Raw genomic sequence first — 115,343 nt, forward strand, 5'->3', positions numbered from 1 at the left:
AGCTTTGGGAATAAGCGGGAACAAAAGGTTGATCTTCGTAAAGTAAATACCGAATATCCTGACCGACTTTCGGCTTTTTCTTCGCAGTTTGGACCGCTTTTTTCAACTCTGGTAAATAGTTGATGAACAGGCGCCCTTGACCATCGACATAAATCGATAACCGCTCATCCGAGTAAGGACTTGGGACAGTCGGTTCTTTTTTGATGAACAATTTTTTATAATCAAGCGTAAACTGATTTTTTCCGAACGACCCTTTGAACGGATACTTATCATTTTTCTTACGATACGCATCAATCCGCACTTGTAACTTCTGTAGCTCTTCCGCGACGAGCAGGTCCATCAGTTTAACGGTCGGTTTCGTTTCGACATCGACCAGTAAATAAATGAACGTCCCGCCACCTTCGAAGCTGTTCGAAGGCGGATCACTCATATAACGAGGAATCAGACGACCTAGTTCAATCTGGTACCGTTCCATGAGTGGTGTATCAGCATCCATCGTTTTAATGGGTAAAACACCCGTATCTTTCTGATAGGCATCGACAGCATCCTGAACCGTTCGGAGTTGTTGCGGATACGGTACACGATTTGACGGCTTTTGACTATCAGGAAATAGACAGCCTGACAACAGCATCACCGGCATGAGCATGAGTAGAACGAACCATTTTTTCATGCGCTCGGCCCCGCCATGACGATGAACACCATGATGATGGAGGCAACGATGAAACAGACGAAGGCTATCGTCGAAACGAGAATTTGCCAAATCCCTTTCAACTTCGTTCGGCTGACTGTGACCAGTAAGACACTGATCGCAAAGAGTCCAATGCCAGCGAACGAGATCCACATTTTCATTAATCCTGGACTCAAGGTTTCCACCCCACTCCGTTAATCTTTCGTCGCGAAGAGATGCTCGATCTCGTTTTTCTGCGGTCGCTGCATCAACTTTTTGACTTCTTCTTCGGGTGTATGTCCGTCAAACAGGACATGATAAAGCGCGGACGTAATCGGCAATTCACATTGCTTCGTTTCCGCTAAATCATATGCCGCTTGTGTCGCTCGGACACCTTCGACGACCATTCCCATGTTCTCAAGCACCGTTTCTAATTTCTCACCCCGACCAATCGCATTCCCCGCGCGCCAGTTCCGGCTATGGACAGATGTACAGGTGACGATCAAATCACCCATTCCTGTCAAACCGGTGAACGTCATCGGATTTGCACCGAGCAACGTACCAAGTCGTGCTATTTCAACCATACCACGCGTGATGAGCGCCGCTTTGGCATTGTCTCCGTATCCGAGACCATCCGTCATGCCAGCAGCAAGTGCGATGATGTTTTTGAGTGCTCCACCAAGCTCTGCTCCAATGATGTCGGCATTCAGATAGACACGGAAATTCTCATTCGTAAACAGTTCCTGGACACGACCGGCTTCCTCTAAATCATCAGAAGCTACGGTTACCGTCGTCGGTTTTCGCAAAGCGACTTCCTCCGCGTGCGAAGGACCTGTTAAGACACAAACGGCTTTTCGTTTCGCAGGATCGATTTCTGCTTCGATCAATTCGGATAAACGCAGATGTGTCTTCGGTTCAATCCCTTTTGAAGCGTGAATCAACACGACAGGATCCGTCAGCAACGCATTCAGTTGACGTGAGACGGTCCGAATCGCAGAAGACGGCGTGACGATTAGAATGTGCGTCGCCCCAGTGACCGCTTCTTTTAAATCCGTCGTCGCTTTTAACGATTGTGGCAATACGACACCCGGCAAGAACTGCGCATTTTCATGATGTCGATTGATTCGGTCGACGTTCGTTTGTTCACGACCGTAAAGAATGACTTCTTGATCATTATCAGCTAAGACGAGCGAGAGGGCGGTTCCCCAACTTCCCGCTCCGATGACTGCGATTTTGGTCATACTGCTTCACCCCGTTATTGTTTTTGACGAGCCAGAATCCGGATCGGTGTACCTGTAAAATCAAATGCCTCACGGATTCGGTTTTCAAGATAGCGTTTATATGAGAAGTGCAATAATTCAGGATCATTGACGAACAAGACGAACGTTGGTGGACGTGATGCCACTTGTGTTGCATAGTTGATCCGCAGACGAACCCCTTTATCCGTCGGTGCCGGGTTCATTGCAACCGCATCGACGATGACATCGTTCAAGACGCTTGTCTGAATCCGTTGTGCATGGCTGTGCGCTGCTTGTTGAATGACCGGTAACAACGTCTGCAAACGTCGTTTCGTTTTTGCTGAAACGAAGACGATCGGCGCATAGTCGAGGAATCGGAATTCTTCGCGAATCTCTTCTTGCATTTTTTTCATCGTCTTATCATCTTTTTCGACAGCATCCCACTTGTTGACGACGATGACGATTGCACGACCTGCTTCATGGGCATAACCAGCAACTTTTTTATCCTGCTCGATGATACCTTCTTCCCCGTCAAGTACAACACAGACGACGTCTGCCCGCTCGATTGCCTTTTGAGCACGCATGACACTAAAGCGCTCGGTTGATTCATAGACTTTCCCGCGTTTTCGCATCCCTGCCGTATCGATGATGACGTATTCTTGCTCATCTCGCGTAAACGGTGTATCAATCGCATCACGCGTTGTACCGGCGATGTTTGAGACGATGACGCGTTCTTCACCAAGAATCGAGTTCGTCATACTTGATTTACCAACATTCGGGCGACCGATCAAGGCAAACTTAATCGTGCCTTCGTCATATTCCAACTCTTCTTTATCTGGTGCGAGTTCAAGGACACGGTCAAGTAAGTCACCGAGACCAAGACCATGCGTACCCGAAATCGGGAACAAGTCTCCGAATCCAAGAGAGTAGAATTCATACATCAGATCACGCATTTCAAAATTATCCACTTTATTGACAGCGACGACGACCGGTTTGTTCGAACGGAACAACATGTTCGCGACTTCCTCATCCGCTGCTGTGATTCCTTCGCGTCCGTTCACCATGAAAATGATGACGTCCGCTTCATCAATGGCGAGCTCCGCCTGATGACGCATCATTTGAAGTAGGGGCTCATCCCCGACTTCGATTCCACCTGTATCAATCAAATGAAAATGACGATTCAGCCATTCTCCAGTTCCGTAAATACGGTCGCGGGTAACGCCTGGCTTGTCTTCTACGATTGAAACCCGATCTCCAATCACCCGGTTAAAAATCGTCGACTTTCCGATATTTGGGCGACCTACGATCGCCACGACTGGAATTGCCATCCCAACACCTTCTTTCTCTTCTCTCGCTTCATAGCCGTTCTATTGTATCAAATCAAACCCTTATATACCATAACAAACGACATATAAAAAGCGGACACGCTTGTGTCCGCTTTGTGTCCATGCTTATTCTTTCGTCTCGGAATCGTCTTCCGTCAAGTCAGCGACAGAAAATCCTTCTGAGCGATCCGTGTAATCCGAGTAGTCTTCAGCAGATCCTTCTTCCTCTTCTAACACACGCGTCGAGAGTGAAATCTTATGCTCATCAAGACGTACTTCGAGTACTTTTGCTTCGATTTCTTGTCCTTCTTCAAGTACTTCTGAAGGAGAACCGATGTGGCGATTCGCAATTTGCGAGATGTGCAACAGTCCTTCGACTTGTGGTGCGAGTTCGATGAAGGCACCGAATTGAACGAGACGACGAACACGTCCTTTGACGATATCGCCAGCTTCGATTTTCCCTTCCATCTGTTGCCATGGACCCGGTTGTGTTTCCTTGATCGATAGCTTGACCTTTTCCGTATCCCGATCGACGCCAAGTACTTTGACCTCGACTTGTTGACCTTCTGTGACGATATCTGACGGACGCTCGACACGGTGATGTGCCATCTCCGAGATATGAACGAGTCCATCGACGCCACCGATATCAACAAAAGCACCGAAGTCTGTCAACCGCTGGACCGTTCCTTCAAGGACTTGACCGACTTCTAGATTCTCAAGTGTCTCTTTTTTCTTCGCATTCAGTTCACCTTCGACGACTGCTTTATGCGATAGGATGACACGGTTCTTTTCTTGATCGAGTTCGACGACCTTGACGTCGATCGAGCGACCGATATAGTCCGAGAAATCCTCGACATAATGACGCTCGACGAGTGACGCTGGAATGAATCCGCGAACACCGATGTCAACGACGAGTCCACCTTTGACGATGTCTTTGACGACGACGTCAAAGATTTCACCTGATTTGTACTTCTCTTCGACTTGTTCCCACGCTTTCAGGGCATCGATTTCTCGTTTTGAGACAACGACCTCTTCATCCGTGATTTTCTTGACCTTCACTTGTAGTTCATCTCCGACGTTCAGCACGCCGCGAATATCATCGAGATGAAGACTCGATACTTCGCTAATCGGTAAGATGGCTTCTGTTTTATATCCGATATCAATGAGTGCTTGCTTGTCTTCAATTTTCACGACCATTCCGGTAACTACCTGGTCCCGATGAATTTCAAAATCAGGCATATCTTTCATTTCTTCGACCATTCCAACACAACCTCCTCACGATGAGTACAAGAAACGCTCTGACACCTGCTAAAGCGTTTATCCTGCTTCTAACTTCTTACAATTCTGACTATTTGTCAAGGTATTAAGCGTGATTGAAGTAGACGGATTTGATTTCGTCCATGATTCGGTCAGAAATCGCTTTAGCAGCGCCGCGCTGGTCCCGTAAATCCGAAATATCGACCGGTTTTCCGATTGCGACGTGCATCCGTTTAAACGGACGATACGGACCGATGATGGCAACCGGTAAGATTCGAGCGCTCGATCGTAAGGCGAAGAACCCGACGCCTGGTTGCGCGGACGTGAACTCACCAGGAGCAGACCGTGTGCCTTCTGGAAAAATCCCGACCGTCTCATCTGTATTCAACAGTTCGATCGTCCGCTTCAAGGCTTGACGATCCCCTTGACCGCGTCCGACAGGATAGGTTCCTGCCGCAATCATCAACTGCTTCAAGGCAGGCACCTTGAACAGTTCCTCTTTTGCCATGTATCGAACGGAACGTTTCGGCGGGATCGCACTGACGAGAAAAACGGGATCCCAGTTCGAACTGTGATTGGCACAGACGAGTAAGGAACCGTCTTTCGGAATGTTTTCCTGACCCGTCACCTTTAATCGGAAGACTGTTTTCGCAATGACCCAGACGGTAAACCGCGCCACTCGGTATACGGTATCTCTACGTTTCATTTTAAGACTCCTTCAGCTAGCTCCATCAAGCGCACGACGACCTCGTCAATCGTCATCTCCGTCGTATCCAGGTATAGCGCATCTTCAGCTTGACGGAGAGGTGATTCCTCACGTTCACTATCTCGTTTGTCCCGCAAGGCAATCTCTTCTTGAAGTATCAGGAGATCACTATCCATCCCCCGTGCCACGTTCTCACGGTGTCTTCGGGCAGCGCGTTCCTCGACTGTCGCCGTCAAGAATACCTTTAGTTCTGCATCAGGCAAAACAACGGTTCCGATATCACGACCGTCCATGACGACCCCGCCTTCTTCTGCTATCTTTCGCTGTGCCGTGACAAGTGCGGCACGCACTTCTTTTTGCCGTGCTACGAAAGAGACGTTATTCGTGATTTCGATTGAACGGATTGCATCCGTCACTTCACGATCACCAATAAAGACAAGTTGCCCGTTTTCGCCTGGTGTTAAACGAATATCAAGCGATTTCATCAATTCACCGAGTGCTTGTCCATCTTCCAAATCAAGCGATCGTTCAATTGCTGCAAGGGTTACTGCTCGATACATCGCGCCTGTGTCGACATACACATAGTCGAGGCGTGCTGCCAATTGTTTGGCGATTGTACTTTTACCGGCACCAGCCGGTCCATCTAATGCAATTTGAATCTTTTTCATCATCAGTTCTGTCCTTCCATCTTCCCTGAATTCGACAGGGATTCATTCTTCCGAACGTTATCATAGCAAAAAAATGCGGTCAGGTGAATGGATTCATGCCCCTCCGTGAACTTTTCATCTGCATTTGATAACAATGACGCAGGACGAGTTCTCGACTGCGGTCTGGAATCATCGTGAACTGAAAGGCCAGTTCGTAGCGTTCTTCTCGTCGGTCGATCCGAACGAGTTCCGCAACGACATCTAGTGTACTCGAGACACCGTCTCCAGTCGGTAAGATGAATGTCATCTCGACTTCTTGATCCTTTTCAACCGGTAGTCGGTCGGATAAGATCATCATTCCTCCAGCAGATAAATCAAGCGTTACCGTCGTAAACGGTTCAAAACGCGTTTTATATGGATGGACCGCAACATCTAACATCTGTGGAACACGAACGAATTGTCGACGTTGAATACGTTCGATTTGATCATCTTGAGGTCGTTTCAAGGCATAACGTTGTCCGCGTAACGGGTCGTTCTGCCGTTCCACGACGACCGTATCAAATCCAAACAGTTTTCCTTTTTCTTTAAAGAAATAAAATGATACTTCTTCGTGATCCGACAAGATGAACGTCTTCAGCGTCGCCACCTCACTTGGCGCTTCGATCCAGATTAGTCGATTCGTCACCGCCGTTACTTTGGAACGTCCTTGCCGATCCTCACTATTTGAAAGCATTACTAAATCCCCGATTTCCATCATGCTGTTTCGCTCCTACTCTCTATTTGATGCCATCCGAATGATGTCTCTTCCGTTTGAACCGGCGATTCAAACGATTGGCACCGCGTACTTGAAATAAGCCAACCGTCCATAAAATGACCATGAAGACGATTGGCAGAAAAGATATACCACCATTTTCCAATATTAACAAATTAAACAGGATATGCGCAAATACCGGAAGAACGATCGATAAGGATAACCACCGGTAAGGATGCGGCGAAAATTTCGCCATCCCCATGAAGAAGCCCATGATTACAGCGAACAAGGCATGACCGGAAACCGGCAATAGCGCACGAAACAGGACATGTTCGACCGTTCCATTCACCATCAGATACAAGATATTCTCAAGCGTCGCAAAACCGAGCGAACACGCTACGGCATAGATGATGCCATCGTAATAATCATTAAATCGTTGGTGGATATAAACGGTATAGAAAACGACGAACCATTTCGCGAACTCTTCTGTAATCGCTGTCCGGACTAAGCGAATCTCCTCAAGCCCACCAAACTCCGTCTGGATGATGTAATCGATGAACATTAATGGAAAGACGAGTAAAATACCGAAAATGAAACTTCGGAGGATATATCCGACGGGTTCCGATTCATGTTCATGGCGCAGATAAAAATAAGTCAGGAGTGCGATGCCTGGGGCAACTCCGGAGAAAACGATTTGTACCACGCTTCCTCTCCCCCTTTCTTCCTCTACATTAGAATAAAGGTTTCTCGGAAAAAAGAAAACGTCCTCGTTGTGTAACGGGCGAAAAAGGTTACAATATGGAGGACTGATTGAATACGACATAGAAAGTGGGTGAAGGTCTTTTGTCTTCTGACACAGACCATTTAGCATGAAATCATTATTATTAATTCATACAGGTGGTACGATTGCGATGGCTCAGGATCATGCCGGTCACGTTCTTCCGAACGACATCAATCCCCTGGATGCTTCATTGCCTCGGGCAACAGATATCGCAAACATCACGACACGTCATTTCGCAAACTTACCTTCTCCGCACATGACGCCTGACATCATGCTTCGGCTGGCGCATTTTATTGAAAGTGAATTGGAAAAAGGTCACTATGACGGTGTCGTCATCACGCACGGCACGGATACGCTTGAAGAAACGGCGTATTTCCTTCATTTGACCGTCGGTGCCCCGGTCCCGATCGTCTTGACAGGTGCGATGCGTTCATCCAACGAAGTCGGCTCCGATGGCGAATTTAATTTGATTACAGCGTTACGTGTCGCCGTAAGCGAGGCAGCACGCGATAAGGGAGTCCTCGTCGTCTTTAATGGTGAGATCCATTCAGCGTTTAACGTCACAAAAACCCATACCTCTTCCGTCGACACGTTCAAGTCCGTTCATTTCGGAAACCTTGGTATGGTGACGAAGGATCACGTCTACTTATTCAACACTCCCCATTTAAAACAGACCCACATGGTCACGACGCTCTCCAAACGGGTCGCGGTCTTAAAGGTCTATGCGGGAATGGAGCCCGACTTGCTTCTTGCTGTCAAGGAACTCGGATATGACGGCTTGATTCTCGAAGTGCTTGGACAGGGGAATGTCCCACCAAGTATCGTAGATGCCATTGCCGAATTGACTGCCATCATGCCGATCGTCATCGTCAGCCGGTGCTTCAACGGTATCGTTCAAGACGTTTACGGTTATACAGGCGGCGGACAGCAGTTAAAAGAACTCGGCGTCATCTTCTCGAATGGACTCAATTCACAAAAAGCACGTCTCAAATTAATGGTCGAACTCGAAATCGACGCCTCTCGAATGGAACTTGAAGAATCCTTCCGCGTCGAATAAATAATAGACAAAAACCTCTTGATCCGAAATCACACATTCCGGATCAAGAGGCTCTTTTACTTACGATTGAATCGATGCTCCCCGCAGGCGCTCCACGAGATGCTGTGCAATTTGCGCTCCATGAAAACGTCCATTTTCAATGAATATTTTATTGGCATCAAACCCCGCTGCCACGACACCCGCAATATAGACACCCGGTACATTTGACTCCATCGTCTCTTCATCATGACTTGGGATACCCGTTTCACGATCAATCGTGACACCGGTATCTGCAAACAAGCCGACGTCTGGTGTATACCCTGTCATGGCGAATACGAAATCTGCCCGAATCGTTCGTTTGTCTCCATTAATCTGATAAACGACGTCTTGTTCCGTGATTTCTTCGACTGTCGCCTCAAAGACCATCTTGACCTTTTCAGAACGAACAAGTGACTCGAAGTTCGGCAGTACCCATGGTTTAATCGACGCACTATAGGCTGGACCACGATAGAGAACGGTCACGCGCGCACCGGCTTTTTCAAGCTCAATGGCAGCATCGACGCTTGAATTTTTTCCGCCGATGACGACGATGTCTTGATCAAAGTAAGGATGTCCTTCCGTAAAGTAATGCGAGACATGAGGCAGGTCCTCACCCGGCACATTCATCGTATTCGGCAATCCGTAGTATCCCGTCGCAAGGACGACGGATCGAGCGGTCCGGACCCGTTTTTTTCCCGCACGTTCCGAATGAACGATGAAGTTGTCTCCGTCGCGTTCAATCTGCCCGACTGTTTCAAACGGACGAATCGTCAGCTGTTTTCGCTTCACGACTTCCCGGTAATACACAAGCGCATCAAGACGGCGTGGTTTTAATTCTTTATTAATAAAAGGAACCCCGCCAATTTCCAGTTTTTCACTACTTGAAAAAAACGTTTGATGCGTCGGATAACGATAAATCGCTTCGACGATGTTTCCCTTTTCAAGCACTTCGACGTCTAGTCCCCGATCCTGCATTTCGATCGCTGCAGATAGACCACACGGTCCTGCACCGATGACGATACAATCTAACATGTAATACGCTCCTCTTCCGGTTGCTTTTTTTATATCTTAGCAAATCTCACCGAGAGACGAAAGAAATTGCAACAGTAAAACGTCCGCTCCTCACTAAACAGGAACGGACGTTACGTATTTCAGCTTAGACCCAACCACGGAATCGAGACGCTTCCGCCATCTTCCGGACACCGACCATATACGCGGCGAGGCGCATATCGACATTACGAGTCAACGCTGTCTGATAGACTTGATTGAACGAATTGACGAGAACTTTTTCGAGTTTCTCGTGGACTTCTTCTTCTGTCCAATAATACCCTTGGTTATTTTGTACCCATTCGAAGTAGGAAACCGTCACGCCACCGCTCGAGGCTAAAACATCCGGGACGATCAGGATGTCACGTTCAGCGAGAATTTTCGTCGCTTCATTCGTGGTCGGACCGTTTGCTGCCTCGACGACGATTGCTGCTTTGATGTCATGCGCATTGTCTTCCGTGATTTGATTCTCGATGGCTGCCGGAACAAGAATATCACATTCGAGTTCAAGTAGTTCCTTGTTTGAAATCGTGTTTTTAAACAAGGTCGTCACCGTTCCGAACGAGTCGCGCCGGTCAAGTAGATATGGAATATCGAGTCCGTTCGGATCGTGAAGTGCCCCGTACGCATCACTGATTGCGATGACTTTCGCACCTAAATCGTACATGAACTTCGATAAAAAGCTACCTGCGTTACCGAATCCTTGGACGACGACGCGTGCCCCTTCAAGTGAGATTCCTTTTTTTGCTGCCGCTTCTCGGATCATGATTGCGACACCTTTCGCCGTCGCTGTCTCACGACCGTGTGAACCACCGAGGACGAGCGGTTTCCCTGTAATGAAACCAGGTGAGTTGAATTCATCGATCCGGCTGTATTCATCCATCATCCACGCCATGATTTGCGAGTTCGTAAAGACATCAGGAGCTGGGATATCTTTCGTCGGTCCGACGATTTGGCTAATCGCACGGACATATCCGCGGCTCAGACGTTCGATTTCACGGAAGCTCATCTCCCGCGGATCGCAAATGATTCCACCTTTCCCACCGCCATAAGGTAAGTCAACGATTCCTGCCTTTAGACTCATCCAGACGGATAACGCTTTAACTTCGACTTCTGTAACGTTCGGGTGGAAACGGATTCCACCTTTCGTCGGTCCTACCGCATCGTTATGTTGCGCACGATATCCTGTGAAGATTTTCGTCGAACCATCATCCATCCGTACCGGAATCCGGACGGTAAGCATCCGGAGTGGTTCTTTAAGTAGTTCATACATTTCGTCCGGATAACCTAGTTTTCCTAGTGCTTCCTTGACGATTTCTTGTGTCGCTTCCAGTACGTTCTTGCGATGATTCGCATGTTGTTGGTCAGTAATCATTCCAACGTTCCTCCCCATAAGTGGCATCCCCTATGCCGTTTCCTTGTTCGGATAAAGTATACTCTTTTATCGAACGTAATGAAAGGGGTTACGCCTATATTTGTAAGCGCTTTCTCACTTCTTTTCCTAGGATATCATTGATTCGTCTGTTTTGTTTGACGATGGCGTTCGATGGCTAGTTCCATGAAGGATTCGACCAGTTCCGGATATTCGATGCCGACTGCACGTGCCCCGTCCGGGAACAAGCTCGTCGCTGTCATCCCTGGTAATGTATTCGTCTCTAAAATGACCGGATTTCCGGATTCCGGAACGAGGAAGTCCGAACGTGAATAACCGGAACAGCCCAGTACTTGGTGCGCTTTGACAGCCCATTCTTGAAGTTTAACCGTTGTCACTTCATCAAATTCAGCAGGACAGATATGTTCCGAACCGCCAACCGCATATTTCGATTCATAATCATAAAAGGCGTTCTTCGGAATGATTTCGATGACCGGCAATGCTTTTTCTGCACCTTTATGACCGATGACCGGAACCGTCACTTCACGTCCTTTGATGAACTCTTCCACGAGAACCGCATCATCAGCTTCGAATGCCTTTGCAATTCCTTCACGCAACATCGTCTCGTCTTGTGCGATCGTCAATCCATTCGATGAACCTTCCTGCGCCGGCTTGACGACACAAGGGAATTGACCATTCCATTCCGCGATTTTTGTTTCGATATCATCCTCGCGCTCTAACAGCACATCACGCGCAATCGAAATACCTGCTTTATCAAAATGGACCTTTGAACGAGCCTTATCCATCGCAAGTGCTGAAGCGAGTACACCTGAGCCTGTATATGGAATATCCGCAAGTTCAAGCAGTGCTTGTACGCGTCCGTCTTCACCAATTTTCCCGTGAAGAGCGATGACAGCCACATCTACATCCAGCTGAAAGAGTTCATGTGCCCGATCAGGATGAAAATCAACAGCAGTGACTTCATGTCCCTTACTGTTCAATGCTTCCATGATCGATTTTCCACTGTTTAATGAAACCTCCCGTTCACCCGAAGTCCCACCATATAAAACTGCCACTTTCATCCTACTTCACTCCTTCTTCTTACGTTCATTGATTATCATACCATCCCGAGGACGTTGAAAAAATACAAAATGGTGCCACTTCCTCCATCAGCAACAAAGAGGCGTCAGGATATCCAGTAATATCCTAACGCCTTCCCGGTTCAAATGTTGAATTGTCCTGCAATCGTACTGACAGCATGTGTTGCTTGAATCGTCTTTCCGTATTCCGCCATGACGAGCGGACTTTTCGGACTAGGCTCACCATATTCCGATAAGATCGTCGTAATGGTACGCTCAAGCGTCTCATTCATCCGCTCTTGGAAATAAAGATAATAGCACCCTTCAAAGAAATACAGACTTCCGCCGGTCTCCGTGTATGCCATATGACGTTGTAGACCGTGACTTGCTTGAATGACGTCTTCGAGCGACTCGAGTGCGTACAGGACATGATGAACGATATCAACCGTCATCCGGATTTCGACTTGATCAAACTCTTCATTCATCTCTTCCGGCAAATCGCCTTCACGGCGTACATCCACGAGCATGCCGTCATTTGGGAAGAACGTGACGAAGAATTCGAGTGTTCCTGCTGCCTGAAAACCAAAATTCGATTCGGCTTCTTCTAATAAATTACGCAATAAAGCTTGTCCCTTTCCGACAGCCAACGTTTCTGGTCGGACGTCGTGAAGCGATAACTCTTGCTTTGTGATAAAGACACGAAGGTGTCCTTGTTTCATGTGTTCAAACCTCATATAGACTCCTCCAGTCAAAACCGGAAACACAGATGTCTCCGTTCGTTATGAACCATACTATACACCAGTTGTCGGAGTGAGTCGACTTAACCAACTTTTCCACGATTGATCGTCTGCACCAAGTAAATGTGGACCATATCGTTCCGGGAGCTGATCGACCGCATAACCACCAAGACCAATCTCAAGATCCGGAAAATCAGAACTCAAGTGTGCTAGTGCTTCATCAAGTAACGGTAAATGATCCGATAACGTGCAAGAAAGAATGACCGCTTTCGGTTGCAACTGATGCGTGACCGTCACTAAATCTTGGACCGGTATTCCGGAACCGAGGAAAATGACATCAAAACCAGACTGGCGCAGATATAGTGTAAAGAAAAGTAGTCCCAGTTCATGTTCTTCTTCTGGTGCACACACGCACACAATTCTCGGTAAAAACGGATTGATTGGCATCTGTAAGGAGAGAGTCGATAAACGAGCACGTAAAAACGCTGTCGCAAAATGTTCGTGCGCGATCGTAATCTCACCAGATTCCCACTTCAATCCGATTTCGTGCAAAAGCGGACCGACGATATCTTGAATGACCTTATCGAAGCTAAACATTGAAAATGCCTTATTCATGATGTCATGGGCATGACGTTCCTCAAAGTTCGTCAAGGCCCGAAACAGTTGATCCCGCAACTCTACACCGTAATCATGCGGTACTTCAGCACGATTGACCGGCATCTCGTAGAGTTGGATTGCCTTTGAGACCGAAAGCCCTTCTTTTTGTTTATCAACGATCCAGCGTAGTTTTGCGACATCATTATCGCTATAAATCCGGTGTCCCGATTCACTTCGATCCGGATCAAGTACCTGATATCTCCGCTCCCAAGCACGAATGGTCGTCGGGTTGAGTCCCACCAACGCAGCAACTGCTTTGATATTATATTTCCCACGATCCATGCATCGTGCCTCCTTCCCCTTCCTTTTTATTATACGCTGAAAGGAAAAAAATCTCCGTTCACAATGTGCCCTTACATCATGAACCCGAAGGAAACGAACGCGATGATGATCGTAATCATAAGTACCGTCAACGTAATCGCCAACGGATTTTTCGTAAAGGGTTGTTTCAATCGTTCATTGCGCACCTGTTCGATACGCGAAGATCGTGGCGGTAGTACCTGCTCTTCTTCTTCCTGATGTAACCGTCGTTGATCTTGTTTACTCACTGTTCATCACCTTTTCCTGATAAAAATAAGGATATTTTCTAGTTTACACCGAATCTGGTGATGAAAAAAAGACTTGTTCTAATCGCTTTTTCCATTCCATTGCTTGCAGCCCCTTGATGACTGTCGGCTGTTCCCACTCGATCGTCCCGCAGACATCACAACATCGTGGTTGTACGATAGGTACTTCATCAAAATGACGTAACAGGACAGACCTGCGACATTCATGTTGCAGAATATAATTCATCATGTGGGTCACTTCCTGCCATTTCACCTGCTTTCGCTCCGACTGCCACTCGATGATCTGTTCTTTTGTCCATCCTCTTTCTAGTTGTGATTTTAGCAGTCGATAAGCGGGATCGTCAGGGTTAAGCCGTAATCGACTTTCCATCTTTGCGTAGGATTCCCCCCGCTCGATCCCTTGTTTCAACTGATCCATCCACAACACGGGAGCATACTGTGTATCGATCAAATAAGTTTGTAGCTGTTCATCTTGAGCAGCGTATAGTAATATCGCAGTCGCGTCATTTCCGTCTCTACCTGCACGACCGACTTCTTGCATGTAGGCTTCAAGCGTCGCCGGCATCGTATAGTGAATGACCGTTCGAACATTTCCTTTATCAACACCCATCCCGAATGCGCTCGTACACACAAGACAATCGATTTCATCTTGAAGAAACTGTTGTTGGATGAGTTGCCGGTCTTCGATCGTCAAACCGGCATGGTAGTAGGTTGCGCCTTCAATGAAACCGGCTAATCGTTCCGCTTCTTTGCGTGTTGTCGTATAGACGACACAGGGACGAATGATACGCGTCATCCATTTTAATAAAGTAGCATCCTTCTCGTTACGCTCCACCCGATCGACGATGTACTGGATTTCCGGTCGATTAACGGATCGACGTACGACTTTGGGATCTGACAGATGAAGCCGCTCTCGGATGTCTTGCTCGACACGTCGGGTTGCCGTGGCTGTCAATGCTAGACAGGTCGGGTTGCCCAGTTCCCGTCTCACTTGACCTAGCTTTGCATACTCCGGTCGAAATTCATGTCCCCACTGCGAAATACAATGCGCCTCGTCCACGACGAACAATGCCACGTTCACCTGCTGTAACCTTCTTCTAATTTGCGGTAATGCCAGCTGTTCCGGTGACAGATAGAGATAACGCACATGCTCAAGCTGAGATAATATCTGTTCTTTCTCTTCCCTCGTCTCGACCGAGGTCAATTTCGCTACGGAACGTTCGCCACGTCTCTTGATTTGCATCACTTGATCTTCAATCAACGACAGCAAGGGAGACAAAATCAATGTCAGACCCTGCGGTTGCATATAGGACGGAAACTGATAACAAACGGATTTCCCTCCTCCTGTCGGTAAAATCGCCAACGTATCCTTCCGCTTTAAGACCGCTTCAACGATTTCCCGTTGTCCCGGACGAAACGTCTCATACCCAAAGTATTGTCTTAATGTGTCTTCCATTCATTCACCTCCCATTTGCTTCGAGCTAACACCAGACGGATTTGAAAATACGATACTTCTGTCTGCATGGCACCCTTGATTTGCTTAAGAGCATATGTTTCAAGCCGATGAGCTATCTCTTGAATCTCGAACTGTTGTGAAGGTGAGACGAATTGCTCAAGCGGAAACGATGATGCGTACATGGCGATTTCAACCAAATGATCCTCCATCGTACTGTGTTTCAGCTGTCTTCTTCTGGCCACGTCTTCGACTGTCCTACCCTGTCTGAGCAACTCCCATGTTTTTTGTGCGGACTGTGTCATTTTCGAGGTACTTAAATCTACACCTAGTTGATGAATGAACGGAAACTGTTTAACATCTCGAATGCACTGCCGCCAAGCCATCCTAAATTCAAATTGGATCGTTTCCTTGTCCACCTCAAATAATTGCGCCAACTGCGGATACGACCATCCTGTCTGTAATCCTGATAGGCGATGACTGATCAGTGTCGCTTCTCGTTTTGAACGGTTCTCAAGTAAACGGGATAACTCTTGGTACATGCATGCTATCCACTCCTTACGGTTTGGAATATGCGCAAGGACCCCTTTCACCCATTCACGGACGACTGTTTCCTGTTGGACTGGAATGAACGGTTGTTTCGCCTCCAGACATACGACCGTTTGAATGAGTAAACTGATTCGTTTCCACATCATTTCCGGATAACCGCGTAACTCTCCTCCAAGCTGATCGATGATCATGTCATCCGTTTGCTGCAGCGCACGTGCGCCCGCTTCCGTTAGCCGGAGTGTCTCTTGACGCTCAATCCATTGTTTAGAAGCAAGGTCCGTCAATACGGACTCGAAACGCTCTTTACTGATCAATACCGTCCCGAATGTCGACTCCAAATCGTAAAAATGCGCATCTTGAAGGGAGGTAGCCGACTTTTTTCCTTGAAAGATATGATACAGACTCCGGTCAGAACGTTCATTCCGAAGACGCCCGATTGCCTCCAGGAAAATACGGTCCAGTATAGTGATTTCCATATGGTACGTCCCCCTTTTGCTTCTAGTAAAATATGCCTTTACATCAGGATCCGCTTATACGCTTCGGGAGAAGACGTTTTAGAGATGTCGTTTGTGGGCATGTGATGATATATACATTTTCTGTTGTCACTTACGCTTCGTCATTGAAATGCAACGAGTAGTCCGATACAATGACATATAGATGAGAACAGCGTGTTTCAATATTGTTTTCGTATAGAGAGGAGACTGTTCAATGGCTAAATTTACGATTGTCGACAAAGATACGTGTATCGCATGTGGTGCTTGTGGAGCAGCGGCACCAGATATCTATGATTATGATGATGAGGGTTTGGCATACGTCATTCTTGATGATAACAATGGTACTGCCGAAATTCCAGAAGCATTATTCGACGATATGATTGATGCATTCGAAGGATGTCCCACGGATTCAATCAAAGTAGCAGATGAATCATTTGATGGCGATGCTTTAAAATTCGAATAAGTGTATAAAAAAAGATGTTTCCTCACGGAACATCTTTTTTTATTTCACTTTTCCTGACGTCATCCTTCTGAAAAGACCGGGTATCGCCTAAATGGCAATATCCGGTCTTTTCCAGTGGAATGCAGTTCTTTATCGTTTCCCTTTAATATACGGTACACCAACTGCTTTTGGTGCATCAGCACGTCCAACGACACCAGCGAGTGCCAAGATCGTCAATACGTAAGGAGCAATCAATAAATACACTTGCGGAATTTGATCAAGAACCGGTAACTGTTGACCGATGATCGAAATCGCTTGTGCGAATCCGAAGAAGAGCGCAGCTCCCATGGCACCGAGTGGGTTCCATTTTCCGAAAATCATCGCTGCGATGGCAAGGAATCCTTGACCGAGAATCGTCGTGACACTGAAGTTCAAGGAAATTGACGTCGCATAGACTGCACCAGCAAGACCACCGAAACCGCCAGAGATCATAACACCGATGAAGCGCATTTTCGTAACGTTGATTCCCATCGTATCCGCTGCCATCGGGTGTTCCCCGACAGACCGTAACCGAAGACCGAATGGCGTCTTAAAGATGATGTACCACGCGATGAACGCAAGGATGATCGCGATATACGAAGTGTAGTAGACGTTTGCGAAGAACATCTTCAACACCGGAATATCGGACAAGAACGGTACGTTCTCTTTTGAGATCCGGTTCGGAATCGAATCCGTCTGTCCTTTTCCGTAAAATGCACGGACGAGGAAAATCGCGAGACCTACAGCGAGTAAGTTGATTGCAACTCCGAGAACCGTTTGGTCAGCTCGGAAAAGGATTGCTGGAATCGCGAGGAACAGCGAGAAAACTGCTCCGACAACGATGGCAATCAGCATCGCGAGCCAAGGACTTGCAGCACCCAAGCCCATTTTCGATAATGTCAATGCCGTGACGATACCTGTGAAGGCACCCATGACCATTAATCCTTCTAACGCAATATTAACGACACCCGAACGCTCACTGAAAATGCCACCAAGTGCCGCAATGATCAACGGAGCCGAATAGGCAAGTGCGATAGGCACGATGATATAAAGTACTTCAAGAAAGCCCATTATTGACCGGCTCCTTTCGCTTTTTTAGATTCTTTCTTAACTGTGAACTTCTCGATGACGAGACGAATCGCGTAACCGGAAGCAACGAAGATGATGATGAACGCAATGATGATTTTAATCAGTTCCGGTGGAATACCAATCTGTTGCATCGACAGACCACCGATGTTAAGTCCCGCAAACAGTAACGCTGCAAGCACGACACCAATCGGGTTGTTCGCACCTAACAAGGCAACTGCGATCCCGTCGAATCCTACTCCAGTAAAGGACGCGTTCAGCGTCATGTTCTGGAATGTACCAAGACCTTCCATCGCTCCGGCAAGACCTGCGAATACACCTGAGATGACGAAAGACAGGATGATATTACGGTTTACGCCCATCCCTGCATATTCAGCAGCACTCTTGTTGAATCCAACAGCCCGAAGCTCATAACCAAGCGTTGTTTTCCAAAGAATGAACCAGAAGACGAGTGCAGCAATGACGGCGATGAAAATCCCGTTATGCAGACGCGAGAAATCCGTGATTTCTTGTAAGAACGGTGACGCGAGCGATGCCGATTCCTTAACCGTCTCTGTCCGTTCATTCGTGATGCCGATGACGTGACGTAAAATATCGTTCGTAACGTACAACGCGATGTAGTTCATCATGATTGATGTGATGACTTCGTGCACGTGGAATTTCGCTTTTAAGATACCAGGAATCGATGCCCATAGTGCACCCGCTAATCCTGCCCCGATTAAAGCGAGTGGTAAATGAATGACTGTCGGTAAATCAAATTTGATCCCGATCCAGACAGCAACCATCCAGCCGACGAGTACTTGACCTTCAACACCGATGTTAAAGAGACCCGTCCGAAAAGCAAACGCGACAGCAAGACCGGCAAAGATTAGCGGTGCTGCTGCCCGCAATGTTTCACCGATACTGTATGGTTCACCAAAGATACCGTAGAATAACTGATCAAACCCGGCAATCGGATCGTATCCGCCAATAAGCATGACGATCGCTCCGACGACCATTCCGAGCACGATCGAAAGAATCGGAATCAGGATGCCGTAAAAACGCTCTAACTTCATGAATGACCTACCTCCTCTTTCTTACCGCCAGCCATCAGGAAGCCAAGTTCAATCTCATTCGTTTCTTTCGGATCCAAGAAGGCAACTGTTTTTCCTTCATATAACACAGCAATCCGGTCAGAAACTTGAAGAATTTCTTCGAGTTCGAATGAAATCAACAAGACAGCGCGACCTTTTTCCCGTTCAAGAACCAACTGTTCATGAATGAACTCGATTGCTCCGACATCAAGCCCACGCGTCGGTTGCGCTGCAATCAATAAGTCTGGTGAACGATCGACTTCACGCGCGATGATCGCCTTCTGCTGGTTACCACCTGATAAGGCACGAGCGAACGTCTCCGGACTTGGAGTTCGGACGTCGAACTTCTCAATGAGTGTTTTAGCTTTTTCCATGACTTGTTTATAGTTCATGATGCCTGCTTTTGAATACGGTTGTTTGTAGTACGTTTGTAAGACCATATTGTGCCCGATCGAATAATCGAGAACAAGACCATGTTTATGACGGTCTTGTGGGATATGACCGACACCCGACTCTGTCACTTTACGCGGTTTCAAGTTTTTGATTGATTTATTGTTGAGGAAAATCTCACCACTGTCTGCTTTACGAAGACCTGTGATCGCCTCGATCAATTCCGTCTGTCCGTTCCCGTCGATTCCAGCGATACCAACGATTTCTCCAGCACGAATATCAAGATTCAAGCCATCAACAGCTTTGATACCACGGCTGTCCTTGACGACTAGATTTTTGATGTCGAGAACGAGTTCTTGTGGAGTTGCCTTGGAATACTCCGCATCAAAGTTAACTTCACGACCAACCATCATTTCAGCAAGACGTGACTGAGTCATCGTCTCATCGATATCAACCGTTCCAATATATTTCCCACGGCGAATTGTCGTACAGCGATCAGCTACTTCCATGATTTCCTTCAGTTTGTGCGTGATGAGAATGATTGACTTTCCTTCTGCGATCAAACGGTTCATGATTTGAATCAGTTCCTTAATCTCTTGCGGAGTCAGGACTGCAGACGGTTCATCAAAGATCAAAATATCGGCACCACGGTATAACGTCTTCAGAATTTCAACACGTTGTTGCATGCCGACTGAAATATCCTCGATTTTAGCATCGGGATCAACAGCAAGACCATACTGTTCAGAAATCTGGCGTACCTTCTCACGTGCAGAAGCCCGGTCAATCTTGAGGCCCGAACGTGGTTCTGCACCTAAAATGATGTTTTCAGTAACAGTGAAATTTTGAACGAGCATGAAGTGTTGGTGCACCATGCCGATTCCAAGATCGTTCGCGACGTTTGGACTCGTAATATTGACTTTTTCACCACGTACACGAATTTCTCCAGCCTCAGGCTGATACAAACCAAATAAGACGTTCATCAGCGTCGATTTTCCGGCACCGTTTTCACCAAGTAATGCGTGAATCTCACCTTTCCGAAGCTGGAGCGTGATGTTATCATTTGCGACGAAACTGCCAAACTCTTTTCTGATGTTCAGCATCTCAATGACGTATTCCAAGAAAATCCACTCCCATGTTTAGTTTAAAAGGGGAGTCGCAATGCTAGCGACCCCCGCTTTCATTATTATTTCAGTGACGCTTCGTATTCTTTATACTCGTCGTCTGTCGCAGGAACTTTGATGTCCCCATCGATGATTTGTTTTTTGTACTCTTCGACTTTGTCGAGTGCTTCCTTCGAAACGTTGTCTTTTGAAGGTGCGATATCAACACCGCCGTCTTTCAGACCGAACTCAACGACTTTACCTGCTGGGAAGTTGCCGTCTTTCGTATCTTTCGCGACTTGTTCAACTGCTGTATCAACACGTTTGACCATCGACGTCAATGTGACGTTCTCTGGCATACCTTCTTCGACTTGGTCACGGTCTACACCGATAACCCAAACATCTTCACCGTTTTTCTTACGGTTTTTCGCTTCTGTGAATACCCCTTGTCCAGTACCACCCGCAGCGTGATAGATGACGTCGACTTTTTTACCGTACATTCCTGAAGCGATTGCTTGTCCTTTTTCAGCAGCATTGAAGTCTTCTGCATATTGGACTTGGATGTCTGCATCCGGGTTGACGGCTTTAACGCCTGCTTTGAATCCACTTTCAAACTTCTTGATCAAGTCAGAGTTAACGCCACCGACGAATCCGACTTTATCCGATTTCGTCGTTAGACCTGCAACGACACCTACGAGGAACGAACCTTCGTTTTCTTTGAAGACGATTGACGCGACGTTTGGTTTGTCGACAACCATATCAACGAGTGCGAAGTTGTTATCTTTGAATTGATCCGCTACTTTACCGATATCTTCAGCCATCAAGAAACCGATTCCGAGAATCAGGTCGTATTTCGCACGTGCTAATTGCTGAAGGTTTGGTTGGTAATCCGATTGTTTCGCGGATTGCAAGTATTTGTAACCAGTACCTTCTTTTAAGTCGTTGTCTTTTCCGAACTTCTGGATTCCTTCCCAAGCAGATTGGTTGAATGATTTATCATCCACGCCGCCTGTATCTGTAACCATACCTACTTTAAAGCCGTCTGATTTGCTGCCGCTACCTGAATCTTTTGAATCGTCGTTGCTACCACATGCTGCAAGGACGGAACTCATTGCTAAACCTGTTGCTGCTAATGCGAGAAGTGACTTCTTTTTCATCTGGAAAAATCCCCTTTCGAATATGGTCATACAAAGTTCAAGACTACGTCTAGCACCCGAGGCTGGCGATGAGGAGCGTTACGTAGGTTATGACGGAAAGCGCTTTCAGTATTCATCCTAAAACAATGGCTCACACACGTTTACGGATGACGTGGAAATCAAACTTATCTGCTCGGAAATAGTTCGCTGAAAAAAGAACGGAACGGTCGAGCTCATCATAATGCGTTTGGCGCAAGGCGAGCAGAGGTTGGTCCGTATGTAATTGTTCAGCGATTTTCGGATCAATACGTGGCTCGATATGCGTCACAGCGTGTGTGACTCGTCGCCCAAGTTCTTTTTCTAGAGCATCAAACAATGATGTCGAAGAGGTGAACTGCTCTTCATTTTTAATATAATGGCTTGGAATCTTATCGACACAATAGACGACAGGAACATCACCTGCGAGTCGGATTCGTTCGATTCGATAAACCAATTCATCCGGACCAAGTTGAAAACGTTCTCGGTCGCGCTCAGTCGGTTGGACCATCTCGGATGATAACACTTCTGAAGTCGGAATCATACCTGCACGTGCAATCATTTCTGTCACACTGTATAATTCTTCGATCCCGGAAGTAAACGGTGGTCTTGCATTGATAAACGTACCGACACCGTGTTTACGGATGACGATGTTCTCATCTTCAAGAATTCGTAATGCCTCTCGAAGAGTAGCTCGACTGACGCCAAGTTGCTTTGAAAGTTCAAACTCTGAAGGGAGCTTCTCGCCTTCCTTGTAAACGCCGTCATCGATGTCAGACTTGATTTTTTCAATCACACGTAAATAAAGCAAACGATGATCTAGTTTAATCGACATGACGCATCTCCATCCTCTATCTAGTTGTAACCAGTGCTCAGACTTCTGACGTATGAGAACTCCAGCCAAGATAAGTATATGATGCCCAACACAATCCTGCAATCATTTTGTAACAGGTTGGAAGTCTGACTTCTGGCGCTTTTGTAACCCTTTACATAACGCAATCATTAATGGAAGAAAATAGGGCATCCTACCTAAGAATGCCCTATCTCTTATTTGCGCTTATTGCTCAGGTACTTCGAGTTTTCCAGCTACAACGGCTGCTTTCGCTTTCTCGAGTGCAGTCATTGTCTTCTTTGAAATCTTTTCAGAAGGAACGATATCGACGCCATCCTCTTTCAGACCGTAGCGAATCGTTTTACCGCCTTCAAGTTTTCCGTCTTTCGCTGCGTTCGCCGTATCTTCGACGGCCCGGTCAACGCGTTTGATGACGGAAGTCAGCGTGACATCTTCCGGCATCCCTTCTTCTTTTTGGTCACGATCGACACCGATTACCGAAACATCTTCACCGTTTTTCTTCCGGTTCTTCGCTTCCGTGAAGACACCGTTTCCTGTCCCGCCGGCTGCTGGGAAAATGATATCGGCGCCTTTACCGTACATACCGGCAGCGATCGCTTGACCTTTTTCCGGCGCTGCAAAGTCTTCTGCGTACTGGACATCGATTTTAATCTTCGGATTGACGGATTTCGCGCCGGCTTCAAAACCAGCACGGAACCGCTCGATGACATCCATCTTCATACCGCCGACGAAACCGATATGATCTTTTTTCGTTTCCATCGCAGCAACGATTCCTGCGAGATAGGCGCCTTCGTTTTCCTTGAACGTGATCGATGTGACGTTGTCCCCTTCGACGACGTTATCAACGATTGCAAATTGTGTATCCTTGAACTGATCAGCAACTGTTTTGATGTCTTCGTTGAACGTATTCCCGATACCGAAGACTAAATCTTCCCCACTCCGCGCAAGACGTGATAAGTTCGGCTGATAATCTTGTTGTGACTTCGATTGCAAGTAAGAGAACCCTTTGTTCTTCTGAAGGTTATTATCTTTTCCGTACGCCTGAAGTCCTTCCCAAGCAGATTGGTTAAACGACTTATCGTCGATACCGCCTTTATCTGCTACCATGGCAACAGAGAACTGATCTTTTTGGTCAGCTTTCTCACCTGAACCGCCGCAGGCTGCAAGACCAACCGTCGCCACTGACATCATTGATACGATTACCTGTTTTTTCTTCATCTCATCCATCTCCTCTACTTTTGCGAGAGCGCTTTCATTATCTATTTGTGAAAAAGTCGCTCCCAGCCCTCGTGTTGAAGGTCGGTCACTCATATGACTGAGTATGCCAAAAAGAATCCCGAAAATCAACAGACGTCTGACAACTATTTTCATGAAAGCGATTTTATTTTGTGATCGCTTCTTCTTCTTCCAGTCATTGCTATTTTTAAAGTGTGTGCGCCATTGCTTTTTAAGTGATTCGTACTTCACTATCGAGTACTCCATTATTTCAATAAAGGAAAAAAGAATCACGGCAGCTGCCGTGATTCTTTTTAACGTCCCATGACGCGACGTGGTTTTGATCCTTCAGAAGGACCGATCAGACCATTTTCCTCTAGCGCATCAATCAGACGGGCTGCTCGATTGTAACCGATACGGTATTTTCGTTGAATCATCGAAGTAGAAGCGGTGTCCTGGGTCAAAATGAATTGAACGACTTCATCATAAAGCGGGTCATCAACTTCTGCCTCTCCCTCCGGTACATCCTTCGGTATCATCGCTTCGACATACTGTGCCTTTTGCTGACTGATGACGTGATTGACGACTTTTTCGACTTCTTCGTCAGACAGGAATGCCCCCTGTACTCGGACCGGCTTATTCATCCCATTACCGAGTAACAGCATATCTCCTCGTCCGAGCAACTTATCCGCTCCTCCCGTATCAAGGATCGTTCGTGAATCGGTTGCGCTCGAGACGCTAAACGCGATCCGTGACGGAATGTTCGCCTTGATGACGCCGGTGATGATATCAACACTCGGTCGCTGCGTCGCAATGACCATATGAATGCCTGCTGCACGCGCCATTTGCGCGAGACGCATGATTGCATCTTCGACTTCGTTTGAAGCGACCATCATTAAATCCGCTAATTCATCGACGATGACGACGATGTACGGCAGACGTTGATGGACTTTTTCTTCGGCATTCATTTTATCAATCAAGGCGTTGTAGCCTTCGATGTTTCGTGCCCCGTTTTGACTGAAGATCTCATAACGGCGTTCCATTTCCGAGACGACCTGTTTTAACGCCTGAGCAGCTTTTTTCGGATCCGTGACGACTGGCGCTAACAGATGCGGAATCCCGTTGTAGACATTCAACTCGACCATTTTCGGGTCAATCATCATCAAGCGGACTTCATCCGGTCGTGCCCGCATTAAGATCGAGACGATCATCCCGTTGATACAGACTGATTTCCCGGACCCGGTCGAACCGGCAACTAAGACGTGAGGCATCTTATTCAATTTTGCTGTCACCGTTTCACCGGAGATGCTTCGTCCGAGTGCGACGAGTAAACGATCGCTGTCTGATTGTACGCTTTCCGCGCCCAGTACTTCTCGGAGTGACACCATGGCAACCTCACGATTCGGAACTTCAATCCCAACAGCGGCCTTTCCGGGAATCGGCGCTTCGATCCGGATATCCTTTGCCGCTAACGCAAGCGCTAAATCATCGGCGAGTCCGGTGATTCGACTCAGCTTGATCCCCTGTTTTGGTTCAATTTCGTACTTCGTGACACTTGGTCCAAGGTGAATTTTTAAGACTTTCGCTCCGATTCCGAATGACTTCAAGGTCGCGATCAGCTTCGTCGCATTGTCCTTCAACCGTTTGTTTTCACCGGATAAATCTTTTGACGTCGGTTCCGCTAACAAATCAAGCGACGGCAATTGATAACCGTCCGGTGTCTCCGTCATCGTCAATGGTCCCTGTGTCTCCGCTGCTTGCGGTTCAACGTGATCCGTAAAGCCAATGATCGGCACATCTTGAATGTTGACCGAAGGATCTTCTGCTTCTTGTTCCGTTTCGGTCGGTTCCTCAACAGCCATCGGTCGCAATGTCTTCTGTTTTTTCTCGCGAACCGGTTTCGGTTTCAACTCTTTCTCGATTCGAGGACGGGGTGACCGTTCACGACTTCGAAACTCTTCGATCCGTTCCCGAAAACCAAGCCACAGCTCTCCATAAAACGAAGGATGCAGGATATGAACCGCTGTACCGATGAAGAACAGTCCGATTAAAAAGGCACCACTGCTTGAGATGTAATAGGCTGCGTTTTGATACAACCATCCATTGAGAATGCCGCGTGGTGCTCCGAGTATTAGATCAATCCAGACGACTGATCCGATCAGTAGCATCGACCACGCCCATTTCTGCGGACGGGAAACATGCGATAACAGTAAAAGGAGGATTGCTCCTATTCCTCCATATAATAAGGAGCCGAACTGACCGATTACCCGTTCTCCTCCGTCTGCTAGCGTCTGTCCGACCTTACCGAACTCTCCAAACGCGAGAACGAAAGCGAGCAGTGAGACGATTGCGATGATGGTTGCATATGTACGATACGCAATCGGTTGACGCTGTTTTTTTGCTGCCGGACGTTTCCGTGGCGGCGTTTTTTTTCGTACGGGTTTTCGTTTCGTCGTCGCCATACGTCAATCCCTCCTGATGAAAAAGCGGCTCAGTGGACCAGGTGTTGGTCAATCTGAGCCGCTTGTTAGTTAAATCTCCATGATGATTGGAAGAATCATCGGGCGGCGTTTCGTCTGTTCGTAAAGATAAGCACTCAGTTTATCTCGAATCAACGATTTCATTTCCGTCCAATCCAATTCCCCGTTCAATTTCCCTTGTAGTTGTTTCGCAACGATTCGGTTCGCTTCATTAATCATATCCTCAGATTCGCGCATGTAGACAAATCCGCGAGAAATGATTTCTGGTCCCGAGACGATCGTCTTGTTTTTCCGGCTGATCGTAATGACACAGAGAACGACACCATCTTGCGACAACAAACGACGATCGCGAAGAACGATGTTTCCGACGTCACCGACACCGATTCCGTCAATCAAGACGTTTCCGGCGTTGACCTTACGTGACATCCGCGCTTTTCGTTTCTCAAACTCCACGACATCCCCATTTTCAATGATGAAGATATTGTTCGCATTGACCCCCACTGTCTGTGCCAGGCGACTATGCGCCATTTGCATCCGGAATTCCCCGTGAATTGGTAGGAAGAATTTCGGTTTGATCAAGTTGAGCATCAATTTCAAATCTTCCGCATGACCGTGACCGGACACGTGTACTTTCCGCTGGTTGTAGATGACGTTCGCACCGGCACGGAATAACAGATCAATCGTTTTGGAAACTGACTTTTCATTCCCTGGAATCGGTGAAGCCGCAACAACGACCGTATCGTTCAAGCGAATGTTGACTTGTTTATGCGCGTTACGTGCCATTCGTGTCAAGGCTGCCATCGGCTCACCTTGCGACCCTGTCGTCAAGATGACGACTTGGTTATCGTCGAGGCGGTTGATGTCAGATAGATCAATCAATGTTTTTTGTTTGAAGCGTAAGTAATTCAAACGCTGTGCCACTTCGACGTTGTTGACCATACTCCGACCGACGACTGCTACTTTTCGATTGTTCGCTTCTGCTGCTGCAAACACCTGTTGCAAGCGATGGATATTCGAAGCGAATGAAGCGACGATGACACGACCTGGTGCCTCATAAATGACATCGTTCAGTTCTGAACCGACGATCGATTCCGAACCAGACATCCCTGGTCGCTCTGCATTCGTCGAGTCAGACAGTAAGCAAAGTACTCCCCGTTGACCAATCGCTGCAATTTTCCCGAAGTCTGCCTGTTTTCCATCGACCGGTGTGTAATCGAACTTGAAATCCCCCGTATGGACGATGGCACCTTGCGACGTTTGAATACAAACCCCGACTGCATCCGGAATCGAATGATTGACCCGGAAGAACGTAATAAAATGACCTGCAACGGTTAATTTCGTCTTGGCATCAATTGGACGAAGATCTGCCTTTTTCAATAAACCGGCTTCTTTTAATTTGTGTTCGATCAGACCGAGCGTTAAACGTGTTCCGTAAACTGGTACCTTCAAGTCACGTAAGACGTAACTGAGTGCCCCGATATGATCCTCGTGACCATGGGTAATGAAAATCCCCTGAATCCGCTCTTTGTTTTCTTTTAAATAACTGATGTCTGGAATGACTTTATCGATTCCAAGCATCTCGTCTCCTGGGAACATTAATCCGGCATCGATGACGAAGATGTCCTCGTCGAGTTCGACGACGTACATGTTCTTCCCGATCTCACCGGCGCCACCAAGAGCAAAGACGCTTACTTTTTCCGTCTTCTTCTTTGACACAACATGACCTCCTATAATTCATATTCACTTTTCGTGAGCCGTCCACTTATCACTATCACTATTCTAGCCGAATTTTCACAATCTGCCAACAATCGGACTAGGAAATCTAAAAAAATCGTCATTCCTGCCACATTACTCCAGGAATGACGATGGTCAACTATTCAACAAATCTTCGACTTCATCCGTCCGTTTGGCTTTTTCCGAGCGACTCGGTCGATCTCCATCTTTGAGATCCGCTAGCGAATACCCGAACGTCATCTCAAAATGAGGGTAGTCGACGAATCGTTTCCAGTCGCCGCCCCATTCAAATCCAAGCGCTTTTCCGATATCAGCGACTTCACGCCAATCACTTTTTCCCGACTGATTTCCATCATACTCGAGATCATACGAAATCTGTCCATTCACGAGCTGAACGAAATCGACAGCGAGTCCATAATTGTGCATCGATTCACCACCTCGTGCATTCGTGACGACTTCCCCTGCCTCAGAACGTCCCTGTTCATAAAGCGCATTCTGTTGCTGAATCGAGCGGTATCCTTGCGTAATCTTGATATCGATATTGTAGCAAGAATGCGCCACACGGATCAGATCCTTTGCCCCTGCTTCGACAGCTGGGTGGAGACGCTTCAGGTTCGTCTCGCTTGCATTAATCAAACGATTTTCTCCCGCTACGTCCCGTGGACAACTATCAATCCCGAGCTCCGGTTGATCCATTAAAATCGTCGGCATCCGGTTCGAAGCAGCCGCAAGAAACAATCCAATCGCAAACATCGTCAATAAAAACACGATCCAACCGAAGATTGTTCCCCGTTTCATCAGCGGCGAAGCTTCTTCCGAAGTTTTTGTAGAATCGGTAACCCAGTCTCAAGCAACAGATAGAGCGGACGGTTAAGTACATAATCGAACTCACCGATTTTTTCAATCATCCGACTGCCCCACCCTGATTTAAAGGCATAGAGTCCCGCATAATGGTCATCCGGATCCGTCGAACCACTGACACCGCCGAAGTCATAGGAAAGCGCACCATGCTCTTTCGCGTATTGCATCATCGTCCATTGCATCAAGTGGTTCGGCATGAACTCGCGGTACTCGTTCGATGAAGCGCCGTATAAGTAATACGAGCGACGTCCGGCAAGCGTCAACAACCCACCAGATAAAACGACACCGTTTGGATGTTTGGCAGCAATCGTCATCAGTTCTGTCTTTGACTTCTCTGCTTTTTCGATTTGTGCTGTCGTCTGTTCCAGACGATTGTTTAAGCTCTTCAGCTTCTTCTCAGCCGTCTCTTTCTCGAGCTGACGGTGAATCTTCGAAAGTTCCTTATCGGCTTGAAGCAATAACGCTTCCGTATTCTCAAGCGCCCGAACGACATCAAGTTTCGTCAGGAATAAAACAGCGTCTCCTTGTGGATGCAGATGATCGTACAGGTTTTCAAAGTAATCTAGACCGCGGATCGAGAAACCATCCCGTTCGCCCGTCTCGACCATCAGTTTCGCGAATGTCTTTAGCCCTTCGCGATCTGCTTGTTCACATACGATCCCTTTACGTTCAGCAAGGCGGACGTTGTAACGGAACTTCGAATGGAAGCCGTCGAAGATCTCTTTTTCTGTCCCTTCAAGACTCGTCTCCATCGTAAAGCGTGGTTGCGCATAGTCAAAACCGCCACCGAAGCCATTATGTTTGAAGCCAAGTCCTTGCATGTCTTGTAACAGACCAGGATATTCTTCCCGCTCGACGTTCGGATCAAATTTAATCGCAATCGCCTTCTGTTGTTTTGCGACGCGAATCGCTTCGTCACGAAGAGCGCGAAGCGCGTCCGTATCTGTATAGTCGACGACGAAACCGCGCGGTGCATAACAAAGCGTGAACGGTAGCTTCGGTACTTTCTTGAACAAAAGAAGACCAACTCCGGCAATCTCACCGGAAGCCGTTCCGACCGCAATCCGTTCATGTGTCCACCCTGTCGCACTTTTGACTTCTCCCCATGCCGGAAGCTGGAGTAAATCACCTTTTGGATGTGTTTTTACGAATGTTTCAAATTGATCTATGGTTACAACGATTGGTTGATAAGTCACTTCTGTTCCTCCATTTGCCGTATCATCTCTTTGACGATGATTTCCTCATCGAGCGGGAATTTCTCATCCCCAATGATTTGATATTTTTCATGGCCCTTACCGGCTAAGATGACGATATTATCTGGTCGTGCGAGTCGTGCTGCGTAACGCACGGCCTCTTCCCGATCACCGATTTCAACGAACTGATCGTGGGTCATCCCTTTGGCGATGCCGGATGTAATCGACTCATATGCTTCATATCGCGGATCGTCCGTCGTGATGACGACGGTTCCGGCGTAGGTCGAAGCGAGTTCGCCCATCTTCGGTCGTTTCGTCACATCACGGTTTCCACCCGTTCCGATTAGAAAGACGATCTTTTCCTTCGGGACGTCGACGAGTGCTTTCAGACATTGTTCGATGCCGTCTGGTGTATGCGCATAATCGACATACACGTTATACCCGTCGATCGGCAACCGTTGCATCCGTCCTTTTGCCGGACGGATTGCTGTAATCGCACCTGCGATCGTTGCTAAATCATACCCGCAAGATAGGAGGATCCCTGTCGCTAGCAACAGATTGTAGACATTAAAGCGACCGATGAAGTTCGCTGTGACATCGACTTGTTCTTCCTTGTACGACATCGTGAACGTCGTTTGTTGCAGTGACTGTTCAATCGCAGTTGCCCGAAGGTCCGCTGCGTTGTCAATGCCATATGTCATGACACGGGCACCCGTCATCATTTCATATAACTCACTTGTCGGATCATCGGCATTCAAGACCGCGACCTTCTCCGTCGATAGTCGTTGACCGAGTTGAGCGAATAATAACCCTTTCGCGCGCGCATAGTTTTCAAACGTTTTATGAAAATCGAGGTGATCATGCGTCAGATTCGTAAATCCAGCTACGTCGTAATCAACACCCGTCACCCGTCCGAGTTCAAGACCATGCGAAGAGACTTCCATGATGACATCTTGCACCTCTTCTTCGTGCATCTGATGCAGAAACGCTTGCAATTCGGAGCTTTGTGGTGTCGTATTACGGCTTGGTACGACGCGGTCACCAATCTTGACTTCGACCGTTCCGATGATGCCTGTCTTGCGACCAAGATGCGCTAAAATATCACGGACGATCGTCGTCGTCGTCGTTTTCCCGTTCGTTCCTGTAATACCGATCATCCGCATCTTTTCAGAAGGATAATCATAGAATTTGCCAGCCAACTCGGCAATGGCACGTGATGTACTGCGAACAAGAATGACAGGAATCGACACGTCGACCGGTTGTTCCGCGACAATTGCGACCGCTCCTTGTGCTTCCGCCTGTTTGGCATAGTCGTGCCCATCAACAGTATAGCCTTTGATGGCAACGAACAGTGTTCCCGGTTTAACATCCCGTGAATCGGTCGTGATGGACGTAACATCCACCTCTACCATTCGGTCGATTTTTTGCGTCTGTATGACTTGAATCAATTCAGCTAAATTCAACGGTATTCCTTCTTTCTCGACATCGTCATTTCATTTACATGTTTTTATTCCGTTCTGCTGTCATGCTTCCTCTTCTTCGTCTGCCGGAAGAATATAGGCCTTTGCCGGTTCCTCCGAAAAGATGTACTGAATCAGGTCCTCGATATCCGATGGACGGATTCGCTCAACGTCCGCTAATACTTCTTCGAGTGACGGATGGCGGTGCAGATGCAACTCATTCCGGGCATTTCGGTTCATATGGCTAGATGTCCCCTCGTTCCCTAGAATCAAAGAACCTCTTAGCTGTTCAATCCCATCTTCGAGTTCCTTAGCCGATAATCCCTCCCGCTTCAAGCGATCAATTTCAGTAGCGAGAACCTGTTCAACTTCTTCGACCGATTCCGGTGACGTCCCGACATAGATCGTAAACGTCCCGTGATCGTCAAACGTCGTGTAATAGGAAAAGACCGAATAGGCAAGACCACGTTCCTCTCGGATGGATTGGAACAAACGACTCGACATCGTCGCACCGAATGCATTATTGAGTAAGGCGAGGGCAGGCAAACGTGGATCAGCAGAAGGAATCGCACGGAAATTATAACAAATATGTGCTTGTTCCGTATCCTTTTCCTTACGAATCACACCATTTTGTAACCTTGGTGACGTCGTTTGGCGCGTTTTCTCACGTGACACAAGAATCGACATTCGCTCCGTAATCTGCGCAATCAACGCGTCCGAGACGTTTCCGGCAACGGAAATGACGATTTGATCCGGTGCATACGCTTCTTCGAGATACCGCCCGATCATCTTCCGATCAATCTGAAGCACACTCTCTTCCGTTCCAAGAATCGGCCGAGCCATGACATCTTCTCCATATGCCGCAACAGCTAATAACTCATGGACGAGATCATCTGGTGTGTCATCGTACATTTTAATCTCTTCAATGACGACCTTTTTCTCTTTTTCTAGCTCCTCCGCGTCAAACGTCGATTCGAGAAACATATCCGCTAATACGTGGAAGGCTTCTCCCGCATGTTCATCCAATGTCTTGACGTAATAACACGTTTGATCTTTACTCGTGAACGCATTAATATTTCCACCAAGTCGATCAAAGTAAACCGCAATCTCTTTTGCAGTATGGCGTTTTGTCCCTTTGAACATCATGTGCTCGATGAGATGACTGATGCCATGCTCCTCGATCTGTTCCGTCCGACTTCCTGCTTGAACGAAGATGCCCGTCGCGACGCTTCGTGCTTCCGGCATCCGTTCGACGATCAGTCGAACTCCGTTTTCTAATTGTATCCGTTCGATCATAATAATTCCTCCAAATATAGGAAACAAGGTGGCTCTCGTTGCATTCTCTGCACCGTCGAGCCACCTTGGATTCATTAGTTACGACGTGGTGGACGTTGTCCGTCACGTGGTGGGCGTGAACCCTGATCCCGGCGTGGCGGGCGGTTCTCACGCTCTGTCTTTTTCTTTTCTTCGTATGCGGCACGCTCTTCTTCGCTTAAGCCTTCAACGAGCAAGACTTTGTGCGAAGCGTTAACGCGACCTTTGTCATCGATTTCCGTAACACGAACTTTTAACTTATCCCCAAGTTTGACGACATCTTCCGTTTGACCGACACGGTTCAGCGCAAGTTCCGAAATGTGGACGAGGGCGTCTTTTCCTTTGAACAATTCGACGAATGCACCGAATTTCTCAACACGACGGACCGTTCCATCGAACTCTTCGCCGACGACGACTTCACGGACGATATCTTCGACCAATTGACGGGCACGATCGATGCCAGCTTGATCCGTCGAAGCGATGAAGACGGTTCCGTCTTGATCGATGTCGATCTTAACGCCTGTCTCATCGATGATACCGTTGATGACCTTACCACCAGGTCCGATGACATCACGGATTTTATCTGGATTGATTTTGAGTGTGACGATTTTTGGTGCGTATTGTGACAATTCGACACGTGGTTCAGCGATGACCGTTTGCATATGCTCAAGAATGTGCAGACGACCAAGACGTGCTTGTTCAAGTGCTTCTTCGAGAATTTGGCGCGTGATTCCGCCAATTTTCATATCCATTTGCAGAGCTGTAACACCTTCGTGAGTTCCAGCGACTTTAAAGTCCATATCGCCGAGATGATCTTCCATCCCTTGAATATCAGTCAAGATTGAGTAGTTGTCGCCTTCCATGATCAAGCCCATCGCAATACCCGCGACAGGTGCTTTGAGTGGCACACCCGCATCCATCATGGCAAGGATCGAACCACAGATTGACGCCTGTGACGAAGAACCGTTCGACTCAAGCACTTCTGACACGAGACGGATCGTGTACGGGAAATCAACTTCATTCGGTAGAACTGGTAAGAGTGCGCGTTCTCCGAGTGCACCGTGACCAATTTCACGACGACCTGGTGCGCGCATCGGACGTGCTTCCCCGACTGAGAATGGTGGGAAGTTATAGTGGTGCATAAAGCGTTTCTCTTCCTTCAGACCAAGTCCATCGATGATTTGAGCGTCACCTGCAACACCAAGTGTCGCAACAGACAAGACTTGTGTCTGACCGCGTGTGAACAAACCTGAACCGTGCGCACGTGGTAAGAGACCAACTTCTGAATCAAGCGGACGGATCTCAGCAAGACCACGACCATCTGGACGAACTTTGTCTTCCGTGATGAGACGACGGACTTCGTCTTTGACGAACTTGTTGAGAACACCTGATACTTCTGCCAATTGTTCTGCCGTGACTGACTCGTCAGCCGCATACAACTCGATGTATTTTGCGATGACTTCGTTAATAGCGATGTCACGCGCTTGTTTTTCTTCGACTTGAACTGCTTGTGTGACTTCTGCCAATGCTTCTGCTTTCAGGCGATTGACGATTGTCTCATCGAAGCTTGATACCGTATATTCGAACTTCTCTTTACCGACTTGTGCGACGATTTCTTCTTGGAACGCGATCATTTCCTTGATGACATCGTGTCCAAGCAAGATCGCTTCAAGCATTGCTTGTTCCGATACTTCCTTCGCACCTGCTTCAACCATGTTGACGGCATGTTTTGTTCCGGCAACTTGAAGGTCGATGTCGCTGACTTCCATTTGCGCTGAAGTCGGGTTCACGACGAATTCTCCGTCGACGCGACCGATCGTCACACCTGCGATTGGACCATCGAATGGAATATCCGAGATCGAAAGTGCAATCGAAGCCCCGATCATCGCTGCGACTTCTGGAGAATTGTCAGCATCTGACGAAAGGACTGTCGTCGCCACTTGAACATCGTGACGGAAACCGTCCGGGAATAATGGACGGATTGGACGGTCGATCAGACGTGAAGTCAAGATCGCACTCTCTCCAGGACGCCCTTCACGTTTGAGGAATCCACCTGGGATTTTCCCTGCCGCATATAATTTTTCTTCATAGTTCACTGTTAATGGGAAGAAATCTAAGTCCTTCGGTTGTTTTGATGCAACGACCGTAGCAAGAACGGCTGTATCGCCGTAGCGAATCAATGCTGCTCCGTTCGCTTGTTTTGCTAATTGACCGATTTCAATCGTTAATGGACGTCCACCGAGTTCGGTCGAAAACGTCTGTTTTGTTTGTGACATGCACAAATCTCCTCTCACTGCTATCCGTTTTTTCATTCAAATCTAATTATGTAGGTTCTTGCGCAAAAAGTCCATGAATCGGCAAAAAAAAGAAACAGGAGACGATGCTCCTGCTTCCCTACCTCGTTCTCGTCGGGATTAGCGACGGAGACCAAGACGCTCGATCAACGAACGGTAACGTGCAACATCCTTGTTACGAAGGTATGTGAGCAAGTTACGGCGACGACCGACCATTTTCAAGAGACCACGACGTGAGTGGTGATCCTTTTTGTGTGTACGTAAGTGATCGTTCAAAGTTGTGATCTGTTCAGTTAAAACAGCAACTTGTACTTCCGGCGAACCAGTATCGCCTTGTTTCGTAGCATATGCTTCGATGATTTCGTTTTTACGTTCTTTTGTGAGTGCCATTGTCACTCCACCTCCATCTTATGAATGACCGTATTCCCGAGCATCGGATGGTGAGACCAGATGCCAAGTGAATCGGCTGTACGTAATCGTACTGAACTATCATAACGAACCCTGTCCTTACTGTCAAACGCTTAATCGTGCATTTGCCTCTTCGCGGTCCCGTGCCAGTTGTTCCTTTAATTGATCGATGCCGTTGAAGGCTTTTTCATCGCGTAAATAAGCGATCCATTCGAGCGTCAATTCTTGACCATAGAGATCCTCATCAAAATCAAGGAGATGTGTCTCGATACTAACCTCTCCCGTCTCGTAAAACGTCGGGCGTCTCCCGACGTTCGTCATCGCTTTGAACCGACGACCGTCCGCTAAGCGAACGAATGTCGCATAGACACCGAGTTTTGGAATGACGTAAGAAAATTCCGGACGCATGTTGGCTGTCGGGAAGCCGATTTGTCGACCGCGTGCGTCACCGTGAATGATCGTTCCTTTGATTTGGTAAGGTTCCCCGAGCAAATGCGCAGCCGGTTCGACTTCTCCTGCTGCGAGCAGGCGTCGGATCCGCGTCGAGCTGATTTTCTCCGCTTCTTCCTGGAATTCCGCTACGACGGTATGTGTGAACGTGCCCCGACTATGAAAATCAAGCGTCGTCATCTTCCCCGCTCCAAAGCGACCATAGGAATAATCGAAACCAGCGACGACGTGCTCGGCTCCAGACGCAATCAAATATTCGTCAACGAACGCTTGTGGTGACAATTCCGAGAAGGGGATCGTAAACTCAATCACGTAAACACGATCGGCACCGAGCTGTTCGATTTTCTCTAATTTACGTTCGAGTGGTGTGATGTAGCGGACCGGTTCATCGCCTTTACCAAGTACCTGCTTCGGATGCGGATCAAAGGTCATGACAGCTAAGGGAAGACGACGAGCCTCCGCCTCTTTCCGTGCTGCTGCGATGACTTGCTGATGTCCGAGATGTACACCGTCAAAAAAGCCGAGTGCGATGACAGCAGGGTCTTTTTGAGGCTGTTCCGGATATGTCAAATGTATGATGTCCATGATGCTCTCTCCGATCTTAATCGATTTGTAGCATGACCTCGACGCGTGCTACCTGTTCTTCTAGAAGACGTCGATATATCGCTAAAGGTACGTCTTCTTCATTATAGACAGTAAACAGCTCGAATTCGACTGGAATGCTCGTCAGCTTCGCTCCATTCAAGACACGCTTTGCTGTTGACGCATCAACCGTCAATCGTGGCCACTTCTGGATGACGTGTTCAATCGGTAGGACGTGCTGCATCCGTTCTTCTACCGTTTCATACGATTCAAGTGTCTCGAGTGTCACCGTATCCGTCTCGACGATGGCACCAGAGCCTGTCCGGCGTAAGTCGCTCATGTGTGCCGCGTAACCGAGTCGTTCGCCGATCTCGACCGCTAACGTCCGGATATACGTCCCTTTTCCACATGTGATATCGAGGCGGAACCGACAAAGACCATTTTCGAACACGAGGTCCGACGTTCGCTCGAGTCGGTCTATGCGGACGATTCGTGTCGGACGCTCGACTTCAATGCCTTTTCGTGCATATTCATATAATTTTTTTCCATTCACTTTGACAGCCGAATAATACGGTGGCGTCTGCTCGATCTCTCCTGTCAATTCGCTCAGGATACCGGCAATTGCCTCTTCGGTAATACTTCCGGGTTCGACCGGCGTTTCACGAACCGTCTCTCCGTGCGCATCTTCCGTCGTCGTCGCAAAACCGATCGTCACTTCCGCCGCGTAGCGTTTTCCTTCATCCGTGATGAAGCGGGCAAGCTTCGTCGCTCGACCGAGACAAATCGGTAAGACACCTGTGACTTCCGGATCAAGCGTCCCCGTATGTCCGACCTTCTTCGTCTGAAACAAGCGCCGTAGACGAAAGACACAGTCGTGACTCGTCATGCCGGCTGGTTTATCTAATGGTAACACTCCGATAGGTTCCATACGATGTCCTCCTTGAAAAAAGGCAACCACATGCGTGGTTGCCTTAGATGTTAATCTTTGTTCAAATTCCGAAGCAACTCATCAATGCGTGATCCGTATTCGACAGAAGAATCGACCTCGAACGATAGTTCAGGTGTTTTCCGTAGACGAATCCGTGATCCGATTTCCTTACGCATGAAGCCTTTTGATCTTTCAAGACCGATGCGTGCATCCTCACGTGCTTTTTCGTCACCGAGGACCGAGTAGAAGATCGTCGCTTGTTGTAAGTCTCCTGTCACTTCGACACCTGTGACGGTAATCGTTTTAACGCGAGGATCCTTGACATCTTTGATGAGCAGTTGCGTAATTTCCTTACGCATCTGTTCGGCGACACGATTTGAGCGTAAACTCATAATTATTCCCTCCAGTTCGGAAGAATGGATTCCGTTCTGTTACTTCCGTTTAACTTCTTCCATGATGAACGCTTCGATGACATCATCGACTTTAATATCATCATATTTTTCAATCTTAATGCCGCACTCATAGCCAGTAGCGACCTCTTTGACATCATCTTTGAAGCGGCGAAGTGTATCAAGTTTTCCTTCGTAGATGACGATACTGTCACGTACGACCCGGACACCTGCATCACGTGTTAACTTACCTTCCGTGACATATCCCCCTGCGATCGTACCGACTTTCGATACTTTGATGACATCGCGGACTTCAGCTTGACCGATGATTTTCTCGACGAATTCAGGATCAAGGAGACCTTTCATCGCTTGCTCGATTTCTTCAATCGCATTGTAGATGATCCGGTGAAGACGAATTTCGACTTTCTCCTGATCTGCCATTGATTTCGCGTTACCATCCGGACGGACATTGAATCCGATGATAATCGCATTCGCTGCTGAGGCAAGGATGACGTCACCTTCTGTGATCGCACCGACACCTGAGTGTACGATGTTAATTTTAACACCTTCGACATCAATTTTCTTCAATGAACCGGCTAAGGCTTCAACTGAACCTTGGACATCGCCTTTGATGATGATGTTGAGGTCTTTGACTTCACCTTCTTTGATGCGGTCGAAGAGATCTTCTAAGCTGACTTTCGCTGAATCGCGACGTTGTGCTTCGATTTCACGTTGGTAACGTGCTTCACCGATTTGGCGTGCTTTTTTCTCATCTTCGAATGCGAAGAATTGATCGCCCGCTTTCGGGACATCGTTTAAACCTGTGATTTCGATTGGCGTCGATGGTCCGACTTCTTTGACACGGCGACCGATATCGTTGACCATCGCCCGGATACGACCGAACGTGTGCCCGACGACGATCGGGTCACCGACGCGAAGTGTTCCGTGTTGGACGAGAAGTGTCGCGACCGGTCCACGACCTTTATCGAGTTTCGCCTCGATGACTGTTCCGCGACCGTTCATGTCTGGTGTTGATTTGTATTCTTGAACTTCTGAAACGAGAAGGATCATCTCGAGCAATTCGTCGATGCCGTCTCCTTTAAGCGCTGAAACAGGTACGAAGATCGTATCGCCGCCCCAGTCTTCTGCAACGAGTTCGAACTCTGTCAATTCTTGTTTGACACGGTCAGGATTTGCACCCTCTTTATCCATCTTGTTGACCGCGACGATGATTGGAACACCCGCTGCTTTCGCGTGGCTGATCGCTTCTTCCGTCTGCGGCATGACACCGTCATCGGCTGCAACGACGATGATCGCGATATCCGTGACATCTGCTCCACGTGCACGCATCGTCGTGAACGCCGCGTGACCTGGTGTATCAAGGAACGTGATTTTCTTGCCGTCGATCTCAACTTGGTATGCACCGATGTGCTGTGTGATCCCGCCGGCTTCGCCTGCAGTGACCTTCGTGTTACGGATCGAGTCGAGCAATGTCGTTTTACCGTGGTCGACGTGTCCCATGATCGTAACGACCGGTGGACGCTCAGACAATTCGTACTGATCGAGATTCAATTCGTATTGATCAAAGTCCGTCTCATCGACTTGGACGGTCTTTTCGACTTCAAAACCGAACTCTGTCGCGAGCAATTCGACTGTCTCGTCATCGAGATCTTGGTTGATGTTCGCCATGACACCGAGACCCATCAACTTCATGATCAGTTCATTCGGTTTTTTCGCCATTTTTTCAGCGAGTTCACCGACTGTCAAGTTGTCAGAGTATTGAACGACGTTTGCCATCGCCTCTTCCTGCGCCCGGCGTGCTGCTTTCCGTTGACTCGACTTCGAGTTCGGATCCGCTACTTCAAGTTTACGTGGTTCTGCTTTCTTTTGATTCGGGCGACGTTTGCCGCCACGGTTGTTACGGTTGCCGAATTCTGGGCGTCCGCCTTTATTGTTACGTGATTGGTTACCTGCTGGTTTGTTTGTACTTCCTGGTCGGTTCGGTTTATTATCTGATTTCACTTGTTTTGGAGCCTCCGTCTTTTGAGCCCGATATTTTTCGGGATTAAATACTTGATCGAGTTGCTGTACTGTCTGTTCATCTAATACTGCCATATGATTCTTGACTGGTTTCTCCAGCTTTTCAAGCTGGGTAATGACCTGCTTACTTGTTACGTTTTGTTCCTTGGCGAATTCGTATACACGTTTACCCAAAGGATCCACCTCCAATTAGTCGTTCGAGAGGAGTTCAGTTAGCTTTTTCGCAAATCCGGCTTCATTGACTGACACGACAACACGCGCATCCTTTCCTAATGCTTGACCGAGAATCGTCCGGTCGGCGACTTCTAGGTAAGGAACCTGATAACTCGTACATTTATCTGTGACTTTCTTACGCGTGGCAGCCCCCGCATCTGCTGCTAAAAGAACAAGCTTCGCTTGTCCTCCTCGTACTTCTTTCAGTACGAGTTCTTCTCCCGTCGTCACTTTCCTAGCTCGATTCGCGAGACCGAGAAGGGATTCCCATTTACTCATCTGTACCTCCCGCGATTTCAAGCAATTCATCGTATAAGGCATCTGTCGTCTTGACCTTCAAATGATGATCAAGCGTCCGTTTTTTCTTCGCCGTCGCAATGACTGCCGCATCTTTTGATAAATAGGCACCCCGCCCATTCATCTTACCATTTAAATCGATGACGACCTCTTGTTCAGGTGTCCGGACGACACGAATTAATTCTTTTTTCGGTTTCATTTCTTGTGTGATGACACACTTGCGTAATGGGACCTTTTTTTGCACGGATTATTCCTCGCCTTCGACGTGGACCGCTTCTTCGACTACTGTCGATTCTTCCGTCGCGAAGACATCTTCGAGATCCATGCCTTCCGCCTCGGACTCACTCTTGATGTCAATCTTCCATCCAGTCAACTTCGCTGCAAGGCGCGCGTTTTGACCACGTTTGCCGATTGCAAGAGACAATTGGAAATCAGGAACGACGACGATCGTCGCTTTCGCTGGTTCATTGACATAGACCGCAACGACTTGAGCTGGGCTGAGCGCATTCGCAACATACTCTTTCGGATCATCCGAATAGCGGACGATATCGATTTTTTCCCCGTTCAGATCATTGACGATGCGCTGAACACGTGCACCTTTTTGTCCGACACATGCACCGACTGGATCGATATCATCTGCTGCAACCGCGATTTTCGAACGGTCACCCGCTTCACGGGCAACGGATTTAACTTCGACTTCACCGCTTGCGATCTCAGGTACTTCAATTTCAAAGAGGCGTTTTAAGAGACCTGGATGTGTCCGTGATACAAGGATTGACGCTCCTGATCCTTTAACCATTGGGTCGACTTTCGTGACGTACACCTTAATGCGATCACGAATCCCGAAACGTTCATTCGGCATTTGTTCGTGTGTCGTCAAGACCGCCTCGATCCCTTCTAGGTTAACATACAAGTTCCGTGCATCCTGACGTTCGACGATTCCAGTCATGATCTCGTCTTCACGATCCGAGAAGTGATTGTAGATACGTTCACGTTCCGCTTCACGCATTTTTTGAGTGACGATCTGTTTTGCCGTTTGTGCCGCAACACGACCAAAGTCACCAGGCGTCACTTCGACTTTATGGAAATCGCCGAGTTCATACGTCGGATCGATTTCGTGGGCTTCTTCAAGCGAAAGTTGCTCTTCCGGTTGTGTCAATCGTTCGACGACTTCCTTGAGTGCGAAGACACGGATATCTCCTGTCTGCTGATCGAATTCAACTTTGACTGCCTCCGACTCTTTTCCGAAGTTACGTCGGTACGCTGAAATCAACGCCTGCTCAAGGGCATCGATGATGATATTTTTATCAATTTCCTTCTCTTTTGCGATCTGATTGATCGCCTCGAGTAACTGTGGTCCCATCGTTCTCTTCCTTTCCGTCAGAACATTACCGCAAGTCGCGCAAGTGAAATCTTGTCGACCGGTATCTCAATTTTCAATTTTCTTGTTTTAACACGTACTTCGATTTCAAGCATATCAGGTGTATATGATAGCAACGTTCCTTCGAATTCAACTGCATTCTTTACTGGATCGTGCGTTTTGATATACACATGTTTCCCGATCGCTTTTTCGAAGTCTTCGTCTTTCTTCAGTGGACGTTCCGCTCCTGGACTAGCGACGTCGAGGTAATACGGCTCGTCAATCGGATCATTGTCATTTAATGCTTCCGATAACTGTTCATTGATTTTGACGCAGTCTTCAAGATCTACGCCACCCTCTTTGTCGATGGAGACACGTAGGAACCAATCCGCCCCTTCTTTGACGAATTCAACGTCGACTAGCTCCATCCCCTCTCGTTCGACGATTGGTTTTGCGAGCGCTTCGACCTTTTCCGTTACGTTCGTCATCTTCATCCTCCTTCAAAAAACAAACAAGAAAGGAGCAGGTCCCCCTACTCCTTCCAAGTCGTAGTATAAAAAACATTTCCTCACTCAATATAGCATAGGAAAGCGCTCAAGGCAAGTGTTCCTAAGGGCTTACAAGTCGAACAAGGACAGCTGGTTCTCATCCGGTAACCCTTCGAGACAACCGAGGTTATCAAGTGTCTCGATGATCGATTTCGAAAGCTTCGCTCGTTTTTGAAGGTCTTCCTTCGAGAGGAATTCGCCACCTTTACGTGCTTCGACGATTTGCTTCGCAGCGTTCGTACCGAGACCTGTCACGGCATTAAATGGCGGTAACAAGGTATCCCCGTCAATCAGGAACTCAGTCGCGCTCGAGCGGTAGAGGTCGACTTTCTGGAACGTGAAGCCGCGTTCAATCATCTCAAGCGCGATTTCAAGAACCGTGTACAAGCCTTTATCCTTCGCTGTCGCTTCGAATCCTTTATCCTTGATGTCTTGTAAGACTTTCCGGACGGCAGCAGAGCCTTTATTCATCGCACCGATGTCAAAGTCACCCGCACGAACGGTAAAGTACGAGGCGTAGTAATACATCGGATGATGGACTTTATAGTAAGCAATCCGAACAGCCATCAAGACGTAAGCAGCAGCATGGGCTTTTGGGAACATGTACTTGATTTTCTTACAAGAATCGATATACCAGAGTGGCACATCGTTCTCGATCATCGCCTCTTCCATGTCAATCGAGAGTCCTTTTCCTTTACGGACCGACTCCATGATTTTAAAAGCAAGTGACGGTTCAAGACCGGCATAGATCAAGTAGACCATGATGTCATCCCGACAACCGATGACGTCTTTTAGCTCACACGTTCCGTTGTAAATCAATTCACTGGCGTTACCGAGCCAGACATCCGTTCCGTGCGAGAGTCCAGAAATCTGAACGAGCTCCGAGAACGTCGTCGGTTTCGTCTCTTCTAACATTTGGCGGACGAACTTCGTTCCGAACTCGGGAATACCGAGCGTTCCCGTTTTTGAATCAATTTGCTCCGGCGTCACACCGATCGATTCCGTCGAACTAAAGATTTTCATGACTTCCGGGTCATCGACGGGAATCGTCTTCGGATCACGTCCCGATAAATCTTGTAACATCCGGATCATCGTCGGATCATCGTGACCGAGGATATCGAGTTTGAGTAAGTTATCGTGAATCGAGTGGAAGTCGAAGTGGGTCGTCTTCCATTCAGAACCCATGTCGTCTGCCGGATACTGAATCGGACTGATGTCGTAGATGTCCATGTAGTCCGGGACGACGATGATTCCGCCTGGGTGTTGTCCGGTCGTCCGTTTGACGCCGGTAACACCACTGACGAGACGATCGACTTCCGCATTCCGGTACGTCAACTCATTTTCCGACTGATATCCTTTGACGTAACCATACGCCGTCTTCTCGGCGATCGTCCCGATCGTTCCCGCACGGTAGACGTAATCGTCACCGAACAGGACTTTCGTATAGGCATGGGCTTGCGGCTGGTATTCTCCACTGAAGTTCAAATCGATATCCGGTACTTTATCCCCTTTAAATCCGAGGAACGTCTCGAATGGAATATCATGACCGTCCTTGAACAATGGGATATCACATTTCGAACATGACTTATCCGGCAAATCGAATCCCGAACCGACGGAACCGTCATCGAAGAACTCCGATTCCTTACAATTCGGACAGACATAGTGTGGCGGTAATGGATTGACTTCCGTGATCTCGGTCATCGTCGCAACAAGACTCGACCCGACCGATCCCCGTGAACCAACCAAATAGCCGTCGTCGAGTGACTTTTTAACGAGTTTATGCGAAATCAGATAGATGACGGCGAATCCGTGACCGATGATCGACTTCAACTCTTTTTCGAGTCGGGCTTCGACGATTTCCGGCAATGTTTCCCCGTAAATCCGGTGTGCCATATCGTACGACAAGTTCCGGACTTCTTCATCCGCCCCTTCGATCTTCGGTGTATAGAGATCTTTTGGAATGATATCGATGTTCTCGAACTGTTCCGCGACCGCTTGGCTATTCGTGATGACAAGTCGTTCCGACACATCCGGTCCGAGGAACTTAAAGTCGTCCATCATTTCCTTCGTCGTCCGGAAGTGTGCCGGTGGCAATTGTTTTCGCATGTTCAGCATATTCGCTCCGCCTTGCGTCCGAATCAAAATCTCCCGGTACGTCGCGTCATGTTGATCGAGGTAATGCACGTTCCCTGTTGCGACTGGTAAGATGTCATGTTCTTCTGCGACACGGATGATCTTTTTGATCAGTTCGCGCAGTTCGAGTTCATTCTGAACGATTTCCCGTTCGATCAAATGACCATACATCGCGGGGGGTTGAATCTCGATGAAATCATAGAACTGCATGACTTTCGCTAAATCTTCGTCCGACTTGTTCAAGGCGGCATCAAATACTTCGCCGTTATCACAAGCTGAGCCGATGATTAGCCCGTCCCGATGCGCGACGAGTTGCGAGCGTGGTGTGCGGACGACACGGTGCACATGCTTCGTGTGAGCAATCGAAATCAATTGATAGAGATTCTTCAAGCCCGTCCGGTTCTTCGCATAGACCGTCGCATGGTATGGTCGTGCCCGCGAGATATCTTTCCCCATCTCCCGGTTGAGTGAGGCGTGTGTCTTCATGTCGAACATCTCATCCGCCATTTGAAGCAACTTAACCATCAAGTAGCCCGTCGCTTCCGCGTCATAGATGGCGCGGTGATGCTGCGTCAATTCGATATCAAATCGTTTTGCGAGTGTGTTCAATCGGTGGTTTTTTAGCGTCGGCATCAGGACCCGGGCTAACTCAAGCGTATCAATGACCGGCAAGACCGATTCATCATGTCCACCGGACCGAAGTGTCGCATTCAAGAAGCCGATATCAAACGAAGCATTGTGGGCCACGAGAATCGAGTCGCCGACCCAGTCCATGAATTCCTTGACGACTTGTTCCGGGTCTGGTTTTCCGCGGACCATATCATCGGTGATCCCTGTCAAATCAATCGTCGTCGCCGACAACAGATGCTTCGGATCGGCGAATGCTTCGAACTTATCGATGATATCACCGTCGTGGATTTTGACAGCTGCAAGTTCGATGATTTTGTTGTACATCGCTGATAAACCGGTCGTCTCAACGTCAAAGACGACGAATGTCGCGTCATCTAAGTTACGCTCCACCGGATGATAGGCGACTTGCACCCCGTCATCGACGACGTTCGCTTCGATTCCGTACAATACTTTAATATCGTTTTTCTTTCCGGCATAGTAGGCATCCGGAAAACTTTGGGCACCCGCGTGATCCGTGATCGCAACAGCAGGATGTCCCCACTTTGCCGCCCGTTCGACGTATTTCGTCACGTTCATGACGGCGTCCATCTGGCTCATTTGCGAGTGCGCATGTAACTCGACACGCTTCTCACCTGCCCATGGGTCAGCAGGAGCCTCCATCTTCACTTCTGATAACTGTGCAATCATCATGCAGAGATCACGCAAGAATGTATCGAACTCAACGCGACCTGCCGCTTGAATCCACATCCCTTTTTTGATCGCCGAGAGAATCTTGACGTCTGTTTCGTCACGCGCAAACATCTTGACGACAAGGGAGTCCGTATAATCCGTCATCTTGAACGTAAAGATCGTCTTTCCGCTTCGTAGTTCACGACTCTCTGCCGAGAAGACGAGACCTCGAATCGCGATCCGTCGTTCCTCGTCTTGGATTGTCTTGATTGGAACAATCTCATCTTGAATCGGTTTCCCGATCCGGATCTCAACTGGTCCTTCATCGTCATCCCGCGATTGTTCCCGTTTGAATTGCAACTCGAGCATCCGCTTTGCTTCTTCCATGTCTTCCTGTTTCACCTGATTGCGCAACGCTTCTTGTTTTGATTCGTTGATTTGAACGATCGGTTCACAGTTGAATTTCGGGAATCCGTAAGCACTGTAAAGTAACTGCAATTCCCCACATAAGCTACTTTTTAAGAATCCTGCTTCCGGTTCACTCCGGACCGGAATGAATAATTTCTGTTCTTTGAACTCCGGTAAGACCCGTCCCAGTTGAGTCCGCATCGCCGATGAGACGTCGGCGAGATCTTGCACGACATATGGCCAGTAATCATGATATAGGCGTTCGTCTGGTCGACTATCCGCGTATAGGATGACTTTGACTTCGGCGAATTGCTGGTACCGACTTATCAAGCGACTCGTAAAGAGTTGATAGACGTTTTGGGGCAAAACGTGTGGCAAGCGGATTTCAAATGTCCAGGTTGCTTTTGCTTTATTGACGCGAAGCTTCTCAAGAACTGCTTCGTTAAAGTATTCTTCAATGATACCGTTCGGTAATTCTAAGTCACTCAGCAACAGTGACATGCGTTGTTGTGTATCCACTCGCAATTGTGCTGTCTGATCGCTTCACACCGTGACAGCAACTCCTCCTCCTCTTGCGGATTGCCCAAGGGGCGAATGGGTGTGAGACAAGAAAACAGTCACTTTATGAAAAGTGACCGTCTCCTTCTTTATTCTAAACCTTCATAGAGTGAACGAACAGCCTCAACGACTTGTTCTTGTCCAATTTCTTCTGCATCGCCACCACGACGGGCTTTTAATTCGACGATTCCTTCTGTCGCTTTTTTACCGACGTTCAAACGAACCGGTAGACCAATCAAATCGGCATCGGCGAATTTGACGCCTGCTCGTTCTTTTCGGTCGTCAAACAAAACGCTGAATCCTGCAGCTGTCAACTCACGGTATAATGTTTCTCCGAGTTCGAGCTGATCCGCATTTTTACCGTTGACGACGATCAAATGAACATCGTATGGTGCGATCGCTTTTGGCCAAATGATGCCGCGCTCATCATAATGTTGTTCGACGACTGCCGATAGTGTCCGCGAAACACCGATCCCGTAGCAACCCATGATGAGTGGTTGCGCTTTACCACCTTCATCGAGGAATGTCGCTCCCATTCCTTCCGAGTAACGTGTTCCGAGTTTGAAGACTTGACCGACTTCGATCCCCCGTGCGAATTTGACGTTGCCGTTGCCGTCTGGTGAGACGTCACCTTCTTCAACGAAGCGTAAGTCCGTATAGTCGGCTTCGAAATCACGGCTTGGGTCGACGTGGATGTAATGCGTTTCTGCTTTGTTTGCACCGCAGACAGCGTTCGTCAAGGCACGAATCGCGTAATCGGCAACGATCTTCATGTCTGCTCCGATCGGTCCGAGTGTTCCAGGTGTCGAATGAAGTGCTGCTTCAATCTCTTCGTCGCTCGCCATCGTGATGTCGAGTGCTCCCAGATAGTTTTTCAGCTTGATATCGTTGACTTCGTGATCACCCCGGACGAGCGCCATGACGAGCCCTTGTTCCGTCTTGAAGATGACCGTCTTGATCGATTCGTTTGCTGGTAAGTTCAGATGCGCACTGACCGCTTCGATCGTCTTCGCATCTGCCGTATGCACTTCTTCCAGTGCTTCTGGTGCTTTGTCTTGCTTCGGATAGGCGTCGATCGACTCTGCCATCTCTAAGTTTGCCGCGTAGTCCGACTGGTCCGAATAGACGATCGTATCCTCACCGATTGCTGCTAACGCATGGAACTCATGTGTCCCACTACCACCGATTGCACCCGAGTCAGCGACGACCGGACGGAATTCAAGACCAACACGTGTGAAGATACGCGAGTACGTCTCAAACATGTTTTGATACTCTTCGTCTAAGCTCTCTTGTGACGAATGGAACGAGTAGGCATCTTTCATGATGAACTCACGACCGCGTAATAAACCGAAACGTGGACGACGTTCGTCACGGTATTTCATTTGAATCTGGAACAGGTTGACCGGTAGTTTTTTGTACGAGTTCAACTCATCCCGGACGATCGAAGTAATCAGTTCCTCGTGTGTTGCACCTAACGCAAACCGACGATCGTGACGATCCGTCAAGCGCATCAATTCCGGTCCATAGATATCCCAGCGCCCTGTCTCTTCCCATAGTTCAGCTGGTTGAATCGCTGGCATCAGTAGTTCTTGCGCCCCCGCTGCTTCTAATTCTTCGCGAATGATCGTCTCGATGTTTGCGAGAACACGTTTTGCGAGTGGGAGATACGAATAGATCCCAGCGGCATTTTGACGCATGAATCCTGCACGAAGCAAGAGTTGGTGACTGATGGCTTCTGCATCAGATGGTACTTCACGCAACGTTGGCATGAATAGTTTTGATTGTTTCATAATGAGTCACGAACTCCTTTGACTGAGTGATTAATTAAAAGAATTTTTGAATGTCGTTCCAAGTGACGACGAGCATGAGTAACATTAAAAGTGCGAAACCGACGAAATGCACGAGTCCCTCTTTTTGAGGATCGACCGGTTTACCGCGTAAGGCTTCAAGGAAGAGGAACAGTAATCGTCCTCCGTCAAGTGCCGGAAGTGGTAATAAGTTGAAGACCGCTAAGTTGACGGACAACAGTGCCGTCCATGTCAACAGCATCGAGAAGCCGCTGGCTGCGACCTGATCGGTCATCTTGACGATTCCGACCGGTCCCGATAATTGATCGACACCGACGACACCAGTGACGAGATCTCCGACGGCACCAACAATCAATGTTGACATCCGCCACGTTTCCGAAACGCCCGTTTGAAGTGCTGTCCCGAATGATTTTTTTGTCTCATTCGTAACACCGATGATCCCGACCTTCTGTTCTCCTTGCTGTTGTACTTTTGGCGTGATCTGTGTTGTCGTCTCTTTGCCGTCACGTTCATATTTCACTTCTGTCGCTTTACCGGCACGATCTTGGAATCCTGCGCGCAAATCAGTCCATTTGGCTGTATCCTGTCCGTTGACCGAGACAATCCGGTCTCCTTCGACTAACCCTGCCTGATCGGCAGGTGAACCTTTTTGAACGGTTCCGATGACGCTATCTCCTGTCGGCGAACCATTGTATAACGCAAGACCGAACAGGATAACGAACGCAAGGACAAAGTTCATGAACGGTCCGGCAGCAATCGCAAGGACGCGTTTCCAGACGGATTTCGAGCCGAATGTCCGATCGTATGGCGCAATTTGTGTCCGTGTCTGACCTTCGACGAGAAATGCTGTCGGGGAGACAGGGTAACGCACCGACGTTTCGTCTTGTAAGCCGACGAGTTCGAGTTGATGCAAGAGATCGATTCGTTCGACGGTGACGACTTGATCAACGTGTGGCTGATCCGCATCAAAATAAATCGTCTCGATGACACCATCCTTCAATTGCAATCCGACAGTCTGACCCGTTTTGATTTCGACGAGTTCAGGTTCTTCGCCTGCCATTTTGACATATCCACCAATCGGTAATAAACGTACCGTATACAACGTCTCATTCTTGAAGACCGAAAAAATCTTAGGACCAAATCCAATCGCAAATTCGCGGCAGAGAATGCCGGCACGCTTTGCCATTACGAGGTGACCCCATTCATGGACGGCGACGAGTACACCGAACATCAGCACGATTGAAATAAAGGTCGTCATTACTTATCCCATCCTTAGTTAGCGAATGTAAGAGACGTTACAAACGCACGCGCCCACCGGTCTGCCGCAAGGATTTGTTCCAAGGAAGGCTCTTCGATGAGTTCGTGGGCTTGAAGCGCCGCCTCGACGCTCGCTTCGATTTCTAAAAAGCGGATGTCCCCATTTAAAAAACGGTCCACCGCCTGTTCGTTCGCAGCATTGAGTACTGACGGCATCGATCCACCGGCTTGACCTGCTTCAAAAGCAAGCCGCAACATTGGGTAACGATCAAACGATGCGTCAGCAAAGTGTAGGCGTCCGATTTCCTTTAAGTTTAACCGTTCTCCCCCTTGAATTTCAAGGCGGGACGGATATGTAAGAGCGTACTGGATCGGTTCTCGCATGTCCGGCATCCCAAGTTGTGCCATGACGGCACCATCATTGAATTCAACCATCGAGTGGATGATGGATTCACGGTGGATGACGACATCAATATCCGCATAGTCGACGTCAAATAACCAGTGGGCTTCAATGACTTCGAATCCTTTATTCATCATCGTCGCGGAATCGATTGTGATTTTCGCACCCATCGACCAGTTCGGGTGTGCCAGCGCCTGTTCGACGGTCACATCCGACAGTTCTTCACGGGACTGATCGCGGAAACTTCCACCTGAAGCCGTCAAGATGATTTGACGAACATCTTCACGACGTTCCCCGTTCAAACATTGGAAAATCGCTGCATGCTCACTATCGACCGGTAAGATCGTGACGTTTTTCTCACGCGCGAGCTTCATGACGAGATGACCTGCCGTGACGAGCGTTTCCTTATTCGCAAGTCCGATCGTCTTACCAGCCTCGATTGCGGCAAGCGTCGGACGCAAGCCAACAGCGCCGACGACTGCTGTAATGACCGTATCGACTTCTGGATGCGTCACGATATCAAGCAATCCTGCTTCACCGACGACGATCGTCGGCTGATACGACAACTGCTGTTCAAGCTCTTGACGTGTCGTTTCATCTTGGACACCGACAAGCATCGGTTGCAAGCGGTTCAACCACGGTGCGGCGACCGTCGTATTGCGCCCGAAAGCAAAACTCGTCAATTCAAAACGATCCGGATTAGCTGCGATGACATCTAGTGTTTGTGTACCAATCGAACCAGTACCACCGATGATACTAATTTTCTTCATATGAAGTGCCTCCTCAAGCAAAGATATCGAGTACGACGAGGACCGTAAAAACGATCATCATGCTGTCGAACCGATCCAAGATACCACCATGACCGGGTAGTAATGTTCCAGAATCCTTCACACCATAATGGCGTTTATAGGCGGACTGGACCAAGTCACCGAGTTGACCAACGACGGCGACGATGATCGCAAGGACAATGACTTTCCCGAAACCGACAGTCGGTTCGATGCTTTCGAACACGATCCCAAGCACCATCGCAAGGACGATGCCGCCGATGGCTCCCTCAATCGTCTTATTCGGACTGATTGATGGCCATAACTTGTTCTTGCCGAAGCGTTTGCCGACGAAATAGGCGCCGGAATCCGTGAACCAGATCAAGAGGATGATCAAGAGGGACCAGGTCAAGCCATGCTCGAGCAACCGAATATAGGCGAATGACGCAAATCCTACTCCGACATAAATCGCTGTCAGCAATAAAAAGGCGACGTCATCAAACGTGAACACATTTTTTGAAAAGACTGTCCAAAACAATCCGATCAATAGAATGACCATGCCCCAAGCAATTGGGGAAAGTCCGATCGGGAGCGTCCGGTCGACCGCCTCTTCATAGATGCTGATGAATGGTAACAAGGTGCCAAGACCAAACAGAATACGCGGGATACGCGAACCGCTGAAATGGCGCATCTTGACGAGTTCGCTGTAACCAAGGATCGTCAAGATTGCCATAAATGCTAAGAAAGGCAATTCCCCTAAGTACAGAAGGGCTAGGAATATCGCTCCTGCCCAAATACCAGTGATAATACGAGTTTTCATAAGCTAGTTCCTCATTTTAATCAGACGCCGCCAAATCGGCGTGTCCGTTGATTGTATTCTTCGATTGCTGCCAAGAAAGCATCCCGGCGAAACTCTGGCCACAAGACATCCGTAAAATAAAACTCCGCATACGCGGCTTGCCAGAGCAAAAAGTTCGACAATCGTTGTTCGCCACTCGTCCGAATGACAAAATCAACATCTGTGACGGACCCTGTCATCAGTTCTCGTTCAATCGTCTCCGGTGTAATCGCATCCGGCGACAACGATCCTTCCTGAACTTGTACGGCCAGTTTTTGCATGACTTGAACGAGTTCATCGCGTCCTCCATAATTCAGAGCGAAAATCAGACGAAGTCCTGTATTGTGTTGCGTATCCAGTTTCGCTTGTTCGACCGCATCGCGCGTGAAATGAGGGAGGCGTGATACTTCACCTGCTACCTCGACTTTGACATTTTGCGCGTCTAACTCTTTTAAATCCGATTCCAAGAATTGGGCCGGTAATTTCATGAGAAAACTGACTTCTTCTTCCGGCCGTGTCCAATTCTCCGTCGAAAAGGCATATAACGTCAAACTCTTGATGCCCAGCTCATTTGCAACTCGAACAACTTCACGAATCGATTTCATACCTTCACGGTGCCCCATGATACGCGGAAGTCCGCGTTTTTGTGCCCACCGCCCGTTACCATCCATGATGATGGCCACGTGTTCCGGAACCCGATCATAGACTTCCGTTGCTTTCGTCTGATTCAACCATTGAAACATCCGCACTTCCTCCTCTCTCAATTATGAAGAAAGGGACTCTTCGTGTGACAAAGAGTCCCCCCCATGACGATCCGTCGCGTCATACTTCCATGATTTCTTGTTCTTTTTCCGTTGCCGTCTGATCAAGTTGTTTGACGAACTTGTCTGTCAACGTCTGAACATCTTCTGTGTACCCACGCAGATCGTCTTCTGTCAACACGCCATCTTTTTCTTGTTTCTTAAGTTGCTCGTTCGTGTCACGTCGAATGTTACGGAGGGCAACTTTGCCTTCTTCCGTATACTTCTTGACGAGTTTGACGAGTTCCTTCCGGCGCTCTTCCGTTAGTGGTGGAATCGCTAGACGGATGACTGTACCATCAGACGACGGTGCAAGACCAAGATCTGCACGTTGAATCGCTTTTTCAATCTCGCTGACCATTGATTTATCCCATGGAGTGATCAAGATCAGACGTGCTTCTGGTGTGTTGACGTTCGCCACTTGATTGAGTGGTGTCGGTGAACCGTAGTATTCGACTTGAACCGGATCCAAGATTGCAACGTTTGCACGTCCTGCACGAAGCGTCGCAAGTTCTTTCTTAAGTGAAAGATGTGCTTTTTCCATCCGTTCTTCGGCTTGTTTCAAGATTTCTTTTGACATATTATTTCCCCCTTACGATTGTCCCGATTTCGTCACCGATGACGACACGTTTGATGTTACCTTCTTCCATCAACGAGAAGACGATGAGCGGGATGTCATTGTCCATGCAAAGTGATGTAGCTGTAGAATCCATGACTTGGAGACCATCTTTTAAGACATCCAAGTAAGAGAGCGTCTCGAATTTCTTCGCTTCTGGATCCACATTCGGGTCAGCCGAGTAGACACCATCGACGTTGTTCTTCGCCATCAAGATGACCTCTGCTTCGATTTCAGCTGCACGAAGAGCAGCCGTCGTATCCGTCGAGAAGTAAGGATTCCCTGTACCTGCTGCAAAGATGACGACGCGGCCTTTTTCAAGGTGACGCATCGCACGGCGACGAATGTACGGTTCTGCTACTTGGCGCATCTCAATCGATGTTTGAACGCGTGTTTCGACACCTACATCTTCTAAGCTGTCCTGAAGCGCAAGCGAGTTCATGACTGTCGCTAACATCCCCATATAATCGGCGTTGGCCCGGTCCATCCCAAGTTCTGCACCTGTTTTGCCACGCCAAATGTTTCCAGCTCCGACGACGACCGCTACTTCTACGTTCAATTCAACTAATTCGCGAATCTGTTCCGAGATAGATTTGACGATGACAGGATTGATCCCAAACCCTTGATCTCCTGCGAGCGCTTCTCCGCTCAATTTTAACACAATCCGGTTATATTTCGGTTGCATGACTATGTCCCCCTTGCTAAATTCCGTAAAAAAGGAACACGAACCACTTCCACACGAAAGTGGATTGAAGCATACGTGTTCCTTCTCTTGTCATCAGGATAATCCCGATTCTTATTTTTTAAGTTGGTTCATGACTTCTTCAGCGAAGTTCTCTTCGCGTTTTTCCATACCTTCTCCAACTTCGAAGCGTACGAATGACACGACTTTACCGCCTTTAGATTCTACATATTTACCAACTTTGAAGTCTGGATCCTTAACGAACGTTTGATCGACGAGGCAGATTTCCTCGAAGAACTTGTTCATACGACCAACGATCATTTTTTCAACGATGTTAGCTGGTTTTCCTTCGTTCAATGCTTGCTCAGTGAGGACTTTTTCTTCACGTGCTTTTTCTTCTTCTGTGACAGAAGTACGGTCAACGTAAAGTGGACGAGCTGCTGCGATGTGCATTGCAACGTCTTTTGCAACTGTTTCGTCTGTCGTACCTTCGATGACGACGACTGAACCGATGCGTCCGCCCATGTGGAGGTAAGAACCGAATGCTGCGTCATCTGCTTTTGTGAAGAGCGCTACGCGACGGAGTGAGATTTTCTCTCCGATTGTTGAAGCTTCTTCAGAGATGTATGTGTCGATTGTTTTACCTGCTTCGTATTCAGAAGCAAGAGCAGCTTCCGCTGTCTCAGAACCGTTACGGAGAACAGCGTCTGCGATGTTTTGAACGAGTGTTTGGAAACGTTCGTTTTTCGCAACGAAGTCTGTTTCTGAGTTGATTTCGACGAGTGCCGCTTTGTTGCCGTCAACTGCAACTGCAGTCAACCCTTCAGCAGCGATACGATCGCCTTTTGCTGCTGCTTTAGCGATCCCTTTTTCACGCAAGAAATCTACTGCTGCGTTCATGTCACCGTCAGTTTCAACGAGTGCTTTTTTGCAGTCGAGCATACCTGCACCTGTTTTTTCACGAAGTTCTTTAACCATTGCTGCTGTAATAGCCATTCGATATTCCTCCTTATAACATCCTTAGTTTCAAAAAAAAGGTGATAAAAGGTCGATTCCCTTTATCACCTGGCATCACGAATTACTCAGCGTCTGCTACTACTTCTTCAGTAGTTTCAGGTGCTACGTTATCTTCGCCTTGTTTAACTTCGAGGATTGCGTCAGCCATTTTACCAGTGAGCAATTTGACTGCACGGATCGCATCGTCGTTCGCTGGGATGACGTAGTCGATTTCGTCTGGATCACAGTTCGTATCAACAATCGCAACGATTGGGATGTTGAGTTTGTGTGCTTCTGCAATCGCGATACGCTCTTTGCGTGGGTCAACGATGAAGAGTGCATCCGGAACGCCTGGCATATCTTTGATACCGCCGAGGAATTTCTCAAGACGAGTCATTTCTTTTTTAAGAATGATGACTTCTTTTTTAGGAAGAACTTCGAATGTACCGTTCTCTTCCATTTTTTCGAGTTGTTTCAAACGGTTGATACGTTTTTTGATTGTAGAGAAGTTCGTGAGAGTTCCACCCAACCAACGTTCGTTGATGAAGTATTGACCTGCACGGATCGCTTCTTCTTTCACAGTGTCTTGAGCTTGTTTTTTCGTACCAACGAAAAGAACATTTCCGCCTTCAGACGCTACTTCACGGATGAAGTTGTAAGCTTCGTCTACTTTTTTGACCGTTTTTTGAAGGTCGATGATGTAGATTCCGTTCCGTTCTGTGAAGATGTATTTAGCCATTTTTGGGTTCCAACGGCGTGTTTGGTGACCGAAGTGTACACCAGCTTCTAACAATTGTTTCATCGAGATTACTGCCATGATGAATTCCTCCTTTTGGGTTTTGGATGTCCTCCGCGATGATCGTCTGTCCAGCTAACCTATTAAAGGCACCGCAGCTGGCGATACATGCGTGCGTAATTAACACCGTAGACTAATATAGCATAAAGATTACCGGGGGGCAACCTTCGTTTGACGAGAAAGTTTCGCGATCAGTGCCACTTCTCCTGTTCCTCGATTCAACGAACGGGCGAGCGCCTCAAGATCGGTTCCGTCCTTGAGCGCTTGCTTCACATCTGTCAAAGCGGGCACTTGATCAGTAGTCGTTTCCCGTTCGAAGACCACACCCCGTTCATCAGGTATTTTCTGTTCAAGTGATACTGCGGTTATTTCTGAATCTGCGGACGGTTCAACCGGCGCGTGTTCGACGGAAACATCTGCCATCGCATTGACGTTTTCCATGAACTGCAAGAGCATCTGTTCCGTCTCCTTTTTTTCTTGCTCTAAACGAGCCACCTGATCTTTAAGCGTAGCTTGCTGACGAAACAGTACGAGTAATGCGTAACAGACAAGCGCCGCTACTAAAATATACACGACAGTCATAGTTCTTCCTTTCACATGGCGACACGATCTGCTAAGTAGGCACTGCCGAGCGCATTTTTCAGTTTCCGGAGTGCTTTTGAATGAATTTGTGAAATCCGGGAAGTCGATAATCCAAGTACTTCTCCGATTTCAGTGAGCGTCAATTCTTCATAATAAAATAATGAGACCACGAGTTGTTCCTTTTCGGATAGTCCTTCGACTTCTTCTGCTAGTTTAGCAATCAATTCACCCATCAGCAACATGTCTTCCGGCGTCGCCGTATCTGGATCGAGGTAGGAGACTGTCATTGCCTTTCCTTCATCCTGTAGCGTCACTGCCTCATCAATCGATAATACATTCGCGAAGTAACTTTCAGCTAACGCACCTTTGACTTCGTCCGGTGTCATCTCGACGATCGAGGAGACCTCCTCAAGCGTCGGTGTTCGCTGTAACGATTGCTCGAGAATCTCGACTGCCGCTTCGACTCGCTTTGCTTTTTCGCGTAAAGACCGTGGTAACCAATCGATTTTACGGAGTCCATCTAAAATTGCTCCTCGAATCCGAAAGGCGGCATACGTGTCGAATTTATTATTATGATTTTGATCGAATTTTTGAAGTGCATCGTACAATCCCATCATCCCTAGACTTTTCAACTCATCCCGATCGACACTTTTAGGCAACGTCGCACTCAGTCGTTGAACGTGGTATTGAACGAGTGGTTCATAATTATGAAGCAACATATCTGCAACGGCGATATCGCGCGTTGACAGCCATCGATCCCAAAGTTGTTGTAATTCCTCACGCATGACCATTCCTCCTCTATATTTCCAGCGTCCCGACATTTACTGTCCGGATGACAAGACGCCCTGATTGTGAGTGGAACTCGATCGTTCGTCCATTCGTGCCGCCGACATCTTCAGCAACGAGTGGAATGTTCACTTGACGGAGCATCTCCTTAACGGCAGTGATGTTCCGTTCACCAATCCGCATGGATTCGTGTTCATATTTAAATTGAAACATTTGAGCACCACCGGCGATTTTCGCACGTAGTCGGATGGCTCCACTGGCTCGTAGTTGACGGGCGACTTCAAGAATCGCCGTGTCAGCGAACTTCCCGACTTCTAGTGTACGATTCCGGCTGATTACAGAATCCGGCAACATGACGTGCGCCATGCTCGACAATCCCCGTTCTTGGTCGTAGATGACGACACCTACACATGAACCGAGACCTGCCGTCCGTAAAATGACCGGGCGTTTACTGACAGCATATTCTGCGATGCCGATTCGAACGATTTCATCCATCGCTATCCACACCCAATCGTTGGAAGACCGTTTGGAACGCATTCGCCTCAGGTAAGAGAAGCAGATGACCTGTTAAATCGTTTCCGGCACTCGTCAAATGTGTATCGATGTAGACCGCCATATTGCCGGGCGTCGTCGATTCTACGAGAGCGACTTCAAGTAGTGCACCGACCATATCAAATGCAGAAGCCGGCACACTGACATGAAGTGATAGATTGAGCCAGTCCGAAATCGCACGTGCGTATGCCCCTATTAAAATATTACCAATTTCCTCCCAAGCGGAAACCCCCATTTCATGAGAATCTGAAAAAAAGTGGAATTCGCTTTGCAACAATTGGCTAACCAGTTTTTCCGCATCCTGGAGCGGCATCAAAAAAAGTAACGTTGCCTGAACGTCTCCTGAAAAGCGCAATAGCGCACCCGCCGTGTAACTTTCCGCACCACCGCTCCGCTCGATGATCGTCGAAAACTCCTCTAGTTCAGCAGAGGGCACCTCGATATCAATCGGTTGCCCGAGCAATGTCGATAATGCCGTCGCCGCGTGACCAGCACCGATATTACCGACTTCCCGTAAGATGTCCCGTTCGTTCGGGTTAAGCATGGACGATGTCCTCGAACAGACGATTCGGTTCAATCAGAGAGAACAGCTGTTGCTCTCCTTTTGCGACCGCCGTCAAATAAGAAGCGTCCTCCTGCTTTTGTTCACTTAGCGGTTCGATGCGGACATCCGTCGATTCGACGACTTCATTCGCTCGGTCGACGATGAATCCTGCATCTCCATGTTCAAGCGTTGCGATGATGATCCGTGTTTCTTCCGTTTCTTCCACCGTCTCAAATCCTAGACGGGCACGTAAATCGATCACGGGTGTGACGACCCCACGTAAATTGATGACTCCTTTGACGTAGGATGCAGCATTCGGAATCCGTGTGATCGGGATGAGCCGTTCGATTGAACGAACGGACTGTACATCAATGCCATATGCATTCTCTTCTAGTTGAAAAACGACCCATTTTTGCTCCATGTCCATTCCCCTCACTTCCGTAATAGTGCATTGCTGTCAATGATTAATGCGACTTGTCCGTCTCCAAGGATCGTTGCCCCGGAAATCGCTCGGATTCCTTCGAGATAACTTCCGAGTGGTTTCATGACGATTTCCTGTTGACCAATCAATTCTGAGACAATCAGTCCAGCTAACTTTTCACCGCTCCGCACGACGACGACGGAATAAGCTTCTGCCTCGTGTTGCGGTAATCCGTAGACTTCATTCAACGAGATGAGAGGTACGAGTTGTCCGCGGAAATCAAATACTTTTTCTCGGTGGGCTTGCAAGATGGCTGATTTCCGTAAGGACGTCGTCTCGATGATGGCAGTGAGCGGAATCGCGTACGTCTCTTGTCCAAGTTCGACGAGCATCGCGGAGATGATCGAGAGCGTCAACGGCAAACTGATCCGGAAAATCGTTCCTTCTCCACGACGCGTTTCAACGAAGACTTCACCTCCAAGCGATTCAATCTTCGATTTGACGACGTCAAGTCCAACTCCACGTCCTGAGAGATCCGTCACTTCTTCAGCTGTTGAGAAACCAGGTGCGAACAATAGCATCGATGCCTCTTCCATCGACAATTGAACTGCCTCTTCTTCTGTGATCAAACCTTTTTCAATGGCGATACGCGTTACCCGTTCATGATTGATGCCTGCCCCATCATCTTCGATTTCAATGAAGACACGGTTACCGGAGTGATAGGCGCGTAACGATAAGTTTCCTTCGACCGGTTTATTCGCTAAAATCCGCTCCGCTTTGTTCTCGATACCGTGATCGATGGCATTACGAATCAAGTGTACAAGAGGATCCCCGATTTCATCGATGACCGTCCGGTCCAGTTCGGTCTCTGCACCAGTGATATGTAACTTGATATGTTTTCCGACATCCTTCGATACGGAGCGCACCATCCGTGGGAAACGATTGAATACCTGTTCGATCGGCATCATCCGCAACGTCAGAACAAGTGACTGCAACTCGTTCGTTCCCCGTTTGATACGTTCAACCGTATCCGTTAACTCTGGCGAACCGACTTCTGCTGCAATTCGTTCCAGCCGTCCGCGGTCAATGATGAATTCTTCGAACAGATTCATCAGACGATCGATCCGCTCTAGGTTGACGCGAATCGTCTTGGATGCGACAGGTGCCAGTGCATCTGGCTGCTCCGATGTTTCTGTAGCAGGAGTCGAAGTTGCCGGTACGACCGGGTCAGATTCTTGCAGTAATGTCGACGTCGCGACTTCCGCTTCCGGTGTCGTCTCAAATGCTTCGATGATGACTGACGCGACTTCCGACACTGACGCGACTGCCTCTTGAATCGACTGTTGCTCTTGTTGTGTGACGAACAAAACGGAAAACGTCGTCTCGAAATGCTCTTGTTCGAGCTCGTCAGATGTCGGATTCGATAAGATGACATCACCGAGTTGTTGGAGACGGTCAAAGACCATATACACACGCGCTGCTTTTAAGATGACATCTGCCGAAAGCTCTACATGAACGACATAAGCTAGGTATCCGGAAGCAACCGATTGTTTGACGACCGCTTCAGAATAGACGTCACACTCGAATGCTCGTGAAGTGACGGGAGCAGCGGCTGCTGGCGCCACTTCCTCTTGATCAGCACGAATGAACCGTTGTAGGCGGCTGACCGTCTCCGTGACGTCAAGTTTCCCTTTTCCGCCACGGCTAATATCTTCAACCATCGTTTCTAGCTGTTCCGCAGCGACGAATAATACATCAATCAATTCAGGTGTAGCCGGTTGCTTCTTTGATCGAACCAAATCAAGGGCACTTTCCATTTCATGCGTCAAATCGGCAATGGCATCATACCCCATCGTTCCAGCCATTCCTTTTAGCGTATGAGCGGAACGGAAGATTTGATCGATGACTGCCTCGTCATCTAATCGTTGTTCGAAATCCAATAAACTCGTATTGATTGCCTGTAAATGTTCCATCGATTCATCGAGGAACAATCCTACATATTCATTTAAATCCATGACTGATACCCTCCTTTAATCTTAGCGGACATGATCTTTCCGATGTTTCAACCGGTGCAATAATCGATCCAAAAACTTCCGTTCCTTGACTTGCACTCCTGTCAAAGATGTCGTGATGTGATCAAGACGCCAACTGACGTCGCTCGTCCGGTCCATCAAGTAAAATGGCGTTTGCGCCTTTACCGCTCTTACGACAGCTGGGTCTTCCGGTAAGAACCCCGTGAACCGTAGTGATTTCTGTAGAAATTGTTGGCTGACTAACGCTAACCGATCAAACGTCTCAAGCGCTTCTCCACCGTTCGTCGCTCGGTTGACAACGACCGAAATCGGTAATTCCGTCGCATGATGGTGTGCCAGTTTAACGAACGCATAACCGTCCATGATCGAAGTCGGTTCAGGTGTGACGATCAACCAGGCTTCATCCGCACTACTGATGAAATCAAACGTCTGATGATTCGCTCCTGCGCCTAAATCGAGTAAGACGAAATCATATTCATAGAAAAATTGGAATTCTCGAAGTAAAAATGTGACATCCTCTGGCGTCAAGTTTGTCAATTCGGCAAATCCACTCCCACCATGAATGAAATGAAGAGATGGTGATTGTTCAACAATGGCATGTTGTAACGATTCTCGTCGCTTCACACACTCCATCAATGACGACTTCGAAGACTTTCCAAACAGAATGCCGATATTCGCCATACCGATATCAAGGTCAATCAGCAAAACGCGTTTTTCTTGTAGCGATAGGGCGACACCTAGATTAACAGCGACATTCGTTTTACCGACACCACCTTTTCCGCTGACGATCGCAATCGTTTTTGTCTCTTTCACCGTCACTTTCGAACGTAAGACACGTGCTTGATCATCTCGCATCATCTCATCCCTCTCTCAACGATCATTCGGGATAATTCATCTGCGGTCGCGAACGTAATGTCTTCCGGTACTTCTTGTCCGGTCGTCACGCAATAGATCGGTAATTCCGTCTCTTCCGCCAAACCGAACATCGACCATAACTCGCTCGTCTCATCAGCTTTCGAAAAGATGACGCCTGATAATGGTATCTTCCCGAAACGTTCTCGGATTTGTAGTAAGTCCCGGTACTTCGACGTCAGGCTGAGTACTAAAAAGACATCGGTCTCTGTAAAGTCGTGTCGATTTTGTAGCTGCTCGACATAGCCTTCATCGAGAAAATTCCGTCCCGCCGTATCAACGAGAACGATATCGCACTCCTGTAGTGCTTGCCGCGCTCGCTCGAAATCATCCAAGTCATATGCGACGTGAATCGGAATTCCTAAAATATCCGCATACGTCTTCAACTGTTCAATAGCTGAAATCCGGTATGTATCCGTCGTGATGAGTCCGACGCGTTGATTTTTAAGAAGCGTATGGTGTGCCGCAAGTTTCGCGATCGTCGTCGTTTTCCCTACACCGGTCGGTCCAGTCAGCATGATGTATCGGGCAGTGGAGGCGGCCACTCGAAGCTTTGCTTCGACCTCCTCTTTTAAGAGCTCGGTCAAATCCGTCTGTTGCGTTTGATAATAGGTCGCTAATAATCGCTCATGTAATCGTTCTGCTACCTGTTGTAAGGCTGGCTCTGCTAAAAGTGGTGCATAGTGTCGTAATTCTTTCGGTAACGGTCGCTCACTGACTGTAACGATTGATGGGCGGATTGCGGTCGAACGGACTGTCTCAGATGTCTTCTCGGCAGTGGGAATGGGTACGGAAGGTACCGGTACATGTTCATCCACCGAGGCAACGAGTTCGACTTTTTTCTTGGCGAATAAACCGAAGAATCCTCCGACCTTGATCTGACGAGTATTCAATATGATGGCATCTTTCCCGAGCTCACGTTTGATTCGTTCCATCGCCTCGCCCATTGAATCCGCCGTGATTTTTTTGACTATCATGCTTATATCACCCCAATACTCTTGACTTCGATCGTCGGCATCAATTCGTTATATGACAAAATCGGGACATCCGGGAAATAACGTTCCGTCAATTGACGGACGAACATCCGGATACTTGGCGACGTCAGGATGATCGGATGTGCTCCGTAACGTTCAAACTCCATCGCGCGTTCCTGAAGTGTTTCAATGAATCGAGTAGCCTTCTCAGGGTCGAGCGCTAAATAATTTCCAAACTCCGTCTTCTGAATAGCTGACTGGATATCGAGTTCCATCTCACTTGAGACGGTCACGACATGCAAAACGTCTCCTTGCATGACCTGTTCCGTGATTTGACGGGATAGGGATTGGCGCACGTATTCTGCGAGTAGTTCGCTATCCTTCGTGACTGCTGCATAATCAGCAAGCGTCTCGAAAATCAATGGCAGGTTTCGAATCGAAATTTTCTCTTGCAACAACTGGACGAACACTTTTTGTAGCTCGCCGATCGATAACAGTTGTGGCGTGACTTCTTCGACCAAAATCGGATGAGATTCCTTCAAATGATCGACGAGTTGTTTCGTCTCTTCACGACCAAGCAGCTCAGCGGCATGTTTTTTTAAAAGCTCCGTCAAATGAGTCGCGACGACAGATGGTGGATCAACGACCGTATATCCGGACATTTCAGCTCGGCTCCGCGTCTGTTCGTCAATCCATAAAGCCGGCATTCCAAACGCAGGTTCGACCGTCTCGATTCCCCGGATTTCTGGATCATCGACACCCGGACTCATCGCTAAATAATGATCGAGCAATAGTTCCCCGCTCGCCATCTCGCTTCCGCGAATCTTAATCCGGTATTGGTTTGGCGCTAACTGCAGATGATCGCGAATCCGGACCGTCGGAAGGACGAAACCGAGTTCAAGTGCTAACTGCCTGCGAATCATGACGACACGGTCGAGTAGATCACCGCCTTGTGCTTCATCTGCAAGCGGAATCAATCCGTAACCAAATTCGAATTCAATCGTATCGACATTCAGTAAGGAGATGACCGATTCGCTCGAACGAAGATTCTCACCTGGCGCCTCTTCAATTGCCACTTCTTCTTGCGCCACTTTCGTCGTCTCCCGCATCCGCCAAGCGAAGAATCCGAATAACGCAGCGATTGGTATCGTGACGTAATCTGGAATCGCCGTGAACAGTCCGAGTAAGAAAATCGCCCCAGCCGCGATTCCGACGAGTAACGGTGTCCGTGTCAATTGACCGATGACATCCTCACCAAGGTTTCCGTCGGATGTCGAACGGGTGACGATGATCCCGGTCGCAACCGAAATCAACAGGGCAGGAATTTGACTGACAAGACCGTCCCCGACCGTCAGTAGTGTATAGAGATTGACTGAATCCGTGATCGGTAAGCCTTGCTGGACGACACCGATGATCATCCCGAAGATCAAGTTGATGATGACGATGATGATCCCGGCAATCGCGTCTCCTTTGACGAACTTCGATGCCCCGTCCATCGCACCATAAAAATCTGCTTCAGACTGGATTTTTTGACGACGTGTCCGGGCTTGAAGTTCATCAATCATTCCAGAGTTCAAGTCGGCATCAATCGCCATCTGTTTCCCTGGCATCGCATCGAGTGTAAAACGGGCCGACACTTCCGAGACTCGTTCTGAACCCTTCGTGATGACGAGAAACTGAATCAAGACGAGAATCAAGAAGACGACGAAACCGACGAGGGCATTCCCGCCGACGACGAAGTCACCGAATGCTTCGATGACTTCCCCACCATTCCCGTTTGAGAGGATCGATCGCGTCGTCGAGACGTTCAGTGCGAGACGGAACAGCGTAACGATCAGTAACAGGGTAGGAAATACAGAAAATTCAAGTGCCTCTTTGGCGTTCATCGCAACGAGTAAGACCATCAGTGCAATTAAGATGTTGATGATGATTAAAAAATCGAGCATGATTGCGGGCAGTGGAATGACGAGCATGAAGACGATCATGATGACGCCTAGAAGGACCGTTAAATCTCGTGTTGATATATTCATGATGCTTCATCCTTTCATTTGACTTGTTTCAGTTGATAGACAAAGGCGAGTGTTTCAGCGAGCGCCTGATAGAACGTTTCATCCACTGCCATACCAATCTCCGTTTGAGCAAACAGTGCCCGTGCGAGTGGGCGGTTTTCAACAATAGGAACGTCGGCTGCTGTCGCCTTCTCCCGAATCCGGAACGCGACAGCATCCACACCTTTGGCAACGACGATCGGTGCCATATGTTTTCCATCATCGTATTGAATCGCTACAGCATAATGCGTCGGGTTTGTGATGACGACGTCGGCATTCGGTATTTCTTGCATCATCCGCCGCATCGCCATCTCCCGTTGTTGTTGTTTGATTTTCCCTTTAATTTGAGGATCACCCTCTGTGTTCTTATGTTCATCCTTTAAATCTTGTTTACTCATCCGAATCGACTTCTCAAAATCGAATTTTTGATAGGCAAAGTCGAGAACGGCTAATACGATCAACGCAATGCTGACAGATAAACCAAGCATGAACGTCAAATGACCGATGATAGCTAGAGCGTCCCCGATCGGTTCCGAGGTCAATCTCGAAATCTCGATCTTGTTGTTCCAGAGGACCGTTCCACTCGTCACACCGATGACGAGCAGTTTAAAAACCGATTTCAGGAATTCTACAAGCGCCTTAAGGCTGACGATTCGCTTAATCCCTTGGAGCGGATTGATCCGGTCCAACTTCGGTTGAATCGCCTCACCACTTAATAGAGCACCGATTTGAACGAAGTTTCCAAGAATTCCGACGATGACGGCAGTCAAGAAGAACGGGGCGACTAAAATCCCCATTTGAACGAGCATTTCAATCAGAATCTGTTCAATCCGTCCTTGTTCTACCGCTTGCAGGACCTGACGGGCACTGAGCCCATCCTGTAAGACGAGTACGAACCGTCTTCCAAGAAAAGGTCCGAAAAAATAAAGAACAAGAAACATCGCAAAAAGCATGAAGCTACTCGTCAAATCTGCTGATTTCGCAACCTGACCCTTCTTACGTGAATCGTCACGTTTTCGTGGTGTCGCCTTCTCCGTTTTCTCACCTGCGAAGTACTGAAGATCGAGGCGTAACCGATAATTTTGCATCTCCTCAACCTCCTAGTAATCGAATGGCGTCCGCCAGTACATCTTGCAGTAATGGGACGAATCGCCCGATGCCGGTAATCGTCGCGCCCGCTAGTAAAAATAAAATCGCATACCCCATCAACAACTTGACGGAAAAACCGATTGCAAAAATATTGAATTGAGGTGCGGTCTTTGCTAAAAATCCAAGCGCGAGATCGACGAGAAACAACGAGACAACGAGCGGCATTGCCATCTGTAATGCAGTCAGCATCGTAAGACCGACGACCCGGATGACGAGACTCATGCCCGCTTCCCCCGATACGGCAATCTGACTGCCGGGCGGAAAGATCTGAAAACTGGTATAGATTCCGTCCAGTAAAATCAAGTGCATATCCGAAGCAAGTAAGACGAGTAACGTCAACATGTAATAAAATCGGCCGATGATGGGCGATTGCCCGCCGAACATCGGATCATAGGCGGAAGCCATCGCAAGACCCATCTGTAAATCAATGATCGATCCCGCGATTTGCGGTGCATACAGTAAAAAACTAGCGAGTAAACCGAGTGCTAAACCAACGAGGACTTCCGTTCCCATCCGAAAGAAAAAATCAAAATCTTCTACACGGACATCGGTTCGAACAGTATAACTGGCAAAGTAGGCAAGACCTGCTGCAAGCGCCAATTTATGTTGTGCCGGTAATTGTTTCGACGAAAATAGTGGTGCTGCGACGAGAAAGCCGACCAACCGACCAAACACGAGCAGAAAGACGCTCAGAAAAGAAAGAAGCGTCATTTTCGGGAAACCTCAGCGATTTGTTTAAACAAATCAATCGTAAATGTTTGAAGCTCCTGCATGATCCATGGTCCGAAGAAGACGAGAGCTAAAAACACAGCTACGATTTTAGGAACGAAGGATAACGTCTGTTCCTGAATCTGCGTCGTCGCTTGTAAGATACTGACGAGCAGACCGACGACGAGTGAGACGAGTAGCAAGGGAGCCGATACTTTCAACAATGTCCAGACGGCAGAACTCGCCAACTGTATGATCATCTCTTGTGTCATCTAATCTCCCTCCCTAACGCATACTGACAAGCAATGATTCGACGATCAGATGCCAGCCATCCACTAAAATGAATAATAATAACTTAAACGGTAATGCAATCATGACAGGTGGTAACATCATCATCCCCATCGACATCAATACACTTGAGACGACCATGTCGATGACGAGAAACGGTATGAAAATCATGAAGCCGATTTGAAAGGCTGTCTTTAGTTCACTGATCGCATACGCCGGAACGAGTGCGACGAGTGGAATATCTTCGATTTTCTTCGGCTTCTCATAGTTTCCGTACTTCAGGAACAACTCTAAATCGTTCGTTCGTGTATGTTTCGACATGAATCGCTTCATCGTATCCCCTGCTTTGTCAAACGCCTCATCCTGGCTGATTTTATCTGCCATATACGGTTTGAGTGCGGTCGTGTTCAATTCAGAAATGACAGGAGACATGACGAACAATGTAATGAACAGAGCAAGACCGACGAGCAGTTGGTTCGGTGGTGTCTGTTGTGTTCCGAGTGCCGAACGAACAAAGGAGAGAACGACGACGACTCGAGTGAAACAGGTCATTAAAATAAGTAAAGATGGTGCGAGCGATAACAGCGTCAACAAGACGAGCAGTTTTATCGATGTCGCCGTTCCTGACGGTGTATCAAGCGATATCAGATTTTCAATCGTATTCATGAGCGTCCTCGATTCTTTTGCAACTGCTCAAGTTGTTGTTTGAACGTCTCAAGAAACGGTGATGGTGTTTGTTTCGAAGACGTCTCGACGAAATCCGTCGACTCATATCCATCGAGATCGTCGAGTGTATCCAGTAACTGGACGTTCTCACCGACTCCGACGACATAGATTTTATCCTGCACCTTGACGAGTTGCACCGACCGGTCTTTACCGAGCGGCACACCACCGAGATGTGTCAATCGTCCAGACTGTCTGACGCCTCGTGTCCGTTCGTGGATGAAGCGTGTTACAAGAATGAATCCGCCAATCAAGACGACGAGAACGACGACGCCTTTAAAGATGGTCAACGCCATGGAAGGACTCTCATCGACTTGCTGAGTCGTCGGTGCATCGGTCTGAGTTGGATTCAATTTTTCTTCGACCGTTTCTGCCTGCACAGGAAGTGCGAGCAGAAACAGGAGACAAATCAGCAAAGTCACTTTTTTCATGACGAGACAGTTTTAGAGACAGCTTCTAGCACACGATCCGCTTGGAACGGCTTAACGATGAAATCTTTCGCGCCGGCTTGAATCGCATCGATGACCATTGACTGTTGCCCCATCGCCGAACACATGATGACTTTTGCCGCAGGATTGAATGCTTTGATCTCTTTTAGAGCAGAAATTCCGTCCATCTCTGGCATCGTAATATCGAGCGTCACGAGATCTGGCGTCAATTCCTTATATTTCGTGACAGCTTCGCGACCGTTTTCTGCCTCGCCGACGACATCATAGCCATTCTTCGATAGGATTTCCTTGATCATCATCCGCATGAAAGCGGCGTCATCTACGATTAATACTTTTGCACTCATTATTAGTTCCTCCTTAGAACATCCGCAGACGTTCTTTTGTATTTACGATTTCTGTGATCCGTACACCAAAGTTTTCTTCGATGACGACCACTTCTCCTGTTGCAATCAATGTATTGTTGACGAGAACATCGACCGGTTCTCCGGCGAGCTTATCGAGCTCGATGACGGATCCTTGTGTCAGCTCTAATATGTCACGGACAGAACGGCGCGTCCGCCCTAACTCGACGGTGACGTTCAACGGAACGTCATACAGCATACCGATATTCCCCGGTGTGCCTTCCACCGCTGCTTCATTCAGTTGACTGAACTGAACAGGACTGACACCTACCGGTTGCGCCTTTGGTGCGGGTGGTGGTTCTACCATAGGCTGTTGTTCCATCGCCGGTGGTGGTTGTTGTGGAGCAGGTTGCTCAACCGATTGTGTCGGTTGTGCTGATTGTGCTTGTTGCGTCGTACTGGCACTAAAAAGTTTCTGGATCAATTGCTTTGAAAAATCAAGCGGTGCCAATTGTACGATTTTCGAATCAATCAGCGTGCCGATTTTCAAGTCAAATTCGATGATGACCATGTTTTCCCATAAGGAAAAGCTGTCAACGATACTCTTTTCCTGAGAAAAGTCAAAAATCTCGACTGCTGGTGGTGAGATATCAATTCGCATTGAGAACACGGTCGACATCGATGTCGCGGCAGCTCCCATCATCTGATTCATCGCTTCTTGGACGGCGGACAAGGCGATCGGTTCCATATCAAGCGACTCGTCGATGACACCGTCACCGCCCATCATCAAGTTCGCGATGACAGAAGCATCGCGTTGTGTCAGAATCAGGACATTTTCACCTTCAAAGCCTTCCGTATATCCGACACGTAACGCAACGTGTGGAATCGGATAACGACTTCGTAACTCTTCCATCGAAATCATCCGGACATGCGGTGTCGTGATTTCTACCTTTTGATTCAACAATGCAGATAATGCCGTAGCCGAATTGCCGAGGGAAATATTCCCGACTTCACCTAACGCATCGATCTCCATATCATCTAAAACTTCGGTTGCGTCTGTTTCTTGCGGTTCATCAGGTGATGGTGTTCCGCGTAACAACGCATCGATTTCATCTTGCGAAAGCATATCGCTCATGTTATTCCTCCTCAATTCGTTGTAAGACTTGCAAAGCGAGATGTTTCCCATTTAGTCCTGGTCGTGCCTTGAACATCTTTCGGTCATCGACGAAGACGTCAACGGCGTCCGAAGCACGTGTTTTCAGGGATAGACAATCGCCTACTTCGAGGTGTAACAATTCACCAAACGAAAGCTCTGTTTGGCCGAGCACTGCTTTTAAATCGACGACGGAACTCATCAACTGGGTTTGCATGTGTTCAGACTCCTGATTATCTGCTGTCGTTCGTTTTTCTTGTTGCATCCAATAATGACTTGATAATTTCGGAAGAACGGACTCAAGGGTGACGAACGGCAGGCAGACGTTCAATGTTCCGCTCACTTCCCCGACCGTCACGTAGATTGAAACGAGAATGACCGTCTCATTCGGTGAGACGAGTTGCAGGAACTGTGGATTAATTTCCAAATCATCATACTCGGCTTCGACTTCCATCACCGATTCCCAAGCCGCTCCGTATTGAACGAAGGCGCGTTTGAATAACTGTGTAAGAATACGCGTCTCGATTTCCGTCAGGTTTTCGATTTTGTTCATTCCTTCACCCGGTCCACCAAGCAAGCGATCGAGCATCGCATAGGCAATGTTCGGGTTGACTTCGAATATGACTTTTCCATCGAGTGGATGTAGATCCACCAAGTTGATCAATGTCATATTCGGAATCGAATGGATGAATTCGTCATACGGCAGCTGTTCAACCGTATTGACCGTGAACTGGACGTATGTTCGAAGTTGTGCGGAAAAATGCGTCGTCAAGACACGGGCGAATTGCTCATGGATCCGCGTTAAGTTTCGTAACTGGTCTTTTGAGAAGCGGAGCGCCCGTTTAAAGTCATAAGTTTTGACACGTCGTTGTTCTTCTTGACTCCGGATTTCCTCGACTTCCATATCTCCGCTTGAGATGGCAGATAGCAAGGCGTCAATTTCGTGTTGGGATAATACTTCGCTCATGCTGACACCTCACTGGATGATTTTTTTCGTCGTATAGACGCGCTGGACATCACCTTCTTGGATCAGCTTCTTGAATTGCATCCGCAATCGTTCTTCTAGCTTTTCCATATCGGCTTTTGAATCCAAGTCCGATTTTTTCATCGCGGACAAGTCACCCAAAATGATGTTATTGATCTGAAACTTACGCAATTCCAGATCATCGCGTGTTGCCTGATCGTCCGTGACGATCGTAAATTGAACGTTCAAGAACCGTTCATCAGCAATGTTCGTCGTCAAGTCGTCCGTCTGCAGGCTACGGGCATCGAGCTCTTCTCCCGTCGGCTGTTCGACTTTTGCTTCCGTCGAGTCACTTGCCAAGAAATAATTCATGATCATGTACCCTGCTCCGATCATCAGTGCTGCAACGATGATCATGATTAATGGGATTTTCAGTTTACTCTTCTTCTTTTCTTCGGCCATCTTCGAGCCTCCTCATACTGTTCAAGCCCGCTAATCCGATTTGTTGATAAAAGCTGATTGCGATTGCTTTAACTTCTTCCATTGATTCTTTTACGACATAAATCTGTCCGCCGACTAATTGAATCGTCGTATCCGGCGTGGCACGCACCGATTCAATTAATATCGCGTTCAGTACAAGAGGAGCGTTACGTAGCGTCGTAAGCGTAATCATCGTTTCAGATTGACCAATTCCTCAAGTACTTGGTCAGACGTCGTAATGATACGTGTGTTCGCCTGGAATCCACGCTGAGCGATGATCATTTCCGTGAATTCTTCTGATAAATCGACGTTCGACATCTCAAGTGTTCCCGATGTCAATTGTCCCATCCCATTCAAACTTGGTGTTCCGAGTACCGGAGGACCCGAGTTTTGTGATGCCGCGAATACGTTAACACCTGATTTCTCCAGTCCTCCAGCATTCGCGAAGTTCGCGATCGTGATATAACCGACGTTTTGCAACGCACCTGTCGTATCAACGTACGTTACGAGTCCGTCCTTCCCGATCGATAAGTTTCGAGCATCCGTCGGAACTTTTAATTTTTGGAAACCATTCCCACCTGATTCAGGAAGCGGAACAGGTGGTGTATCCCCTTCAGCAATTGCTTGTGAGTCACTTCCGATTAGGTAGTTTCCATCACCCGTGACCAGATTCCCGTCGAGGTCAGTATAGAAGTTCCCTGAACGGGTGTAGCGGATTCCTTCTGCCGTAACGACTTGGAAGAATCCTTCTCCAGAAATCCCGACATCTAGTACACGACCGGTATTTTGAAGCGCCCCTTGGTTATAGACGTTGTCGACCGTCGACATCGATGCCCCAAGACCAACTTGTTTCGGGTTCGTCCCACCGACGTTCCCACCTGCACCAGACGATGAACCGACCGATTGACTGACGAGATCCTTGAACGTTACACGCCCTTTTTTATAACCAAACGTGTTGACGTTGGCGATGTTATTCCCGACAACATCAAGTTTCGTCTGAAAGTTCTTGAGCCCACTGATTCCTGAATACATTGAACGTAACATTATTTTTCCTCCTTCGATTGAATCTGCGTCAACTCATATACACTGATTTGTTTTCCGTTCGATAGCTCTGCCACGACATCCAGTCCATCTCGCTTTACGCTGACGACACTGGCTGTCTCTTCGACGGTCGTCGTCTGTTCGACTCCGGAAGCATCGGTCGTTTTCGACTCTGCTTCGTAGCTGACGTTCTTACCAATCAGATTACTGTAGGATAGAAGTGCCGTCGCATGTTGATTGAGTACCATCGTATCCATCGTCTTTCCGATTGCCTGCATCTGCTCGAGTGATGAAAACTGTGCCATTTGAGCAATAAAATCCTTATCTTCCATCGGTGCCGTCGGATCCTGATTCGAGAGTTGCGCAATCAAGATTTTCATGAACATATCTTTGTCCATCGCTTTATTCGTCGGCACCTGTGATTTTTCTGGGAGCTGGAAGGAACTACTATCCGTTTTGATTGATTCAGTCATCTTCTTCCTCCTCTTCTTCTACCGGAGCAGGTGTTTCCTGGTAAGGGGTTTCTTGTTCTTGCTGATCTCTTGTAAAAGATTGTTGGAACTCGCGTGCGCTTGAAGCAAGCATGCCTGTCTCGATCTTGACGACTGGTGTTTGCTGATGCAAGACGGTTTGCAGTTTGCCGAGTTGTTGCTCGATCGATTGCTTCGCCTGCTCGGTGCTTGCAAACAGTTTAACGGTCAGAGCGCCCTCCTTTCGATCAAGTTGAACAACGACCTCTCCAAGCTGCTCAGGATACAGACGAATCGACAATCGAGTAGATCCGTCAGCCCCCTTTAAAAACGGTGCTTGTTGCAATGCAGCTTCAATCCGTTGTTGAACCTGTTCCGGAACAGGAAGAGGTACTGGGCGAATCGTTTGTACATGGGCTCCTTTATAAAGAGGCAGACTCATCGGTAATGGTACGACTTTTCCTTCCGGGTCAATCGGCATCGTCGATTTCCGCAGGAGTGAGTCAAATGTCACCGGGAGTGGTGTCTTCCCTGTCGTCTGATCGGCTACAAGTAAGACAGCTGGTTTGACAGCTTCCTGAGAAACGTTTGATTGCGGTAGCGTGTGTTTCACAGGCAATGCTGAAACACGATTTTCGACGGCGTGGACCGAATTTTGTCTTAGACCATTCGTCATATCTGTTTTATTTTTCACCGTATCGCTTGTCATAGTCTGTACGACGAATTGTTGCAGGAGCGGCGGCAGCTGTTCAAACTGCTCGTTCGCCTGCTCGACATGACCCTCAAGTAATCGTTTGACGAAAGCTAACAGTTGTTCCATCTTTTTTGGTTCCTGTTTGAGAGCTTCTATTTCCGGCTGTTTTAGTAAAGAGAGAAGCTCGTCTGGCTGATCTGCAAGTTGCTGGATCCATTCTGGTAACTGTGACGCCTCTGTCGCCTGCTCTACAGGTTCTGCGTCTGTCGCCATCTGCATGGTCGTCGGCATCTTCGTCAGATAATCAAGGAGTGAGGCGAACTGACCTCCGATCACCGTCACCTCTCCCTGTTTTCCTGTTCCGCCACTTCCGGTTGGAGAAGGCGTGTGTGTGACTTCCGTTAGATTCATTCAGCTTCCCTCCTTACTTCGTCGCAAGCAGCTGCGTTAAGGCCGCCGCCTTTTTAGCATCCATTTTGGCAATGATTGCTGCTTGTTGCTCCGCATCGATATCTTCAATGATCGGTACGACCTCTGTCGGGCTCAGTTCATTTAAGATCAGCGCTGCATCTTTTGGAGCCATCTCTGCGTATACATCCGTCACGGATGCTGTTTTTTTCGTCGTCTTCGTCTGATCCGTCGTTGCTGTAGTAGCAGGAGTTTGCTTCAGACGATCTCGTTCCGCAATGAGACGTTCCACTTCTTGTTCCTTCGCCTTCAGCGTATCCGATTGTTCCTGACTTTGATTGCGCAGCTTCTTAATCTCTTGATTCGCCACCTTAAGGCGGCGTTCAAGTTCTACTGAAGGATTCGCTTTGTCCGTAGTCTTCTCCTCGGTGGCGAACGGCAAGGACAATAACGGACGTCCATTTGCATAGTTCAAGACGAAATAGGCCGTCAACAAGATTAAAATCAAAGGAATGATCAGTAGCGGGATGACCCATCCTTTTGACGTTTTGGTTTCACTCATATCATCCGTCCTCTTCCAAACTGTAACAACGCCAGTTCATCTAATTGATTTTGCTCAGTTACGGCTTCCTCACGCTTTATCTCGAACGTATGGTTTTCCTGTAACCGTGTAAATTTCTTTTCTTCAATCAACGCTCGTTCAAGCGATTCTTGCGTTCGCTCATACCGATTTTTTGCCTGTGTGACGTATAACTGTTGTCGTTCGATTTCTTGTTTTACGACATCACGCGCACGTTCTCGGTATTGAGAAGAGGTCAGTTCAACGATGCCGATTTCATTTTGTTCTCTCAGAAAGGTCTCGTAACGGACGAGCAGATGATACAGCTTTTCAACTTCCGTCTCATACTGCTTTTTATGAAGACTCATCTCTTTCGCGACGCGATCCTTCTCAGCTTCCGCTAAGGGAATGATTCGTTCATAAATCGTCTTCATCCTTCTTCCTCCTTACTGGATCGTAGTCATGAGCTGATTACAAGCGATTTCAAAATCACTCGCTTCATGGATTTGCTGTTTTAAGAATTGAATCAGTTCCGGATATTTTTCAACAGCCCGGTCAATCTCTGGATTCGTCCCTTTCTTGTATGCACCAATATTGATCAGGTCCTCTGAATCCAAGTACGTCGACAATAGCTGTCGGAACGCAACTGCTGCCTGCTTATGATCCGCTGTCGTGATTTGGTTCATGACCCGGCTGATCGAACGGAGCACATGAATAGCTGGAAATTGACCTTTATTGGCGAGATTGCGATCGAGTACGAAGTGCCCATCCAATATGCCTCGAACAGCATCTGCAATCGGCTCGTTCATATCGTCTCCATCGACAAGAACGGTGTAAAAAGCAGTAATCGAACCTTCCTGAGTTTTACCACTCCGCTCGAGTAATTGAGGTAGTAACGCGAAAACGCTTGGCGTGTATCCTTTCGAAGCCGGTGGCTCACCTGTTGCGAGTCCGATTTCCCGTTGTGCCATGGCAAACCGGGTAACCGAATCCATCATCAAGACGACATTTTTTCCTTGGTCTCGGAAATACTCGGCAATGGCAGTAGCTGTATAAGCGCCTTTCAGACGAACAAGAGGTGGTTGATCACTTGTCGCTACAATCAAGATAGACCGTTTCATTCCCTCTTCACCAAGTTCTGCCTCTACGAATTCCTTGACTTCTCGTCCCCGTTCGCCAATCAATGCGATGACGTTAATGTCAGCCGTTGATCGTTTCGCAATCATCCCGAGCAAAGTCGATTTTCCGACACCGGAACCGGCAAACAAACCAACGCGTTGCCCTTGACCGACGGTAAGGAGACCATCGATGGCCCGGATACCCGTCGAGAGCACATCACTGATCCGCGGACGCTCTAATGGACTAGGTGGCTTACGAACAATCGACGTCGTCCGTAAATCCGTCAGTGATTCTCCATCAAGCGGACGACCAAGTCCGTCCAGTACTTTTCCGATCAATTCTTCTCCGACCGGTACATGAAGCGGTTTACCTGTCGCGATGACGATTGATCCTGGAGCAATAGATGTCGTTTCACCATATGGCATTAATAACACATGTCCTTCTCTGAATCCGACGACTTCTGCTTCGATTGTCTGTCGGTGTTGAATCTGGATTAAACAACGTTCACCAATCGCAACCGCTGTCGGACCACGTGACTCAATCATTAAACCGATGACTTGGACGACTTTGCCTGAATGTTGAACGAGTTCTTCCGAACGAATCTCACGGACCGCTGCTTGAACGGCTGTTACATTAAGCATGTTGTAAAACCTCATTGATTTTTGTTTGTAAGGCGTCGTAGCCTATCGTCAGACCACCCGTGATGGCTCCGTTTTCCGAGTCGATTCGGTAATCTCGCGCAGCTAGAGCTGGATCAAAACGAAGCTGAATCATTGCGTTGGCACCAAGTACACTTTGTAAGCGTTCCTCGAGCACGACGACTCGTTCAAAATCAGCCGGTGACGCATATACAACGATTTTTTCACGATCTCGGAATTGGATAATGAGTTGATGTAATAATTGATAAAGTGCTTCTTCATCCGTATCGTGTAATTGCTCGAGAAATTGATGGGTCACTTGGAGACCTAATACACATAACTCATGTTCGAGGCGGAGTAGCCGTTCCTGATTCTGTTCTTCTAGTCGAACAGTAAAATTGTTCGTCTCAGCAATTCGTTGTTCGAATGTCGCTTGTCCTTCTTGACGACCAGTTTCATGACCTTCTTGGTATCCTTCTTGATAACCTTGTTGTCGGGCTTCTTCCAATGCATGGAGACGATCCTGTTCAAGCTGGTGTTGACGCTGTTCGAATTCTGCTAGCATCGCTTGACGTAATCGTTCCAGCTCCGCATGCCCTTCTGCCATTTGTTCCTCATATAGCGTATCCGGAACGCCAAATGTCTCTTCTTGAGAAGTATGTGCTTGAACGAGGGTCCGTTCCTGACGTTCGAATACTGCCTGCCTTTTAATGACGTTAGACAACAATATCATCTCCTCCACCACGTGCGACGACGATTTCACCCATATCTTCTAAGCGACGGATGATGCCGACGATCCGGCTTTGGGCCTCTTCGACGTCCCGCAGACGAACAGGTCCCATGAATTCCATGTCCTCTTTGAACGATTCGACCATACGCTGCGACATATTGCGGTATACCATGTCTTTGACGTCGTCGGACGAGACTTTGAGTGCAAGCAACAAGTCCTCGTTCGATACTTCGCGAATGATTCGTTGAATGGCTCGAGCATCGAGTGTGACGATGTCTTCGAAAACGAACATTCGTTTCTTGATTTCTTCCGCGAGCTCCGGATCTTGAATTTCAAGCGTGTCGAGAATCGTGCGCTCAGTCGTGCGGTCTACCCCATTCAAGACTTGAACGACTGCCTCAATACCACCCGATTGAGCAAAGTCCTGCATACCTGCTTGTGAGAGGTTCCGTTCAAGGATCTGCTCGACCTCGCTGATGATTTCTGGATTCATCCGGTCCATTGTTGCAATTCGACGGGCTACGTCAGACTGCGCTTCTGCCGGTAACTCGGAGAGGATTTGCCCTGACTTCGCAGGGTCAAGATGTGCAAGGACAAGGGCGATTGTTTGCGGGTGCTCATTTTGAATGAAATTGAGCAATTGTTTTGGATCTGCCTTTCGTGCAAACTCGAACGGTCGGACCTGTAAGGTCGATGTCAGGCGATAGATAAGTTCCATCGCCTTTTCTTCACCGAGTGCTTTTTCAAGAACTGATTTAGCAAAACCAATACCACCTTGTGTGATGTAGTTCTGTGCCATTGCCAGCTCATGAAATTCATCGAGAACGACCAGTTTATCTTCGGGATCTACTCGCTTCATGCTTGAAATTTGTAGAGTTAACCATTCCATTTCTTCTTCCGATAGATGTTTATACACACTAGCAGCAACTTCAGGACCTAACGAGATCATGAGAATCGCAGCTTTTTCACGGCTGTTCATTTCTAACTTCTTCATCTCCTCAATCCTCCGCTAACCAAGTACGTAGTAATTTCGCAAATTCATCCGGATTGGATTCAGCCAGTTTCTCCAACTGTTTCCGCTTGACCGTACCTTCACTTGTATCTTCTGTCGAGAGTTCTGGAATTTCCGTATCAATCGGTGTCCATTCTTCAAGCTCTTCGATTTCTTGTGCCCGACGGCGACGCATGAGTAGGATAACGGCACCGATGACGAGAATGGCTGCGCCACCAAGAGCGAACCAGACCCACATTGGGGTTGCTGTCGTCGTTTTCGTTGCTGTCGTCGTTTTCGCAAATGGTCGGGACATGACGACGACTTTGTTTGCGAGTTCTGCATCCGTCAATGTCGTCTTCGCATCCGTTTTCGTCAGTGAGGTCCGAATGATCGAATACATCATCGTCTGTAAGTCCGTCTGCAATTGGGGATCAATTTGGTTTTGTCCTTGTGGTGGTTCGACGATGATCTGAATTCCTAAATCACGAATCTCATAAGGGGCACCTGTGATTTGTTTCGTGATCCGGTTGACTTCATAGTTAATGATGTCATGCGTCTTTTCACTCGTATCGCCAGTTGTTCCTGTGCCAGCCGGGAAATTGGTCGTCTCATTCTGTCCTGTCCCCGCCGTGCCAGCATTCGCTGATCCGGTATATGCTTCTGCAACTTTTTCAGCCGACGTGACGATCCCTTCGATTTTATCCGGGTCGACAGGTTCGACGAGTTTTTGTTCTTCCTGACGTTTCGTGACGTCGACATCTGCCGTAACGGATACGAGCGCTTTTTGCGGTCCGAGGACGACCGACAGCATCTGTTGAATCTGCTTGCGTAAATCGTTCTCTGTCGTTTTTTTAAGCGCCATCGGGTCTGTTCCTCCGGCAGTTTGCGTGGCGTTGCCAGGTTCATAATACGTAAAGTACTGATCCATGATGGTGATGTTTTCTTCTTTTAGATTAGGGATACTTTTCGCAATCAAATGATAGAGCCCTTGGACGGTTTGATTGTTGAGATTACTCCCGGCGCTTGAAGTCAAGACGACCGAAACCGTTGAAGATTCCTTCTCGTCAGACAAGAAGACACTTTTTTCAGGAAGCGTGATCATGACTTTTGCAGCATCGATGCCGTTGACTTGAGTGATCAAATTTTCGAGCTCCGTTTGCATCGTATCCCGTTCTAGAATATTCATCTCTTTATCGGTCGTACCAAATCCTGCATTTTCACTGAAGAAGGAATAATCGATTTGACCCGATTTTGGAATTCCCGCAGTCGCCAGTTCGACTTTCAAGTTTTCAACATTCGCTTCTGGAACAAGGACGGTCACGCCATCTGTTGCGTTCACGACTTCCGAGGGTATCCCGTCTTCATTCAGCTTCTCCGTTACTTGTCCCGCTTCTTGTGGTGACAGTTTTGAATAGAGGGGGGTCATCGTCGGTTTCGATAGCCAGATGATAGCAACGATCAAAGCGGCTAGGACAACGAGGGTGATTCCAAGAATCGTTGCTTTTTTAGCAAGTGACCATTCTTTCCACGTCGTATTCAGTGCTCCGAATCGAGCTTTTATTCGTTCGTTCATTCAACATCTCCCACACTTTCCTTAACAGTCACAGTTGCATACGCATCATTTCTTGGTATGCCTCAATGCCTTTGTTACGGACTTCTAGGGCGAGTTGCATAGAAAGCGATGCTTCTTCTGTTTTAATCATGATGTTATGTAAATCCGTCGTCTTTCCCGTCGCTAAGTCAACGCGTGCCTGAGACGAAGCTTGTTGCGTCGCATTCAGACCGTTCATGGCCTCACTGAGAACCTCGCTGAAATCACTCGGTGTCGTTTTCGCGATCGATTGAGAGGGCATTACCATCTGCATGTTTTGAATAGGTTGAATCGCCATTTAGTCATCTCCTCTCCTTATTTACCAATTTCCATCGCTTTGACGAGCATCGCTTTCGTCGCATTCAAGGCAGTCACGTTTGCCTCATAAGAACGGGTCGCGCCCATCATGTCGACCATTTCCTTTAATAGATCAACGTTCGGCATTTTCACGTACCCCAGTTCGTCTGCATCGGGATGGGTTGGGTTATACTCCAACTTGAACGGTTCAGGATCCTTTTTCAACTCACTGACCGTGACACCGTTCGCTGTTTCCTTTAAAACGGCAAGTTTTCGAGCATACGGTTGCCATTGACCATTCACGAGTTCTCCTCGTGTCGTCTGTGCATTGGCGATGTTCGCAGAGACCGTATCCAGCCGTAATCGTTGTGCGGTTAGTCCAGAAGCGGAGGTATGGAATCCGTTAAACATACTCATGGATTACTTCCCTCCCCGAATGACCGATTGAATACCGGAAAACTTGCGATTCAATTGCTCTACCAATGCCTCGTACTCAATCTGATTGCGTGATAATTCAGACATCTCAAGATCGATGTCGACACCGTTTCCATCGTTACGCATCGTATTTGGTCGATCGACGATGCTGCCGGATGTATCAATCGTCGCATGCCGTTTGAGGCTTAGTTTCATCTCTGAGTCGAGTACGTCCCCGAATGTGACACGTTGCGCTTTATACCCCGGCGTATCGACATTCGCGATATTTTTAGCGATGACTTCTTGTGACATCACCGTCCGATTGACGGCTTGCGTCATCAGATTGTAATCCGACCCTAACCAGTTCATTTTTCTTCCTCCACTCTTTAAACCTGAATTTTCTATAAATCAAAAAAGTAAGTCGTTAGTAACATATCTGAAATAATTGAAACAAATAGGTCAATGTTTGAAAAGAAGTTTTTTGAAAAATAGGGTAATGAGATGTTAATATTCTGTTTTTTATTCCCTTTTCTTATAAAAATGATAAATAATACCTAGTCGCACAAAAAAGACCTAGTTCATAACTAGGTCTTCTCTCTTTTAGAATCTATTTCCTTTTTTAGTTCGATTTGATGCGTTCTAATTCATATAGGAAGTTATCGTTCAAGATTTTGATGTATGTTCCCTTCATACCGAGTGAACGTGACTCGATGACACCAGCGCTTTCGAGTTTACGAAGCGCATTGACGATAACGGAACGCGTGATTCCGACGCGGTCAGCAATCTTCGACGCAACAAGGAGTCCTTCATTTCCTTCAAGTTCTTCAAAGATATGCTCGATTGCTTCAAGCTCCGAATAAGAGAGCGAATTGATCGCCATTTGAACGACAGCTTTCTTCCGCGCTTTATCTTCTGCTTCGTGCGCTTTTTCTCGAAGAATCTCCATTCCAACGACCGTTGCTCCATACTCTGCAAGTACGAGGTCCTCTTCATTGAAGTCCTCGACCATCCGACCAAGCACAAGCGTACCAAGACGTTCTCCGCCACCGATGATCGGTACGATTGTCGTCTTTGACGTCTCGAACGTATCACGGTTGTCGACTGGGAATGCCGTATGTTCACTATCAATGGCAATATTCGCTGTCGTTTCCGTGACGTTGAAGAGTTTTTTCGTATAGTCTTCTGGGAATTGGCGTTCTTCCAAGAAACCACGGACCCGGTCGTTTTCGATTTGTTGTTTGATCGCAATACCCAGTAACTTCCCGCGCCGACTTACGATGAACGTATTTGATTCCATGACTTCACTGAGACGGTCCGCCATCACCTTAAAATCAACATGTGTGCTTGCTTCTTGTTGTAACATCGTATTCAGCATCCGCGTTTTCGCCAATAAATTCATTTTTTCTTCCTCCACTTTATAAGATGAACTGACTTAAGTCTCGATCATCTGCTACTTTTCCAACTCGATCCGTCACGTACTGTGGCGTGATCGTCACATCCGTTTCCGGCATGTCTGCTGCTTCAAAGGATAACTCCTCGAGGACGCGCTCCATGATCGTATACAAGCGCCGTGCTCCGATGTTATCCGTCTCATCATTCACTTGTGCCGCAATTCGAGCAATCTCACGAATCGCTTCATCCGTGAACGTGACATGCACGTGTTCGGCTCCTAATAATGCTTTATATTGTTTTAGTAATGCTTGATTCGGTTCTGTCAAGATTTTGACGAAATCATCTTCCGTCAGGCTATCGAGTTCGACACGAATCGGGAAACGACCTTGTAATTCAGGTATCAGGTCTGATGGTTTTGCCATATGGAAAGCGCCCGCTGCGATGAACAGGATATGATCCGTCTTAACTGGACCATACTTCGTCACGATCGTCGATCCTTCAACGATCGGTAAGATATCTCGCTGAACCCCTTCTCGTGAGACGCCTGCAGAATCGTGACCTTTTGTCGCGATTTTATCAATCTCATCGACGAAGATGATGCCCATCTGTTCCGCACGACGGACAGCTTCATCGTGAACTTCATTTAAATCGAGCAAGCGTTCCGCTTCCTCCGCTGTCAAAATCGGGCGTGCTTCCTTAACAGTCAGCTGGCGCTTCTTCGTTTTCTTCGGCATGACCTGTCCGAGCATATCTTGTAAGTTTGCTAGACCTTCCATCCCTTGTTGCCCTGAGAATAAATCGACTTGACGTTCTTCGATGTCGACTTCAATCATGCGATCTTCAAGTTGACCTGTCAGCAATTGTTGACGCAACAATGAACGATCCGCTGTCGCTTCTGAAGTATCCGGTTCTTGTTGCTTTTGATTCCCACCAAACAACATTTCAAACGGATTCGATCCACCGCCTAAACCAGCTGAAGCTTTTTTACCTGACAACGCATCGACGATTCGCTCATTCGCTACTGCTTCAGCACGATCTTTGAGTGCTTCTTTTTTCTCATCCTTAACCAGACGCAGTGAAGCCTCCACAAGGTCCCGCACCATCGATTCGACATCACGTCCGACATAGCCGACTTCCGTAAACTTCGTCGCTTCGATCTTGACGAATGGAGCACGGACGAGTTTCGCGAGACGTCGCGCAATTTCCGTCTTTCCGACACCCGTTGGTCCGATCATCAGGATATTCTTCGGCGTGACTTCATCTCGCATTGATGTATCCAGTAATTGGCGACGGTAACGATTTCGTAAAGCAATCGCTACTGCCCGTTTGGCATCGGCTTGTCCGATGACATGTTCATTCAATTTCTCGACGATTTGTCGTGGCGTCAATTCATGCATGGTCGTTGCCTCCGATCGTTTCTAGAATGATTTGATCGTTCGTAAAGACACAGAGTTCTCCGGCCGTCTCAAGCGCAGCACGGGCAATTTCTTCTGCCGAAAGCTGACTTGCATGTCGAGCTAACGCACGACCTGCTGCAAGCGCGTAATTACCACCTGATCCGATGGCAAGAATGCCGTCATCCGGTTCGATGACCTCACCGTTTCCGGATACAAGTAAGAGATGTGTTCCATCCATGACGAGTAAGAGTGCTTCTAGTTGGCGCAGCATCTTATCGCCTCGCCATTCTTTTGCTAGTTCTACTGCTGCCCTTTGCAGATTTCCATTGTACATTTCAAGCTTCGCTTCGAATTTTTCAAAAAGTGTAAATGCATCTGCAACACTTCCCGCAAATCCGGCAATGACTTTGCCACCATAGAGGCGCCGTACTTTTTTCGCACTTTTCTTCATGATGACTTGATTTCCGAAAGTCACCTGTCCGTCCCCGCTCATTGCGGATTGTCCGTTATGTTGAATCGCAAAAATCGTCGTTGCATGAAACATCAATGTTTCCTCCCTTAGGCACGAGGATGTGCTTGTTGATATACATGGCGTAATCGTTCTGTCGTGACATGCGTATACTGCCCGGTCGTCGATAGCGATGCATGACCGAGTAATTCTTGTACCGCTCGCAAATCAGCGCCTCTTTCGAGTAGATCCGTTGCGAAACTATGACGCAGCGCGTGGGGTGTTACGTGTTTCCCAACGAGTTGTTCCCCTTTTCTCATGATTTTCCGAATCGCATCCGTCGTCAATCGACGCCCTGAGTGAGACAAAAACAATGCTTGTTCGTGTCCTGCGATTGGACTACGTGATGGTAAGTATCGCTCTAATGCTTCCTTAGCAAACGTTCCGACTGGTGCAATCCGCTCCTTTCCACCTTTTCCATATACATGGACATAGGACAGGTCGGATGCGAGATCGCGTAAATCCAGCTGAACGACTTCGCTGACCCGCATACCGGTCGCATACAGCAGTTCCACTAATGCCACATTCCGATTACCAAGTGTTTCACTTGACCGGAACGCCTCGAGGAATCGTTCATATTCCGTTGGGACGAGAAACGTCGGAAGCCCTTGTTGTCGTTTTGGTGCTTTTAATCCATCGAATGGATTCGGTTCATCGGTGTCACGTGTCAAAAAACGACCAAATTGTTTGAGACAGGAAACTTTTTGCGCAATCGTCGCCCGCGCCAGTTGCTGATCGTAAAGAGCATACAAATAACGCCGTGCACTTGCCAATTCAATCGATCGTAACTGATGATCGCGGCAAAAAGCGGCGTATTGTCGAAGTGTTTGATCATAAGAGCGACCTGTATTCGGAGATAATTGACGTTCAATATGAACATACCGCATGAAATCTTCTAGCAGTCGCTCAAAAGCAGTGTCTATCCCCATGAATGCGCCCCCTTCTGACCATTTCATTCTCGAATCGCCCTTAGCATAGCACAGACCAAGTAGTCTGACAATAGACCAAAAACCGAAAAATTGACGAAATTATCGCGCTTTTGTGACAAATTAAGAAATGGGGAGAAAGAGCGCTGAATCACGCCTTTCTCCCCATCAAAAATCACATATCCGTGAAATCTTTGATTGCTTCAAGTGCTCGCTCTGCGTAGAGCGCATACTTCTCTGGTTTTTTCATCCGAACCGGGTGACCGACGAGTGCCGGTACCAATCCGAAGTTGGCATTCATTGGCTGGAAGTTCTTCCCTTCCGTCGTCGTGATATAGTGCGACATTGCACCCATCATCGTCTCTTGCGGGAACGTAATCGGTTCGGCCTCATTGACGAGACGTGCCGCATTGATTCCTGCTGTCAAACCGGACGCTGCAGACTCGACATACCCTTCGACACCTGTCATTTGACCGGCAAAGAACAAGTCATCACGTGTACGTGTCTGATACGTTGGTTTCAACAAGTTCGGTGAGTTGACGAACGTATTACGGTGCATAACACCATATCGGACGATTTCTGCATTCTCAAGACCAGGAATCAAGCGGATAATCCGTTTTTGTTCGCCCCATTTTAGATGGGTCTGGAAACCGACGAGATTGAAGAGCGTCCCGGCTGAGTTATCCTGACGTAGTTGGACGACAGCATATGGTCGTTTCCCTGTCTTTGGATCCTCGAGTCCGACCGGTTTCATCGGTCCGAATAATAACGTTTTCGGTCCGCGAGAAGCGAGAACTTCAAATGGCATGCATCCCTCGAAGTAGATCTCTTTTTCAAATTCCTTGAGTGGAACGACTTCCGCATTGATCAGCTCATCATAGAAAAGCTGGAATTCTTCTTCCGTCATTGGACAATTCAAGTAAGCTGCTTCACCCTTATCGTAACGTGATTTCAAGTACACCTTCTCACGATCGATTGTATCTCCGTCAAGAATCGGTGCCGCTGCATCGAAGAAATACAGATAATCTTCACCCGTGAATTGTTTAAGTGATTCCGATAATGCTGCACTCGTCAAAGGACCAGTTGCGACGATCGTCGGACCATCTGGAATCGCTTCGATTTCTTCATGATGGACGGTGACGTTCGGATGATTTTTCAACGTTTCCGTCACGTATCCTGCAAAATCGTGCCGGTCAACAGCAAGTGCCCCACCTGCCGGCACGCTTGCTAAGTCTGCTGCCTTCATGATCAAGGAATCGAGCTGACGCATCTCTTCCTTTAAAACACCGACTGCATTCGTCAACTGGTTTGCCCGAAGTGAATTCGAACAGACAAGTTCAGCGAATTGGTCTGTATGGTGCGCGGGAGTCTGTTTGACAGGCCGCATTTCATATAAGTCTACTTGTACGCCGCGTTTTGCAAGTTGCCATGCTGCTTCAGAACCTGCAAGACCCGCGCCGATTACCGTTACACGTTTCAACGGTCATTCCTCCTCTTGCTCCTGATCGATGCGTGTTTCATGATGTCCACAAGATGTACATTCTACTTTCACACCGTTCTTGATTTTCTTTTGTACCATCATACTGCTACAAACCGGACATGGTTCTTCGACCGGTTTATCCCATGAGACGAACTCACACTCCGGATAGTTCGAACATCCGTAGAACAAACGACCTTTTTTACTCCGTCGTTCGACGATATCGCCCGTTCCACATGTCGGACACTTCACACCAATCTCAACTTGGATCGGTTTTGTGTTACGACATTCCGGGAAGTTCGAGCACGCCATGAACTTACCGTAACGTCCCATCTTGATGACCATCGGATGACCACAGACTTCACAATCTTCTCCAGCCGGTTCATCTTTGATTTCAATCTTCTCAATCTCTGCTTCTGCCCGCGTTAGACGCTTCGCAAACGATTTGTAGATCGGATCGACGACTTCCGTCCACTGCATGTCGCCTTTTTCAATCGCATCGAGTAAGGCTTCCATGTCTGCCGTGAACTGGACGGTGATGAATTCTTGGAAGTAGTCGCTGATCATATCGATGACGAGTTCTCCGAGTTCCGTTGGTAGGAACTTCTTCTCTTCAAGTGTCACATATCCCCGTTTTTGAATCGTATCAAGCGTCGGCGCATACGTCGACGGACGACCGATTCCGAGCTCTTCCATCGCCCGGACAAGACGTGCCTCCGTATAGCGTGGCGGTGGTTGTGTGAAGTGTTGTTTCGGTTCGATTGCTGATTGCTTCAGCTCTTCCCCTTCATCAAGTGGAGGAAGTAGTCCTTCCTTGACGTCTGTGACCGCCTCGTCATCCGTATCTTCGATGTAGACCTTCATGAAGCCCGGGAATTTGACTGTTGATCCATTCGCACGGAACATGATGTCGTTTGAGACAAGGTCCACTTTGACTGTATCGAGAATGGCAGGTGCCATCTGACTGGCGACGAACCGCTCCCAAATCAGTTTATATAAGCGGAACTGATCACGTGATAGATATGATTTGACGAGTTGCGGTTCGCGCATCGTCGACGTCGGGCGGACAGCCTCGTGCGCATCCTGTGAATTCGCCGATTTCTTTTCTTTGCGTTTCTCACTGGCAATATATTCTTTTCCGTAAGCCTGTTCGATGAACCCATGCGCTTCAAGATTCGCTGTCTCAGACGTTCGAGTCGAATCGGTACGCATATACGTGATCAAACCGACCGTTCCTTCTTTTCCGATCTCGATTCCTTCGTACAGCTGTTGTGCGATCATCATCGTCTTCTTCGCCCGGAAGTTCAGCTTACGTGCCGCTTCCTGTTGCAGGGAACTTGTCGTAAACGGCAGTGCTGGATTTCGCTTCCGTTCTTTTTTCGTGACCGAATCGACCGTGAAGTCTTCTGAGAGTTGATTCAAGATTTGATCGACTTCTTCTTGCGAATGAAGTTCACGTTTTTTGCCATCAACTCCATAGAAGTTCGCTTCGAGCTTTTCACCGTTTGCATCAAGCTCTAATTTGATCGTCCAGTATTCTTCTGGCATGAACGCATTGATTTCCTGTTCCCGGTCGATGATCATCTTGACGGCAACGGATTGAACGCGCCCGGCAGACAATCCTTTTTTGATCTTTTTCCATAATAACGGACTCATGCTGTAACCAACAAGGCGGTCCAAGATACGACGGGCTTGCTGTGCATCGACAAGATCATAGTTGAGCTTGCGTGGTCGCTTGAACGAATCCTTGATGGCATCTTTCGTGATTTCATTGAAGACGACGCGGCATTCCGTTGATTCATCAACGCCTAATGCCTTGGCTAAATGCCAGGCGATCGCTTCCCCCTCACGGTCGGGGTCGGCTGCGAGATAGATTTTTTGTGCTTTTTTCGCAGCTGTCTTGAGTTCTTTTAAGACCGGACCTTTACCACGGATCGTGATATATTTCGGTTCATAGTCATGTTCGACGTCGACTCCCATTTGGCTTTTCGGCAAGTCAATGACGTGCCCCATCGACGCTTTCACGGTGTAGTTGGATCCGAGATAACGTTTAATGGTTTTTGCCTTAGCGGGTGACTCGACGATTACTAGATATTTTGCCATTGCAATCGCTCCCTATTAGAGGCGTACTCGTATTTTAATCTCACTTATCATAGTAGTCTCGATTCCCATTTGTCAACGTTCAGCCGAATACTTTTTGAAACTTCTTCTGGATCAAGGAGCGGAATCGCGCCTTCTGCGATCAATTGATTCGTTCCGGTAAAGAACGATTCAGTCGGACAACCCGGTAAACAATAGACATCTTTTCCTTGATCAAGCGCGTGACTTGCCGTATTCATCGTACCGCTTCGTTTTGCCGCTTCGACGATGATCAACGAGGAGGTCAATCCGGCAATGATCCGGTTCCGTTCTAGAAATTGAAATTTTCGAATGGGTGTACCGGGTGGATACTCAGAGAGAAGAAGACCGTGTGATTCGATACGGTCAAAAAGAGGGATGTGAGAAGTCGGATACAAACTGTCAAGTCCACCGGCAAGAACCGCAATCGTTTTTTGCTGATGTTTTAGGGAAAGACGATGGACGAGGGCATCGATGCCGTAGGCGCCTCCGGAGACGGTGACGAGATCTGGATGAAAGAAAGATTGAAGGAAACGCATTCGGGAAAGGTGTTGTGGTGAGGGGGTCCGACTGCCGATGATACTGACGCGCGGAAGAGTGAGGTGAGAGGGATCACCACGATAAAAAAGGGCATAGACAGGTTGAGGAATGGTGAGTAACATCGTCGGAAACAGCGGATCGCCTTTGACTAGAATCGCTTCCTCGATCTGCTCGAGATGTAGCGCTTGTTCATAACGATTTCGAAGACGTTTTGAGACGGGCAGTTCATGACTTGGAACGATTCCGAACTGCTCAATCAACCGGACGATCGTGTACGGTACTTGACACATGGCGAAGCGGACATACAGTTCTCGATTCATGATAGCAACGCTCCTTATTTATATAGAAGAAAGCCGTCCTGATTCGATCAGGACAGCTTCTTTTTTGATTTATTTAACGGTGCTGTTCGTCACACACTCGTCATAGATCCCTGCTTCTTTGATGACACGGATTAATGTCTCACCAATGACCGCTGGTGTTTCAGCCACTTCGATTCCGTTCGCACGGAGTGTCTTGATTTTTTCAGCAGCTGTTCCTTTACCGCCAGAGATGATCGCACCAGCGTGACCCATCCGTTTGCCGGCTGGAGCTGTTTGACCACCGATGAAGCCGATGACTGGTTTCGTCATGTTCGCTTTGACCCACTCAGCCGCTTCTTCTTCCGCTGTTCCGCCGATTTCACCAAGCATGATGACAGCTTTTGTTTCTGGATCTTCATTGAATGCTTTGAGCGTATCGATGAAGTCTGTTCCGTTGACCGGGTCTCCCCCGATACCGACAGCTGTCGATTGACCGATGCCTGCTGTCGTCAATTGATGGACAGCTTCATATGTCAATGTTCCAGAACGCGAAACGATTCCGACATGACCTGGTGTATGGATGTACCCTGGCATGATGCCAAGCTTCGCGACACCTGGAGTGATGACGCCTGGGCAGTTCGGTCCGATGAGACGAACTGGTTTGCCATCGAGGTAACGTTTTACTTTGACCATATCAAGGACTGGAATCCCTTCCGTGATACAGATGATCAACGCGATGTTCGCATCCGCTGCTTCCATGATCGCATCTGCTGCGAACGCTGGTGGAACATAGATGATCGATGCGTTTGCAGCTGTTTTTTCGACCGCTTGTGCGACCGTATCAAATACAGGAACACCACCGAGTACTTCCGTACCGCCTTTTCCTGGTGTGACACCGCCTACGAGGTTTGTTCCGTAGTCGATCATCTGTTCACCATGGAACATCCCTTGGTTACCAGTAATCCCTTGAATAATGACTTTCGTCGATTCGTTCACCCAAATACTCATCTTTAGCTCCCCCTTACTTCACGAGCGCAGCGATTTTTTCTGCGCCGTCTGCCATTGATGTAGCTGCTGTAATCGCTAGACCTGAATCTTTGAGAATTTGTTTCCCTGCGTCGACGTTCGTCCCTTCAAGACGAACGACGAGTGGCAATTCGAGACCGACTTCTTTTGTCGCCGCAACGATACCTTCTGCGATGACGTCACATTTCATGATACCGCCGAAGATGTTGACGAAGATCCCTTTGACGTTCTCATCCGATAAGATCAGTTTGAAGGCTTCTGTAACTTTCTCTTTTGTCGCACCACCACCGACATCGAGGAAGTTCGCAGGATCACCACTGAAGTGTTTGATGATGTCCATCGTTGCCATGGCAAGACCAGCACCATTGACGAGGCAACCGATGTTTCCATCGAGCGCGATGTAGTTCAAATCACTCTTTGATGCTTCTACTTCACGTGGATCTTCTTCTGTTTCGTCACGTAACGCCACGATGTCCGCATGACGATACAACGCGTTTGAATCAAAGTTCAACTTCGCATCGAGTGCGAGGACTTCGCCATCCTTCGTCGTGACGAGTGGGTTGATTTCTGCAATCGAACAATCCTTGTCGACGAAGAAATTATAGAGTTTCGTGACCATACCGACGAACTTATTGACGAGCTTCACAGGAACACCCATTGCGAACGCAAGTTTACGCGCTTGGAATCCTTGAAGACCAACTGCAGGATCGACGACTTCTTTAATGATTTTTTCCGGTGTCGCTTCCGCCACCTCTTCGATGTCCATACCACCTTCGCTTGATCCCATGATGACGACACGTCCTGTCACACGATCAAGTACGATTCCAAGATAGTATTCTTTGTCAATCGCACACCCTTCTTCGACGAGAAGACGTTGAACGACTTTTCCTTCTGGACCTGTTTGGTGCGTGACGAGCGTTTTGCCGAGTAACTCCGTCGCATATTCCTTCACTTCTTCTTGCGATTTCGCAAGCTTGACGCCACCTGCTTTACCGCGTCCCCCCGCGTGAATTTGAGCTTTGACGACTTTAATCGGGCCTGACAATTGTTCGGATGCATCGACCGCCTCTTCGACGGTGAAGGCTGCGATTCCGTTTGGTACGGGTACACCGTACGAACGAAGTAATTCTTTTGCCTGATACTCATGTACATTCATGAAAAAATCCCCCTTAACCCCTTTAGTTTCGGCTCTTTCATTGTAGTTAAAATTGGAAGCGCTGTCTATCGTTATCGACCGAAAGCTTTATTTTTTCAACATTTCATCTTGATCAAGACGATATAAAAAGGCAAATAACTCGGCGATGACACCGTATAATTCTTCTGGGATCTGTTCTGATACTTGAACAGCATCGAGTAACGTCATCAACGTTTCATCCTGCCGGATCGGAATATCATGTTTTAATGCCTCTTCTAAAATCCGTTCTGCGATGTGTTCCGATCCCTTAGCAACGACCTTTGGGGCATGCATCTGTTCTTCGTATGATAGAGCTATTGCTTTTTTCATATATGAAGATCCACCCTTCCGTTACGCGTTGAGATATCATGTGGTACGCGCTCTTTCGACTGTTCGACCCAATCGAATCGCATCAATGCATAGCCTTGTTCCTCAAGACGAGTCTGGATTTGCGGTGTGTAGGCTTGCATGAACGTTTTGACGTGAGCATTCGGATGAAAGACGGAAATCGAGACGTTCCGGTCTGCAATCAAGACATCCACAGCAACCTCGCCGAGCGTCGGTAACTGTAAATACAAGACGACGCGGGCATGATTCGGATCAAACGTCCGTTCGAACGGTGCTTCCATCATGAGGTCGACCTCTTCAAACGGACCGAAATGAGGTAACTGAAATAAATAAACTCCTTTACCGGCTTCGTTCGTTGCTTGAACGAGTTGTTGCGCTAAAATCTGATCACTCGTCTTTCGATCAAGCGTTCGACCTGTCTCGTCACCCTTTGCCAGTTGAACGAGTTCGGTAAGGGCGTGTTTTAACTGCTTCGCTTCTCCTTCCGTCACCGGTTGACCAATTTGCCTTAGCAACTCCCGCGTTTGCGCAGTCGGTACCGTCTGGCGTTGTAAAAAGGAGTCGAGTAACTGGGGGAGAGCCGACTTTTGCGGAACCGTCTCGGTCGAGATGATTTTTAGGACCGGTTGTCCCTCTGCTGACACGACTTGAAAACGATACATATTGCCTTCTTTTAGTTCAGCAGTCGTCCCTGCCGTCAAAACACGTTGACCGACTTGGAGTTCCATTAATCCGTCCGGTAGCAGCTTCAATACTTTGCCGACGATGTTTGCTCCTTCCCGTAACGGCAGATTCGCATGATCGATGATTTTAAAGGGTAATAAAGCACGATGTTCGATTTGCATGATCGGTTCCTCCTAGAGGCGTTCTTTGACAGGGCGGAATGTTTTTCGGTGAATCGGTGTCACGCCTAGCGTGTCGAGTGCCTGTAAATGCATCGGTGTTCCGTAGCCTGCGTGTGTTTCAAATCCGTATCCCGGATACTTGATCGCATATTCTTCCATCAACGCATCACGTGTCTCTTTCGCAACGACACTTGCTGCGGCGATCGAGACACTTCTCGCATCTCCTTTGATGAGAGACAGTTGTGGTGTATCCCCTTCGAGTGTCATCGCATCGACGAGTAAGGCATCTGGTTCGAGTTGACGGACTGCTGTTTGCATCGCCTGTTTTGACGCCTGATAGATATTGATTTCGTCAATTTCAGCCGGTTCGATGATACCAACCGCAATCTCCGCAACGTCTTGTAGATGCTTCAGTGCCGCTTGCCGTTGTGTTTGACTCATTTGTTTTGAATCCGTCAGTCCCGGATGATAGAAACCGTCTGGTAAGATGACCGCTGCTGCGACGACAGGTCCAGCTAACGGACCTCGTCCGACTTCGTCCACTCCGGCAATTCGCACGTACCCTTGCTGACGGTACTGTTCTTCAAAAGCGAGCCGTTCCTTGAAATCGGTTCGTTGTTGCTCCTCGAGGGCAAATCGTCGTTCCGTCTGACGCAACAGTGTCTGCACCCCTTTTCGCGCATCAGACGCGAGTTCCTGCTTCAATTCAATAAATTCTTCTAGTGTGATTTCGTGCAGACGTTCTTTTAATTCTGCTATCTTCATACATCCTGCTCCTTTGAAAAAAACTTGGACATCAAAGGATGTCCAAGTCCGTTATGCATGTGTTTCCCACTCTTCGACTGTTTCGAGCGTCACACGTCCCAGCTTTTCCGTCCGTAGCTCATGCAAAAGCATTTCGCTCGTCCGTTCGAAATCAACGTAGCCACCTGAGACGAAGCCGCGTTTTTTACCGATGGCTTCGAGTACATCGACCGCTTCGCCTGTTACTTCGTCGAGCCGGTAACGCTCGCGTAACTGCTCCGGATAACGCGTCTTCAGCTCACGCAGAGCAAATAGCGCGATGTCGTCGATGTTTAAGATATCATCCTTGATGGCACCGGTAGCGGCCAGACGATAGCCGACGACTTGATCGTCGAACTTCGGCCAGAGGATACCTGGTGTATCGAGTAATTCCATCTCACCTGTTTTCATCTTGATCCACTGCTGGCGTTTCGTCACACCCGGACGGTCACCCGTGATCGCGATGTTCCGACCAGCGAGTCGATTAATCAGCGTCGATTTCCCGACGTTCGGAATACCGATGATCAAGGCACGGATCGCACTCGGATTCCGCCCTTTCTCCCGCATCCGTGCATGTTTTTCTTTCATCAGGCGTAACGCGCCTTCATGGATTTGATTCAATCCCTTGTTATGTTTCGCGTCGACCGCAACGACGTCAACACCGTCTGCCCGTAATGCCTGCATCCACTGATCCGTCACTCGTTTATCCGCCATGTCCGCCTTGTTAAGGACGATCAATCGCGGCTTACCTACCGTGATCTGCTCGACCATCGGATTACGACTTGACATTGGAAGACGTGCATCGACGAGCTCGATGACGACATCAATCAGCTTTAATTTTTCTGTGACTTCCCGCCGTGCTTTGGCCATGTGACCGGGGAACCATTGAATCGTCATATCCTTCACCTCGTTCATCTATTCCTGGACTTCTTGCTCATCATACGATACATGAAAAACATCCACTCCCTAGTATACGCAACTCGGCGAAAAAAAAGAAGAGCACCTTCACAAAAGTGAGGAGGTCTCTTCTTCCTGAACGGCTTCGCTTAGTCAACGGAGCGTAAATCATTAAATGGATAGAAGACGAAGTTCGTCGTTCCGACGATTTGCTCCTCATCCACGAAGCCGATGTCACGGCTATCTTTTGAATTTTGTCGATTGTCCCCCATGACGAATACTTTCCCTTTCGGAACGGTCGTTTGTCCTGTCTGTTCTTCAAGCGTAAAGTCTTCCGTTAATGGAACACCGTTCATCTGAGCTTTGTATTCTTTTAAATACGGCTCATCCACCTTTTTATCATTTACATATAACGTATCGTCCTTATAGTACATCGTATCCCCCGGAACAGCGATGACCCGTTTGATATAGTCGCGTGTTTCCGTCGCATGGAAGACGACGATGTCTCCTCTTTCTGGTTCACTGAAATAGTACGGGACCTTATTGACGATCATCCGATCTGCATTGTGTAATGTCGGCATCATCGATTCCCCATCGACGATGACAGGCACGAACAAGAACGTCCGAATGATGAACGCAATGACAAGCGCTACGACGAGCGCTTTGACCCAACTGAATAACTCCTTCACGAATTCCACTCCCTTGATTAACGCAATGTCTTTCTATGGACTAGTATACGCATAAACGGCAAAAAAAAGAAGCTTGTCCGGAGACAAGCCACTTTTTCACATGATTAACGACGAATTTCTTTAATACGCGCCGCTTTACCACGAAGGTTACGGAGGTAGTAAAGTTTCGCACGACGGACTTTACCGTAGCGAACGACTTCGATTTGTGCAACACGTGGTGAGTGGAGCGGGAAAGCACGCTCAACGCCAACTCCGTAAGAAATTTTACGGACTGTGAATGTTTCACTGATGCCGCCACCGTGACGTTTGATGACTACGCCTTCGAAGAGCTGAATACGCTCACGCGTACCCTCGACGACTTTAACGTGTACACGGACTGTATCCCCCGGACGGAACGCAGGGACGTCTGACTTGATTTGTTCTTGTGTAAGTTCACGGAACAATTGTTGTGTGTTCATGAATGATTTCTCCTTTTTTCACCAATGTTCTTATCTTCATTTGCTTCAAGCATCCGACAGCGGAACATCGTTAATGGGTGGCTTTTGCCACATGTTTTAACTTATCATAGATTCAGTCGTTTGACAATCCTGAAATCGAGTCTAAATAGCGCCGATCTTCTTTCGTTAACGGTGCATCCTTGAGGAGATCAGGGCGTCGCTCATATGTCCGCTTCAGCGACTGTTCCCGTCGCCATTTTTCAATCCGGGCATGGTTGCCTGATAATAAGACATCGGGTACTCGGTATCCTCTATATTCTGCCGGACGTGTATAGTGCGGGTATTCGAGAAGTCCCGTCGAGAACGAATCATCTTCGTGACTCGCCGATGCACCGAGCACGTCTGGTAAGAGACGGACGACGGCGTCAATCATCGTCATCGCCGCGAGTTCTCCTCCCGTCAAGACGAAGTCTCCGAGCGAGACCTCATCCGTCACTAACTGATCATGGATCCGCTGGTCAAACCCCTCATAGTGACCACATAAGAAGACCAGTTCTTCTTCTGTTGCCCATTCTTCAGCCATTCGTTGCGAGAACCGTTTACCGGTCGGTGTCATGACGATGATCCGTCGTTTTCGTTCCGGCAGACTTGCCATCGCATCGAAGACGGGTTGCGGTGTCAGCAGCATACCTGCTCCCCCACCGTACGGATAATCATCGACCTTCCCGTGACGATTCGTCGAGAAGTCCCGAAAATTGATTGTCTCGAGCCTGACACGCTCCTCATCCTGTGCCCGCTTGACGATTGAATGATCAAGCGCAGAGAACATTTCCGGAAACAACGTCAACACACGGATGTTCATTCCTCGATCAATCCTGGCAGCGGTGTGATCTGAATCCGTTTCTGTTCGACGTCGACGGAAGCGACGACTTGCTCGATATAGGGAATCAAGACATCTTTTTTTCCGTCGCGTTTGATCGTCCAGACGTCATTTGCGCCCGTTTCGAGAATGTCCGATACGACACCGATTTTCGTTTCACCGTCATAGACCGTACAACCGATGATCTCATGATAGTAGAATTCATGTTCGTCCAAGTCCTGCAAATCTTCTGCGTGGACATAGAGTTTCAATCCTTTGTACTTCTCAACGTCATTGATATGATGCATTCCTTTGAACGTCACCATGATGAATTGTTTATGCTTCCGGTAGCCACTGATCGTCACCGGTGTATAGGTGCCTTCAGAGCCGAGAAAGACTTCTTTTCCGACCTTAAAGCGTTCTTCCGGGAAGTCCGTGCTTGCAAGCAGCTTCAGTTCCCCTTTTAGCCCATGCGTATTGGCGATTTTTGCAATTTCCAACCATTCCATTCGTTTCACTTCCTTTCCTGTATTAAAAAAGGAGGTAAGCTTTCGCTCACCTCCTAACGTCTTACTTCGCGAGTTTCGCGTTGTGGAATTTCTCCATGATACCAGCTTGTGAGAAGAGGTTACGAACTGTGTCCGAAGGTTTAGCACCTTCAGAGAGCCATTTAAGAGCTAGCTCTTCGTTGATTTTAACTTCTGCTTCTGGTTTAGCAACTGGATTGTAGTATCCGATTTGCTCGATGAAACGACCATCACGTGGTGCACGTGAGTCTGCTACTACCACACGGTAGAAAGGTGATTTTTTTGCGCCCATGCGCTTAAGACGAATTTTAACTGCCATTCGTAAGTCCCTCCAAATAATAAATAATTTTTTCGTTTAGTCAAATTGACAACTTCATTAGTATACAACGTTACAGCAAAAGAGAAAAGACTTTTAAAAGAATGGAAGGCCAAAGCCTTTCTTTTTCCCTTTGCCCATCTGTCCGGAAAATTGTTTCATCATTTTCCGCATGTCTTCGAACTGTTTAATGAGGCGGTTGACTTCTTGGATACTGCGTCCGCTACCGCGGGCAATCCGCTTCCGACGGCTCGCATTCAAGATTTCAGGTTCAGTCCGCTCTCGTTTTGTCATCGATTGGATGATCGCTTCGACATACACGAGTTGCTTCTCATCGATTTGGGCGTTTTTCAACCCCTTCATCTTCCCTTTACCTGCCCCAGGGATCATTCCCAACAGTTCGTCGAGTGGACCCATCTGTTTCACTTGCTGCAACTGCTCGATGAAATCATCGAATGTAAACGATGCATCGCGCATTTTGCTTTCTAACTCTTTGGCACGCGTAGCGTCCATTTGTGACTCTGCTTTTTCAATCAGTGTCAGCATGTCTCCCATGCCTAGAATCCGAGACGCCATCCGCTCGGGATAGAATGGTTCGATGGCATCGAGCTTCTCTCCAAGACCGACGAACTTAATCGGTGCTCCGGTGACTGCCTTGATGGAGAGTGCTGCACCACCTCGCGTATCTCCGTCGAGCTTCGTCAGAACGACTCCCGTTACGCCAAGCTTCTCGTTGAAGCTCTCTGCGACGTTGACGGCATCCTGACCCGTCATCGAATCGACGACAAGGAAGATTTCATGCGGTTTGGCGATCTCCTTGACATCGACGAGTTCCTGCATCAGTTCCTCATCGACGTGTAAGCGACCTGCCGTATCGATCAACACGATATCGTGATGATGCTCTTTTGCATAATCGAGTGCACCGGTAACGATTTCTTGCGGACTGACCTGATCTCCCATCGAGAAGACCGGTAACTCCAATTGTTTTCCGAGTGTCTCTAATTGTTTGATTGCTGCCGGACGATAAATATCCGCCGCAACAAGCAAAGGACTACGATTATGTTTTTTACGTAAATGATTGGCCAGTTTACCCGTTGTCGTTGTTTTACCTGCCCCTTGCAGACCTGTCATCATGATGACGGTCGGTGGACGGTTCGCAAGCGTCAACGGCGATACTTCCGCACCCATCAGATTCGTCAATTCATCATGGACGATCTTAACGACTTGTTGCCCTGGCGTCAAAGACGTCATGACATCCTGTCCGACAGCGCGTTCCTTTACATCATTTACGAATTGTTTGACGACCTTGAAGTTGACGTCGGCTTCGAGTAGCGCTAAGCGAACTTCGCGCATCATCTCTTTGACGTCTGCTTCAGAAATCTTACCTTTACCTCGCATTTTAGCGAGACTGGCTTGAAGCCGTTCCGATAATCCTTCGAATGCCATTAAGAATGCCTCCTACTCTAATTGCTCCAATGTCTCAATGATCACTAGGGCTTCACCCGGAAGGTCGCATTGCTTCAGCTGATCGAGTAACTGCTTTCGCCGTTCGTGTTTCTTAAACAGCGATAGTCGTTCTTCATACTGCTCGAGCATGGCTTCCGTGCGTTTTATGTTGTCGTAGACTGCTTGTCGGCTGACTTCAAACTCATCGGCGATCTCACCTAAGGAAAAGTCATCTAAGTAATAGAGTGACATGTAATTCCGTTGTTTTGGTGTCAAAAGCTCCTGATAAAAGTCAATCAGATAGTTCATCCGGTTCGTTTTATCAAGTGTCATCCGAGCACCTCCGCAATGTTAAGTGAAATTCCTTTACAGATAGTATAGTACAGCCCTCACAGTGTGTTGTCAAGTTTTTTTCTTTACATGAAACGTCGCTTATTCTGCGCTTTCTTCCGTATCGACGCTTTCCTTTTCTTCAAAGACATCGCCGAACAGTCCATATACGAATTGTTCTGCGTCAAACGGTTGTAAATCATCGATTTTTTCACCGAGGCCAACGAACTTGACCGGTAGATTCAGCTCATTCTTGATCGCAAGAACAATCCCGCCTTTTGCCGTTCCGTCAAGCTTCGTCAAGACGATCCCGCTGACGTTCGTTGCTTGTTTAAAGGCTTTTGCTTGTACCATCGCGTTTTGTCCTGTCGTTGCGTCAAGTGCCAGCAATACTTCGTGAGGCGCTCCTGGAATTTCACGTTCGATGACGCGTTTGACCTTTTCGAGCTCGTTCATCAGGTTGACCTTGTTTTGAAGGCGTCCAGCCGTATCACAAATCAGAACGTCTACCTTACGTGCTTTTGCTGCTTGGACGGCATCATAGACGACAGCAGCCGGGTCCGATCCTTCCCCTTGGCGAATGACTGGTACGCCGGAGCGTTCGCCCCAGACTTGCAGTTGATCGATCGCACCAGCCCGGAACGTATCCCCTGCTGCTAACATGACGCTCTTGCCTTCTTGTTTTAATCGGTTCGCAAGTTTCCCGATCGTCGTCGTCTTCCCGACCCCGTTGACACCAACGAACAGGATGACGTTCAGTTCATGATCGAGATCAAGGGCTGTCTCTTCCTCTTCGACTAACATGTTCGCGACGACTTCAACGAGAACGTCGCGGACTTGTTTTGGATCTTTGACGTTACGGCGTTTGACTTCTGTTTTTAATTCCTCGACCAAATCCATCGTCGTCGTCACACCGACGTCGGCTTGAATCAAGACTTCCTCTAATTCTTCGAAGAAATCCTCATCGACTTCTCGGAAACGGTAAACGAGATCATTAACGGCACTTGCCAGCCCATCGCGTGTCTTCGTCAGTCCTTGCGTGAATTTCGTCGTGACTTCTTGCGTCGAAGTCGTTAAGCGGTCTTTCAGTTTTTTAAAGAAACTCATCGTTTAATCTCCTTTGGTTCTTCACTTAATGTACGTCGTGCCTCTTCTAGTTTAACGGATAACACTTCCGATATCCCGTTTTGCTGCATCGTGACGCCATAAAGGACATCTGCCGCCTCCATCGTTCCTTTCCGATGGGTGATGATGACGAACTGTGTATCGCGCGCCAATTGATGAACGAACTCGCCGAATCGCGCGACGTTCGCTTCGTCAAGCGCCGCTTCGACCTCATCGAGGACACAAAACGGTACCGGACGTGTCTTTAGAATCGCAAATAATAAGGCAATTGCCGTCAAGGCACGTTCTCCACCGGATAAGAGCGACAAATTCTGCAACTTCTTCCCTGATGGCTTAGCAACGATATCAATCCCACTCGTCAACAGGTCACTCGGATCAACGAGGACTAGATCGGCTTCTCCGCCACCGAACAACTCGCGGAATGTTTCCCGGAAGTGCTCACGGACAGCATCATACGTTTGACGGAACAACCGAATGACTTCCCGGTCCATCTCTTCGATGACGCCATAGAGATCCGTTTTAGCAGCGACAAGATCATCCCGTTGCGCCGATAGGAACGTAAACCGTTCATCGACTTCCGCGAATTCCTCAATCGCACCGATGTTGACGATGCCGATCTCTTCGAGTTGGCGTTTAAGCAGATGAATTTCTTCTTTCGCTTCTTCATATGATAGATCGAGCGGTGCAATCAACTCGAGCAGTAACCCCATCTCATCGAGCATTTCTTGTCTTGTTTCAAGGCGTGTACTCGTTTTCCCTTGCGCAAGACGCAGTTGCTCAAGCATCTGTTTCGTCGTTTGTTGATCGTCCTTCGTTTTCGCTTCGCGAATCCGGATCAAGCGCAAGGATTCTGCTTGTACTTGAATCCGTTGTCCGATTGCGACGAGATCAGCTTCGACTTGTTGATGTTTTTGCTCCTGTTCCCGCTGTTCCGCGTGCAGAGCATCAATTTTCGCTTCGTCGAATCCTTCAAGGACATGACGCAAGTCACGTCGTTTATGTCCTCGTTCGAGTTTCGCGTGACTGATCTGTTCCGTCAGTCGTTCGATCTCTTGCGAAAGCTGCGCTTGTTTCATTTGAATCGTCCGCTCTTCGAGAACCGCCTCAGCCTGTTCCTTCTTCAGTTCGTCCATCGTGACGGCACCACGGGCTTGGGCATCTTTCAGACGATCGAGGGCTTGTCTAAGCTCTGTTTGACGCGCCGTCCATTTCGCAATCTCGACTTCGGACGTCTCGATGATTCGGCGTGCTTCCTGCTCTTGTTCAAGCACACGTGCCATTTGCCGATCTTCAACCGATAGTTCAGACGTCATGACAGCGAGATGACGGTTGGCATCCGCTAACGCATCGCGTGATTGTTCGAGTTGCCCTTGTAATGCTTGAATCGTTTCTGTCCGCGTTCGTGCAGTAGCATCAAGCGTCTGAATCGCCTCTCGAAGCTCTTCTAAGCGGCGCATCTGCTCCCGAATGACCGCTTGCCCACGCGTCAATCCCTCTTTTAACTCTTCGAGCTCACGCGATTGACTGAACAATGGTGTACCTTTTTTCCGGCTTCCGCCGGTCATCGTTCCACCGACGTTGACGACATCTCCTTCAAGCGTGACGAGACGATAGCGATGACCCGTCGCACGGGCGATTTGGTTCGCCTGTTCAAGTGACTCGACGACGAGTGTCGTACCGAGCAAGTTCATCTTTAATTTCGTCAACGTCTCGTCTGTCGTCACGAGGTCGCTCGCAATACCGACGAAGCCGGACATCGCTCCGACCTGTTCTCGCACCGAACGATTAACTTCACGTGCTTGAAGGGAGGACAGTGGCATGAACGTTGCGCGACCAGCATTTAATCGTCTGAGTTCTTGAATCAAACGGCGACCGGTCGCATCGGTATCGACGACGATGTTTTGCATCGCTCCACCAAGCGCTGTCTCGATTGCTGCTTCAAAGCGCGCCGGTACCGAAATCAACTCTGCGACCGCACCGTGGATTCCCGGATGGTGGTCCCGTTGTTTCAAGATCGTCTTAACGGCACCGAAATAGCCGCTATAATCCGCTTTGACGGATTCAAGGAATTCAATCCGGTCTTCCGTCTTATGCCGACGGCGCTCTAAATCAGAAACGGATTGTTCGACTTGACGTAAAGTATGCTGTTGCTCGTTTCGTGCAGCAAGCGCTTGTGCTTCTTCTTCTGTTGCTTGATCCAGCTTCGTCCGAATCGCAGCAACGTCCGCTTCGAGACGGGCGACGTCTTCTTCTAGCTGGCGACGGGTTGACTGCTTCGAACCACTATCTGCCGTAAAGGAGCGTTGCTGTTCTTCCGCCTGTGCGAGATCTTGCTTCGCTCGATTGAAAGCATTATTCGTCGCAGCCAACCGGCTTGCCACTTCAAAGGCTTCTGAACGTAACACTTCGGCTTCTTTATCAAAGTCACGATCTGTTTGTGTCAGCGCTTGATCAGCACGTTCTCGCTCAGCTGTGATGCGTGTCGCTTCCTGATCGACCTCTGCTTGGCGTGCTTGCAGTGCAGTTAATTCTGATTCTAGTTCTTTGACACGCTCTTCCATGACAGCGACTTCCTGCTCAAGTCGCTCCTTCGTCTCGGTACCATGTTTTTCACGCTCTTTTGCTAAGTTAAGCGCTCCCTGAATCTCGACGAGTCGTGTTGAGACATGACGGAGTTGTTCTTGTAAAACATTCTCTTGCTGCCGCTCTGCTTCGAGCGTCGATTCCTGCGTCTCCCGAGAGACGACGGTCTCTTCGTAGATCGTCTTTTGAGACGCAAGTCGTTCTTCGCATTGTGCAATATCATGCGCCAATGTTTCGAGTTCCGCCTGGTATGTCGTGATTTCCTGTGCGAGAATACCGCGTTCTAATTCGTCATGCCGTTCGCGAGCGACGAGATACTCTTTTGCGAGTGCCGCTTGTTCGCGTAACGGCTCGATTCGACCACCGAGTTCAAATAGAATATCATCGACACGCGATAGATTCGTTTCCGTATCGCTGAGTTTTCGTTCTGCTTGTTTTTTCCGGTGACGGTATTTCAAGACACCGGCTGCTTCCTCGATGACGGCACGACGTTCTTCCGGTTTCCCTGAGATGACTTGTTCAACTCGCCCTTGTCCGATGATCGCAAAGGCGTCACGAGATAGACCAGTGTCCATGAATAGATCGAGAACGTCCTTCAGGCGACATGGTTTTTTATTTAAAAAATAATCGCTATCTCCATTGCGGCTGACACGCCGCGTGACGCTGATTTCTTGATACGGTAACGCGACCGTTCCCGACTCATTGTCTAAGACGAGCGTCACCTCAGCAAATTGTTTCCGGTGTTCAGACAGACTGCCGGCAAAGATGACGTCTTCCATCTTCGCCCCGCGCAGAGACTTCGCAGATTGTTCTCCGAGTACCCAGCGAACAGCATCCGATATATTTGATTTTCCACTTCCGTTCGGTCCGACGACTGCCGTGACTCCCGGAAGGAATTCTAATTCTGTTCGACTTGCAAAAGATTTGAAGCCATTGATTTCGATTCGTTTTAAGTACATCCTGATCACCCGTATGTTTAAATTTCTTTTGAATTTCTTTCAGTTTACCATAGCCGAAACGCCAGCAACATGATAGGTTTTAAGGTAGTATCACGCGAAACAAGAAGAAGAGGAGCGAACCATACCATGACGATTGAACAAATGATCGAAGCCATCCTAGATAAATTGAACATCATCAACAAAGGCGTCATTAAGGCTGAGCAGTTCGACGGCTCAAAAAATAAGGATTTAAAAGAAATCTACGATTTTGTCATGATGCGCGACTCCCTGTCACTTGCAGAAGTCGACGCGATTGTCGACGAACTGAAATCCCTTAAGACGGTTTAATTGAGCAAGTACCCTACGATAAAAGCCGATCATCTCTCACGCGTTCGAGAGATGGTCGGCCTTTTGTTGCTTAAAACTGTTTCTTTAATTCAAGTAAGGCTTGTTTTGCCGCCTGCTGCTCTGCTTCCTTTTTCGAACGCCCCGTTCCGATTCCTTCGAGCTCATCCGCGACTTGTACGCGCGAGATGAACTCTCGGCTATGTGCCGGACCGCGCTCTTCGATGATTTCATACTCGATGACACCTAAACCGACACGTTGAATCGCTTCTTGTAATTGACTCTTAAAATCCGTCTGCTCTTCGAAGAAGCCTGTCGCCACTTTCGGAAAAACCGCTTCGGCGAGGAATCGTTCGGCTGCTTCGATGCCTTGGTCAAGATACAAGGCGCCAATAAAGGATTCGAAGACATCCGCAAGCAAGGCTGGACGATTCCGACCACCGGTCAGTTCTTCCCCCTTACCTAACAGAATCATATCGGAAAACTGATAGTGATTCGCAAATTGGACGAGTGACGGTTCACAGACGATTGCCGCTCGCAATTTCGTTAATTCCCCCTCGGAACGTTCCGGGTAGTGTTCGAATAGATAGCGTGACACCGTCAACTCTAAGACCGCATCCCCTAAAAATTCTAGGCGTTCGTTATCTCCTTCGGACTCGCGTTGTTCATTGACGAACGAAGAGTGCGTGAAGGCTTGTTTTAATAGCTCGACATTAGAAAACGTGATATTCAGGCGCTCTTGTAACGCTTCGAATTTCTGCTCGATTTGAGCGAGCGTCCGCGCATCCTTGCGTCGTTTTACATAGGGTCCTTTTCGGACACGACGTCCTTTTTGATTCGTCATAGTTCCTCCTAAACAGCTAAAGCCCACCGCAAATTGCGGTGGGTCAGCTTCAATGATCAGACTTGTGTTTCGATGTAGTTGACGACATCGCCGACAGTCTTCAAGTTTTCTGCTTGCTCATCTTCGATCGTGATTTCGAACTTGTCTTCTAAGTCCATGACGAGTTCCATGACTTCGAGAGAGTCAGCACCGAGGTCGTCTTTGAACGATTTATCAAGTGTGATTTCACTTTGTTCTTTTCCTAATTTTTCTGCGATTGCTTCTTGTACGTCTACTAAGATTTGTTCTTTTGTCATTTTAAAATCCCTCCATGAGTTGAGTATATAAGATGATTGCCGATTTGGCAAAGTACTACCGTTAGTTGTGTTACATCGTCATGCCGCCATCGACGGCAAGAGTTTGTCCTGTGATGTAACGCGCTTCATCTGAAGCGATGAAACTGACGAGTGATGCGATATCGTCTGTTTGACCGAAGCGTTTCAACGGAATTTGCCCAAGTGACAGGTTCCGCTGTTCTTCCGTCAATTCATCCGTCATGTCCGTCTCGATGAAGCCTGGACAAATCGCATTGACTGTGACGCCTTTACTTGCGAGTTCACGTGCGACGGACTTCGTCAGCCCGATCAGACCCGCTTTCGCTGCGACATAGTTCGCTTGCCCCGGATTTCCGGAAATACCGACGACCGACGCGATATTGATGATACGACCGCTTGTTTTTAACAACGGACGCGTCGCGGCTTGTGTGACAAGAAACGCTCCTTTGAGGTTCGTATCGATGACAGCATCAAAATCCGCTTCCTTCATGCGCATCAATAAGCCATCACGTGTGATGCCGGCATTGTTGACGACACAATCCAGTTGACCAAACGTGTCGATCGTCTGTTTGATCATTTGCTTGACGGCATCTGCTTCAGCGACATTCGCTTGAATCGCGAGTGCCTCACCGCCTGCTTCCTTGATTTCACGGACGACCGCTTCCGCCTTGTCCGTACTTCCTGCATAGTTGACGACGACACGGAAACCGTCTGTTGCCAATCGCTTTGCGATGGCAGCTCCGATGCCGCGCGATGCGCCAGTGACGAGTGCTACTTTACTCAACGAATTCCCTCCGCTTCCAGTTGCTCAAGTGTCGTGATGCTGATGATTTTCGCATCTTTTTTGATTCGTTTCACGAGACCGCTAAGCGGAGACGATGGGCCAAACTCGATGAATGTATCCGCACCTTCTTCGATCAGACGCTCGACACATGATTCGAACCGGACCGGTGAATAGAGCTGTTGAACGAGCAAACGAATCAATTCGTCTGGTTGATCGTGGAACGCACTGTCGACGTTCGAGATGAATTTCGTCTTCGCCGCCTCAAACGGTGACGAGACGAGAATGTCTTCGAAGCGTGGTGCGAAAGGTGTCATGAGCGACGAATGGAACGCACCTGAAACATCAAGTGGTAAAACACGTTTTGCTCCGAGCTCTTTTAACTTCGCTGTTGCAGATTCAACTGCTGCGATTTGTCCTGAGATAACGAATTGTCCAGGACAGTTGTAGTTGGCGATTTGAACGATTTCTCCCGTTGCCGCAATCGATTCGACCGCGTGATGGGCTGCCTCGACATCATTCATGCCGATGACCGCCGCCATCGTTCCACCCGTGACTTGGTTCATGAGTTTTCCGCGTTCGCGGACGAGATAGACGGCTTCAGACGGTGTAATGACAGAAGCTGCGACGAGCGCGCTATACTCTCCAACACTGTGTCCGAGTACGAAATCAGGTGTATGTCCTTGTGCTGCGTACTGCTGTGCGAGTAGCGCACTATGTGCGACGATGGCTGGTTGAGCGATATCCGTCGCTTTTAATTCGTCCTTCGTTCCTGTCGTCATCAGCGTCGTCAGATCCAGACCAATTCGCGTTCCGAGGTCAGCGAGTGCTTGGCGTGTCTCGTCTTGCGTGATGAGCGTCTGTCCCATTCCAGGCGTCTGCGACCCTTGTCCTGGAAACATCCAAACTGTTTTCCCCATCTCGTCTCACTCCTTCTTAACGTGCTTCAGTTGCTTTCGCCTGAACGATTTTCGCCACGACTTCTTGTTCGACCATCTTTTCCGCCTGAACGAGTGCCCGGCTGAACGCGTAGGCATTACTTGAACCATGCGCCTTGATGACCGGAGCCGCAATCCCGAATAGTCCGGCACCACCATATTCTTCATAAGCGAGCAACTGCTTCATTTTTTTCAACTTCGGTTTCAGTACGAGAGCGGCGAGCTTTGATGTCCACGAGCTCATGAATTGTTCTTTCATGACACCCATGATCATACTGGCTGCCCCTTCTGTACTTTTAAGTAACGTGTTACCAGCAAAACCTTCCGTGACGATGACATCGACGTCACCGCTCATCGCTTCTCTCGCCTCGACGTTCCCAACGAAATGAATCGGGGCTGTCTCAAGTAGCGGATACGTTTCCTTCGTCAGCGCATTCCCTTTACCGGCTTCTGATCCGATATTCAGGAGTCCGACTTTCGGACGCGTGATGCCGCGAACTTGTTCTGCGTAGACAGAACCCATGATGGCATAATCGAGCAAGTGCTCGGCCTTCGCATCCGGGTTGGCGCCAACATCTAAGATGACGACACCTTTCCCATTACGTGTCGGGAAAGTCGGGGCCAGTGCAGGACGGTCAACTCCTTCGATTCGACCGATGACGAACAATCCGGCAGTCATGAGCGCTCCCGTGTTGCCTGCTGAAATCAAGGCATTAGCCTCTCCCGATTTCACCAGGTTTGCAGCCACAACGAGTGAGCTATCTTTCTTGCGGCGAATCGCACGTACCGGTTCATCCTCTCCGGTGATGACGGATGCCGCGTGGACAATCGTCACGCGCGGATCCTCGATTGTGTATGAGCGTAACTTCAACTCATCTCCGACTAATCGGATATCGATGTTTTCGTTTGGACGTTCTGCCAAGTAGGCAACGACCCCTTCTACGATGGCACGGGGTGCGTGGTCGCCCCCCATGGCGTCAACTGCTAAAATCATTCTGATTCCTCCTTACTACTTCGATACACCGTAAATTCCCCGATGAAGACACATTCTTCACCGACATAACTCTCTACCGTGATGTCAGAACGGCCATCCTGGCGATGGGAACTGACGAATGCCTTCGCAACGACGCGTTCGCCGACGTGGACGGAGCGCGTGAACTGGACGTTCGCACGTGTCGTCAACGCAAGTTCATCGTCGATGAGCGCAATCGCAAGCGAGTTCGCCTGTGCGAACAAAATATGTCCGCGGGCGATCGCATTCCGACTAAACGCATGTTCCGGCAAAATCTCAAGGATCGAGATGGCAGATGTATCGAGTTTCAGGTCAATCATATCACCAATGACTTCATTTTCAGTCAACGTACGCACATCATCCAGCCGTTCGGTCGCGACGTGTTTAATCCGCTCCCGTAATTCCGGAATCTTTAATTCCATCCGGTCGAGACGAATCGTTTGGATACTGACACGGAATCGTGTCGCCAGCGCTTCATCCGTAATGAACGGATTTTGCTCGATCGTCTGTAATAGCTCTTGTTGTCTCTCTTTTTTAGGTACCCGCATGTATGTTCCTCCCACAAGAAGGATGACCACTATTATTACCTGGTACTAACAGTAGTATATATCCCTTGTTGTTCACTTTCAAGTATTATTCAATTCTTTCTCCTTCAAGTAGCCCCTGGCGTTCGATATAGTCACGCAAAACACTGTATTCCGGTGCCTGCCAAAAGGCGTCCGATCGCAGTAAGCGGACTGCATCTTGTCGCGCCGTTTCCATGACTTGAATGTCGAGTGCCGGATCGGTCAAGACGAAGCGCGGTAATCCACTTTGTTCAGTACCGAAGAAATTACCAGCACCGCGCAGCTTTAAATCCTTTTCCGCTAGCTTGAAACCATCGTTCGTCTCCGTCATCGTCTTGATCCGTTCTTTTCCCGTATCGGAAGAGGGATCGGCAATCAGAATACAATAGGACTGGGCGTCTCCACGTCCGACACGCCCTCTCAACTGGTGCAGTTGGGCGAGTCCGAAACGTTCCGCATCATGAATGACAATGATTGATGCATTCGGCACGTTCACGCCGACCTCAACGACCGTCGTCGAAACAAGGATCTGAACGGCGTTTTCCTTGAATGCCTGCATGACATCATCTTTTTCAGAAGACGTCAGGCGCCCATGCATCAAACCGACTTGATACGGTTTGAACCGTTCGGTCAGGATCGCATGTAATTCAATCGCATTTTGAACCTCAAGTGATTCGGATTCCTCGATCAATGGCGTGATGACGTAGGCTTGTCGTCCTTGCGACAATTCTTTCTCGACGAATCCGAAGACGCGCTCCATCTGTTGCGGTTTCGCCCAGTAGGTCTCGATTTCCTTTCGTCCCGCCGGCATCTCATCGATGATCGAAACATCCATATCTCCAAAGACCGATATCGCAAGCGTACGCGGAATCGGTGTTGCTGTCATATATAATACATCTGCCTGTTCCGCTTTCGCGCGCAATCGTTTCCGTTGTTCGACACCGAACCGATGTTGTTCATCGGTGATGACGAGATGTAATGCCTTGAACTGGACCGTATCCTGAATCAGTGCATGTGTCCCGACTAAAACGTCGATTTCTCCCGTTACGAGCGCTTCTAGTAAATGCACCCGTGCTTTTCCTTTGACGGAACTCGTCAGTAGACCGACGCGAATCCCGAGCGGTTCAAGCAACGGGGCGAGCGACGCCGCATGCTGTTCCGCTAAAATTTCGGTCGGTACCATCAAGGCGCCTTGTTTTCCGGCACGAACCGTCGCAAATAGTGCAATCGCTGCGATGACCGTCTTTCCGCTTCCGACGTCGCCTTGCAACAACCGGTTCATCCGTTCGCCGCGTCCAATGTCGTCTAGGATTTCTTTTGTCACGCGTTGTTGCGCTCCTGTCAGTGGAAACGGTAGACTCTGGATGAACTTCGCGATATCCGCTTCATGCAGCGGTAAGGCAATCCCTTGACCTTTTCGTCGTCCAAGACGTAACGCCTGTAACTTCAGCTGAAAATAAAGGCATTCCTCATACACATAACTGCGGCGAGCTGCCGTTAACTCTTGTCGATTCGTCGGGAAATGGAGTGCCTTTAGCATCGTCATCCGGTCTTGCAACCGGTATGTCTTGCGAATACTGTCAGGAATCCGCTCGCCTAACGTCTCCGTCTCTTTAAATGCTAAGTCAACGACACGACGGAACGTCTTCATCCGCATATCGCCACGTAATGAATACACCGGTGTCAATTCACCCTCAATCGCTCCAAACTGCAATTCTGTCGCAGAAATTGTCATCCGGTGTAAATCCCATTTACCACTGACCGTCACTTCTGCTCCGAGTTGCAGTTGGTCTTTGTAAAAGGCTCGGTTGAACATCGTTACGGTCACACTATAGCGTTCTTCGACAAGCAAGCGGAACGTCAAGCGGTTCTTTCCTTTTCCATAATAGCGCACAAGTGGTTCAGACTGGACTTGTCCCGTGAATTTGACTTTATCCTCGTGAATCGCTTCCGTTAGACTTCCCGTCACGAAGTCGTCATAACGAAACGGGACGTGCTCGAGCACGTCCGCAACGGTGAGAATATTCATCTCTTCTAGTTTTTTCGCTAAATCCCGTCCGACTCCTTTTAATGTCTTGACGTCACGTGATGGATTCATTCGATAACTCTCCGAAGATTTTCGCTTCGAGCCAGCGACCAGTCGGCGTATTCGCGAGTCCACCTTTTGCGGTTTCACGAAGCGCAGACGGCATCATCTGACCAATCTCATGCATGGCTGAGATGACTTCATCACACGGAATCCGTGACGTGATTCCAGCGAGTGCCATGTCGGCAGCGACGACGGCATTCGCTCCACCCATCGCATTTCGTTTGACGCACGGTACTTCGACGAGTCCAGCGACCGGATCACAGACGAGCCCGAGCATGTTCTTCAGTGCAATCGCAAAGGCATGTGCTGACTGATCCGGCGTTCCGCCCGCCATCTCAACGATGGCAGCAGCTGCCATCGCTGTCGCTGAACCGACTTCTGCCTGACAGCCACCAGCTGCTCCGGAGATCGACGCATTGTTTGCAACGACGAAGCCGAACGCACCGGATGTGAACAAGAAGCGTAACATCTGCTCACGCGTCGGGTTTAAGCGATCTTTGACCGCAAATAGCGTTCCGGGTACGACGCCGGCACTGCCTGCCGTTGGTGTCGCGCAAATTTTCCCCATCGCGGCATTGACTTCATTCGTTCCGATCGCTTTACTGACGGCATCAAGTAGTAGATCTCCTGACAATCCTTTACCTGAAGCACGGTACCGTTGAAGCAAGACAGCGTCCCCACCGGTTAGTCCTGTCACCGACTGGACACCGTCTCCATCGAGTGAACGAGCAACCGCCTCTTCCATCACTTGTAGGTTTCGTTCCATCATCGCATAGACTTCATCCCGCTCTAAGTGACGAACCGTCATCTCTTGCTCGATCATGACTTCCGAAATCGGAATGTTTCGTTCCGTCGCGATGGCGACGAGTTCTTTTACGGATTTAAACATATCTTCACTCTCCCATCATGACGGCACGCTCGACTTGAGGTAACCGATCGATTTCTTCCAACACTTCTGCTGTAATCCGGTCATCAATTTCAATCGCCATAAGAGCTTGTTTTCCTTTTTCGTGCCGCGAGACTTCCATGTGACCGATGTTGATTTCGTAATCAGCCAGTATGCTCGTCACGGCTGCAATCGCACCAAAGCGGTCATGGTGCAAGACGACGAGTGCCGGTCCCCCACCGGACAAACGAAGCGGTACACCGTTTAATTCCGTGATTTCAATCGTTCCCCCACCAATTGAAATCCCAACCAATTCAAACTCTTCTACGCCATTCGTCAAGTGGACACGAGCCGTATTCGGATGATCCGTCAACGCCTCACTCGTCTCGAAATGGATCTCAATCCCTTTTGATTTTGCGATGTCAATCGATTGCGGAATCCGATCGTCAAACGTGTCATACCCGAGAACCCCGCCGATGATGGCGACGTCCGTTCCGTGTCCGCGATACGTATCAGCAAATGAACCGTAAAACGTGATATGGATGACCGTTGGTGTTTCCCCGAATAATTTACCCGCCATCAATCCAATCCGTGCAGCCCCTGCTGTATGCGAGCTCGATGGACCAACCATGACTGGTCCGATGATGTCAAAGACGCTACGATATTTCATTTCTTTTCCCCTCTCTATGAAACAAACGAAATCCCACCTCTATTATCGCAGATGGTGGGATTCGTGAAAAGGCTAGTCGCCCTTTTTCAGTATGATGGTTTTATTCGACACTTAAAATGTACGAATAAAGCGGTTGTTTGCCGTCGTGGACTTCCACTTCAGCATCCGGATTAACCGATTCGATGTACGCGACGAGGTCGTCGACTTCTTCTGTTGAGACGCCTTCACCGTAAAGCACCGTGATGATCTCGTCGTCTTCCGTAACGAGTGTATCGACGAGTTTCTTGACAGCACCAAGACTTGAAGCGTCCGTAGCGACGATTTGTTTTTCAGCAATCGCCATATGATCGTCTTTCTTGATTTCTACACCATCGATGTTCGTATCACGTACGGCATATGTGACTTGACCCGATTTAACGGCTGCAATTGCATCTGCCATATGCGCTTCGTTTTCTTCGACAGTCGCTTCTGGGTTATAGACGATTGTTGCCGCCAATCCTTGTGGGACTGTTTTTGATTTCACGACCGTTACACCGCAAGAGGCAACAGATGCTGCTTGTTCAGCCGCCATGATGATGTTCGAGTTGTTCGGATAGACGTAGACATGTTCAGCATGTGCATCCTCGATCGCCTTAACGATATCTTCCGTCGACGGGTTCATCGTTTGTCCGCCTTCGATGACGACACTGACACCGAGTGATTTGAAGAGTTCACTGATTCCTTCACCCATTGCGACTGTTACGAGGGCTGCTTTCGCTTTTGCCTTCGGTGCAGCGACTGGAGTGACTTGGTTCGCGCCTTCTTCTTCAAGGATCGTCGAGTGTTGTTGACGCATGTTTTCAATCTTAACAGCGACGAGTTCACCGAAACGTTGTCCTTTTGTGATGACTTCTCCTGGTGTTTCGACGTGGACGTGAACTTTGAGGAGTTCTTCATCCGCGACGACGAGCAACGAGTCACCGAATTCTGCTAATTCATTACGGAAGTCTTCTTCGCTGAACGGTGCATTCGCGAGTTTGTCATCTTGGAAACGAACCATGATTTCCGTGCAGTAACCGTAATGGATTTCTTCTGTCGACATGAAGCTTTGAGCCGTTTTGTGATGCTCTGCTTCGACGAGTGCTTCCATGACAGGCGCATGCGGTTTGTCCAGTTCTTTTCCTTCAAGCGTCGCAAGGAACCCTTCATAGATACAGACGAGACCTTGACCACCTGAATCAACGACACCGACTTCTTTTAATACTGGAAGAAGATCTGGTGTTCCGTCGAGTGACACTTTCGACGCTTCGACGAGCTGACGCATCAACTCCAAGAAATCCGTTGTCGTCTCAGATTGTGCGATAGCCGCAACAGCTGTCTCACGGGCAACCGTCAAGATTGTTCCTTCGACCGGTTTCATGACCGCTTTATATGCTGTATCGACACCTTTTTGCAACGCATCTGCGAATTCCTGCGTATCAATCGTCGTTTTTCCTTCGATTGATTTTGAGAATCCACGGAACAATTGACTCAAGATGACGCCTGAGTTTCCACGTGCCCCCATCAATAATCCACGCGCAAACACGTTCGCGACTTCCGATACAGAATCCGATGTTGATTTACCTGCTTCTTTTGCACCTGAAGTCATCGTCAAATTCATGTTCGTTCCCGTATCACCATCCGGCACAGGGAAGACGTTCAATGAATCGACGAAATCTGCATTTTGGTAGAGATTCGCCGCGCCATTTTGAATCATCTTGACTAACTGCGCTCCTGTTAAACGATCTACACTCACTAAAGTTTCCTCCTCTATTCCCGCCTTAGACATTCGTCAAGCGGACTCCTTGGACAAAGATGTTCACAGATGTCACGTCAAGACCAAGTGCCTGACTGAGCGTGTATTTCACGCGACTCTGTACGTTGTTCGCCACCTCTGAGATTTTCGTTCCATAACTTACGATGATATGCATATCGATATGGACCTGCTCTGAAGCCTGTCGAACGATGACACCGCGTGCAAAGTTCTCACGTTTTAAGAGTTCAGCAAGACCATCCTTGATTTGAGACTGGGATGCCATACCAACGACACCAAAACATTCCATTGCTGCGCCGCCCGCAAGTTGCGCGACGACATCATTATCTACATCAATCTTTCCATAGGTCGTTTTCATCTCGATCGCCACCTGAGTAGCCCCCTTTGAATATTGTATTCTTCTCATAATTCTACTATAAGGACCTACTATTGAAAAGTCGCCGTACTGACTATACAATGAATAAGTGAAAAATAGTAGCGGTCAAATGAACTTTTACCATCATCCTCATCCATTATTTTAAATTTCGAGGTTGTCTGTCAAGTTTTTTTCTTGTCAGCTACTTTTTTTATGTTGCAACCGCCCTGACACCATGCTAAGATAGCAAAGTGTCTATTAGGACGAACGCAAAACAACATAAAAGGAGGCGGAACGCATGGCACGTAAATGCTACGTTACTGGGAAATCGCCAAAGTCGGGTAACAACCGTTCACACGCATTGAACAAAACAAAACGTACTTGGGGAGTCAACGTACAAAAAGTACGTATCCTCGTCGATGGTAAGCCGAAAAAGGTTTGGGTTTCAGCTCGAGCTCTTAAATCAGGTAAAGTCGAACGCGTATAAGGCGCAACCACCGGATGGGAATCTTCCCTTCCGGTTTTTTTATTCCCTTATTTATTTTTCTCATAAACTAATTGTCGCTTGAATTGAAAACGCTTACAATAGGAACGTACTCTATTTTGTCAGAATTGGGGGAAGTCATCATGCAACTCAAACGAGAGATGACGAGTCGACACCTGTTCATGATTTCACTCGGCGGGATCATCGGAACAGGCTTATTTTTAGGGTCAGGGTTAACGATTTCACAAGCAGGACCTCTCGGGGCGGTCCTTAGTTACATCGTGGGTGGGACCATCATGTATCTGACGATGTTATGTTTAGGGGAATTAGCGGTCTATCTGCCGGTCTCGGGGTCATTTCAGACCTATACGACCCGCTTCATCGGACCAGGGATCGGCTTTGCCGTCGGTTGGATTTATTGGCTCGGCTGGGCCGTGACGGTGGCACTCGAAATCACAGCTGCCGGCAGTTTAATGGACCGCTGGTTCCCAAACGTGCCGGTCGTCGTCTGGTGTACCGTCTTTACGGTCTTGCTGTTCGGTCTGAATGCCGTCTCCGCCAAAGCATTCGGTGAAGCTGAATTCTGGTTCTCGAGTTTGAAGGTCCTCGCGATCCTGTTCTTCATCATTTTAGGTGGCGCTGCCTGGTTCGGCTGGTTACCGATGGAAGCAGATCGCCCAACATCGTTGTTCGCGAACTTCACGGCAAACGGTTGGTTTCCGAACGGGATCCTCGGTGTCTTGACGACGATGATTGCCGTCAACTTCGCTTTCCAGGGAACGGAATTGATCGGTGTCGCGGCTGGGGAGTCCGACACACCTGAAAAATCGATTCCAAAAGCGATCCGGAATACAGTCTGGCGTACGTTCATCTTCTTTGTCTTATCGATTACGATCGTCGGTGCATTGATCCCATATGAGACGGCTGGAGGAGTCAGTAGCCCGTTCATCATGGTCTTTGATGCGATCGGCATCCCGTATGCTGCTGATTTGATGAACATCGTCGTCTTGACGGCGTTATTGTCCGTCGGAAACTCGGGACTGTATGCGGCGACCCGGATGTTATGGGCGATGTCGCAAGAAGGCATGATTTCAAAGAAGTTATCTTATGTGAATGCACGTGGTGTGCCGATGCGGGCGTTGCTCTTTACGATGATGTTTGCGATGCTATCGCTTCTGACAGCCTTTTTCGCTGAGGATACCGTCTTCATCTGGTTGTTGTCCTTAGCTGGACTCGGTGCTCAAGTCGGTTGGATTTCGATCTCTGCGTCTCAGCTTGCATTCCGTCGGCAGTTCTTACGAAACGGTCATGATCTATCCGAATTGAAATTCAAGACACCCCTTTATCCGGTGTTACCGCTGATTTCGTTGACGTTAAACGTCGTCGTCCTCGTCAGTCTAGCGTTCCAGGCGGACCAACGAATCGCGCTATACATCGGTGTGCCCTTCTTCCTCGTCATGTGGGGAAGCTATCACCTCTTCGTCAAAGGAAAACATCTCACAGCACAAACCGACATCCGTGTCGCCCCTTCTCAACTCGAAGAATAAT

At 48.2% G+C, this 115,343-nt stretch carries 118 protein-coding genes (1 of these 118 only partly in view); 5 read left to right on the forward strand and 113 right to left on the reverse strand.

The genetic code is table 11. The annotated features are described in order from the left end of the window. The 9 genes from ACRPK8_RS03485 to prsW form a co-directional block, all read right to left on the reverse strand. Positions 1-670 carry the 5' portion of a hypothetical protein gene (locus ACRPK8_RS03485; RefSeq protein WP_432236949.1) on the reverse strand. 65 nt of this gene lie to the left of the window's left edge, so 670 of the gene's 735 nt are visible here — the first part of the coding sequence; its start codon is at positions 668-670; the stop codon falls past the left edge of the window. Beyond that, the gene (locus tag ACRPK8_RS03490) at positions 667-849 is read right to left on the reverse strand and encodes a DUF2768 domain-containing protein (protein ID WP_432236950.1); all 183 of its coding nucleotides are present in this window, start codon (positions 847-849) and stop codon (positions 667-669) included. The genes ACRPK8_RS03485 and ACRPK8_RS03490 overlap by 4 nt, the downstream gene beginning before the upstream one ends. A 33-nt stretch (positions 850-882) precedes the next feature. Then, positions 883-1,908 carry an NAD(P)H-dependent glycerol-3-phosphate dehydrogenase gene (locus ACRPK8_RS03495; RefSeq protein WP_432236951.1) on the reverse strand — a complete coding sequence of 342 codons (1,026 nt, stop codon included), beginning with the start codon at positions 1,906-1,908 and terminating at the stop codon, positions 883-885. A 14-nt stretch (positions 1,909-1,922) separates the two neighbouring features. Beyond that, the gene (gene der, locus ACRPK8_RS03500) at positions 1,923-3,233 is read right to left on the reverse strand and encodes a ribosome biogenesis GTPase Der (protein WP_432236952.1); all 1,311 of its coding nucleotides are present in this window, start codon (positions 3,231-3,233) and stop codon (positions 1,923-1,925) included. Positions 3,234-3,356: 123 nt separating this feature from the next. Further along, positions 3,357-4,490 (reverse strand): 30S ribosomal protein S1, encoded by a 1,134-nt coding sequence (gene rpsA, locus ACRPK8_RS03505; protein ID WP_432236953.1) that lies wholly within the window; start codon positions 4,488-4,490, stop codon positions 3,357-3,359. Positions 4,491-4,593: 103 nt separating this feature from the next. Beyond that, positions 4,594-5,193 carry a lysophospholipid acyltransferase family protein gene (locus ACRPK8_RS03510; RefSeq protein WP_432236954.1) on the reverse strand — a complete coding sequence of 200 codons (600 nt, stop codon included), beginning with the start codon at positions 5,191-5,193 and terminating at the stop codon, positions 4,594-4,596. After that, positions 5,190-5,864, reverse strand: coding sequence for a (d)CMP kinase (gene cmk, locus ACRPK8_RS03515; RefSeq protein ID WP_432236955.1), 675 nt, complete (start codon positions 5,862-5,864; stop codon positions 5,190-5,192). Before cmk ends, ACRPK8_RS03510 begins: the two co-directional genes overlap by 4 nt. 76 nt (positions 5,865-5,940) lie before the next feature. Beyond that, on the reverse strand, positions 5,941-6,597 hold the full coding sequence (locus tag ACRPK8_RS03520; RefSeq protein ID WP_432236956.1) for a flagellar brake protein: 657 nt from the start codon (positions 6,595-6,597) through the stop codon (positions 5,941-5,943). Positions 6,598-6,616: 19 nt separating this feature from the next. Continuing rightward, a complete protein-coding gene (gene prsW, locus ACRPK8_RS03525; RefSeq protein WP_432236957.1) occupies positions 6,617-7,294 on the reverse strand; it encodes a glutamic-type intramembrane protease PrsW in 678 nt (225 codons plus the stop codon). Between the two features lie 166 nt (positions 7,295-7,460). Between prsW and ACRPK8_RS03530 the strand changes: the two genes are divergently transcribed. Continuing rightward, positions 7,461-8,429 carry an asparaginase gene (locus tag ACRPK8_RS03530; protein WP_432236958.1) on the forward strand — a complete coding sequence of 323 codons (969 nt, stop codon included), beginning with the start codon at positions 7,461-7,463 and terminating at the stop codon, positions 8,427-8,429. A 60-nt stretch (positions 8,430-8,489) separates the two neighbouring features. On the opposite strand, the gene ACRPK8_RS03535 is transcribed toward ACRPK8_RS03530, so the two are convergent. From ACRPK8_RS03535 to ACRPK8_RS03570, 8 genes are all read right to left on the reverse strand, one after another. Then, positions 8,490-9,479, reverse strand: a complete 990-nt coding sequence (locus ACRPK8_RS03535; RefSeq protein ID WP_432236959.1) for a YpdA family putative bacillithiol disulfide reductase — start codon at positions 9,477-9,479, stop codon at positions 8,490-8,492. Between the two features lie 124 nt (positions 9,480-9,603). Further along, a complete protein-coding gene (locus ACRPK8_RS03540; protein ID WP_432236960.1) occupies positions 9,604-10,869 on the reverse strand; it encodes a Glu/Leu/Phe/Val family dehydrogenase in 1,266 nt (421 codons plus the stop codon). Between the two features lie 134 nt (positions 10,870-11,003). Then, a complete protein-coding gene (locus ACRPK8_RS03545) occupies positions 11,004-11,948 on the reverse strand; it encodes a D-alanine--D-alanine ligase (RefSeq protein ID WP_432236961.1) in 945 nt (314 codons plus the stop codon). 140 nt (positions 11,949-12,088) lie between these two features. Further along, complete coding sequence (locus tag ACRPK8_RS03550) at positions 12,089-12,679, reverse strand: adaptor protein MecA (protein ID WP_432236962.1); 591 nt, start codon at positions 12,677-12,679, stop codon at positions 12,089-12,091. 57 nt (positions 12,680-12,736) lie between these two features. Then, a complete protein-coding gene (locus ACRPK8_RS03555; protein WP_432236963.1) occupies positions 12,737-13,621 on the reverse strand; it encodes a MerR family transcriptional regulator in 885 nt (294 codons plus the stop codon). A gap of 71 nt (positions 13,622-13,692) precedes the next feature. Further along, positions 13,693-13,887, reverse strand: a complete 195-nt coding sequence (locus ACRPK8_RS03560) for a hypothetical protein (protein ID WP_432236964.1) — start codon at positions 13,885-13,887, stop codon at positions 13,693-13,695. A 43-nt stretch (positions 13,888-13,930) separates the two neighbouring features. After that, positions 13,931-15,361, reverse strand: coding sequence for a RecQ family ATP-dependent DNA helicase (locus ACRPK8_RS03565; protein WP_432236965.1), 1,431 nt, complete (start codon positions 15,359-15,361; stop codon positions 13,931-13,933). Then, positions 15,346-16,383 carry a helix-turn-helix domain-containing protein gene (locus tag ACRPK8_RS03570; protein WP_432236966.1) on the reverse strand — a complete coding sequence of 346 codons (1,038 nt, stop codon included), beginning with the start codon at positions 16,381-16,383 and terminating at the stop codon, positions 15,346-15,348. The genes ACRPK8_RS03565 and ACRPK8_RS03570 overlap by 16 nt, the downstream gene beginning before the upstream one ends. Positions 16,384-16,615: 232 nt before the next feature. On the opposite strand from ACRPK8_RS03570, the gene ACRPK8_RS03575 reads away from it, so the two are divergent. Beyond that, entirely contained in the window at positions 16,616-16,864 is a 249-nt protein-coding gene (locus ACRPK8_RS03575; protein ID WP_023468661.1) for a ferredoxin, read from the forward strand. A gap of 129 nt (positions 16,865-16,993) precedes the next feature. Here the strand turns inward: ACRPK8_RS03575 and ACRPK8_RS03580 are convergent, their stop codons facing one another. The 85 genes from ACRPK8_RS03580 to smc all read right to left on the reverse strand — a co-directional run bounded on the left by ACRPK8_RS03580 (position 16,994) and on the right by smc (position 102,740). Then, positions 16,994-17,953, reverse strand: coding sequence for an ABC transporter permease (locus ACRPK8_RS03580; protein WP_432236967.1), 960 nt, complete (start codon positions 17,951-17,953; stop codon positions 16,994-16,996). Then, the gene (locus tag ACRPK8_RS03585; protein ID WP_432236968.1) at positions 17,953-19,023 is read right to left on the reverse strand and encodes an ABC transporter permease; all 1,071 of its coding nucleotides are present in this window, start codon (positions 19,021-19,023) and stop codon (positions 17,953-17,955) included. The genes ACRPK8_RS03580 and ACRPK8_RS03585 overlap by 1 nt, the downstream gene beginning before the upstream one ends. Further along, positions 19,020-20,549, reverse strand: a complete 1,530-nt coding sequence (locus ACRPK8_RS03590) for an ABC transporter ATP-binding protein (protein ID WP_432236969.1) — start codon at positions 20,547-20,549, stop codon at positions 19,020-19,022. Before ACRPK8_RS03590 ends, ACRPK8_RS03585 begins: the two co-directional genes overlap by 4 nt. A 65-nt stretch (positions 20,550-20,614) precedes the next feature. Next, the gene (locus ACRPK8_RS03595) at positions 20,615-21,688 is read right to left on the reverse strand and encodes a BMP family lipoprotein (protein WP_432236970.1); all 1,074 of its coding nucleotides are present in this window, start codon (positions 21,686-21,688) and stop codon (positions 20,615-20,617) included. Positions 21,689-21,818: 130 nt separating this feature from the next. After that, positions 21,819-22,538 carry a GntR family transcriptional regulator gene (locus tag ACRPK8_RS03600; RefSeq protein WP_294740928.1) on the reverse strand — a complete coding sequence of 240 codons (720 nt, stop codon included), beginning with the start codon at positions 22,536-22,538 and terminating at the stop codon, positions 21,819-21,821. Positions 22,539-22,760: 222 nt separating this feature from the next. Beyond that, the gene (locus ACRPK8_RS03605; protein WP_432236971.1) at positions 22,761-23,774 is read right to left on the reverse strand and encodes a BMP family lipoprotein; all 1,014 of its coding nucleotides are present in this window, start codon (positions 23,772-23,774) and stop codon (positions 22,761-22,763) included. Between the two features lie 311 nt (positions 23,775-24,085). Then, positions 24,086-26,233, reverse strand: coding sequence for a DNA translocase FtsK (locus tag ACRPK8_RS03610; protein ID WP_432236972.1), 2,148 nt, complete (start codon positions 26,231-26,233; stop codon positions 24,086-24,088). A gap of 69 nt (positions 26,234-26,302) precedes the next feature. Further along, on the reverse strand, positions 26,303-27,967 hold the full coding sequence (locus tag ACRPK8_RS03615; RefSeq protein WP_432236973.1) for a ribonuclease J: 1,665 nt from the start codon (positions 27,965-27,967) through the stop codon (positions 26,303-26,305). Positions 27,968-28,120: 153 nt separating this feature from the next. After that, the gene (locus ACRPK8_RS03620) at positions 28,121-28,783 is read right to left on the reverse strand and encodes a M15 family metallopeptidase (RefSeq protein ID WP_432236974.1); all 663 of its coding nucleotides are present in this window, start codon (positions 28,781-28,783) and stop codon (positions 28,121-28,123) included. Next, complete coding sequence (locus ACRPK8_RS03625; protein ID WP_432236975.1) at positions 28,783-30,042, reverse strand: peptidoglycan bridge formation glycyltransferase FemA/FemB family protein; 1,260 nt, start codon at positions 30,040-30,042, stop codon at positions 28,783-28,785. The genes ACRPK8_RS03620 and ACRPK8_RS03625 overlap by 1 nt, the downstream gene beginning before the upstream one ends. After that, a complete protein-coding gene (locus tag ACRPK8_RS03630) occupies positions 30,039-31,502 on the reverse strand; it encodes a UDP-N-acetylmuramoyl-L-alanyl-D-glutamate--2,6-diaminopimelate ligase (RefSeq protein WP_432236976.1) in 1,464 nt (487 codons plus the stop codon). The genes ACRPK8_RS03625 and ACRPK8_RS03630 overlap by 4 nt, the downstream gene beginning before the upstream one ends. A gap of 60 nt (positions 31,503-31,562) precedes the next feature. Then, a complete protein-coding gene (locus tag ACRPK8_RS03635) occupies positions 31,563-32,795 on the reverse strand; it encodes a M16 family metallopeptidase (protein WP_432236977.1) in 1,233 nt (410 codons plus the stop codon). 74 nt (positions 32,796-32,869) lie between these two features. Further along, entirely contained in the window at positions 32,870-35,089 is a 2,220-nt protein-coding gene (gene pnp / locus ACRPK8_RS03640; protein WP_432236978.1) for a polyribonucleotide nucleotidyltransferase, read from the reverse strand. 138 nt (positions 35,090-35,227) lie between these two features. Beyond that, positions 35,228-35,497, reverse strand: coding sequence for a 30S ribosomal protein S15 (rpsO, locus tag ACRPK8_RS03645; protein WP_023468676.1), 270 nt, complete (start codon positions 35,495-35,497; stop codon positions 35,228-35,230). Between the two features lie 123 nt (positions 35,498-35,620). Further along, positions 35,621-36,550: a bifunctional riboflavin kinase/FAD synthetase gene (locus ACRPK8_RS03650; RefSeq protein WP_432236979.1), complete on the reverse strand. Its 930-nt coding sequence runs from the start codon at positions 36,548-36,550 to the stop codon at positions 35,621-35,623. A 16-nt stretch (positions 36,551-36,566) separates the two neighbouring features. Beyond that, positions 36,567-37,475 carry a tRNA pseudouridine(55) synthase TruB gene (truB, locus tag ACRPK8_RS03655; protein ID WP_432236980.1) on the reverse strand — a complete coding sequence of 303 codons (909 nt, stop codon included), beginning with the start codon at positions 37,473-37,475 and terminating at the stop codon, positions 36,567-36,569. 50 nt (positions 37,476-37,525) lie between these two features. Continuing rightward, positions 37,526-37,867, reverse strand: coding sequence for a 30S ribosome-binding factor RbfA (rbfA, locus tag ACRPK8_RS03660; RefSeq protein WP_432236981.1), 342 nt, complete (start codon positions 37,865-37,867; stop codon positions 37,526-37,528). Between the two features lie 39 nt (positions 37,868-37,906). Further along, positions 37,907-40,078 (reverse strand): translation initiation factor IF-2, encoded by a 2,172-nt coding sequence (gene infB, locus ACRPK8_RS03665; RefSeq protein WP_432236982.1) that lies wholly within the window; start codon positions 40,076-40,078, stop codon positions 37,907-37,909. 15 nt (positions 40,079-40,093) lie between these two features. Then, complete coding sequence (locus tag ACRPK8_RS03670) at positions 40,094-40,396, reverse strand: YlxQ family RNA-binding protein (protein ID WP_023468681.1); 303 nt, start codon at positions 40,394-40,396, stop codon at positions 40,094-40,096. Further along, the gene (rnpM, locus tag ACRPK8_RS03675) at positions 40,389-40,658 is read right to left on the reverse strand and encodes an RNase P modulator RnpM (RefSeq protein ID WP_432236983.1); all 270 of its coding nucleotides are present in this window, start codon (positions 40,656-40,658) and stop codon (positions 40,389-40,391) included. Before rnpM ends, ACRPK8_RS03670 begins: the two co-directional genes overlap by 8 nt. A gap of 3 nt (positions 40,659-40,661) precedes the next feature. Further along, the gene (gene nusA / locus ACRPK8_RS03680; RefSeq protein ID WP_432236984.1) at positions 40,662-41,777 is read right to left on the reverse strand and encodes a transcription termination factor NusA; all 1,116 of its coding nucleotides are present in this window, start codon (positions 41,775-41,777) and stop codon (positions 40,662-40,664) included. Positions 41,778-41,794: 17 nt separating this feature from the next. Continuing rightward, a complete protein-coding gene (rimP, locus tag ACRPK8_RS03685) occupies positions 41,795-42,262 on the reverse strand; it encodes a ribosome maturation factor RimP (protein WP_432236985.1) in 468 nt (155 codons plus the stop codon). 129 nt (positions 42,263-42,391) lie between these two features. Then, a complete protein-coding gene (locus tag ACRPK8_RS03690; RefSeq protein WP_432237139.1) occupies positions 42,392-46,663 on the reverse strand; it encodes a PolC-type DNA polymerase III in 4,272 nt (1,423 codons plus the stop codon). A gap of 146 nt (positions 46,664-46,809) precedes the next feature. Further along, complete coding sequence (locus ACRPK8_RS03695) at positions 46,810-48,510, reverse strand: proline--tRNA ligase (protein WP_432236986.1); 1,701 nt, start codon at positions 48,508-48,510, stop codon at positions 46,810-46,812. A gap of 34 nt (positions 48,511-48,544) precedes the next feature. Continuing rightward, positions 48,545-49,786 carry an RIP metalloprotease RseP gene (gene rseP, locus ACRPK8_RS03700; RefSeq protein WP_432236987.1) on the reverse strand — a complete coding sequence of 414 codons (1,242 nt, stop codon included), beginning with the start codon at positions 49,784-49,786 and terminating at the stop codon, positions 48,545-48,547. Positions 49,787-49,800: 14 nt separating this feature from the next. Next, on the reverse strand, positions 49,801-50,955 hold the full coding sequence (locus ACRPK8_RS03705; protein WP_432236988.1) for a 1-deoxy-D-xylulose-5-phosphate reductoisomerase: 1,155 nt from the start codon (positions 50,953-50,955) through the stop codon (positions 49,801-49,803). Positions 50,956-50,968: 13 nt separating this feature from the next. Continuing rightward, positions 50,969-51,769, reverse strand: a complete 801-nt coding sequence (locus tag ACRPK8_RS03710) for a phosphatidate cytidylyltransferase (RefSeq protein WP_432236989.1) — start codon at positions 51,767-51,769, stop codon at positions 50,969-50,971. Positions 51,770-51,789: 20 nt separating this feature from the next. Continuing rightward, entirely contained in the window at positions 51,790-52,530 is a 741-nt protein-coding gene (locus ACRPK8_RS03715; RefSeq protein WP_432236990.1) for an isoprenyl transferase, read from the reverse strand. A gap of 79 nt (positions 52,531-52,609) precedes the next feature. Then, positions 52,610-53,167 (reverse strand): ribosome recycling factor, encoded by a 558-nt coding sequence (gene frr, locus ACRPK8_RS03720; RefSeq protein WP_432236991.1) that lies wholly within the window; start codon positions 53,165-53,167, stop codon positions 52,610-52,612. Position 53,168: 1 nt separating this feature from the next. Then, the gene (gene pyrH / locus ACRPK8_RS03725; RefSeq protein ID WP_029342047.1) at positions 53,169-53,888 is read right to left on the reverse strand and encodes a UMP kinase; all 720 of its coding nucleotides are present in this window, start codon (positions 53,886-53,888) and stop codon (positions 53,169-53,171) included. A gap of 111 nt (positions 53,889-53,999) precedes the next feature. Beyond that, positions 54,000-54,881, reverse strand: coding sequence for a translation elongation factor Ts (tsf, locus tag ACRPK8_RS03730; protein ID WP_029342048.1), 882 nt, complete (start codon positions 54,879-54,881; stop codon positions 54,000-54,002). 82 nt (positions 54,882-54,963) lie between these two features. After that, the gene (gene rpsB, locus ACRPK8_RS03735; protein WP_012370721.1) at positions 54,964-55,698 is read right to left on the reverse strand and encodes a 30S ribosomal protein S2; all 735 of its coding nucleotides are present in this window, start codon (positions 55,696-55,698) and stop codon (positions 54,964-54,966) included. 129 nt (positions 55,699-55,827) lie between these two features. Further along, complete coding sequence (locus ACRPK8_RS03740; RefSeq protein WP_432236992.1) at positions 55,828-56,250, reverse strand: hypothetical protein; 423 nt, start codon at positions 56,248-56,250, stop codon at positions 55,828-55,830. 20 nt (positions 56,251-56,270) lie between these two features. After that, positions 56,271-57,044 carry a FliA/WhiG family RNA polymerase sigma factor gene (locus tag ACRPK8_RS03745; protein WP_432236993.1) on the reverse strand — a complete coding sequence of 258 codons (774 nt, stop codon included), beginning with the start codon at positions 57,042-57,044 and terminating at the stop codon, positions 56,271-56,273. 13 nt (positions 57,045-57,057) lie between these two features. Further along, entirely contained in the window at positions 57,058-57,540 is a 483-nt protein-coding gene (locus tag ACRPK8_RS03750; protein WP_432236994.1) for a chemotaxis protein CheD, read from the reverse strand. After that, positions 57,533-58,141 carry a chemotaxis protein CheC gene (locus ACRPK8_RS03755; RefSeq protein ID WP_432236995.1) on the reverse strand — a complete coding sequence of 203 codons (609 nt, stop codon included), beginning with the start codon at positions 58,139-58,141 and terminating at the stop codon, positions 57,533-57,535. The genes ACRPK8_RS03750 and ACRPK8_RS03755 overlap by 8 nt, the downstream gene beginning before the upstream one ends. Continuing rightward, a complete protein-coding gene (locus tag ACRPK8_RS03760; RefSeq protein WP_432236996.1) occupies positions 58,134-58,562 on the reverse strand; it encodes a chemotaxis protein CheW in 429 nt (142 codons plus the stop codon). The genes ACRPK8_RS03755 and ACRPK8_RS03760 overlap by 8 nt, the downstream gene beginning before the upstream one ends. Before the next feature lie 11 nt (positions 58,563-58,573). Beyond that, positions 58,574-60,577, reverse strand: a complete 2,004-nt coding sequence (locus ACRPK8_RS03765; protein ID WP_432236997.1) for a chemotaxis protein CheW — start codon at positions 60,575-60,577, stop codon at positions 58,574-58,576. A gap of 21 nt (positions 60,578-60,598) precedes the next feature. Beyond that, positions 60,599-61,453 (reverse strand): MinD/ParA family protein, encoded by an 855-nt coding sequence (locus ACRPK8_RS03770; RefSeq protein WP_432236998.1) that lies wholly within the window; start codon positions 61,451-61,453, stop codon positions 60,599-60,601. Continuing rightward, positions 61,450-62,484, reverse strand: coding sequence for a GTP-binding protein (locus tag ACRPK8_RS03775; RefSeq protein WP_432236999.1), 1,035 nt, complete (start codon positions 62,482-62,484; stop codon positions 61,450-61,452). The genes ACRPK8_RS03770 and ACRPK8_RS03775 overlap by 4 nt, the downstream gene beginning before the upstream one ends. Before the next feature lie 2 nt (positions 62,485-62,486). After that, complete coding sequence (gene flhA, locus ACRPK8_RS03780; RefSeq protein ID WP_432237000.1) at positions 62,487-64,511, reverse strand: flagellar biosynthesis protein FlhA; 2,025 nt, start codon at positions 64,509-64,511, stop codon at positions 62,487-62,489. A gap of 14 nt (positions 64,512-64,525) precedes the next feature. Then, positions 64,526-65,617, reverse strand: coding sequence for a flagellar biosynthesis protein FlhB (gene flhB / locus ACRPK8_RS03785; RefSeq protein ID WP_432237001.1), 1,092 nt, complete (start codon positions 65,615-65,617; stop codon positions 64,526-64,528). 4 nt (positions 65,618-65,621) lie between these two features. Further along, positions 65,622-66,389, reverse strand: coding sequence for a flagellar biosynthetic protein FliR (fliR, locus tag ACRPK8_RS03790; protein WP_432237002.1), 768 nt, complete (start codon positions 66,387-66,389; stop codon positions 65,622-65,624). Next, positions 66,386-66,658, reverse strand: a complete 273-nt coding sequence (fliQ, locus tag ACRPK8_RS03795) for a flagellar biosynthesis protein FliQ (RefSeq protein WP_023468705.1) — start codon at positions 66,656-66,658, stop codon at positions 66,386-66,388. Before fliQ ends, fliR begins: the two co-directional genes overlap by 4 nt. Before the next feature lie 13 nt (positions 66,659-66,671). After that, entirely contained in the window at positions 66,672-67,340 is a 669-nt protein-coding gene (gene fliP / locus ACRPK8_RS03800) for a flagellar type III secretion system pore protein FliP (protein WP_047393818.1), read from the reverse strand. After that, complete coding sequence (locus ACRPK8_RS03805) at positions 67,337-67,828, reverse strand: flagellar biosynthetic protein FliO (RefSeq protein WP_432237003.1); 492 nt, start codon at positions 67,826-67,828, stop codon at positions 67,337-67,339. The genes fliP and ACRPK8_RS03805 overlap by 4 nt, the downstream gene beginning before the upstream one ends. After that, the gene (locus ACRPK8_RS03810; protein WP_029342063.1) at positions 67,825-68,190 is read right to left on the reverse strand and encodes a response regulator; all 366 of its coding nucleotides are present in this window, start codon (positions 68,188-68,190) and stop codon (positions 67,825-67,827) included. Before ACRPK8_RS03810 ends, ACRPK8_RS03805 begins: the two co-directional genes overlap by 4 nt. 13 nt (positions 68,191-68,203) lie before the next feature. Beyond that, positions 68,204-69,322, reverse strand: coding sequence for a flagellar motor switch phosphatase FliY (fliY, locus tag ACRPK8_RS03815; protein ID WP_432237004.1), 1,119 nt, complete (start codon positions 69,320-69,322; stop codon positions 68,204-68,206). A 1-nt stretch (position 69,323) separates the two neighbouring features. Further along, positions 69,324-70,307, reverse strand: coding sequence for a flagellar motor switch protein FliM (gene fliM, locus ACRPK8_RS03820; protein ID WP_432237005.1), 984 nt, complete (start codon positions 70,305-70,307; stop codon positions 69,324-69,326). A 9-nt stretch (positions 70,308-70,316) separates the two neighbouring features. Continuing rightward, positions 70,317-70,766: a flagellar basal body-associated FliL family protein gene (locus ACRPK8_RS03825; protein WP_432237006.1), complete on the reverse strand. Its 450-nt coding sequence runs from the start codon at positions 70,764-70,766 to the stop codon at positions 70,317-70,319. Further along, the gene (locus tag ACRPK8_RS03830; RefSeq protein ID WP_432237007.1) at positions 70,741-70,977 is read right to left on the reverse strand and encodes a flagellar FlbD family protein; all 237 of its coding nucleotides are present in this window, start codon (positions 70,975-70,977) and stop codon (positions 70,741-70,743) included. The genes ACRPK8_RS03825 and ACRPK8_RS03830 overlap by 26 nt, the downstream gene beginning before the upstream one ends. Next, the gene (gene flgG, locus ACRPK8_RS03835; RefSeq protein ID WP_432237008.1) at positions 70,974-71,828 is read right to left on the reverse strand and encodes a flagellar basal body rod protein FlgG; all 855 of its coding nucleotides are present in this window, start codon (positions 71,826-71,828) and stop codon (positions 70,974-70,976) included. The genes ACRPK8_RS03830 and flgG overlap by 4 nt, the downstream gene beginning before the upstream one ends. Beyond that, a complete protein-coding gene (locus ACRPK8_RS03840) occupies positions 71,828-72,298 on the reverse strand; it encodes a flagellar hook capping FlgD N-terminal domain-containing protein (RefSeq protein ID WP_432237009.1) in 471 nt (156 codons plus the stop codon). Before ACRPK8_RS03840 ends, flgG begins: the two co-directional genes overlap by 1 nt. Then, complete coding sequence (locus ACRPK8_RS03845; protein WP_432237010.1) at positions 72,291-73,400, reverse strand: flagellar hook-length control protein FliK; 1,110 nt, start codon at positions 73,398-73,400, stop codon at positions 72,291-72,293. The genes ACRPK8_RS03840 and ACRPK8_RS03845 overlap by 8 nt, the downstream gene beginning before the upstream one ends. 13 nt (positions 73,401-73,413) lie before the next feature. After that, on the reverse strand, positions 73,414-73,959 hold the full coding sequence (locus ACRPK8_RS03850; protein WP_432237011.1) for a magnesium transporter MgtE N-terminal domain-containing protein: 546 nt from the start codon (positions 73,957-73,959) through the stop codon (positions 73,414-73,416). Further along, on the reverse strand, positions 73,956-74,390 hold the full coding sequence (locus ACRPK8_RS03855; RefSeq protein ID WP_432237012.1) for a flagellar export protein FliJ: 435 nt from the start codon (positions 74,388-74,390) through the stop codon (positions 73,956-73,958). The genes ACRPK8_RS03850 and ACRPK8_RS03855 overlap by 4 nt, the downstream gene beginning before the upstream one ends. A gap of 12 nt (positions 74,391-74,402) precedes the next feature. Next, positions 74,403-75,716, reverse strand: coding sequence for a flagellar protein export ATPase FliI (gene fliI / locus ACRPK8_RS03860; RefSeq protein ID WP_432237013.1), 1,314 nt, complete (start codon positions 75,714-75,716; stop codon positions 74,403-74,405). After that, complete coding sequence (locus ACRPK8_RS03865; protein ID WP_432237014.1) at positions 75,709-76,446, reverse strand: FliH/SctL family protein; 738 nt, start codon at positions 76,444-76,446, stop codon at positions 75,709-75,711. Before ACRPK8_RS03865 ends, fliI begins: the two co-directional genes overlap by 8 nt. Next, positions 76,430-77,437, reverse strand: a complete 1,008-nt coding sequence (gene fliG, locus ACRPK8_RS03870) for a flagellar motor switch protein FliG (RefSeq protein ID WP_050677479.1) — start codon at positions 77,435-77,437, stop codon at positions 76,430-76,432. Before fliG ends, ACRPK8_RS03865 begins: the two co-directional genes overlap by 17 nt. A 4-nt stretch (positions 77,438-77,441) precedes the next feature. Beyond that, positions 77,442-79,010, reverse strand: a complete 1,569-nt coding sequence (gene fliF / locus ACRPK8_RS03875) for a flagellar basal-body MS-ring/collar protein FliF (protein ID WP_432237015.1) — start codon at positions 79,008-79,010, stop codon at positions 77,442-77,444. Between the two features lie 28 nt (positions 79,011-79,038). Further along, entirely contained in the window at positions 79,039-79,326 is a 288-nt protein-coding gene (gene fliE, locus ACRPK8_RS03880) for a flagellar hook-basal body complex protein FliE (RefSeq protein WP_432237016.1), read from the reverse strand. 17 nt (positions 79,327-79,343) lie between these two features. Beyond that, positions 79,344-79,742, reverse strand: a complete 399-nt coding sequence (flgC, locus tag ACRPK8_RS03885) for a flagellar basal body rod protein FlgC (RefSeq protein WP_035406970.1) — start codon at positions 79,740-79,742, stop codon at positions 79,344-79,346. 3 nt (positions 79,743-79,745) lie between these two features. Next, complete coding sequence (gene flgB, locus ACRPK8_RS03890) at positions 79,746-80,108, reverse strand: flagellar basal body rod protein FlgB (protein WP_432237017.1); 363 nt, start codon at positions 80,106-80,108, stop codon at positions 79,746-79,748. A gap of 250 nt (positions 80,109-80,358) precedes the next feature. Further along, positions 80,359-81,138: a GTP-sensing pleiotropic transcriptional regulator CodY gene (gene codY / locus ACRPK8_RS03895; protein WP_432237018.1), complete on the reverse strand. Its 780-nt coding sequence runs from the start codon at positions 81,136-81,138 to the stop codon at positions 80,359-80,361. 16 nt (positions 81,139-81,154) lie between these two features. Beyond that, entirely contained in the window at positions 81,155-82,528 is a 1,374-nt protein-coding gene (gene hslU, locus ACRPK8_RS03900) for an ATP-dependent protease ATPase subunit HslU (protein ID WP_432237019.1), read from the reverse strand. Next, positions 82,521-83,072 carry an ATP-dependent protease subunit HslV gene (hslV, locus tag ACRPK8_RS03905; RefSeq protein WP_432237020.1) on the reverse strand — a complete coding sequence of 184 codons (552 nt, stop codon included), beginning with the start codon at positions 83,070-83,072 and terminating at the stop codon, positions 82,521-82,523. The genes hslU and hslV overlap by 8 nt, the downstream gene beginning before the upstream one ends. A 14-nt stretch (positions 83,073-83,086) precedes the next feature. Continuing rightward, positions 83,087-83,965 carry a tyrosine recombinase XerC gene (locus tag ACRPK8_RS03910; protein ID WP_432237021.1) on the reverse strand — a complete coding sequence of 293 codons (879 nt, stop codon included), beginning with the start codon at positions 83,963-83,965 and terminating at the stop codon, positions 83,087-83,089. Between the two features lie 172 nt (positions 83,966-84,137). Next, positions 84,138-85,442: an FADH(2)-oxidizing methylenetetrahydrofolate--tRNA-(uracil(54)-C(5))-methyltransferase TrmFO gene (gene trmFO, locus ACRPK8_RS03915; RefSeq protein ID WP_432237022.1), complete on the reverse strand. Its 1,305-nt coding sequence runs from the start codon at positions 85,440-85,442 to the stop codon at positions 84,138-84,140. 3 nt (positions 85,443-85,445) lie between these two features. Beyond that, the gene (gene topA / locus ACRPK8_RS03920) at positions 85,446-87,542 is read right to left on the reverse strand and encodes a type I DNA topoisomerase (RefSeq protein ID WP_432237023.1); all 2,097 of its coding nucleotides are present in this window, start codon (positions 87,540-87,542) and stop codon (positions 85,446-85,448) included. Between the two features lie 47 nt (positions 87,543-87,589). Next, positions 87,590-88,417 (reverse strand): DNA-processing protein DprA, encoded by an 828-nt coding sequence (gene dprA, locus ACRPK8_RS03925; RefSeq protein WP_432237024.1) that lies wholly within the window; start codon positions 88,415-88,417, stop codon positions 87,590-87,592. A gap of 69 nt (positions 88,418-88,486) precedes the next feature. Continuing rightward, complete coding sequence (gene sucD, locus ACRPK8_RS03930) at positions 88,487-89,404, reverse strand: succinate--CoA ligase subunit alpha (protein ID WP_432237025.1); 918 nt, start codon at positions 89,402-89,404, stop codon at positions 88,487-88,489. Positions 89,405-89,417: 13 nt separating this feature from the next. Beyond that, on the reverse strand, positions 89,418-90,578 hold the full coding sequence (gene sucC, locus ACRPK8_RS03935; RefSeq protein WP_023468732.1) for an ADP-forming succinate--CoA ligase subunit beta: 1,161 nt from the start codon (positions 90,576-90,578) through the stop codon (positions 89,418-89,420). Between the two features lie 87 nt (positions 90,579-90,665). Next, complete coding sequence (locus ACRPK8_RS03940) at positions 90,666-90,926, reverse strand: EscU/YscU/HrcU family type III secretion system export apparatus switch protein (protein WP_432237026.1); 261 nt, start codon at positions 90,924-90,926, stop codon at positions 90,666-90,668. After that, positions 90,923-91,789 (reverse strand): flagellar hook-length control protein FliK, encoded by an 867-nt coding sequence (locus ACRPK8_RS03945; RefSeq protein WP_432237027.1) that lies wholly within the window; start codon positions 91,787-91,789, stop codon positions 90,923-90,925. The genes ACRPK8_RS03940 and ACRPK8_RS03945 overlap by 4 nt, the downstream gene beginning before the upstream one ends. A 12-nt stretch (positions 91,790-91,801) precedes the next feature. Next, complete coding sequence (locus ACRPK8_RS03950; protein WP_432237028.1) at positions 91,802-92,554, reverse strand: ribonuclease HII; 753 nt, start codon at positions 92,552-92,554, stop codon at positions 91,802-91,804. Positions 92,555-92,605: 51 nt separating this feature from the next. Next, on the reverse strand, positions 92,606-93,469 hold the full coding sequence (gene ylqF / locus ACRPK8_RS03955; RefSeq protein WP_432237029.1) for a ribosome biogenesis GTPase YlqF: 864 nt from the start codon (positions 93,467-93,469) through the stop codon (positions 92,606-92,608). Positions 93,470-93,618: 149 nt separating this feature from the next. Beyond that, positions 93,619-94,158, reverse strand: a complete 540-nt coding sequence (gene lepB, locus ACRPK8_RS03960) for a signal peptidase I (RefSeq protein ID WP_432237030.1) — start codon at positions 94,156-94,158, stop codon at positions 93,619-93,621. A 104-nt stretch (positions 94,159-94,262) separates the two neighbouring features. After that, complete coding sequence (gene rplS, locus ACRPK8_RS03965) at positions 94,263-94,616, reverse strand: 50S ribosomal protein L19 (RefSeq protein ID WP_023468738.1); 354 nt, start codon at positions 94,614-94,616, stop codon at positions 94,263-94,265. Between the two features lie 112 nt (positions 94,617-94,728). After that, the gene (trmD, locus tag ACRPK8_RS03970; protein WP_432237031.1) at positions 94,729-95,457 is read right to left on the reverse strand and encodes a tRNA (guanosine(37)-N1)-methyltransferase TrmD; all 729 of its coding nucleotides are present in this window, start codon (positions 95,455-95,457) and stop codon (positions 94,729-94,731) included. Further along, a complete protein-coding gene (rimM, locus tag ACRPK8_RS03975; protein WP_023468740.1) occupies positions 95,454-95,963 on the reverse strand; it encodes a ribosome maturation factor RimM in 510 nt (169 codons plus the stop codon). The genes trmD and rimM overlap by 4 nt, the downstream gene beginning before the upstream one ends. Before the next feature lie 61 nt (positions 95,964-96,024). Beyond that, on the reverse strand, positions 96,025-96,300 hold the full coding sequence (gene rpsP / locus ACRPK8_RS03980; RefSeq protein ID WP_023468741.1) for a 30S ribosomal protein S16: 276 nt from the start codon (positions 96,298-96,300) through the stop codon (positions 96,025-96,027). A 93-nt stretch (positions 96,301-96,393) separates the two neighbouring features. Continuing rightward, on the reverse strand, positions 96,394-97,743 hold the full coding sequence (gene ffh, locus ACRPK8_RS03985; RefSeq protein WP_023468742.1) for a signal recognition particle protein: 1,350 nt from the start codon (positions 97,741-97,743) through the stop codon (positions 96,394-96,396). A gap of 12 nt (positions 97,744-97,755) precedes the next feature. Further along, a complete protein-coding gene (locus tag ACRPK8_RS03990; protein ID WP_023468743.1) occupies positions 97,756-98,076 on the reverse strand; it encodes a putative DNA-binding protein in 321 nt (106 codons plus the stop codon). 99 nt (positions 98,077-98,175) lie between these two features. After that, on the reverse strand, positions 98,176-99,180 hold the full coding sequence (gene ftsY / locus ACRPK8_RS03995; RefSeq protein ID WP_432237032.1) for a signal recognition particle-docking protein FtsY: 1,005 nt from the start codon (positions 99,178-99,180) through the stop codon (positions 98,176-98,178). Continuing rightward, entirely contained in the window at positions 99,177-102,740 is a 3,564-nt protein-coding gene (gene smc / locus ACRPK8_RS04000; RefSeq protein ID WP_432237033.1) for a chromosome segregation protein SMC, read from the reverse strand. The genes ftsY and smc overlap by 4 nt, the downstream gene beginning before the upstream one ends. A gap of 126 nt (positions 102,741-102,866) precedes the next feature. On the opposite strand from smc, the gene ACRPK8_RS04005 reads away from it, so the two are divergent. Further along, positions 102,867-103,067 carry a DUF1128 family protein gene (locus ACRPK8_RS04005; RefSeq protein ID WP_432237034.1) on the forward strand — a complete coding sequence of 67 codons (201 nt, stop codon included), beginning with the start codon at positions 102,867-102,869 and terminating at the stop codon, positions 103,065-103,067. Positions 103,068-103,137: 70 nt separating this feature from the next. Here ACRPK8_RS04005 and rnc read toward each other — a convergent pair whose 3' ends face one another. The 11 genes from rnc to ACRPK8_RS04060 form a co-directional block, all read right to left on the reverse strand. After that, a complete protein-coding gene (gene rnc / locus ACRPK8_RS04010; protein ID WP_023468747.1) occupies positions 103,138-103,908 on the reverse strand; it encodes a ribonuclease III in 771 nt (256 codons plus the stop codon). Positions 103,909-103,964: 56 nt separating this feature from the next. Further along, complete coding sequence (acpP, locus tag ACRPK8_RS04015; protein WP_029342095.1) at positions 103,965-104,204, reverse strand: acyl carrier protein; 240 nt, start codon at positions 104,202-104,204, stop codon at positions 103,965-103,967. Between the two features lie 70 nt (positions 104,205-104,274). Beyond that, complete coding sequence (fabG, locus tag ACRPK8_RS04020) at positions 104,275-105,006, reverse strand: 3-oxoacyl-[acyl-carrier-protein] reductase (RefSeq protein WP_035396763.1); 732 nt, start codon at positions 105,004-105,006, stop codon at positions 104,275-104,277. After that, entirely contained in the window at positions 105,003-105,923 is a 921-nt protein-coding gene (gene fabD, locus ACRPK8_RS04025) for an ACP S-malonyltransferase (protein ID WP_035396761.1), read from the reverse strand. The genes fabG and fabD overlap by 4 nt, the downstream gene beginning before the upstream one ends. 16 nt (positions 105,924-105,939) lie before the next feature. Next, complete coding sequence (gene plsX, locus ACRPK8_RS04030; protein WP_432237035.1) at positions 105,940-106,935, reverse strand: phosphate acyltransferase PlsX; 996 nt, start codon at positions 106,933-106,935, stop codon at positions 105,940-105,942. Beyond that, entirely contained in the window at positions 106,932-107,501 is a 570-nt protein-coding gene (gene fapR, locus ACRPK8_RS04035) for a transcription factor FapR (RefSeq protein WP_432237036.1), read from the reverse strand. The genes plsX and fapR overlap by 4 nt, the downstream gene beginning before the upstream one ends. An 85-nt stretch (positions 107,502-107,586) precedes the next feature. After that, entirely contained in the window at positions 107,587-109,617 is a 2,031-nt protein-coding gene (gene recG / locus ACRPK8_RS04040; RefSeq protein WP_432237037.1) for an ATP-dependent DNA helicase RecG, read from the reverse strand. Further along, complete coding sequence (sdaAA, locus tag ACRPK8_RS04045; protein WP_023468754.1) at positions 109,601-110,497, reverse strand: L-serine ammonia-lyase, iron-sulfur-dependent, subunit alpha; 897 nt, start codon at positions 110,495-110,497, stop codon at positions 109,601-109,603. The genes recG and sdaAA overlap by 17 nt, the downstream gene beginning before the upstream one ends. Before the next feature lie 4 nt (positions 110,498-110,501). Further along, a complete protein-coding gene (gene sdaAB, locus ACRPK8_RS04050; protein ID WP_023468755.1) occupies positions 110,502-111,164 on the reverse strand; it encodes an L-serine ammonia-lyase, iron-sulfur-dependent subunit beta in 663 nt (220 codons plus the stop codon). A gap of 100 nt (positions 111,165-111,264) precedes the next feature. After that, complete coding sequence (locus ACRPK8_RS04055) at positions 111,265-112,938, reverse strand: DAK2 domain-containing protein (RefSeq protein ID WP_432237038.1); 1,674 nt, start codon at positions 112,936-112,938, stop codon at positions 111,265-111,267. 25 nt (positions 112,939-112,963) lie between these two features. Next, a complete protein-coding gene (locus ACRPK8_RS04060) occupies positions 112,964-113,326 on the reverse strand; it encodes an Asp23/Gls24 family envelope stress response protein (protein WP_023468757.1) in 363 nt (120 codons plus the stop codon). A gap of 283 nt (positions 113,327-113,609) precedes the next feature. Here ACRPK8_RS04060 and rpmB point away from each other — a divergent pair, with 283 nt between their 5' ends. Both rpmB and ACRPK8_RS04070 read left to right on the forward strand, forming a co-directional pair. Then, complete coding sequence (gene rpmB, locus ACRPK8_RS04065) at positions 113,610-113,798, forward strand: 50S ribosomal protein L28 (protein ID WP_023468758.1); 189 nt, start codon at positions 113,610-113,612, stop codon at positions 113,796-113,798. A 140-nt stretch (positions 113,799-113,938) separates the two neighbouring features. After that, positions 113,939-115,342 carry an amino acid permease gene (locus ACRPK8_RS04070; protein WP_432237039.1) on the forward strand — a complete coding sequence of 468 codons (1,404 nt, stop codon included), beginning with the start codon at positions 113,939-113,941 and terminating at the stop codon, positions 115,340-115,342. Position 115,343: the final 1 nt, after the last annotated feature.

It is taken from the genome of Exiguobacterium sp. TDN 0502 (assembly GCF_050846835.1).
GTDB lineage: Bacteria > Bacillota > Bacilli > Exiguobacteriales > Exiguobacteriaceae > Exiguobacterium_A.

Coding starts and splice junctions, on each gene's coding strand:
- ACRPK8_RS03490 (WP_432236950.1), bottom strand. CDS start 849: ATGAAAATGTGGATCTCGTTCGCTGGCATTGGACTCTTTGCGATCAGT.
- ACRPK8_RS03495 (WP_432236951.1), bottom strand. CDS start 1,908: ATGACCAAAATCGCAGTCATCGGAGCGGGAAGTTGGGGAACCGCCCTC.
- der (WP_432236952.1), bottom strand. CDS start 3,233: ATGGCAATTCCAGTCGTGGCGATCGTAGGTCGCCCAAATATCGGAAAG.
- rpsA (WP_432236953.1), bottom strand. CDS start 4,490: ATGGTCGAAGAAATGAAAGATATGCCTGATTTTGAAATTCATCGGGAC.
- ACRPK8_RS03510 (WP_432236954.1), bottom strand. CDS start 5,193: ATGAAACGTAGAGATACCGTATACCGAGTGGCGCGGTTTACCGTCTGG.
- cmk (WP_432236955.1), bottom strand. CDS start 5,864: ATGATGAAAAAGATTCAAATTGCATTAGATGGACCGGCTGGTGCCGGT.
- ACRPK8_RS03520 (WP_432236956.1), bottom strand. CDS start 6,597: ATGATGGAAATCGGGGATTTAGTAATGCTTTCAAATAGTGAGGATCGG.
- ACRPK8_RS03530 (WP_432236958.1), top strand. CDS start 7,461: ATGAAATCATTATTATTAATTCATACAGGTGGTACGATTGCGATGGCT.
- ACRPK8_RS03535 (WP_432236959.1), bottom strand. CDS start 9,479: ATGTTAGATTGTATCGTCATCGGTGCAGGACCGTGTGGTCTATCTGCA.
- ACRPK8_RS03540 (WP_432236960.1), bottom strand. CDS start 10,869: ATGATTACTGACCAACAACATGCGAATCATCGCAAGAACGTACTGGAA.
- ACRPK8_RS03545 (WP_432236961.1), bottom strand. CDS start 11,948: ATGAAAGTGGCAGTTTTATATGGTGGGACTTCGGGTGAACGGGAGGTT.
- ACRPK8_RS03550 (WP_432236962.1), bottom strand. CDS start 12,679: ATGAGGTTTGAACACATGAAACAAGGACACCTTCGTGTCTTTATCACA.
- ACRPK8_RS03555 (WP_432236963.1), bottom strand. CDS start 13,621: ATGGATCGTGGGAAATATAATATCAAAGCAGTTGCTGCGTTGGTGGGA.
- ACRPK8_RS03565 (WP_432236965.1), bottom strand. CDS start 15,361: ATGGAAGACACATTAAGACAATACTTTGGGTATGAGACGTTTCGTCCG.
- ACRPK8_RS03570 (WP_432236966.1), bottom strand. CDS start 16,383: ATGGAAATCACTATACTGGACCGTATTTTCCTGGAGGCAATCGGGCGT.
- ACRPK8_RS03575 (WP_023468661.1), top strand. CDS start 16,616: ATGGCTAAATTTACGATTGTCGACAAAGATACGTGTATCGCATGTGGT.
- ACRPK8_RS03580 (WP_432236967.1), bottom strand. CDS start 17,953: ATGGGCTTTCTTGAAGTACTTTATATCATCGTGCCTATCGCACTTGCC.
- ACRPK8_RS03585 (WP_432236968.1), bottom strand. CDS start 19,023: ATGAAGTTAGAGCGTTTTTACGGCATCCTGATTCCGATTCTTTCGATC.
- ACRPK8_RS03595 (WP_432236970.1), bottom strand. CDS start 21,688: ATGAAAAAGAAGTCACTTCTCGCATTAGCAGCAACAGGTTTAGCAATG.
- ACRPK8_RS03600 (WP_294740928.1), bottom strand. CDS start 22,538: ATGTCGATTAAACTAGATCATCGTTTGCTTTATTTACGTGTGATTGAA.
- ACRPK8_RS03605 (WP_432236971.1), bottom strand. CDS start 23,774: ATGAAGAAAAAACAGGTAATCGTATCAATGATGTCAGTGGCGACGGTT.
- ACRPK8_RS03610 (WP_432236972.1), bottom strand. CDS start 26,233: ATGGCGACGACGAAACGAAAACCCGTACGAAAAAAAACGCCGCCACGG.
- ACRPK8_RS03620 (WP_432236974.1), bottom strand. CDS start 28,783: ATGAAACGGGGAACAATCTTCGGTTGGATCGTGTTTTTATTGACGATG.
- ACRPK8_RS03635 (WP_432236977.1), bottom strand. CDS start 32,795: ATGATCGAACGGATACAATTAGAAAACGGAGTTCGACTGATCGTCGAA.
- pnp (WP_432236978.1), bottom strand. CDS start 35,089: ATGTCACAAACAAAACAGACGTTTTCGACCGAACTCGGTGGACGTCCA.
- rpsO (WP_023468676.1), bottom strand. CDS start 35,497: ATGGCACTCACAAAAGAACGTAAAAACGAAATCATCGAAGCATATGCT.
- ACRPK8_RS03650 (WP_432236979.1), bottom strand. CDS start 36,550: ATGGACATCATACATTTGACATATCCGGAACAGCCTCAAAAAGACCCT.
- truB (WP_432236980.1), bottom strand. CDS start 37,475: ATGGAACCTATCGGAGTGTTACCATTAGATAAACCAGCCGGCATGACG.
- rbfA (WP_432236981.1), bottom strand. CDS start 37,867: ATGAGTTTACGCTCAAATCGTGTCGCCGAACAGATGCGTAAGGAAATT.
- ACRPK8_RS03670 (WP_023468681.1), bottom strand. CDS start 40,396: ATGAGTAAATGGGAATCCCTTCTCGGTCTCGCGAATCGAGCTAGGAAA.
- nusA (WP_432236984.1), bottom strand. CDS start 41,777: ATGGGACCACAGTTACTCGAGGCGATCAATCAGATCGCAAAAGAGAAG.
- rimP (WP_432236985.1), bottom strand. CDS start 42,262: ATGACGAACGTAACGGAAAAGGTCGAAGCGCTCGCAAAACCAATCGTC.
- ACRPK8_RS03690 (WP_432237139.1), bottom strand. CDS start 46,663: ATGTCACTGTTGCTGAGTGACTTAGAATTACCGAACGGTATCATTGAA.
- ACRPK8_RS03695 (WP_432236986.1), bottom strand. CDS start 48,510: ATGAAACAATCAAAACTATTCATGCCAACGTTGCGTGAAGTACCATCT.
- rseP (WP_432236987.1), bottom strand. CDS start 49,786: ATGACGACCTTTATTTCAATCGTGCTGATGTTCGGTGTACTCGTCGCC.
- ACRPK8_RS03705 (WP_432236988.1), bottom strand. CDS start 50,955: ATGAAGAAAATTAGTATCATCGGTGGTACTGGTTCGATTGGTACACAA.
- ACRPK8_RS03710 (WP_432236989.1), bottom strand. CDS start 51,769: ATGAAAACTCGTATTATCACTGGTATTTGGGCAGGAGCGATATTCCTA.
- ACRPK8_RS03715 (WP_432236990.1), bottom strand. CDS start 52,530: ATGTTTCAATGGTTGAATCAGACGAAAGCAACGGAAGTCTATGATCGG.
- frr (WP_432236991.1), bottom strand. CDS start 53,167: ATGTCAAAAGAAATCTTGAAACAAGCCGAAGAACGGATGGAAAAAGCA.
- pyrH (WP_029342047.1), bottom strand. CDS start 53,888: ATGCAACCGAAATATAACCGGATTGTGTTAAAATTGAGCGGAGAAGCG.
- tsf (WP_029342048.1), bottom strand. CDS start 54,881: ATGGCTATTACAGCAGCAATGGTTAAAGAACTTCGTGAAAAAACAGGT.
- rpsB (WP_012370721.1), bottom strand. CDS start 55,698: ATGGCAGTAATCTCGATGAAACAATTGTTAGAAGCTGGTGTACACTTC.
- ACRPK8_RS03745 (WP_432236993.1), bottom strand. CDS start 57,044: ATGCGTGAGGAATTACAACAACTTTGGGATCGATGGCTGTCAACGCGC.
- ACRPK8_RS03750 (WP_432236994.1), bottom strand. CDS start 57,540: ATGGATGAAATCGTTCGAATCGGCATCGCAGAATATGCTGTCAGTAAA.
- ACRPK8_RS03755 (WP_432236995.1), bottom strand. CDS start 58,141: ATGCTTAACCCGAACGAACGGGACATCTTACGGGAAGTCGGTAATATC.
- ACRPK8_RS03760 (WP_432236996.1), bottom strand. CDS start 58,562: ATGGAGCAAAAATGGGTCGTTTTTCAACTAGAAGAGAATGCATATGGC.
- ACRPK8_RS03765 (WP_432236997.1), bottom strand. CDS start 60,577: ATGGATTTAAATGAATATGTAGGATTGTTCCTCGATGAATCGATGGAA.
- ACRPK8_RS03770 (WP_432236998.1), bottom strand. CDS start 61,453: ATGATGCGAGATGATCAAGCACGTGTCTTACGTTCGAAAGTGACGGTG.
- ACRPK8_RS03775 (WP_432236999.1), bottom strand. CDS start 62,484: ATGATAGTCAAAAAAATCACGGCGGATTCAATGGGCGAGGCGATGGAA.
- flhA (WP_432237000.1), bottom strand. CDS start 64,511: ATGAATATATCAACACGAGATTTAACGGTCCTTCTAGGCGTCATCATG.
- flhB (WP_432237001.1), bottom strand. CDS start 65,617: ATGCAAAATTATCGGTTACGCCTCGATCTTCAGTACTTCGCAGGTGAG.
- fliR (WP_432237002.1), bottom strand. CDS start 66,389: ATGACGCTTCTTTCTTTTCTGAGCGTCTTTCTGCTCGTGTTTGGTCGG.
- fliQ (WP_023468705.1), bottom strand. CDS start 66,658: ATGACACAAGAGATGATCATACAGTTGGCGAGTTCTGCCGTCTGGACA.
- fliP (WP_047393818.1), bottom strand. CDS start 67,340: ATGAATACGATTGAAAATCTGATATCGCTTGATACACCGTCAGGAACG.
- ACRPK8_RS03805 (WP_432237003.1), bottom strand. CDS start 67,828: ATGAAAAAAGTGACTTTGCTGATTTGTCTCCTGTTTCTGCTCGCACTT.
- ACRPK8_RS03810 (WP_029342063.1), bottom strand. CDS start 68,190: ATGAGTGCAAAAGTATTAATCGTAGATGACGCCGCTTTCATGCGGATG.
- fliY (WP_432237004.1), bottom strand. CDS start 69,322: ATGAGCGATATGCTTTCGCAAGATGAAATCGATGCGTTGTTACGCGGA.
- fliM (WP_432237005.1), bottom strand. CDS start 70,307: ATGAGCGAAGTATTATCCCAACACGAAATTGACGCCTTGCTATCTGCC.
- ACRPK8_RS03825 (WP_432237006.1), bottom strand. CDS start 70,766: ATGGCCGAAGAAAAGAAGAAGAGTAAACTGAAAATCCCATTAATCATG.
- ACRPK8_RS03830 (WP_432237007.1), bottom strand. CDS start 70,977: ATGATTACGCTTACGACGCTACGTAACGCTCCTCTTGTACTGAACGCG.
- flgG (WP_432237008.1), bottom strand. CDS start 71,828: ATGTTACGTTCAATGTATTCAGGAATCAGTGGGCTCAAGAACTTTCAG.
- ACRPK8_RS03840 (WP_432237009.1), bottom strand. CDS start 72,298: ATGACTGAATCAATCAAAACGGATAGTAGTTCCTTCCAGCTCCCAGAA.
- ACRPK8_RS03845 (WP_432237010.1), bottom strand. CDS start 73,400: ATGAATCTAACGGAAGTCACACACACGCCTTCTCCAACCGGAAGTGGC.
- ACRPK8_RS03850 (WP_432237011.1), bottom strand. CDS start 73,959: ATGAGTGAAACCAAAACGTCAAAAGGATGGGTCATCCCGCTACTGATC.
- ACRPK8_RS03855 (WP_432237012.1), bottom strand. CDS start 74,390: ATGAAGACGATTTATGAACGAATCATTCCCTTAGCGGAAGCTGAGAAG.
- fliI (WP_432237013.1), bottom strand. CDS start 75,716: ATGCTTAATGTAACAGCCGTTCAAGCAGCGGTCCGTGAGATTCGTTCG.
- ACRPK8_RS03865 (WP_432237014.1), bottom strand. CDS start 76,446: ATGATATTGTTGTCTAACGTCATTAAAAGGCAGGCAGTATTCGAACGT.
- fliG (WP_050677479.1), bottom strand. CDS start 77,437: ATGAAGAAGTTAGAAATGAACAGCCGTGAAAAAGCTGCGATTCTCATG.
- fliF (WP_432237015.1), bottom strand. CDS start 79,010: ATGAACGAACGAATAAAAGCTCGATTCGGAGCACTGAATACGACGTGG.
- fliE (WP_432237016.1), bottom strand. CDS start 79,326: ATGGCGATTCAACCTATTCAAAACATGCAGATGGTAATGCCCTCTCAA.
- flgC (WP_035406970.1), bottom strand. CDS start 79,742: ATGAGTATGTTTAACGGATTCCATACCTCCGCTTCTGGACTAACCGCA.
- flgB (WP_432237017.1), bottom strand. CDS start 80,108: ATGAACTGGTTAGGGTCGGATTACAATCTGATGACGCAAGCCGTCAAT.
- codY (WP_432237018.1), bottom strand. CDS start 81,138: ATGAATTTATTGGCGAAAACGCGGATGCTGAATACGATGTTACAACAA.
- hslU (WP_432237019.1), bottom strand. CDS start 82,528: ATGCATGAATTGACGCCACGACAAATCGTCGAGAAATTGAATGAACAT.
- hslV (WP_432237020.1), bottom strand. CDS start 83,072: ATGTTTCATGCAACGACGATTTTTGCGATTCAACATAACGGACAATCC.
- ACRPK8_RS03910 (WP_432237021.1), bottom strand. CDS start 83,965: ATGGGGATAGACACTGCTTTTGAGCGACTGCTAGAAGATTTCATGCGG.
- topA (WP_432237023.1), bottom strand. CDS start 87,542: ATGGCAAAATATCTAGTAATCGTCGAGTCACCCGCTAAGGCAAAAACC.
- dprA (WP_432237024.1), bottom strand. CDS start 88,417: ATGAATCGAGAACTGTATGTCCGCTTCGCCATGTGTCAAGTACCGTAC.
- sucD (WP_432237025.1), bottom strand. CDS start 89,404: ATGAGTATTTGGGTGAACGAATCGACGAAAGTCATTATTCAAGGGATT.
- sucC (WP_023468732.1), bottom strand. CDS start 90,578: ATGAATGTACATGAGTATCAGGCAAAAGAATTACTTCGTTCGTACGGT.
- ACRPK8_RS03940 (WP_432237026.1), bottom strand. CDS start 90,926: ATGAAAAAAGCAATAGCTCTATCATACGAAGAACAGATGCATGCCCCA.
- ACRPK8_RS03945 (WP_432237027.1), bottom strand. CDS start 91,789: ATGCAAATCGAACATCGTGCTTTATTACCCTTTAAAATCATCGATCAT.
- ACRPK8_RS03950 (WP_432237028.1), bottom strand. CDS start 92,554: ATGAAGATAGCAGAATTAAAAGAACGTCTGCACGAAATCACACTAGAA.
- ylqF (WP_432237029.1), bottom strand. CDS start 93,469: ATGACGATTCAATGGTTCCCCGGTCACATGGCCAAAGCACGGCGGGAA.
- rplS (WP_023468738.1), bottom strand. CDS start 94,616: ATGAACACACAACAATTGTTCCGTGAACTTACACAAGAACAAATCAAG.
- trmD (WP_432237031.1), bottom strand. CDS start 95,457: ATGAACATCCGTGTGTTGACGTTGTTTCCGGAAATGTTCTCTGCGCTT.
- rimM (WP_023468740.1), bottom strand. CDS start 95,963: ATGGAATGGTTGGAAATTGCAAAAATCGCCAATACGCATGGGCTAAAA.
- rpsP (WP_023468741.1), bottom strand. CDS start 96,300: ATGGCAGTTAAAATTCGTCTTAAGCGCATGGGCGCAAAAAAATCACCT.
- ffh (WP_023468742.1), bottom strand. CDS start 97,743: ATGGCATTCGAAGGATTATCGGAACGGCTTCAAGCCAGTCTCGCTAAA.
- ACRPK8_RS03990 (WP_023468743.1), bottom strand. CDS start 98,076: ATGACACTTGATAAAACGAACCGGATGAACTATCTGATTGACTTTTAT.
- ftsY (WP_432237032.1), bottom strand. CDS start 99,180: ATGAGTTTCTTTAAAAAACTGAAAGACCGCTTAACGACTTCGACGCAA.
- smc (WP_432237033.1), bottom strand. CDS start 102,740: ATGTACTTAAAACGAATCGAAATCAATGGCTTCAAATCTTTTGCAAGT.
- ACRPK8_RS04005 (WP_432237034.1), top strand. CDS start 102,867: ATGACGATTGAACAAATGATCGAAGCCATCCTAGATAAATTGAACATC.
- rnc (WP_023468747.1), bottom strand. CDS start 103,908: ATGACGAATCAAAAAGGACGTCGTGTCCGAAAAGGACCCTATGTAAAA.
- acpP (WP_029342095.1), bottom strand. CDS start 104,204: ATGACAAAAGAACAAATCTTAGTAGACGTACAAGAAGCAATCGCAGAA.
- fabD (WP_035396761.1), bottom strand. CDS start 105,923: ATGGGGAAAACAGTTTGGATGTTTCCAGGACAAGGGTCGCAGACGCCT.
- plsX (WP_432237035.1), bottom strand. CDS start 106,935: ATGATTTTAGCAGTTGACGCCATGGGGGGCGACCACGCACCCCGTGCC.
- fapR (WP_432237036.1), bottom strand. CDS start 107,501: ATGCGGGTACCTAAAAAAGAGAGACAACAAGAGCTATTACAGACGATC.
- recG (WP_432237037.1), bottom strand. CDS start 109,617: ATGAATCCATCACGTGACGTCAAGACATTAAAAGGAGTCGGACGGGAT.
- sdaAA (WP_023468754.1), bottom strand. CDS start 110,497: ATGTTTAAATCCGTAAAAGAACTCGTCGCCATCGCGACGGAACGAAAC.
- sdaAB (WP_023468755.1), bottom strand. CDS start 111,164: ATGAAATATCGTAGCGTCTTTGACATCATCGGACCAGTCATGGTTGGT.
- rpmB (WP_023468758.1), top strand. CDS start 113,610: ATGGCACGTAAATGCTACGTTACTGGGAAATCGCCAAAGTCGGGTAAC.
- ACRPK8_RS04070 (WP_432237039.1), top strand. CDS start 113,939: ATGCAACTCAAACGAGAGATGACGAGTCGACACCTGTTCATGATTTCA.